Origin of the sequence: Acutalibacter sp. JLR.KK004 (genome assembly GCF_036941085.1) — a bacterium.
In the GTDB taxonomy this organism is placed as follows: Bacteria; Bacillota; Clostridia; order Oscillospirales; family Acutalibacteraceae; genus Acutalibacter.
The window spans coordinates 950947-1066289 of sequence record NZ_JAYMNQ010000001.1 but is presented as its reverse complement, the minus strand read 5'-3'; the positions used below and the strand labels follow the sequence as shown (position 1 = coordinate 1066289).

At 56.8% G+C, this 115343-nt stretch carries 106 protein-coding genes and 1 pseudogene (1 of these 107 running past the window's edge); 32 read left to right on the top strand and 75 right to left on the bottom strand.

Annotated features, from left to right (window positions below):
- The 3 genes from VSQ30_RS06000 to VSQ30_RS05990 all read right to left on the bottom strand — a co-directional run.
- Positions 1-943, bottom strand: partial view of a PhoH family protein gene (locus VSQ30_RS06000; RefSeq protein WP_334462755.1) — the 5' portion only. Its footprint begins 17 nt before the window's first position; the window shows 943 of its 960 coding nt (coding positions 1-943); it begins with the start codon at positions 941-943; its stop codon lies off the left edge, out of view.
- A 173-nt stretch (positions 944-1116) separates the two neighbouring features.
- The gene (locus VSQ30_RS05995; RefSeq protein WP_334462752.1) at positions 1117-2316 is read right to left on the bottom strand and encodes a sporulation protein YqfD; all 1200 of its coding nucleotides are present in this window, start codon (positions 2314-2316) and stop codon (positions 1117-1119) included.
- A 17-nt stretch (positions 2317-2333) separates the two neighbouring features.
- Complete coding sequence (locus VSQ30_RS05990; RefSeq protein WP_160642347.1) at positions 2334-2555, bottom strand: YabP/YqfC family sporulation protein; 222 nt, start codon at positions 2553-2555, stop codon at positions 2334-2336.
- 109 nt (positions 2556-2664) lie between these two features.
- Between VSQ30_RS05990 and VSQ30_RS05985 the strand changes: the two genes are divergently transcribed.
- From VSQ30_RS05985 to VSQ30_RS05965, 5 genes are all read left to right on the top strand, one after another.
- Positions 2665-3783: a hypothetical protein gene (locus tag VSQ30_RS05985; RefSeq protein ID WP_334462747.1), complete on the top strand. Its 1119-nt coding sequence runs from the start codon at positions 2665-2667 to the stop codon at positions 3781-3783.
- 1769 nt (positions 3784-5552) lie between these two features.
- Positions 5553-6731: a DNA-binding domain-containing protein gene (locus VSQ30_RS05980; RefSeq protein WP_334462746.1), complete on the top strand. Its 1179-nt coding sequence runs from the start codon at positions 5553-5555 to the stop codon at positions 6729-6731.
- Positions 6732-6836: 105 nt separating this feature from the next.
- The gene (locus VSQ30_RS05975; protein ID WP_334462745.1) at positions 6837-7805 is read left to right on the top strand and encodes an N-acetylmuramoyl-L-alanine amidase; all 969 of its coding nucleotides are present in this window, start codon (positions 6837-6839) and stop codon (positions 7803-7805) included.
- A 69-nt stretch (positions 7806-7874) separates the two neighbouring features.
- A complete protein-coding gene (locus VSQ30_RS05970; protein WP_502876201.1) occupies positions 7875-8396 on the top strand; it encodes a DNA adenine methylase in 522 nt (173 codons plus the stop codon).
- The gene (locus VSQ30_RS05965) at positions 8362-8532 is read left to right on the top strand and encodes a helix-turn-helix domain-containing protein (protein ID WP_334462744.1); all 171 of its coding nucleotides are present in this window, start codon (positions 8362-8364) and stop codon (positions 8530-8532) included. Before VSQ30_RS05970 ends, VSQ30_RS05965 begins: the two co-directional genes overlap by 35 nt.
- A 277-nt stretch (positions 8533-8809) precedes the next feature.
- On the opposite strand, the gene VSQ30_RS05960 is transcribed toward VSQ30_RS05965, so the two are convergent.
- The 17 genes from VSQ30_RS05960 to rbr form a co-directional block, all read right to left on the bottom strand.
- Positions 8810-10462, bottom strand: a complete 1653-nt coding sequence (locus VSQ30_RS05960) for a PASTA domain-containing protein (RefSeq protein ID WP_334462743.1) — start codon at positions 10460-10462, stop codon at positions 8810-8812.
- A gap of 181 nt (positions 10463-10643) precedes the next feature.
- Complete coding sequence (gene fabG / locus VSQ30_RS05955; protein ID WP_334462741.1) at positions 10644-11369, bottom strand: 3-oxoacyl-ACP reductase FabG; 726 nt, start codon at positions 11367-11369, stop codon at positions 10644-10646.
- Between the two features lie 9 nt (positions 11370-11378).
- Entirely contained in the window at positions 11379-12107 is a 729-nt protein-coding gene (locus VSQ30_RS05950) for a 16S rRNA (uracil(1498)-N(3))-methyltransferase (protein ID WP_334462739.1), read from the bottom strand.
- Positions 12108-12132: 25 nt separating this feature from the next.
- A complete protein-coding gene (locus tag VSQ30_RS05945; RefSeq protein WP_334462738.1) occupies positions 12133-13158 on the bottom strand; it encodes an FAD:protein FMN transferase in 1026 nt (341 codons plus the stop codon).
- A gap of 150 nt (positions 13159-13308) precedes the next feature.
- Positions 13309-14268: a glycosyltransferase family 2 protein gene (locus tag VSQ30_RS05940; protein ID WP_334462737.1), complete on the bottom strand. Its 960-nt coding sequence runs from the start codon at positions 14266-14268 to the stop codon at positions 13309-13311.
- Positions 14265-16949, bottom strand: a complete 2685-nt coding sequence (locus VSQ30_RS05935) for a YfhO family protein (RefSeq protein WP_334462735.1) — start codon at positions 16947-16949, stop codon at positions 14265-14267. The genes VSQ30_RS05940 and VSQ30_RS05935 overlap by 4 nt, the downstream gene beginning before the upstream one ends.
- 216 nt (positions 16950-17165) lie before the next feature.
- Complete coding sequence (locus tag VSQ30_RS05930; protein ID WP_334462734.1) at positions 17166-18194, bottom strand: zinc-dependent alcohol dehydrogenase; 1029 nt, start codon at positions 18192-18194, stop codon at positions 17166-17168.
- Between the two features lie 290 nt (positions 18195-18484).
- Entirely contained in the window at positions 18485-19135 is a 651-nt protein-coding gene (locus VSQ30_RS05925) for an HAD hydrolase-like protein (protein WP_160642356.1), read from the bottom strand.
- Between the two features lie 81 nt (positions 19136-19216).
- Positions 19217-20215: a TPM domain-containing protein gene (locus VSQ30_RS05920; RefSeq protein WP_334462729.1), complete on the bottom strand. Its 999-nt coding sequence runs from the start codon at positions 20213-20215 to the stop codon at positions 19217-19219.
- 35 nt (positions 20216-20250) lie between these two features.
- Entirely contained in the window at positions 20251-21012 is a 762-nt protein-coding gene (locus VSQ30_RS05915; RefSeq protein ID WP_334462725.1) for a LemA family protein, read from the bottom strand.
- Between the two features lie 84 nt (positions 21013-21096).
- Complete coding sequence (thiI, locus tag VSQ30_RS05910; RefSeq protein WP_334462723.1) at positions 21097-22284, bottom strand: tRNA uracil 4-sulfurtransferase ThiI; 1188 nt, start codon at positions 22282-22284, stop codon at positions 21097-21099.
- Between the two features lie 24 nt (positions 22285-22308).
- Complete coding sequence (locus VSQ30_RS05905; RefSeq protein WP_334462721.1) at positions 22309-22785, bottom strand: GNAT family N-acetyltransferase; 477 nt, start codon at positions 22783-22785, stop codon at positions 22309-22311.
- 4 nt (positions 22786-22789) lie between these two features.
- Positions 22790-23923, bottom strand: coding sequence for a cysteine desulfurase family protein (locus VSQ30_RS05900; protein WP_334462720.1), 1134 nt, complete (start codon positions 23921-23923; stop codon positions 22790-22792).
- Positions 23924-24048: 125 nt separating this feature from the next.
- A complete protein-coding gene (locus VSQ30_RS05895) occupies positions 24049-25074 on the bottom strand; it encodes a D-2-hydroxyacid dehydrogenase (protein WP_334462719.1) in 1026 nt (341 codons plus the stop codon).
- Between the two features lie 38 nt (positions 25075-25112).
- Complete coding sequence (locus VSQ30_RS05890) at positions 25113-26240, bottom strand: hypothetical protein (protein WP_334462717.1); 1128 nt, start codon at positions 26238-26240, stop codon at positions 25113-25115.
- Positions 26241-26601: 361 nt separating this feature from the next.
- Positions 26602-28200: an ABC transporter substrate-binding protein gene (locus VSQ30_RS05885; protein ID WP_334462715.1), complete on the bottom strand. Its 1599-nt coding sequence runs from the start codon at positions 28198-28200 to the stop codon at positions 26602-26604.
- A gap of 574 nt (positions 28201-28774) precedes the next feature.
- Complete coding sequence (gene rbr, locus VSQ30_RS05880; RefSeq protein WP_160642365.1) at positions 28775-29314, bottom strand: rubrerythrin; 540 nt, start codon at positions 29312-29314, stop codon at positions 28775-28777.
- Between the two features lie 201 nt (positions 29315-29515).
- Between rbr and VSQ30_RS05875 the strand changes: the two genes are divergently transcribed.
- The 4 genes from VSQ30_RS05875 to VSQ30_RS05860 all read left to right on the top strand — a co-directional run bounded on the left by VSQ30_RS05875 (position 29516) and on the right by VSQ30_RS05860 (position 33902).
- A complete protein-coding gene (locus VSQ30_RS05875) occupies positions 29516-29911 on the top strand; it encodes a hypothetical protein (RefSeq protein WP_237076214.1) in 396 nt (131 codons plus the stop codon).
- Between the two features lie 32 nt (positions 29912-29943).
- A complete protein-coding gene (locus VSQ30_RS05870) occupies positions 29944-31125 on the top strand; it encodes a sn-glycerol-1-phosphate dehydrogenase (protein ID WP_334462709.1) in 1182 nt (393 codons plus the stop codon).
- Between the two features lie 5 nt (positions 31126-31130).
- Entirely contained in the window at positions 31131-32393 is a 1263-nt protein-coding gene (locus VSQ30_RS05865; RefSeq protein WP_334462708.1) for an AI-2E family transporter, read from the top strand.
- Positions 32394-32618: 225 nt separating this feature from the next.
- Complete coding sequence (locus tag VSQ30_RS05860; RefSeq protein ID WP_334462706.1) at positions 32619-33902, top strand: carboxylesterase/lipase family protein; 1284 nt, start codon at positions 32619-32621, stop codon at positions 33900-33902.
- Between the two features lie 379 nt (positions 33903-34281).
- On the opposite strand, the gene VSQ30_RS05855 is transcribed toward VSQ30_RS05860, so the two are convergent.
- Positions 34282-35448 (bottom strand): MalY/PatB family protein, encoded by a 1167-nt coding sequence (locus tag VSQ30_RS05855; protein WP_334462703.1) that lies wholly within the window; start codon positions 35446-35448, stop codon positions 34282-34284.
- Between the two features lie 119 nt (positions 35449-35567).
- Complete coding sequence (gene nth / locus VSQ30_RS05850) at positions 35568-36203, bottom strand: endonuclease III (RefSeq protein ID WP_334462700.1); 636 nt, start codon at positions 36201-36203, stop codon at positions 35568-35570.
- Positions 36204-36313: 110 nt separating this feature from the next.
- Between nth and VSQ30_RS05845 the strand changes: the two genes are divergently transcribed.
- Both VSQ30_RS05845 and VSQ30_RS05840 read left to right on the top strand, forming a co-directional pair.
- Entirely contained in the window at positions 36314-36961 is a 648-nt protein-coding gene (locus tag VSQ30_RS05845; RefSeq protein ID WP_334462698.1) for a TraX family protein, read from the top strand.
- Positions 36962-37138: 177 nt separating this feature from the next.
- Positions 37139-37708 (top strand): hypothetical protein, encoded by a 570-nt coding sequence (locus VSQ30_RS05840; protein ID WP_334462696.1) that lies wholly within the window; start codon positions 37139-37141, stop codon positions 37706-37708.
- Between the two features lie 59 nt (positions 37709-37767).
- Here VSQ30_RS05840 and VSQ30_RS05835 read toward each other — a convergent pair whose 3' ends face one another.
- From VSQ30_RS05835 to VSQ30_RS05805, 7 genes are all read right to left on the bottom strand, one after another.
- Positions 37768-38094 carry a DUF1540 domain-containing protein gene (locus tag VSQ30_RS05835; RefSeq protein ID WP_160642377.1) on the bottom strand — a complete coding sequence of 109 codons (327 nt, stop codon included), beginning with the start codon at positions 38092-38094 and terminating at the stop codon, positions 37768-37770.
- 100 nt (positions 38095-38194) lie between these two features.
- Positions 38195-39451: a serine hydroxymethyltransferase gene (glyA, locus tag VSQ30_RS05830; protein WP_334462691.1), complete on the bottom strand. Its 1257-nt coding sequence runs from the start codon at positions 39449-39451 to the stop codon at positions 38195-38197.
- Between the two features lie 627 nt (positions 39452-40078).
- Complete coding sequence (locus VSQ30_RS05825) at positions 40079-40660, bottom strand: uracil-DNA glycosylase (protein ID WP_334462689.1); 582 nt, start codon at positions 40658-40660, stop codon at positions 40079-40081.
- Between the two features lie 90 nt (positions 40661-40750).
- Positions 40751-41908, bottom strand: a complete 1158-nt coding sequence (locus VSQ30_RS05820; RefSeq protein WP_334462687.1) for an ABC transporter substrate-binding protein — start codon at positions 41906-41908, stop codon at positions 40751-40753.
- Positions 41908-42714: an ABC transporter permease gene (locus tag VSQ30_RS05815; RefSeq protein WP_334462686.1), complete on the bottom strand. Its 807-nt coding sequence runs from the start codon at positions 42712-42714 to the stop codon at positions 41908-41910. The genes VSQ30_RS05820 and VSQ30_RS05815 overlap by 1 nt, the downstream gene beginning before the upstream one ends.
- The gene (locus VSQ30_RS05810) at positions 42711-43535 is read right to left on the bottom strand and encodes an ABC transporter permease (RefSeq protein WP_334462684.1); all 825 of its coding nucleotides are present in this window, start codon (positions 43533-43535) and stop codon (positions 42711-42713) included. Before VSQ30_RS05810 ends, VSQ30_RS05815 begins: the two co-directional genes overlap by 4 nt.
- Positions 43525-44661, bottom strand: a complete 1137-nt coding sequence (locus VSQ30_RS05805; protein WP_334462681.1) for an ABC transporter ATP-binding protein — start codon at positions 44659-44661, stop codon at positions 43525-43527. The genes VSQ30_RS05810 and VSQ30_RS05805 overlap by 11 nt, the downstream gene beginning before the upstream one ends.
- Positions 44662-45049: 388 nt before the next feature.
- Between VSQ30_RS05805 and pduL the strand changes: the two genes are divergently transcribed.
- Positions 45050-45616 (top strand): phosphate propanoyltransferase, encoded by a 567-nt coding sequence (pduL, locus tag VSQ30_RS05800; protein WP_160642707.1) that lies wholly within the window; start codon positions 45050-45052, stop codon positions 45614-45616.
- A 239-nt stretch (positions 45617-45855) separates the two neighbouring features.
- Here pduL and VSQ30_RS05795 read toward each other — a convergent pair.
- Positions 45856-46002: pseudogene (locus tag VSQ30_RS05795) on the bottom strand (IS6 family transposase); the annotation flags it as partial.
- A 46-nt stretch (positions 46003-46048) separates the two neighbouring features.
- Between VSQ30_RS05795 and VSQ30_RS05790 the strand changes: the two are divergent.
- Both VSQ30_RS05790 and VSQ30_RS05785 read left to right on the top strand, forming a co-directional pair.
- Entirely contained in the window at positions 46049-46240 is a 192-nt protein-coding gene (locus tag VSQ30_RS05790; RefSeq protein WP_334462677.1) for a hypothetical protein, read from the top strand.
- Positions 46241-46285: 45 nt separating this feature from the next.
- On the top strand, positions 46286-47083 hold the full coding sequence (locus tag VSQ30_RS05785; RefSeq protein WP_334464802.1) for an aldo/keto reductase: 798 nt from the start codon (positions 46286-46288) through the stop codon (positions 47081-47083).
- On the opposite strand, the gene VSQ30_RS05780 is transcribed toward VSQ30_RS05785, so the two are convergent.
- The 5 genes from VSQ30_RS05780 to aroD form a co-directional block, all read right to left on the bottom strand.
- Complete coding sequence (locus VSQ30_RS05780) at positions 47057-47992, bottom strand: glycoside hydrolase family 25 protein (protein ID WP_334462675.1); 936 nt, start codon at positions 47990-47992, stop codon at positions 47057-47059. The two genes, VSQ30_RS05785 and VSQ30_RS05780, sit on opposite strands and share 27 nt — an antisense overlap.
- A gap of 33 nt (positions 47993-48025) precedes the next feature.
- Complete coding sequence (locus VSQ30_RS05775; protein WP_334462674.1) at positions 48026-48913, bottom strand: glycoside hydrolase family 25 protein; 888 nt, start codon at positions 48911-48913, stop codon at positions 48026-48028.
- Positions 48914-48950: 37 nt separating this feature from the next.
- Entirely contained in the window at positions 48951-49733 is a 783-nt protein-coding gene (locus VSQ30_RS05770; RefSeq protein WP_334462673.1) for a sugar phosphate isomerase/epimerase family protein, read from the bottom strand.
- A gap of 246 nt (positions 49734-49979) precedes the next feature.
- Complete coding sequence (locus VSQ30_RS05765) at positions 49980-52064, bottom strand: AAA family ATPase (protein WP_334462670.1); 2085 nt, start codon at positions 52062-52064, stop codon at positions 49980-49982.
- Positions 52061-52822, bottom strand: a complete 762-nt coding sequence (aroD, locus tag VSQ30_RS05760; RefSeq protein WP_334462667.1) for a type I 3-dehydroquinate dehydratase — start codon at positions 52820-52822, stop codon at positions 52061-52063. The genes VSQ30_RS05765 and aroD overlap by 4 nt, the downstream gene beginning before the upstream one ends.
- Positions 52823-53220: 398 nt before the next feature.
- On the opposite strand from aroD, the gene VSQ30_RS05755 reads away from it, so the two are divergent.
- The 5 genes from VSQ30_RS05755 (at position 53221) to VSQ30_RS05735 (ending at position 58512) form a co-directional block, all read left to right on the top strand.
- Positions 53221-54246: an NAD(P)H-dependent amine dehydrogenase family protein gene (locus VSQ30_RS05755; protein ID WP_334462665.1), complete on the top strand. Its 1026-nt coding sequence runs from the start codon at positions 53221-53223 to the stop codon at positions 54244-54246.
- 320 nt (positions 54247-54566) lie between these two features.
- A complete protein-coding gene (locus VSQ30_RS05750; protein WP_160642558.1) occupies positions 54567-55202 on the top strand; it encodes an energy-coupled thiamine transporter ThiT in 636 nt (211 codons plus the stop codon).
- A gap of 199 nt (positions 55203-55401) precedes the next feature.
- On the top strand, positions 55402-55572 hold the full coding sequence (locus VSQ30_RS05745) for a FeoB-associated Cys-rich membrane protein (protein WP_160642559.1): 171 nt from the start codon (positions 55402-55404) through the stop codon (positions 55570-55572).
- Positions 55573-55891: 319 nt separating this feature from the next.
- Positions 55892-57022: a DUF4317 domain-containing protein gene (locus VSQ30_RS05740; RefSeq protein WP_160642560.1), complete on the top strand. Its 1131-nt coding sequence runs from the start codon at positions 55892-55894 to the stop codon at positions 57020-57022.
- 200 nt (positions 57023-57222) lie between these two features.
- Complete coding sequence (locus VSQ30_RS05735) at positions 57223-58512, top strand: MFS transporter (RefSeq protein WP_334462661.1); 1290 nt, start codon at positions 57223-57225, stop codon at positions 58510-58512.
- Positions 58513-58588: 76 nt separating this feature from the next.
- On the opposite strand, the gene bsh is transcribed toward VSQ30_RS05735, so the two are convergent.
- The 4 genes from bsh to murC form a co-directional block, all read right to left on the bottom strand.
- Positions 58589-59572, bottom strand: a complete 984-nt coding sequence (gene bsh / locus VSQ30_RS05730; protein WP_334462659.1) for a choloylglycine hydrolase — start codon at positions 59570-59572, stop codon at positions 58589-58591.
- Positions 59573-59735: 163 nt separating this feature from the next.
- Positions 59736-60077 (bottom strand): sensory rhodopsin transducer, encoded by a 342-nt coding sequence (locus VSQ30_RS05725; protein ID WP_160642563.1) that lies wholly within the window; start codon positions 60075-60077, stop codon positions 59736-59738.
- Positions 60078-60104: 27 nt separating this feature from the next.
- Complete coding sequence (locus VSQ30_RS05720) at positions 60105-60887, bottom strand: Cof-type HAD-IIB family hydrolase (protein ID WP_334462657.1); 783 nt, start codon at positions 60885-60887, stop codon at positions 60105-60107.
- Positions 60871-62280 (bottom strand): UDP-N-acetylmuramate--L-alanine ligase, encoded by a 1410-nt coding sequence (gene murC / locus VSQ30_RS05715; protein WP_334462655.1) that lies wholly within the window; start codon positions 62278-62280, stop codon positions 60871-60873. Before murC ends, VSQ30_RS05720 begins: the two co-directional genes overlap by 17 nt.
- Before the next feature lie 342 nt (positions 62281-62622).
- On the opposite strand from murC, the gene VSQ30_RS05710 reads away from it, so the two are divergent.
- From VSQ30_RS05710 to VSQ30_RS05695, 4 genes are all read left to right on the top strand, one after another.
- Positions 62623-63162: a TlpA family protein disulfide reductase gene (locus VSQ30_RS05710; RefSeq protein ID WP_334462653.1), complete on the top strand. Its 540-nt coding sequence runs from the start codon at positions 62623-62625 to the stop codon at positions 63160-63162.
- Complete coding sequence (locus VSQ30_RS05705; protein WP_166554240.1) at positions 63152-63298, top strand: CD1871A family CXXC motif-containing protein; 147 nt, start codon at positions 63152-63154, stop codon at positions 63296-63298. Before VSQ30_RS05710 ends, VSQ30_RS05705 begins: the two co-directional genes overlap by 11 nt.
- Complete coding sequence (locus tag VSQ30_RS05700) at positions 63271-64179, top strand: 4Fe-4S binding protein (protein ID WP_334462652.1); 909 nt, start codon at positions 63271-63273, stop codon at positions 64177-64179. The genes VSQ30_RS05705 and VSQ30_RS05700 overlap by 28 nt, the downstream gene beginning before the upstream one ends.
- A gap of 296 nt (positions 64180-64475) precedes the next feature.
- Positions 64476-65759 (top strand): M28 family metallopeptidase, encoded by a 1284-nt coding sequence (locus tag VSQ30_RS05695; RefSeq protein WP_334462650.1) that lies wholly within the window; start codon positions 64476-64478, stop codon positions 65757-65759.
- A gap of 47 nt (positions 65760-65806) precedes the next feature.
- On the opposite strand, the gene VSQ30_RS05690 is transcribed toward VSQ30_RS05695, so the two are convergent.
- The 5 genes from VSQ30_RS05690 to uxaC all read right to left on the bottom strand — a co-directional run bounded on the left by VSQ30_RS05690 (position 65807) and on the right by uxaC (position 70055).
- Entirely contained in the window at positions 65807-65995 is a 189-nt protein-coding gene (locus tag VSQ30_RS05690) for a DUF6019 family protein (RefSeq protein WP_334462647.1), read from the bottom strand.
- Between the two features lie 3 nt (positions 65996-65998).
- Positions 65999-66574 (bottom strand): ECF transporter S component, encoded by a 576-nt coding sequence (locus VSQ30_RS05685; protein ID WP_334462645.1) that lies wholly within the window; start codon positions 66572-66574, stop codon positions 65999-66001.
- 78 nt (positions 66575-66652) lie between these two features.
- Entirely contained in the window at positions 66653-66961 is a 309-nt protein-coding gene (locus VSQ30_RS05680; RefSeq protein WP_334462644.1) for a nucleoside triphosphate pyrophosphohydrolase, read from the bottom strand.
- 116 nt (positions 66962-67077) lie between these two features.
- A complete protein-coding gene (locus VSQ30_RS05675; protein WP_334462642.1) occupies positions 67078-68250 on the bottom strand; it encodes an NAD(P)-dependent malic enzyme in 1173 nt (390 codons plus the stop codon).
- A gap of 362 nt (positions 68251-68612) precedes the next feature.
- Entirely contained in the window at positions 68613-70055 is a 1443-nt protein-coding gene (gene uxaC / locus VSQ30_RS05670) for a glucuronate isomerase (RefSeq protein WP_334462639.1), read from the bottom strand.
- Positions 70056-70287: 232 nt separating this feature from the next.
- Here uxaC and VSQ30_RS05665 point away from each other — a divergent pair, with 232 nt between their 5' ends.
- Positions 70288-70887: a helix-turn-helix domain-containing protein gene (locus VSQ30_RS05665; protein ID WP_334462637.1), complete on the top strand. Its 600-nt coding sequence runs from the start codon at positions 70288-70290 to the stop codon at positions 70885-70887.
- Positions 70888-71130: 243 nt separating this feature from the next.
- On the opposite strand, the gene VSQ30_RS05660 is transcribed toward VSQ30_RS05665, so the two are convergent.
- Both VSQ30_RS05660 and VSQ30_RS05655 read right to left on the bottom strand, forming a co-directional pair.
- Positions 71131-72138, bottom strand: coding sequence for a GGGtGRT protein (locus VSQ30_RS05660; protein ID WP_160642574.1), 1008 nt, complete (start codon positions 72136-72138; stop codon positions 71131-71133).
- A gap of 35 nt (positions 72139-72173) precedes the next feature.
- Entirely contained in the window at positions 72174-72866 is a 693-nt protein-coding gene (locus VSQ30_RS05655; protein WP_334462634.1) for an iron-sulfur cluster assembly scaffold protein, read from the bottom strand.
- Positions 72867-73419: 553 nt separating this feature from the next.
- Between VSQ30_RS05655 and VSQ30_RS05650 the strand changes: the two genes are divergently transcribed.
- From VSQ30_RS05650 to VSQ30_RS05640, 3 genes are read left to right on the top strand one after another with little or no spacing between them, the layout of a single operon-like run.
- A complete protein-coding gene (locus VSQ30_RS05650; RefSeq protein WP_334462631.1) occupies positions 73420-74106 on the top strand; it encodes a lysoplasmalogenase family protein in 687 nt (228 codons plus the stop codon).
- Between the two features lie 13 nt (positions 74107-74119).
- A complete protein-coding gene (locus tag VSQ30_RS05645) occupies positions 74120-74929 on the top strand; it encodes an alpha/beta fold hydrolase (protein WP_334462628.1) in 810 nt (269 codons plus the stop codon).
- A 14-nt stretch (positions 74930-74943) separates the two neighbouring features.
- Positions 74944-75303 carry a PAS domain-containing protein gene (locus VSQ30_RS05640; RefSeq protein ID WP_334462626.1) on the top strand — a complete coding sequence of 120 codons (360 nt, stop codon included), beginning with the start codon at positions 74944-74946 and terminating at the stop codon, positions 75301-75303.
- Between the two features lie 78 nt (positions 75304-75381).
- Here VSQ30_RS05640 and VSQ30_RS05635 read toward each other — a convergent pair whose 3' ends face one another.
- Together VSQ30_RS05635 and VSQ30_RS05630 are read right to left on the bottom strand one after the other, a co-directional pair.
- Positions 75382-77667: a hypothetical protein gene (locus tag VSQ30_RS05635; protein ID WP_334462624.1), complete on the bottom strand. Its 2286-nt coding sequence runs from the start codon at positions 77665-77667 to the stop codon at positions 75382-75384.
- Positions 77660-78145 (bottom strand): RNA polymerase sigma factor, encoded by a 486-nt coding sequence (locus tag VSQ30_RS05630; RefSeq protein ID WP_334462623.1) that lies wholly within the window; start codon positions 78143-78145, stop codon positions 77660-77662. Before VSQ30_RS05630 ends, VSQ30_RS05635 begins: the two co-directional genes overlap by 8 nt.
- Positions 78146-78509: 364 nt before the next feature.
- Between VSQ30_RS05630 and VSQ30_RS05625 the strand changes: the two genes are divergently transcribed.
- The 5 genes from VSQ30_RS05625 to pap all read left to right on the top strand — a co-directional run bounded on the left by VSQ30_RS05625 (position 78510) and on the right by pap (position 85174).
- Positions 78510-79637, top strand: a complete 1128-nt coding sequence (locus tag VSQ30_RS05625; protein ID WP_334462622.1) for an S-layer homology domain-containing protein — start codon at positions 78510-78512, stop codon at positions 79635-79637.
- Between the two features lie 221 nt (positions 79638-79858).
- The gene (locus tag VSQ30_RS05620; protein WP_237076256.1) at positions 79859-80269 is read left to right on the top strand and encodes a DUF2089 domain-containing protein; all 411 of its coding nucleotides are present in this window, start codon (positions 79859-79861) and stop codon (positions 80267-80269) included.
- A gap of 54 nt (positions 80270-80323) precedes the next feature.
- On the top strand, positions 80324-81604 hold the full coding sequence (locus VSQ30_RS05615; protein WP_160642699.1) for a DUF4097 family beta strand repeat-containing protein: 1281 nt from the start codon (positions 80324-80326) through the stop codon (positions 81602-81604).
- 217 nt (positions 81605-81821) lie between these two features.
- On the top strand, positions 81822-83495 hold the full coding sequence (locus tag VSQ30_RS05610) for a glycoside hydrolase family 3 N-terminal domain-containing protein (RefSeq protein ID WP_334462620.1): 1674 nt from the start codon (positions 81822-81824) through the stop codon (positions 83493-83495).
- A 209-nt stretch (positions 83496-83704) separates the two neighbouring features.
- Positions 83705-85174 carry a polyphosphate:AMP phosphotransferase gene (pap, locus tag VSQ30_RS05605; protein ID WP_334462618.1) on the top strand — a complete coding sequence of 490 codons (1470 nt, stop codon included), beginning with the start codon at positions 83705-83707 and terminating at the stop codon, positions 85172-85174.
- Positions 85175-85276: 102 nt separating this feature from the next.
- Here the strand turns inward: pap and VSQ30_RS05600 are convergent, their stop codons facing one another.
- The 27 genes from VSQ30_RS05600 to VSQ30_RS05470 form a co-directional block, all read right to left on the bottom strand.
- Positions 85277-86332: a type IV pilus twitching motility protein PilT gene (locus VSQ30_RS05600; RefSeq protein WP_334462617.1), complete on the bottom strand. Its 1056-nt coding sequence runs from the start codon at positions 86330-86332 to the stop codon at positions 85277-85279.
- A gap of 410 nt (positions 86333-86742) precedes the next feature.
- Positions 86743-87216, bottom strand: a complete 474-nt coding sequence (locus VSQ30_RS05595) for a hypothetical protein (RefSeq protein ID WP_334462616.1) — start codon at positions 87214-87216, stop codon at positions 86743-86745.
- Positions 87213-87647: a type IV pilus modification PilV family protein gene (locus VSQ30_RS05590; protein ID WP_334462615.1), complete on the bottom strand. Its 435-nt coding sequence runs from the start codon at positions 87645-87647 to the stop codon at positions 87213-87215. The genes VSQ30_RS05595 and VSQ30_RS05590 overlap by 4 nt, the downstream gene beginning before the upstream one ends.
- Positions 87637-88125 (bottom strand): DUF4860 domain-containing protein, encoded by a 489-nt coding sequence (locus tag VSQ30_RS05585; RefSeq protein WP_334462613.1) that lies wholly within the window; start codon positions 88123-88125, stop codon positions 87637-87639. The genes VSQ30_RS05590 and VSQ30_RS05585 overlap by 11 nt, the downstream gene beginning before the upstream one ends.
- Before the next feature lie 123 nt (positions 88126-88248).
- Positions 88249-88593, bottom strand: coding sequence for a hypothetical protein (locus VSQ30_RS05580; RefSeq protein ID WP_334462611.1), 345 nt, complete (start codon positions 88591-88593; stop codon positions 88249-88251).
- A 10-nt stretch (positions 88594-88603) separates the two neighbouring features.
- Entirely contained in the window at positions 88604-89647 is a 1044-nt protein-coding gene (locus VSQ30_RS05575; RefSeq protein WP_334462610.1) for a type II secretion system F family protein, read from the bottom strand.
- Between the two features lie 29 nt (positions 89648-89676).
- The gene (locus VSQ30_RS05570) at positions 89677-90639 is read right to left on the bottom strand and encodes a transglutaminase family protein (protein WP_334462609.1); all 963 of its coding nucleotides are present in this window, start codon (positions 90637-90639) and stop codon (positions 89677-89679) included.
- Positions 90640-90645: 6 nt separating this feature from the next.
- Positions 90646-91446, bottom strand: a complete 801-nt coding sequence (srtB, locus tag VSQ30_RS05565; RefSeq protein ID WP_334462607.1) for a class B sortase — start codon at positions 91444-91446, stop codon at positions 90646-90648.
- A gap of 183 nt (positions 91447-91629) precedes the next feature.
- Positions 91630-92151 (bottom strand): signal peptidase I, encoded by a 522-nt coding sequence (locus tag VSQ30_RS05560; RefSeq protein WP_160642688.1) that lies wholly within the window; start codon positions 92149-92151, stop codon positions 91630-91632.
- A complete protein-coding gene (locus VSQ30_RS05555) occupies positions 92148-93167 on the bottom strand; it encodes a MucBP domain-containing protein (protein ID WP_160642687.1) in 1020 nt (339 codons plus the stop codon). Before VSQ30_RS05555 ends, VSQ30_RS05560 begins: the two co-directional genes overlap by 4 nt.
- Complete coding sequence (locus VSQ30_RS05550) at positions 93157-93918, bottom strand: hypothetical protein (RefSeq protein WP_334462601.1); 762 nt, start codon at positions 93916-93918, stop codon at positions 93157-93159. Before VSQ30_RS05550 ends, VSQ30_RS05555 begins: the two co-directional genes overlap by 11 nt.
- A gap of 15 nt (positions 93919-93933) precedes the next feature.
- Positions 93934-94704, bottom strand: coding sequence for a hypothetical protein (locus VSQ30_RS05545; RefSeq protein WP_160642685.1), 771 nt, complete (start codon positions 94702-94704; stop codon positions 93934-93936).
- Positions 94705-94706: 2 nt separating this feature from the next.
- The gene (locus VSQ30_RS05540; RefSeq protein ID WP_334462598.1) at positions 94707-95210 is read right to left on the bottom strand and encodes a hypothetical protein; all 504 of its coding nucleotides are present in this window, start codon (positions 95208-95210) and stop codon (positions 94707-94709) included.
- Positions 95210-96307: a hypothetical protein gene (locus tag VSQ30_RS05535; protein WP_334462596.1), complete on the bottom strand. Its 1098-nt coding sequence runs from the start codon at positions 96305-96307 to the stop codon at positions 95210-95212. Before VSQ30_RS05535 ends, VSQ30_RS05540 begins: the two co-directional genes overlap by 1 nt.
- 45 nt (positions 96308-96352) lie before the next feature.
- Positions 96353-97219, bottom strand: coding sequence for a class C sortase (locus VSQ30_RS05530; RefSeq protein ID WP_160642682.1), 867 nt, complete (start codon positions 97217-97219; stop codon positions 96353-96355).
- 108 nt (positions 97220-97327) lie between these two features.
- A complete protein-coding gene (locus VSQ30_RS05525; RefSeq protein WP_334462595.1) occupies positions 97328-98347 on the bottom strand; it encodes a SpaA isopeptide-forming pilin-related protein in 1020 nt (339 codons plus the stop codon).
- A gap of 58 nt (positions 98348-98405) precedes the next feature.
- The gene (locus VSQ30_RS05520; protein ID WP_334462593.1) at positions 98406-99047 is read right to left on the bottom strand and encodes a hypothetical protein; all 642 of its coding nucleotides are present in this window, start codon (positions 99045-99047) and stop codon (positions 98406-98408) included.
- A gap of 47 nt (positions 99048-99094) precedes the next feature.
- Positions 99095-103930 (bottom strand): DUF7601 domain-containing protein, encoded by a 4836-nt coding sequence (locus VSQ30_RS05515; RefSeq protein ID WP_334462591.1) that lies wholly within the window; start codon positions 103928-103930, stop codon positions 99095-99097.
- Positions 103931-104128: 198 nt separating this feature from the next.
- The gene (gene lepB / locus VSQ30_RS05510) at positions 104129-104728 is read right to left on the bottom strand and encodes a signal peptidase I (protein WP_334462590.1); all 600 of its coding nucleotides are present in this window, start codon (positions 104726-104728) and stop codon (positions 104129-104131) included.
- Positions 104729-104933: 205 nt separating this feature from the next.
- Entirely contained in the window at positions 104934-105494 is a 561-nt protein-coding gene (locus VSQ30_RS05505) for a hypothetical protein (RefSeq protein WP_334462589.1), read from the bottom strand.
- An 812-nt stretch (positions 105495-106306) separates the two neighbouring features.
- On the bottom strand, positions 106307-107893 hold the full coding sequence (locus VSQ30_RS05500) for a methyl-accepting chemotaxis protein (RefSeq protein WP_334462586.1): 1587 nt from the start codon (positions 107891-107893) through the stop codon (positions 106307-106309).
- A gap of 256 nt (positions 107894-108149) precedes the next feature.
- Positions 108150-109385, bottom strand: coding sequence for an extracellular solute-binding protein (locus tag VSQ30_RS05495; RefSeq protein WP_334462585.1), 1236 nt, complete (start codon positions 109383-109385; stop codon positions 108150-108152).
- A gap of 300 nt (positions 109386-109685) precedes the next feature.
- A complete protein-coding gene (locus VSQ30_RS05490; protein WP_160643695.1) occupies positions 109686-110156 on the bottom strand; it encodes a zinc ribbon domain-containing protein in 471 nt (156 codons plus the stop codon).
- 164 nt (positions 110157-110320) lie between these two features.
- On the bottom strand, positions 110321-111271 hold the full coding sequence (locus tag VSQ30_RS05485) for a uridine kinase family protein (RefSeq protein ID WP_334462584.1): 951 nt from the start codon (positions 111269-111271) through the stop codon (positions 110321-110323).
- Positions 111243-112706, bottom strand: coding sequence for a coproporphyrinogen dehydrogenase HemZ (hemZ, locus tag VSQ30_RS05480; protein WP_334462582.1), 1464 nt, complete (start codon positions 112704-112706; stop codon positions 111243-111245). The genes VSQ30_RS05485 and hemZ overlap by 29 nt, the downstream gene beginning before the upstream one ends.
- 31 nt (positions 112707-112737) lie before the next feature.
- Positions 112738-114396: an O-antigen ligase family protein gene (locus tag VSQ30_RS05475; protein ID WP_334462581.1), complete on the bottom strand. Its 1659-nt coding sequence runs from the start codon at positions 114394-114396 to the stop codon at positions 112738-112740.
- Positions 114397-114498: 102 nt separating this feature from the next.
- Positions 114499-115281, bottom strand: a complete 783-nt coding sequence (locus tag VSQ30_RS05470; RefSeq protein WP_334462579.1) for a DUF7674 family protein — start codon at positions 115279-115281, stop codon at positions 114499-114501.
- Positions 115282-115343 lie beyond the last annotated feature (62 nt).

The following is a 115343-nucleotide window of genomic DNA, read 5'->3' as shown; positions in this document are numbered from 1 at the left end:
CGGCCCGCTCGTAGGCCCGGATAATGTCCTGCACCAGCCTGTGGCGCACCACGTCTTTTTCCGTAAACTTGAAGATGGCAATATCCTCCACCCCCCGCAGCACCCGCACCGCCTCCTTCAGGCCGGAGCGCTTGCCGTCGGGCAGGTCTATCTGGGTCACGTCCCCTGTGATAACCATTTTTGAATTAAAGCCCAGCCGGGTGAGGAACATTTTCATCTGCTCCCCGGTGGTGTTCTGGGCCTCGTCCAGGATGATGAAGCTGTCGTCCAGGGTGCGGCCCCGCATATAGGCCAGGGGCGCCACCTCAATGTTCCCCCGCTCCACATAGCGCTGGTAGGTTTCCGCCCCCAGCATGTCGAAAAGAGCGTCATATAAAGGCCGCAGATAGGGATCCACCTTCTGCTGCAAATCCCCGGGCAAAAAGCCCAGCTTTTCCCCGGCCTCCACTGCCGGACGGGTGAGGATAATGCGGTTTACCTCCTGGGCCCGGAAAGCTGTGACAGCCATAGCTACCGCAAGGTAGGTTTTGCCTGTGCCGGCAGGGCCTACCCCGATGGTAATGGTGTTGTCCTTGATATTGTCGCAATAGGTGCGCTGGCCCACGGTTTTGGGCTTGATGGGCTTGCCCTTGCTGGTGATGCAGATGCAGTCCCTGGCAAGGCGCTGCACCTGCTGCTCGCTGTCCTCTGCCACCATGCGGATGCAGTACCGCACGTTCTGCTCCGTAAGGGCTTCCCCGCTGCCAATAAGGGTGATAAGGCTTTGCAGGGTGCGGTATGCCCGGTCTACCTTTTCCGGGTCGTCCCCGCTGATTTTCAGCTCTGTATCCCTGAAAAGCACCTGCACGCCATATTCCTGTTCTATCAGACGCACATTGCTGTCAAAGCTGCCGAAAAGCTCGGCGGCCTGCTCCAGCCTGTCTACATTGATCCTCTGTTCCAAATACACTTCTCCTTGCTTTTTGCCTGCCCTCCGCCTGCGCGGCAGACAGAACCAGGCAGGGCAATTTTAAATCAAGCATAATAACTGTTGTATAGTTATTATACCACAAGGAAAAACAAATGTTCAAGAGAAAATCCTATGAAATCTGTATAAAATTTATCCCCATCTTCCGTCTAATCCACCAAAACTTTTTGCAGCTCCCCAATTTCTTCCCGGCAAAGGCACTTGGCCTCTAAAATGCACATGCCTTCTGTGAAATGAAATTCCAGCTCTTCCTCCAGCACCCGGCCCCCAGGGGCAATCTCCCCCCGCTGGATTTCCCGCAGCTTTAAAAGGGCCTGGGCCTTCTGCTCCTCCTCTGTTAAAGCCCGCTCCTGCTGGGCGCAGGCAACCCGGGCTTCCCTCCGGAGGGAGACGGGCAGCTTCGTGCCCAGCGCCTTTAGCGGGTGCTCTTCCCGGTAGGCCCGGCCTTCTCCCGGGGCCAGGGGCAGGCTTAGAGGCAGGCGCAGGCCCAAAAGGTAGAGGGAATAGCTGTTTTCCGTCTCCCCTGTTTCCACCCACTCTTTTTTCATGCCGCTGACCTGCACTGTAAAGGTGCGCCATGTTTCCGCCGTCACACTGCCCCGGGCCGGGCCAGTCACCTGCAGGGGATTGGGGTTTGGCTCTGCCCAGGGATCCTGCTCCTCCTCATACAGCCCGGAGATTAAAAGCTGGCCCCGTTCCACCGCTTCCCCCAGCTTTACCTCCGGCCTGCCGCTTTGGGCCTGTATCTCCACCACCTTCCCTTCCCGGGAGGCCACAATGTTTGACCACCCTGCCTCTTCCTCTGGCTGGGGCTTTGGCTCCCCTTCCTTTACGGCAATCTCCGCAAAGCAGCCGTCTGTGCTGATGCCAGCCCAGCTCAGCTCCGGCAGCTCCGATAAAATCCCCAGGGCCGCGCCCCGGGGATTCATCTCCCGCTGGGCACAGCCCTGGTAAAGCCCCTGGCGGGCAGCGGCCTCCAGCACCCTGGAAGGCGGCATAAGCTGTGTCCCTGTCACCGACACCCCCCACAGGAACCCAGAGAGGAACCAGTACAGCGCCCCGCCGCAAAGCGCCCCCAGCAGCAGCCCCTTCCGGGCCTCCAGCCTGTGGATCAAAAAGGGGGCGCCCCGCTTTTTCAACAGGCGGGGCCTGGACCCGCTGCGCCTGTACACCCCCCGCAGCTTTTTATACTCCCGGGCCTTTATCCGGGCCACAGGCAGCCCCTCCCGGCGGCGGTAGCCCCAAAGCCCGATGCGGCTTTTGGCGGTTATGTTGAAAAACCGGGGGCCGTCCCCCTCCACCTGAAATTCCGCATACCCTGAAAGCAGATGAAACACCTTTTCCAGCAAAGCACCCAGCCCCTTCCCTATACCATATATTCCACCTGGGAAATAAATCCCTCTATCACAGCGGAGTTCTCTGTCAGCCTGCGCAAAGCCAGATCCCGACCCCCAAAGCGTACAGTGAGCCTGCCCGCCCGCAGGAGGATTTTTTCCGCGTCGTAGTCAATAATGCCGTCGCAGCCGTCCACCACAGCGGAGCGGTTGCCTGTAAGCGTAATCAGCGTGCCGCCTTTCCCCTGCTCCATGCCATCCCTCCCAAAAGTTTTTTTGCCGTCGGGTAATAATATGTGTGGCAGGCGGCATGTATCCCCGGTTTTTCCCATATCCTGTAGATGGACAAAGGAGGGGTTCTTAATGGAAATGGCGCGCAGGCTGTGCAGGCGGATACCGGGGGTGCTGGGGGCTTTGGGGGTGCTTCTCCTGGCCATGGCCCTGCTGTCCTTCCCGGAGGAGGTAAAGGACGGGGTGCGGGCAAGCGTGCTGTACTGCCTGACAGCCCTCATCCCTTCCCTGTTCCCCTTTATGGTGCTTAGCTGTCTTATGGTGCAGTCCGGGGCTGGGGAGCTGCTGGGCAGGCCCCTGGCCTTCCCCACCCGGTGGGGCTTCCGCCTGCCGGGGTGCTGCGCCGCCCCTGTTATCATGAGCTTTTTAGGAGGATACCCTGCCGGGGCCCGCAGTGCGGCACTGCTGCTGGAGCAGGGGAAAATCACCCGGGAGCAGGCCGGGCGCATGATGCTTTTCTGCGTGAACCCCGGCACAGCTTTTGTGGTCACCTATTTGGGGGGCGGCGTGCTGGGCAGCTACCAGGCCGGCTGGCTGTTGTTTTTCTCCGTCACCCTCTCCGGCCTTTTGCTGGGCCTGCTTTCCGGCCTGCGGGGAAAAATCCCCCCGAAAAAGCAGGAGGCCCGCCCTATAAAAATAGGGGGGGCGCTGGTGCGCTCTGTCTCCGGCGCAGCCCAGAGCGTGCTTATCATGTGCGCCTGCATTGTAAGCTTCGGCGCCCTCTCCACCCTGCTGCACGCCACAGGAGCTTATCAGGCCCTGGTCCGGCTGCTGGACGCCCAAAGCTTCCTCACGCCCCTGGAAACAGCGGCGGCCCTCTCCTTCCTCCTGGAGGTTACCGGCGGCGTGGGGGATGCAGTCCGGTTCCACGCTGGCCTGCCCTTATACGCCTTTGGCCTGGCCTTTGGCGGGCTGTGCGTCCATTTGCAGGTGTTCGCCATGTTCCCCGGGGAGTTCCCTTTGAAAAAGTGGCTTTTCTTCCTGTTCCGGCTGATCCACGGGCTGCTTTCCGCAATCTGCTGCCAGCTTCTGTGCAGGCTGCTGCCCGGGGGAACCCTGGAAACTGCCGCGCCCATAGGGACTGTGCAGGCCTTTTCCGGCACAGCGGCAGGCGGGCTTTCCCTGCTTCTGCTCTGCGCCGCCTTTTTGGTGGCTGTGGGCAAGGAGGGAAATAAGAAGCTGCACCAATAGGCCCCTGCACAAACCTTTTCGGGAAATTTAGTGGGCTTCTGTAAGTTTTCATGAAGAGTGAGAAACCCAGGACGGGCCTATTTTTCAACATGAAAAAATGTGGAAAACTCCGGGAAACGGCTTAAATACTAGGTTTTTCGCGGAAAACCGTTTGCATATTGGTGGAAATTTTGCAATCTCGCAAAATGGGATTGCAAAATTTTTTTGCCCGTTTTTGGCCCTGAAATGGCCTGCGCCGTCCCAACCCGCCAATCGTAAAAAAGCACCTTTTCAGACCGTTTAATTTTTGCGCAAAACCTTTTAAGAAACCGCACAAACCTAGCATTGGTGCGGTTTAAGCGGCTTTTAAGAAAATAACAACAGCCCTTTAAGCAAACGCACACAAACGCCGCTTAAAGGGCTTGTTTTTTGCTTTTAAGCGAAAACAGCCCCGACAAAATCTGTCGGGGCTAAGAAAACGTGTCGGCGCTTAGAAAACACTAGGTTTTTGGGGTGTTTTGTCCAGGAGAAAACTTTTCAAAATGTCGGCGCTGATTTTTATTATCACTCAAAAAATCTGGACGCTTAAACGGCTTCTAAAAGCCCGGAGGTACTCCCCGTTTTGCAGAGTACCTCCTCTCAAATATCAGCTAGGGTGTCCATAAAATAGACCCCCTTTCCATACCTAGAAGGGGGTGGTAAAACGCCACCCCCCTATTTGTGCTACGAGGGGTGAACGCTACATCCCTTTGGCGAGCAGACTTATGCAGTTTTTCTATAAGGATATGACCCTAACTTCCGGGTAGGCTCATCACATTTCTAGAGGGGGTCGTATTTCACGACCCCTCTAGCGTTTTTATGTTCAAAGGGTGTAGATTAGACTTACACCCTTTGAATGGGTTCGGCGCTTTACCGACCCCTAGGTGGGTAGATTGCACCACCCCCACCTAAAGGGCGTGTCACAAGGGTGATCACCTTTTGAGCACCCCAGCTGGAAATAGGGCAAAGGGGTGAACACAAAGAACATCCCCTTACAAATGGAAAAACACAAAGGGTGTCCATAAGAATGGACATCCAAAAGATGCCCTAACAATTTGTTGGGACATAATGATTCAGTAAATGTCAGAGACCCCGTCATGTTTCGTGACCCCGTCTCCATTTTTTGTTCCCAGCGGGTATACGTCACTCTCCGTACACCTAATGGGCTTAGAGCAATAGCATAAAAGCGGGAAAAAATCCCGAAAAGCGGGATTCTGTCCCAAAACTGTCACAAGCCGAAAAACTTGTGATATCTTGGTGTTTGTTTGGTACAAATGTAGTTATTCGGGAACAAAAAAAGCCTTTTGGAGCGCCTCTGCATAGCTTTTCATAGCAGTATCCCGTGCCTGCTGGGGCCGTGTTTCTGGATCAATATCCTCCCCAGCTCCAGCGCAGACATCTATGCAGCGTGTAGTGGCTGCAAAGACGGCTTGGATTAGTTCCATGGCCGCCGCCCGCTGGCGGGTATCCTTTATCTTTAGGATATGGCCTAGCTCCACCAAAATATCAAAGGTGTGTTTTTGCTCCGAGGCGGCACACTCTTTTAGTAGATCATTCAGCCCAGCAAGCTATACTGACATCCGGCTTTGGGAGCATGAAGGTGAGGATGTATTTGTTGCCCCCTACAAAGGTCTTCTGTGGGTTTGGAAATGGAATAAGATGGTTTTGACTACCATCCCAATGCGACCTGTGCATGGGCAACAATAAATGCTGATTTAGTCGATTTTAAGGGGCACAAAGAAGGTGGAACAATGGAGCCTCGTCTTACAACAAGAGAAGTAGCCAAGCTTTATAACAAAGATGAAAGAACCATCCAGCGTTGGGCAAAAAGCAATAAACTGAAAGCCGACTGTGTTTATAATCAGTTCAATTCCCCTGAGTATGTGTTTTCAGTTGAGGACTTAGATAAACCTATACAAGAAAAATACTTTGCCCAGGTAAAGGCTAGTTTGCCAAAGACGGCTAAATCTATCAGCAAAAAGGGCAAGGCCTTTGACCACTACTCAGACAGCGAACGCCAGGAAATTATGTGGTGGGAAAAGACCCTCAAGGAGTGGCAAAACTACCGTGACCGCTACCCAGGTGATAAAGCTGAGGCCGATGACAAGTTTGTTGCTCTTTGCGCTAAAACCAATCCAGAGCACACTTTTTCTGTAAAGACGCTTTACCGAAAAAAGAAGATGCTAGAAACGGAGGGGCCAGAGGCCCTTATTGACAAGCGCGGCAAGGGCCGCAAGGGAAAAAGTAAGATCACCGAGGAAATGCGGCAGACGTTTTTAAGCTACTACCTGGACGAAGCTCAGCACCCCATCCAAAAGTGCTATGAATATACCCGGCTATACTTCCAGGAAACGGCCCCGGAACTGGTGGCGGATATCCCCACCTATTCCACATTCTGGCGCATGGTGCAGAACGATATACCTGAGCCCATGGAAGTGCTGGGGCGGCAAGGGCAAAAGGCTTTCCGCGACCGCTGCGCCCCCTACATACACCGTCTATATGAGGAAATGGCCAGCAATGAGTGGTGGGTGGCGGACAACCACACCTTTGACGTTATCACTCAGGGCGAGAACGGCCAGCTCCATCGTCTGTACCTTACGGCCTTCTTTGACGCCAGGAGCGGGATATATACTGGGAGCCACGTCACCACGGCCCCCAGCAGCCAGTCCACCCTGGTGGCGCTGCGCAAGGGCATCTTGAAATACGGCATCCCGGAGAATATTTACGTTGACAATGGCCGCGAGTTCCTGACCCATGACATAGGCGGCCTGGGCCACCGAAAGAAGAAACCCAAAAACGGCGAGGAGCGCTTTGAGGTGCCCCCGGTGTTCGAGCGGCTGGGCATCAACATGACAAACGCCATAGTCAAAAACGCCAAGGCAAAAATCATTGAGCGGCGCTTTAGATACATAAAAGACCACCTTCTATGATTTAATGGTCATGCGGGTATCCGAGGGCGAGAGTGCGTTCAACAGCGAAATGCAGAACGAGCCTACTGCCCGGTGAAATTTTCGAGCCGGAGAAAGGGGCGCGGGATGAGTAACAGCGCTTTAAGCTGTATGCGGCAAATAAGCCCCAACTGCAACAGCCCCCGGAACCACAAAATCGACACCATCACCATCCATTGTGTGGTGGGCCAGATGGGCGTGGAGGCCCTGTGCAGCGAGTTCAGCCGTACATCTAAAGGGGCCAGCTGTAACTATGGCATAGGCTACGATGGCCGCATTTGTACCATTGTGGACGAAAGCGACCGCTCCTGGTGTTCCTCCAGCGCGGCAAATGACAACCGGGCCATTACCATTGAGTGCGCAAGCGATGCTATTTACCCTTACGCAATCAACGCCAATGTCTGGAAGTCCCTTATTGAGCTGTGCGCGGATATCTGCAAGCGCAACACGATTAAGCGGCTGCTGTGGCAGGCCGACAAGGGGCTGGTGGGCCAAGTGAACCTCCAGAACATGACCGCCCACCGTTGGTTTGAAAACAAGTCCTGCCCCGGCGATTATATCTACAACCGGCTGGGGCAGATCGCCAAAGAGGTAAACCAGAAATTGAGCGGCGCTCCCGCTGGCCCCTTTAAGCCGTACCAAGGCCAGGTAAACGCCGATGACGGCCTCAACTGCCGCACGGCCCCGGTAAGCGGCTCGGTAATTAAAGCTTTCGAGGACGGTACGGTGCTGACCATCACCAAAGAGGACGGCAACTGGGGCTACTGCGGCGAGGGCTGGGTGTGCCTGGACTATATTACCAAAATCGCCTCGGCTAAAGACCCGGCGGCAAAGGAGGAAAGCATCATGGACGGCAGGCAGTTTAAGAAAATGTACGGTGAAATCAACCCCACCTACAACACCCTGGATGAGGTGCCCGGCTACTGGCGGGAGGATATCCGGGAGCTGGTGGAGAAAGGTATTATCTCCGGCGTGGGCGGCGGCAAGCTGGGCTTGACCCATAGCGAGTGCAAGGCCGCTGTGCTTGCCAAGCGGATCGCGGAAAAGCTGAAATAGCCTGCTGCCCTTCGGTAGTCCGCCCGAGGATTCTGGCCCCTTAATTTACAGAAAGGGATGGACTATTATATGGACAGCTTTATGGGCTGGATCGGCGGCAAGCGTATGCTGCGCAAAGCCATTTTGGAGCGTTTCCCCACGGACAAGGTGGAGCGGTATATTGAAGTATTCGGCGGTGCGGCCTGGGTGCTTTTCGCCAAGGAAAAGCAGGCGGGCCAGCTGGAAGTCTATAACGATATCAACGGCAATCTGGTGAACCTGTTTCGCTGTGTAAAGTATCACTGCGGGGAGCTGCAGCGGGAATTTGACTGGCTGCTTTCTTCCAGGGAGCAGTTTTTTGATTATGTGGCCCAAGCCAACATGCGGGGGCTTACGGATATCCAGCGGGCCGCCCGGTTTTTCTACATGGTCAAGCTGAGCTTTGGCAGTGAGCACAGAACCTATGGAACCAGCAAAAAGATAGTGGACACTGCTGTCGAACGTCTTGCCGCCATAAAAGAACGGCTCCGGGGCGTAAACATAGAGCACAAGAACTTTGCAGACCTTATCCGGGTGTATGACCGCAAGGGTGCGCTGTTCTATCAGTTTTGACCAGCTGGATAGAATCTGCGAGGCTTTAGACTGCACCCTGCCGGAACTGCTGGAATACATACCAAACCCGCAGCCGAAAACAGGGGAAAACCTGATCCTGGAGGAGCATGGAAACCGCAAGAAAAAGTCAAGCTGATTCTCCAAAAAGTAAGGGCGCTTAAACGGTTTATTTTACCGCTTAAACGCCCTTCTTTTTTCTCAATTTGTTTGCAAAGGTTTCTCGTTTTTTGCGCAAAGCTACAGCTTCTGTGTTGGAAATCCTCGAAATACGAAAGTAATCCTTGCGGTTTCCGCCTTGAACCCCACAAAATTTCCTCGAAAATCTTCGCACCAATCCTATCGGTACAGCTTCTGAGAAATACTAAAAAGCCGGCTGGGAAACTCCAGCCGGCCCTTTTTCTTTATTTAGAACTTTATTCTCCGGGAGGCGGTTCGCCCCCTTCTCCCTGGCTGACAGGCTCTCCCCCCTCCGCCTCCGGCCCGGCACTGACCACCACTGTCACTGTGGCCCCATAGTCCAGGGAATCCCCCGGCTCGTGATCCACATAGCGTATCACATAGCCCGGGCCAATGTCATCGCTGTGCTCTTCCTGGCGCATGGGCACAAAGCCGTTGCCGCTTAAAAGCTCCTGCAGTTCCGCAAAGCTTACGCCTTTTATCTCTGGCAAGGCCCGGGTGGCAGCGCCCTTGCTCACTGTCACCACAATGGTATCCCCAGGCTTGGCCTCCTCCCCCGCAAAGGGGCTTTGGCTGATAATATTGCCCTCGTCAATGGTGCTGCTGAAAGACCGGGAGGAAATTTTTAGCTGCAGATCATACTCCCCGTCCTTGATTTTCTTCTCCCAGTCCTCATAGCTCTGGTTGAGCATGTTGGGCACCTCTATGGCAGACTGGGCGGCAACCGTACCGTCAAAAAGCTGGCCCAAGTCCCCAAAGGACATGCCTCTGTCCCCCAGCCAGGCCGAGGCTACAATCACCAGAGCCACCAATGTTACCACACAGGATCCGATAAGCCACACCACCGGAGGCAGCCCCCGGTTTTGGGGCAGGCTCATGTTGATAGGCGGCAGGCGGCGGATGGCGTCTGTCTGGTCAATTTCCTCCACCAGGGCCGGGGCAGCGGAAAGCTCGCTGCGGAAGCGCTCGAAACTGCCGGTGCGCTGGCCCTGCTTCACCTGCAGGGAGTTGGCAATAGCTGTCACCGCAAAGGGAGGCAGGGTTTTCATCACATCCTTGGCAATCAGCAGCCGGGGATCCTCCAGGCGCTTCGGCGCTTCCTTGGGGGGGCGGCCTGTAAGGGCATAGAGCATACAGGCCCCCAGGGCATACACGTCGCTGCCCTCGCTGCACAGGGCCTTGGAGCTGTACTGCTCAATGGCGGCGCAGCCCGGATCCAAATCCGCCGGGATAGGGGATCCGGCCCGCCGGACGGCCTTAATGCAAAAGCCTGTCAGCAGCAGATTGCGCTCCTTCGTCACCCGCAGGGTGTCCGGGGAAATGCCCAGGTGGGAAATGCCTAAGGAGTTGATAAGCCCCAGGGCTGTGAGCACCGGCATGAACATCCGGTTCACTTCGTTCCAGCCCAGCCTGCCGTTGTTTTCAATGTAACTGCGCAGGGACACAGTGGGCGTATAGCGGTAAACCGTATACACCGTGCCGTTTTCCTCGAAAATGTCCAGCACAGACTCTATCACCGTCAGCTCCCGCAGCCGGCTTACGCCCTTCCCCAATTCTAAAAACTCGTCAGCATATTTGTCAAACACAGCCTGGTTCTCTTTCCCCGGGGCAACAGACTGATCCTGCCTGCGGGAAGCCAGGGGCCGGGGATAAAACTCCCGGATGGTAACGGTTTTCTGGCTGGCGCGATCCAGGGCCATGTAAGTGATGCCCTCGCTGTTCATGGAGCGCACCCGCCCGATAACGTACCGGGAGGCCAGCACCGTCTGGAACCGGAGGCCCTCTGTCACCTGGGGCTTGCTGTTGTCCCAGGAACATTCCGGGCAAAAGCTGCCGTCCACCTCCGGACGGTAGCCTGCAAAGCAGTTCATGCATAGTTTGCTTGCCATGTTTCCTCCCAGCCCCCTTTGCCTTCAAAGCCCCCTTGGGCTTATTTCCATAACACGCCGCCAAGCTGCGGCCAAAAAACAAGTATAACAGCTTGTGGCTATTATATCATATGCGCCGGGAAATTACAAGAAAACAGGCAGGGAACCCGCAGCTTTTCTCTCTGCCCCTATCCCCCTGTCCTCACCGAAGCAGGAATCCCCCGTTTATGCCCAGGGCCTGCCCTGTGACAAACTCGTTTTCCGCCAGGAACAGGGCCGCGTGGGCCACCTCCTCCGGTGTGCCAATGCGCCCCAAAGGGGTGTCCTGGGCCAGGGCGGTTATATCCGCCGGAGAAAGGATTCCGTTCATAGGGGTGTCGATTACCCCAGGGCAGATGCAGTTTACCCGGATGCCGGAAGGCCCTTCCTCCTGGGCCAGGGCCTGGGTGAGTCCAATCACCGCCGCCTTGGAAGCGGAATAGGCCGCCTCGCAGGAGGCCCCCTGCTGGCCCCACATGGAACTGACATTGATAATGCAGCCGCGTTTCCGGCGGATCATAGGGGGCAGCGCCCGGCGGGTACACAAAAACACCCCTCGGGTGTTCACAGCGAAAACACGCTCCCACTCCGCCAGGGACATGTCTGTGAAAAGCCCCCGCCAGGAAATGCCGGCATTGTTCACCAGCACGTCTATAAACCCGAATGCCTCCTCTGCCGCCGCGAAAAGGCGCTCTACTTCCTCTTCCCGGGAAACGTCGCAGGAAAACACAGCGGCCCCGGTCTTTTCCGCAAGATCCCTGGCCCGCTCTGGGTGGCTGTGGCACACCATAGCCACCCCGTAGCTCTTTTCCGCGAAAGCCGCCGCCATGGCCCTGCCAATTCCCCCGGAAGCCCCGGTGATCAACACGTTTTTCGCCCGTCCGCCCATATGGCTGCCCTACCCTTCCATTTCGCCCCGCTGGTACAAAATCGCCGCCAAAGCTGCCAGCGGGGCGGTTTCTGTGCGGAGAATCCGCCTGCCCAATGTCAAGGGCTTTGCGCCCATGCTTTCCGCCAGCGCCGCCTCCTCCGGGGTAAAGCCCCCCTCCGGCCCGATGAAGAGGAACAGCCTGTCCCCCGCCGTCTCCAGGGCCTCTTTGAGGCTGTGTTTGCCCTTTTCATAAAAAAAGAGCACGTCCCCCTTTTCTGCCGCCTCCCGGAGGGCCTGCCCAAAGGGTACCGGCTCCCGCACCGGGGGCACCATACCCCTGCCGCTCTGCTTGGCAGCCTCCAGGGCAATGCGCTGAAGCCGGGCAGTCTTCTTTTCCGCCTGCTTCCTGTCCGGCCTTGCCACGCACCGGGCGCTTTCCACCTGCCAAAGGCCACAGGCCCCCAGTTCCACTGCCTTTTGCACCACCGTGTCCAGCTTGTCCCCTTTGGGAAGGCACTGGCACACCGTTATCTGTACAGAAGGCTCTGCCCGGTTTGCAGCGCCTTCGCCCACCTCCAGCCACAGGCCGTCTTTTTCCACCCGCTCCACCACGCCGGGATAATCCGTCCCTGCCCCGTCGCACAGGGTAACTTCCTCCCCGGGCCGCAGGCGCAAAGCCTTAGCCCCGTGAAGGCCCTCCCCGCCGCCTAAAAAATATGGGCTGGAAGGGGTATCTGTGATAAAAAACCTTGCCATGCCTGCCTCCTTTTCCTGCAAACTTTCAAGGCTTGTCTGCCGCCAAATCCCCGGGGCTGTGGGGTGTAAAAGCTTCCTCCAGGCCGGGGGTGCAGGCGATGCTGCCATCCTCATGGATGAAAAGGGCCTGGGCTGAAAAGCTTTCCAAAAGGGGCAGGCTCTTTTCTTCCCCCAAAACAAAGCAGGCGGTGGAAAGGCAGTCGCTTAAAGCACCGGAACCGCTGCACACCGTTACGGAAACCAGCCCGCTTTCCGCCGGATATCCGGTTTTGGGGTCTATCAGATGGTGGTAGGTGACGCCGTCCTGCTGGAAGGTTTTTTCATAGCTGCCCGAGGTGGACACAAAGCCCTCTTCCAGCGCCAGCACCCCTACCGAGCCGGCGCCCCAGGGATCCCGCACGCTCACCTGCCACAGGGAACCGCCGGGCTTTTTCCCGTAAAGCCCCACACTGCCTCCGGCGGCGGCCACGCCTCCTGCAAGCCCTGCCTCCCGGTACACAGCCAGGGCCTTGTCGCAGGCCGCGCCCTTCCCCGCCGCCCCCAGGTCAACCGCCATGCCCTCAGGGAGAGAGACCCCCTGGGGGGTGAGGGCAAGCTGCCTGTAGTCCACCAATGCCCGGGCCGCTGCCAACTCCCCTGTTTCAGGCAGACGTGGATTTTCGTCAAAATCCCACAGGCGGCTTACCGGGGCGATAGTCACGTCAAAAGCGCCGCCGCTCTTTTCCCCCACCTCCAGGGCCGTTTCCAAAAGGCTCTCTGTGGCGGGATCCATGGGCACAGGGCCGTTTCCGGCGGAAGCGTTTAAGAGAGCGATGTCGCTGTGCTCCCTGCGCCAGGAGATGCGGTTTTCCAGCGCCCCAATCTCCTGGGCGGCCTGGGCGGCGGCTTCTTCTCCCCCTTTGCCGTATACGGTCTGTTGGATATAGGAACCCATGGCAAAGGTGGACAAGGTATAGGGCTTGTCCCTTTCCCCTTGCAGGTAATAAAGCGCCCCAAAAAGCGCCAAGCACACCAAGCCCCCGGCAATCAGGGCGTATTTCTTTTTTCCCATGCCGCTCCTTCCCTCTGACGATTTTCCCACAGAAAAAATGTGAACAAAGTGTGAATAATGGTAAAAATCAGATAAAACTTGGGAAAAACCTGTTGTTTTGTAAACGATTTGTCATCTAGTTACAAAATTGTAATTTCCATAAAGGGAGGTTTATTCCTCCGGCGGCTGCTGCAAAAATTCCTCCACCCGGTAACGGGGCCGGGCTTTCACCTCGCTGTAGATTTTCCCCACATAGCCGCCCACTACCCCCAGGCACAGCATTTGCAGCCCCCCCAAAAGCCAGATGGAGCAGACAATGGCAGTCCAGCCGGAAACGGCCCAGCCGGCAAAATAGGAGATGAGGGCATACAGCAGGCCGAACACGCTGAGGATGGACACAATGACGCCGAAGTTTGAAATGAGCTTTAAGGGCTTCACGCTGAAACTGGTGATGCCGTCCAAGGCCAGGGCTATCATCTTTTTCAGGGGGTATTTGGATTCCCCGGCAAAGCGCTCGTGGCGGTCGTAATACACATAGTCGCTCTTATAGCCGATAAGGGGCACCATGCCCCGCAGGAACAGGTTTACTTCCTTATACTCCGACAGGGCCTCCAAGGCCCGGCGGCTCATCAGGCGGTAATCCGCATGGTTAAACACCACGTCTACTCCCAGCAGGTGAAGAATCTTATAATACCCCTCGGCTGTGGTGCGCTTGAACCAGGTGTCTGTGTCCCGCTTGTTGCGCACCCCATACACCACGTCGCAGCCCTCCAGGAATTTTTCCACAAACTTGTCCAGGGCGTCCACATCATCTTGCAAATCCGCGTCCAGGCTGATGGCACAGTCGCACAGGGGCATGGCCGTCATCAGCCCGCAGAACAAGGCGTTCTGGTGGCCCCGGTTGTGGGCAAGCTTTACCCCCTCCACATAGCCGTTTTCCTCGTGGAGCCGGGTGATAATTTCCCAGGTGCTGTCTTTGCTGCCGTCGTTTACCAGCAGGATGCGGCTCTTGTCGCCTGCAAGGCCCCGCTCCCGCATGGAATCCATTTTGGCGGTCAGGCGCTTGACCGTTTCTTCCAGCACTTCCTGCTCGTTATAGCAGGGGATGACGAAATATACAGTTGGGTTCATAGCTTCGGTTCCTCCTGTTGTTCCGGGGCTTCCTCCCCGGAGGTTTCCACCCCTGGGACTTCCTCCCCGGGGATTTCCTCCTCAGGCGCTTCCTCCGGCGTGTCAAGGTCTACCCGCTCTGCATATTCCACAGGGGCGGGGTCTTTTTCCCCTGCGCCCGGAAGCTGGGCCTCCTGCTGCGGATCCTCCGGGGGCAGGGCCGCCTGCCGGGGGAAATGGGGAATCATGGCCCCGGGCCGCAGGAAGGTGGCCCTGTGCCGCTTTTCATATTCGGAGAAAGGCTCCAGGCGCATAAAGCGGGGGGCCGGAGGCTGAGGCTTCTCCTTCAGGCGGCGGGCCAAAACCAGGTAAGCTGCCAGAAGGCCCAGGGAAAGCAGGGATCCCAGTATGCCGGCTGTCAGGCCGGGGGTGCGGTAGGTAAACTCGATCTGCACCTGTTCCCCCACCGGCACCACCACTGCCATAAAGCCCACGTTCACCCTGGTGATTTTTGCCGGCTCACCGTTTACCCGGGCAGACCATCCCGGTTCATAGGGCACGCTGAAAAACACCAGCTCCTCGGTGTCCGTATCCAGGGTGGCGGAAAAGCCTGTGCGGGTATACTGGAAGGACTGGCAGGCAGAGGCCGCCCTGTCCAGGCAGTCCTGGGGATAGAGGCTTTGGTTGAAGGCCCGGTTTTCCGGGGGCAGGTGGGTGAGAAGCCCCTCAAAGTCCTGCACGTCCTTGTCCTCCAGCACCACTGCCCGCAGCATGGCAAGCTCCCTGTCCCCTGCTGTGGAGTCTGTGCCCTTGCTGAGCTTTTCATACTCGCTGCGGGTGATATAGTAGTCATAGGAAAAGCCCATGGGGATGTAATACTGGTTTTCCCAGATATCGAAGCCGTTGGCGTTGCCATAATAGGCCCAGCCGGGCATAAGGGGTTCGGAGGAATCCTCCCCGGCAAAGTAGTCGCTGTCGTGGTCGTCGTCGAAAAGCCAGTGGACAGAGGTCAGCGCCCGCACCCCGTAGTGGCTGGTTTCCGGGCGGGAGGCCACGTCCCGCTGCACCCCCACAGAGCTGTAAAACTCCATGACAGATCCGGGCACCACGCTGTGGAAAGCCTGGATGGTGGGGACTTTCCAGAACATGCCCGCGTTGTCCACAGACTCATAAAAGTCTGAGCGGCACTGCTGCAGGTCCGGCAGGTCGATGGAGGCGCCGCCGTTTAGGGAATAGGGGATGAGGTGATCCCAGGTGTAGTCCGACTGGGTTTTGCCCAGGGCAATAAAGAAAATGGAATACAGCACCGAGACAATGGACGCGGCCCATATAGTCCCCCGCTGGAAAGATCGGCGGCTGTCCCGCCGGAAGGTGAACACATAGAACAGGGCGGCCAGGGAGATGAGGGAAATGGCGGCATAGCTCCAAAAGCGGGTGGGATACTGCATAAGCCCAAAGGAGACGCTCTGCTCCCCGTCCACAGTTTCGGAAACCGGCGTGAAGCCCACCACAGCCGTAATGCCCAGGGTGATGGAGAGGGTCCAGACAAGGGAACGCTTCCAGTCCACCCGCTCCTCCTCCAAGGACATGACAGTGGCAAGGGCCATCATCAACGTGAGCATATAGAACCACCGGGCATAGTAGGCGCTGTTCATCATCTGGAAGGCAGAATTCAGCCCCGGCACCAATGCCATGAAGAAAAGCGTCCATAAAAGCTTTTTCAGCCAGTGCTTCCGCCTTAGCTGGAGCCAGCCGATAACCCCCGACATGCTGAAGAGGGGCAGCCAGGCCCCCAGGGAAGCCCAGCGGGACTCGGACTCCGGGGTGAAGTTGGGCCGGGCGGGGAGATCCGGCGGGAAGAAGAAGCACTCCAGAATGTGGAGATACCGCTGGTTTTTGTTATAGAGCACCGCGTTCCAGCCGTTGATGATGTTTCCTGTCCGGCTGTTTTGCAGCACCGCCAGGATGGAGGGGACAAGCAAAGCGCAGGAAATGCCCACTCCCAGCACAGCTTCCAAAGCCAGGAAGAGGAAGTCCCGGAAGGAGAGCCGCCAGTCCCCCCACAGCATACGCAGGAAGAAATAAATGAGGGTGAAGGTGACCTGGCCCACAAAAAAGTAATAATTCACAAAGCAGCAGGCTGCAACCGCCAGGGCAAAAAGCCCCCGGCGGCGGGTTGCCATGTATTCGTCCAGGGCTGCCAGCAGCAGGGGGAAGAACACAATGGCCTCGTGGAAATGGTTAAAGAAAATATTATAGATGGAAAACCCGGAAAAGGCATAGAGGATGGAACCGATGAGGGCTGTGTCCGGGGTTTTGGTATAGCGGTGCAGGTAAATGTACCCGGTGAGGCTGGCGCAGGCAAACTTCAGGATGAGCAGCGGCCCCATCATGTATTGCATCCACTCCGAGGGGAAGGGGATGGTGAGCCAGAAGAAGGGGCTGCCTAAAAGGTAGAAGGAATAGGATCCGATGAAGTTTGCGCCCAGGTCTGTGTGCTGGCTCCAGCCAAGCTGCCCGGATCGGATGGCGTCGTGGGCCAGACGGTAAAAAGGCACCTGCTGCACGTTGAAGTCTCCGTAAAACAGGAAGCGCCCGCCGTCTATGGCCATGAAGGGGATGAACACCAGAAACGACAGTCCCAGCCCCAGCACAAACGCCCGTATATAGTAGTTTTTCTCTCCCTGCCGCCGCTTTAACAAAACACTACCTCCTAAGGTCAAGGCCGTAGGGCTTCGCCCCACACCCCACAAACCTTTTTGCAAAGAAGGGCAAACATTCCCTTTGGGAATGTTATGACCCAAAAACCAATTTACACCATCGGGAGTACCCCGGACACGCGATGGCTCACGTAAGCGCGGAATATCATTCCGCAGCGGAAAGTTCCCGCTCACGTTTCTCGCGTCTTAGATGCAACGTTACGTTGCCTGGACGTTGATAATAACTTTCATGGTAGATTCCCGGTTCTCGTCGATGAACTTATAGGCCTCCAGGTAATCCTTGAAGGCAAAATGCTTGGAGATTAAGGGCGCAAGGGACACCTTGCCCTGGTTTACCAGCTCGATGGCTGCAGCGTAATCCTCTGCGCGGTACATCATGGAGGTGTTTAAATCCAGCTCGTGATCGTTGAGCACTGCCAAGTCCACAGAGGCCTGCCCTGCAAACACCGCCACCAGGATGATGGCGCTGCCCTTACGGGCGTGGGCAATGGCCTGTCCCATAGTGATGTTGTTGCCGGCGCAGTCGTAAATCACGTCGGCCTTGTCCGGGCCAAAGCACTCTGTAAGGGCTTCCCCGAAATCCTTCTCCTTTGTGTTGATGCAGAAGTCGGCCCCGCACTCTTTGGCCTTATCAAGGCGCAGGCTGCTTACATCTGTTACCATCACCCGCCTGGCGCCCATGCCCTTGGCGGCCTGGGCCACCAGGATGCCGATAGGCCCGGCACCCAGCACGCAGATGTCCTGCCCGGTTACGTCCCCGGCCCGGCGCACCGCGTGGACTGCCACAGCCAAAGGCTCTATCATGGCGCCCTCGTCCAGGCTCATGTCCTCCGGCAGGGGGGTGACCTTTTTCGCGTCTACAGCGAAATATTCGGAGGCAACGCCTGTGGTCTGGAAGCCCATTACCTTCAGGCTTTCGCAGAGGTTATATTTCCCATGGCGGCAGGGATAGCATTCCCCGCACACCACCTGGGGCTGGATGGTGACCTTCTGGCCTACGGTGAGGGTTGTCACCCCCTCCCCCAGCTTTTCCACCAGGCCGGAAACCTCGTGGCCCTGGGTGACGGGATAGCTTGTGAAGGGGTGCTCCCCGTGGTATACGTGGATGTCGGAGCCGCACACGCCGATTTTCATGATTTTAATGAGGGCCTCCCCGGGCTGGGGCTCCGGCGTGGGGATTTCGCGGAACTCTATTTTTCCGGGGGCGGTCATAACCTGCTGCAGCATAACAGTCTCTCCTTGTCTGTTAGTATAGGGGCATCCGCCCCGCACCGATATATCCTTATTATACCTTGGAAATCCTGTCCAGGCAAGTGCTTTTGTACAAAAAGGGCGCCTGGGGAAGCTTTCTGCTCTAAGAAGCTGTACCGATAGGATTGGTGCGAAGATTTTCGAGGAAATTTTGTGGGGTTTAAGGCGGAAACCGCAAGAAGACCTGTCGGTCTTCGAGGATTTCTAACACAGAAGCCCGCTAAATTTCCCGAAAAGATTTGTGCAGGAGCCTATTGGTACAGCTTCTAAAGCAGGGAGAAACACAAGGCTTCCAACTCCTCCACGCTGGAGACAAGGTGGGTGGCCCCGGCCTCCCACAGCTCTCCCGGATCGCTGTAGCCATAGAGCACGCCGACGCTCTCCACCCCCTGGGCCTTGGCTCCCAAAACGTCCTGCCGCCTGTCCCCCACCATCACCATCTGCTCCTTGGGCGGGTTTTCCAGCAGCTCCCTTGCATAGGCGATTACCTCCGCCTTGTCTGTGCGGGCGCCGTCCAGCTCTGCCCCGGAAAGGCAGGTGAAATATTGCTCTACCCCCCGCAGGGACAAGATCTGCCGGGCAAACACCAAAGGCTTGGAGGTGGCAAGGCACAGCACAGCGTTGCCGCGCAGGCGCTCTAAAAAGCCCGCCATGCCCGGATACAGGGGGCTTTCAAAAACACCCTTGTCCCGGTAGCGCTCCCGGTATTTTTCTACGGCCCGGGCGGCGTCCACAGGGCTTAGGCCATAAAAGGTTTCAAAAGAGCCTTGCAGGGGCGGGCCGACAAACCGCCGCAGTTGGGCCTCTGTCTGCTGGGGGAAGCCGAAGGCAGTGAGGGCATACTGGGCGGATTTCATAATGCCCTCCCCGGTGTCTGTTATGGTGCCGTCTAAATCGAACAGGAAATATTTTTTCATACATGTTCTCCCTCATAGAATGCACCCATGCCGGTTCCAGCATGGGTGCCATTGATTTTCAGGCAGCTTTGCCGCCGGTTCTTAGCGCCTGCCGGCCCCGCCGCCGCGGCTGGCTCCACCGCCGGAGAATCCGCCTCCGCCGCCAAAGCCCCCTCCAGAGCGGCCTGCGCCAAAACCTCCGGAACGCCCGCCGCCTGTAAAGCCGCCGAAGCCGCCGGGACGGTGTCCGCCTGGGCGGTGCCCCGGCCCTCCAAAGCCTCCCGGGGGCGGCGGGGGCGGGGGCGCGCCCCAGTGGGATCGGCGGTTCCGGCCCATCATGTTGCCCAGCATCATGCCGGTCCAGAAGTTGCCGCCACCTCCGCCTCCTCCATAGGGCGGGCCGCCCCGTCCCCCGCGGCCCCTGCCGCTGAAGATACGGACCACAATGATGACAACCACCATAATAATGACAATGCGGGCCACGTTGGAGACAACCCCCATGAAGCTTTTCCAGCGGCTGGGCCGCACGCTGCTGTAATAGGGTTCATCATAATCAGGGCTGTCGGGCTGGGTGTATTCGTCCTCGTAGTGCTCGTAATAGTCCTCCACCTCGTCCAGCACTTCGTCGAAGAACTCCTTCACGCCCTCGTCATACCGGCCTGCCGCAAAGTCCTCCTCCAGGTAATCGTCAAAAAGCTCCTGGAACTTGGCCCCGTCAAAATAGTCCTCCAGGCCATAGCCCGTCGTGGCGTAATAATTTTCCTCGCCTATGGCCAATACCAACAGAATGCCGTTATTGCGCTGGGAAGAGCCAATGCCCCAAGTGTTAAAGAGGTCGTTTGCATAGTCTTCTATATCCTTGCCGCCCAGGAAGTCCACCGCCACAATGACAATTTCCGCGCCGCACTCTTCAAAAAGCTCTTCATTTTCCTTGATAATCTCCCGCTCCGTCGCGCTGGAGAGCACCCCGGCCTCGTCCAGCACATATTTGTTTGCCGGACGCTGGGGCACTGCCGCCAGCGCGGGCATGGCAGTCCAGAAAACCAGGCAGATCATCCCCACTGCCCCCAGCACCCATTTGCCAAGCTTTTTCTTTACCACAGGGCTATTCCTCCCTTCCTATGCCTTCCCTGCTGTCAGGGGTCCGGCTTGTCTTCCACAATCTGCCCCACCCTGTCCTCTATCTTCTCCGCATAGCCTTCCGCCCAGGCTTCCACCGTGCTTTCCAAGGATTCCTCCTGCCGGATGGACTGCTCCGCCGCGGCTTCTTCCCCGGCGTAGTCCCGCTCAGGCTCCTGCACCGCTGTGTCCTCCACGACGGTGCCATGCTCGTCAAAGGGGATAAGCTCCTTCACATCGGTAAAGTTCCGCAGAAGGTTTACCGGGAAGGAATGCAGCCGGGCGTTAAAGGCCCGGGCCTCGTCGTTATAGCTGCTGCGTTCGATTTTGTCCTGCTCCGAGCGCATCTGGGCTATCATCTGGGCCGGGTATTTTTTGTCCTTTTCCTCTAAAGGCAGCTTTTCCAGTTCCGCAGCCAGGGCTTGGGCCGCCGCGCCCATTTCCATATTGGTGGCTCCCGCCCAGTAAAAGGTGTCGTCATGGGCGCTCTCATTGGCCTGCACCTGGTATTCCAGCGCCTGCGTGTAAGAAATAATCTCCGGGTGGGCCTCTGTATACCGCTGGGCCACAGTCAGCAGGTTGTGGGCGGCTTCCCGGCGCTTTTCCAGGCCGTCATAGATGGCATAGCCTGTGCTGTCATAGTAATAGGCGCTTTCGGCATCGTCCCGCAAGTCCTCCATGGAATGGGCCACGCCCAGGGGCATGGCGGCAAAAATCAGCCCTGCCATAACGGCCGCGCCGATAATATTCCGCTTTCTCCGCTTTTTTCCATCCTTCATCCCGCAAAACCTCCCTGTGTTTTCTATATTCTATGATAACAGCCCCAGCCTGCGAAAAACCCGTCCCATTTCTTACAGTTTTCTTTAATTTTGCAATTCCGGAAGGATTTGCCGGGCTTCCGCCTGCTCCAGCGCTTCCCTGAGCAGGGCTTCCCCGTCGATGGCCTTTTCCCCGTCCTCCACAAAATGGAGGATGGGCTTTGTGCGGGGATGCTTGGGGGTGAAGATGGTGCAGCAGTCCTCATAAGGCTCGATGGAGATGTCATAGGTGCCGATTTTCGCGGCGGTTTTCACAATCTCCGACTTGTCCGCGCCAATAAGGGGCCGGAACACCGGCATGCCCGCCACGGCGTCTGTGCAGGCAATGGCCTGCATGGTCTGGCTGGCAACCTGCCCCAGGCTTTCCCCGGTGATAAGCGCCCCGCAGCCCTCATCCTCTGCCACCCGCCGGGCCGCCCGGAGCATGAAGCGCCGCAGGATGACGGTGTGCAGCTCCTCCGGGCATTTGTCCCGGATTTCCTCCTGGAGGCGGGTGAGGTTTACCGTCACCATTTTGATGCGCCCGGCATATTCCCCCACCTTTTGCAGCAGGCGCACCACCTTGTCGTGGGCCAGCTCGCTGGTGTAGGGCGGGCTTGCAAAGTGGACGGCGGTAAGCTCTACCCCCCGCTTGGCCATCATCCAGGCGGCAACAGGGCTGTCCAGGCCCCCGCTTATCAGCACCAGCCCTTTGCCCCCGGTGCCCACAGGGATGCCCCCGGCCCCTGGCCTGGGGTCGGCGTGGACATAGGCTTCCGCTTCCCGCACCTCCACCCGCACCGTGATGTCCGGGTTGTGTACGTCTACCCGCAAATGGGGAAAGGCTTCCAGGAGGTAGCCTCCCACCTCTGCGGAAATCTCCGGAGACTTGTAGGGAAACTTTTTGTCGCTGCGCTTGCACTCCACCTTAAAGGTGCGGGCATCCTCCAAAGGCTCCCGCAGGTATTCCGCCGCCTTTTCCCGGATTTTCAGAAGATCCTTTTCCGCCGCCCCGGCCCGGGTATAGGCCACCACGCCGAAAACCTTGCCGCAGCGCTCCTCAGCCAAGTCCATGTCCGCGTTTTCATCCTTTGGCTCCACGTATACGGTGGACTGCCGGCTGTATACGGAAAACTCCCCCGCGCTTTTCAGCCTGCGGCGGATATTTTTTATGAGCACGTCTTCAAAGGCCCGGCGGTTCAATCCCTTTAAGGCGATTTCCCCCAGCTTCAGTAAAATTATTTCCTTTTCCATAAGCGAGCACGCTCCCACTCTTGTTTATTCCAGGGCCTTGAGCATAATCAGGCAGGGGTTTTCCTCATCCCACATTTCCGTCAGGGTGACTAGGGGCGCAAAGCCCATCCCCCTGTAAAACCGCCGGGTGGCTTCATACGGCGGGAAATCTGCTGTGTCGCTGAGGGTTTTTACCATCACACAGGCGCAGCCCTGCTGCCGGAAATAGCTTTCCGCCGCCTCATACAGCCCCCGCCCCAGGCCCTTCCGGTGCAGGCCGGGCAGGACGCCCATCACTACAATGTCCCCTGTGCGGCTGTAATGGATTGTTACGGCAAGGATGCCCAAAGGCGCGCCACCCTCGTCCACCGCCGCCCACAGGGGCAGGCCCTTCACCTTTTCGCAGTATTCCGAAAGGCCCTCCAGGTTCCCGAACCACTCCGGCAGGGCGCGGAGCACCTGGCGGGTATAAGCGGCCCGGCGCTCAGGTTCTTCCACTTTTTCTATTTTCCAGCCTTCCATAGGCTCACTCCTTTGCTAAGCGCGAAAGCCCCTCTTCCAGGGCCGCAAGCAGGGCCTTTACGTCCTCCATGCTGGAAAACCGGGAAAAGCTTACCCGCAAAGCAGAGCGCACATGCCCTGCCGGCAGGCCCATGGCCTCCAGCACATGGCTGGGCTTTGCCTTTCCGCAGGCCGACCCGGCGGAGACATATACCCCTTTTTCCGCCAGGAAGTGGAGCATAGTTTCCGCCCGCACCCGGCCTGCTGAGAAGTTTACAATATAAGGCAGGCCGTCCTCCGGGGAATGGACGGTTACCTGCTCCAAAGCGGAAAGGCCCTCGATAAGGGCCTCTTTCAGGGCCTGTATTCTGGGCAGGGCTTCCTGGGGCCTTGGCAGGCGGGAGGCCGCTTCCCCAAAGGCCCCCAGAAGGGGCAGGCTTTCTGTGCCCGGGCGCAGGCCCCGCTCCTGCCCGCCGCCAAAGGATCGGGGCAGGATGTGCGTGCCTTTTTTTACATATAAGGCCCCCGCGCCCTTTGGCCCATGGATTTTATGGGCGCTGACGGTACACAGATCAATCCCCCATTTTGCCGGGTAAAAGGGAAGCTTCCCAAAGGCCTGCACCCCGTCTGTATGCAGCAGGGCCGGGGCCTTTTTCCGCCTGATAACCCGGCTTAAGCCCTGGACAGGCAGGATAGCCCCGGTTTCGTTGTTCACTGCCATCACGCTGACGAGAATGGTGCTTTCGTCGATTGCCGCTTCCAGTGCCTCCAGGGGCACCTGGCCTGTTTTGTCCGGCTTTACATACACGGCCCGAAAGCCCTGGCGCTCCAGCTCTCCCACAGCTTTCAGGACGGAATCGTGCTCTATGGCGGTGGTGACGATTTTATCCCCTAACCGCCCGCGGGCAGCGGCGGCCCCGAAAAGGGCCAGGTTGTTCCCCTCTGTGCCGCCGCTTGTAAACGCAAGCTCCCCTGGCTGCACCCCCAGCTTCCCGGCAACAGCGGCCCGGGCCTTTTCCAGCTCCTGCCGGGCTTTATAGCCCCGGGTGTGCAGGGAGGAAGGGTTCCCGAACTCCTCCACCATCAGCGCCCGCGCCCGGTCTGCCGCTTCCGGCAGCACCTGGGTGGTGGCGGCGTTGTCTAAGTAATGCTCTGCCACATCCATGCCTCCTAAGGTCTTGGGACTTTTGTCTCGCCTGTCGGCTCGGTCGGTTGCTGGACATGCCCCACTGGGGCATAGCAACCCCTTTTAAAAAAGGGGTTAATCCTAAAATTTATAGCGTTTTACAGCTTTCTGTAGCCGGTAGCGAAATCCACCTGGTTTTTTAGCGGCTCTCCCTTCAGGAAGCGGGTGAGGTTCTGGGCGAAAATATCCACAATGCGGGTGTGGGTTTCCTTCAGATGGTAAAACCCGGAGATGTGGGGGGTTACCACCGCTGTGGGGATTTTCCACAGCCTGTGGCCCTGGGGCAGCGGCTCCGGGTTGGTAACATCCAGCCCGGCCCCGGCTATGGCCCCGCTTTCCAAAGCGTCGCACAGGGCCTCTGTGTCCACAATGGTGCCCCTGCCCACATTTAAAAGCACAGCCCCGGGCTTCATCAGCCCTAAGCGCCTTCTGTCCAGCAGGTTCCGGGTGGCTTCTGTTCCCGGCAGGGTGACGGCGACGATATCCGCCTGGGGGAGAAGCGCGTCCAAATCCGCAATCAACCGCACCTCGTCGGCATAATCGGGCTTTGCGGCATCTGTCCGGCGCACGCCGATAACCTTGGCCCCCAGGGCCCTGCAGCGCTTGCCGAACTCCCCGCCGATGTCCCCCATGCCCAGCACCAGAACGGTGCTGCCGTATATGGATCGCACCGGCCCCAGGCTTTCCCAGGCTTCCCTCTGCTGGGCGTCCCGGTACAGCTCCAGCTTTTTCAGGATTTCCAAAGCCATAGCCAGCATGTGCTCGGAGATGGCAAGGCCGTATGCCCCGGTGGCGTTTGTAAGCAGCGTATGAGGGGCCAGCACCCCGGGCCTGATGTATTCCTCCACCCCGGCGCTGTTGGTTTGCAGCCACAAAAGCTTTTCGCTGCCGTGGAGGCTCTCCCCCTTCACGTTGCCTAAAATAATGTCTGCCCAGTCTATGTCCTCCTGGGTGACGGGATCTGTTTCTATGAGATTTTCAAAGGGCAGCTTTGCCCGCTGGAAAGAGGGCAGGGCTGTCCCGGCCTTAAACCGGAAGGCACACCCCGGCCCGGCTTCCTGAAGCTTTTGCACGTGGGTTTCCTCTACAGGGACTGTGACGAGAATATTTTTGCCGTTTTCCATACCATGCTCCTCCTCTTTGCAAAGACAGACTCCGAGATTTATCCTTCCGCCATTTCCAGAATGGAAAGGGCTGTTTGCAGATCCTGCCGGCTTGGCTCCGGGATTTCCGCCCGGCAGGCCATGCCGCAGATACGGCGCGGCCCGTCCCCCAGCCGCACCCGGCAGTTGTGGGGGCAGGCACATTTGCGCTGAGGGAATTTATCGTCAAACCACAGGCCCAGCCTGGGATTTTCTTTATGCAGGGCAGCGCTTGCCTCTGAAATTTTCTCCGGGGAACCGAAATACAGGCACAGGGTAAAGGCGTCGGGGTCAGCGTAGAACCCGGCGGCGCATCTGCCCTCTTTCCGGTATTCCCCTTTCCACTGCGCCCCGGAGGTGATTTCCCGCAGGGGCTTTATCACAAGCTTTGCCCCCCGGCCTGTCATGGCGTTGTGCAAAATCCTGGCGGACTGCGCCCTGTCCGGGGTGAGGGTGGCGAAAATGTCCGCAGGCTGTGGCCCGCCCTGGAGGGCTGCCCGGTAGTCCACCCGCAGATAATTCATATAGCTGTATTTATCCTGGGGCGCCTTGCACAAGGCCCACAGGCCATATAACATTTTGGGGAACTCCCGGCTGGTGACGTACACCAGCTTTGGCTCCTGCCGCTCGTCCAGGCCCAAAGCCTGCAGGCGCTGGAACCGAGGCCCGTTTTCCCCCCGCAGGTGTGTCCATTCCATGGCCTTGCGTGCCTCCTGCCAGGCGGCTGTGGTGAGGGTGAGCACCCCCTTTTCCAAAGACTGCGCCCGGGCGCCCAGCTCGTATAAGTAGGCCGCGTAAAACCGGATGGCCTGCTGGAAGCGGTTACGCAGACGGCTCTCCTTCTGGTCGGCCTTGTGCTCCTCTTCTTCCTCCTCCAGCCCGGCAGGCCGGGACTGCATGTACTCGTCATATTCCCCCTGGGGAATGAGGAAAAAGCCGGGGTCGCTGTACATTTCCCCGTATAAGCCCTTTATAAATGCGTAAAACTGCCGCTCTCCCTCCGCCATGTCCCCGCTGGCGTGCTCACATTCCGGGATGGCCTCCCGGAAGGGCGCCAGCATCCGCAGGCAGTGTAGGATGGAGCGCCGGGGCGCGTCGTCTTTGGGGGGCACAGGCCGCCCCCACAACACAGCTTCTCTTCCAGACATAACAATCGCCATGCGGTACAGCATTCCCGCAAAAGGGATGAAGCATCAGCCCTTTGCGGCTGTACCGTTCCTTTCTTCGTATTTTTCCCGTTTCCTCCCCGGCTGGCTTACGGCAGGGCCTGTGCCCGTTTTGGGGAGCGGAAAATCTTCTCTGGTTTTTTTCTGTTTTCACCTTCCCAAGTTTACCACAAAACTTTCCGCCTGTCTATGGAAAAGCCCCGGGGCTTCTTCCGGGAAAGCTGCCGGAAAAGGGGGAAATATGGGAAAAAGGGAAGAAAAAAGCCGGAGGTTTAGAGGGATTACACAGAAAAAGCCGGGACAGTGGGGCAAATGTCGGCGGGGCCGGAAGCAGTTTTTTGCCCTATCCCTTTTTGCGGGCTGTGATGAAGTTCACGCTTAAATCCGGCGAGGCGGCAATGCCCCGGGTGCTGGGGCCGGCGGCGTAATAGGTTTTGTCGCTGAACAGGGGATAGAAAATATAGCTTTCCAGCAGGTAGTTTTCCAGGCGGCGGTAGGAGGAAAGCTCGAAGGTCAGGGAGTGAAGCTGGGCGTCAAACTCCTCGTCCTCCAGAAGGCTGGGGTAAGAGGTGCTTTCAAAGGACTTGAGCACCTGGTAAGGCGTGGTGCCACCGGCCCGCAGGGTATAGAGGGCGGCCTCATAGTCCCCGGAGGCAACCCGGCTTTTCATCTCCTCCTCGGGCAGGGGCTGGATGTTAAAGGCGTTGCCCAGCTTCTGGTTCCAGGAAACCAGGAAGCCGTTGGCAATGTCCACAGACTCCGGGTCATCCGGGCACAGCACCGAGATGGAGGGCAGCTTCTCCTGCTCCAGCATTTCCAGCAGGGAGGGAAGGCGCTCTAACACCGTATCGTCCTGCTGGGCATAGAGCCGGGCGCCGTCGGCATAATAGGAGGAGGTGTTCCACACCACGCAGCTTGGCATAATGCCCATGGCCTCCTGGGCCTCCTTGTCCCGGCGGCGATCCAGCAGAGACTGCCTGTCAAGGGTTTTCAGGAACATCTCCCGCACCACAGGCTCCTCCAGGCTTTGCGCGCGGGGGTTCAGCAGCAGGCCTGTCACCGCGTCGTCCAGCACCTGCACATGGCACCCCTGGGCCTCCGCCTGCTCTGCCAAAGACTGGGACAGGGTGAGGATGTCCGCCTGCCCGCTGGCAAGGGATTCCACCGGGTTTTCCAGCAGGGCCGGGTCGTAGTCTATCAAAAACTGCAAAGAGGCGGGGCGCACCTCATGGGGGCCTTTATACGATTCGCTGCGGGAAAGGCTGATGGCCCTCTTGCCGGACTCTGTCACCCAGGAATAGCGGTTTGTAAAGGTGAAGGGGCCGTTTGTGATAAGGTATTCGGAGGAAAGGCCGTAGTGCCCGGCAGACTCCTCGAAATAGGCCCGGTTGCAGGGCATATAATGGCTGCCGGCGGTGAGGGCGGGAAAATCCGCATAGCTTTTTTCAAGCTGTACCACCAAAGTCAGCTCATCCTTTGCAAAGACCCCCAGGCTGCTCTCCGGTATCTCTTTATTGTACACCTCCCTCGCCCCCCGCAGGATGAACAGATCGTCCACAGAGGGGGTGGCGGTTTCCGGGCGCAAAGCCCGCTGCATGGCGAAAACAAAATCGTCCGCTGTGACAGGGGTGCCGTCGCTCCACTTGGCGCCCCCCCGCAGGTAGAAGGTGAATTCCGTGTCGTCATAGTTTGCTTCCCACTTTTTCGCCACGCCGGGCACCACCTGCCCGTCCTCGTCAATGCGGCACAGCCCCTCGAAAACAGAGCTGATAACCACCCAGGCCGACTCCCCGGAGGCCGTTTGGGGATCCAGGTTGTCCACGTTGCGGGCCAGCAGGTAGGTAAAAGTTCCGTCATTTTTATAGCCGTCCCCGCAGGCCCCGCACAGGCACAGCAGCAGGAAGGAGAGAAGCAGGCAGCAAACGCCTTTTATATGTTTCATCACAATCGCCATGCGATACAGAATACGCACAAAAAGCCATGAAAAAGCAGCGCTTTGTGCCCGGTATCTTTCCTTTCCTTCGTATTCTTCACACTAATGTCCGCAGTGCCGGGCCTTAAACGCCGCGCCTGTGGGCAGAAGCCCATACGCACAGCCTTGTAAAAGGGGAAGCCGCCCCGCGCCCGAAACCGTTCCTTTCTGTTTTTTTCAGCTTGCTCCCATCATACCAAACCCGGCTTTAAAAGTCAACCGGGCTGCCGGGAAGAGGGAGTGCCCAAAACACGCATTTTGTGCTGTCAGCGCATGACCGTGGGACTCTGTCCCACACCCTGCGAACCCTTTTGAAAAAAGGGTTCGATCCTAAAACCAATTTCTTAAATTGATAAATTTCTTTCTATTAACTCTTCCTCTTCGTTTCAGACATCCCCTCCGGGAGGGGGCGTGCCTGCCTCCGGCGGTTTAGGGAGCCTTTTTAGTCAGGCCCTGGGTATTCCCCCAGCAAGAAAAAGGAAACCCGGCGGCACCCCTTTACAGGGCACAGCCGGGTTTCCCGCCTAAAGAGGCGGTTGAGCGTTTAGTAATTGGCGGGCTTTAACTGGAAATAGGCCTGGGGATGGGCGCACACCGGGCAGACCTGGGGCGCGGCCTTGCCCACCACAATGTGCCCGCAGTTGCGGCACTGCCAGATGGCGTCGCCCTCCCGGGAGAACACCAGGCCCCCTTCAATGTTGGCGGCAAGCTTGCGGTAGCGCTCCTCGTGCTCCTTTTCAATGGCGGCAACGCCCTCGAAAAGATGGGCAATCTCCGGGAAGCCCTCCTCTTTGGCGGTTTTGGCAAAGCCCGCGTACATGTCGGTCCACTCGTAATTTTCCCCGTCGGCAGCTTCCTTCAGGTTCTGCAGGGTGTCCCCCACCTGCCCGTGGAGAAGCTTGAACCAGATTTTGGCGTGCTCCTTCTCGTTGTTGGCGGTTTCCTCGAAAATCTCCGCAATCTGGGTGTAGCCGTCCTTTTTCGCCTTGGAGGCAAAATAGGTGTACTTGTTCCGGGCCTGGCTCTCCCCGGCAAAGGCGGTGAGCAGGTTGGCTTCTGTTTTCGTCCCTTTCAGTTCAGGCATGGCATGTTCCTCCTTTTGGTTTAGAAAGCTTTTATACGTCTCATAATATCCCCTCTGCCCGGTAAAGTCAACAGGCAGTTTCCCGGCGCAAGGGGTGCCGGCGCTTCCCAAATGTAAATTTATCGTGAAGCCCGGGCCGGGGCTGTTGAAAAACCTTTTTATAAAGCGTATACTACAGATTATAGAAAGGTTGTGATAGCTTTGTTTTTTCAAAAATTCCAGCGCTTCATGTACGGACGCTATGGCAGCGACGGTTTCAGCTTCTTTTTGCTTCTGCTTGCCTTAGTATGCACTTTTTTAGGCAGCTTATTCTTCTGGCCCCTGACCCTTTTGGCAGACGCGGTGTATATCTACACCGTCTTCCGCATGTTCTCCCGGAACATCCCGGCCCGGCAGCGGGAATATTACGCCTTTTTAAAGGTGTGGGGGCCTGTGAAAAGCTGGTTTGCCTTACAGAAGCGGAAGTTTTCCGAGCGGAAGTATACCCGCTATTTTAAGTGCCCCCAGTGCAAACAGCAGCTCCGGGCGCCCCGGGGCCGGGGGAAAATAGAGGTCACCTGCCAGAGGTGCCATCACGTGTTCATTACAAAAACCTGAAAAAGCCGCGTTACCTAAAGGAGAAAAAGGATATGAAAAAGCTGACGGAAATGAGCCTGGAGGAATTTGCGGGGCTTTCCTACCCCTGCTCCTGCGGGCGCACCCACGAGGTGGGCATCCGGAAAATCCGGGTGGCAGGCGGGTGCCTGGAAGAGCTGCCCGGAATTGTAAAGGATTTAGGCGGCGGGCCTGCCTACCTGCTGGCAGACCGCCGCACCTTCGGGGCGGCCGGGGAGCGGGCGGGGCAGCTTCTCTATGAAGGGGGCATCCCCTTCCATGGAAAAAAATTTTCCGGGGAAAAGCCCCTGGTGCCGGACGAGCACACCCTGGGGGCCGCCCTGGCGGATTTAGAGCCGGAGGACAGGCTGATTATCGCCATAGGCTCCGGCACCTTAAACGACACAGCCCGGTTTCTCAGCGCCCGCACAGGGGTGCCCTATATGGTGGTATGCACCGCCCCTTCCATGGACGGCTATGCCTCCACTGTGTGTCCCCTGATTCTGGAAGGACAGAAGGTTACAAAGCCCGGGGTGTATCCCCAGGCCATTCTGGCAGACACCTCCATTATGAAGAACGCTCCCATGCCCATGCTTACGGCAGGCTTTGGGGACATTATCGGCAAGTTCACAGCCTTGGCGGACTGGCGGCTTTCCCAGCTTGTAAACGGGGAATATTACTGTGAGGAGTGCGCCGCCCTTATGGCCCGGGCTGTGGAAAAGTGCGCTGAAAACGCAGAGGGCCTCCGCGCCCGGGACGAACAGGCTGTGCAGGTTGTGACAGAGGCCCTCATCCTCTCCGGGGTGGCCATGGGCCTTGTGGGCAATTCCCGGCCCGCCTCCGGGGCAGAGCACCATTTCTCCCATTTCTGGGAGGTGGACGCCCTGCGCTGGGGGCAGGAGCACCCCCTCCATGGCAACTCCGTTGGGGTGGGGGCGGTAATTTCCGCCTCCCTTTACGAGCTGGCAAAAAGCCGCCTGCCCCAGGGCTTTGCCCTGCCGGACAAGGAGCGCATCCTCTCTTGCCTGCAGGCGGCAGGCTCTCCTGCAGGCCCCATGGAGCTGGGCATCCGGCGGGATTTATTCTTTGAAAGCCTGCTGCACGCCATGGAAATCCGGGATCGCTTTACCATCCTGCGGTTTTTAGCCGGGCAGGGGCTTTTAAACGGCTGCGCCGCTGAGCTTGCGGGCCGGTTTTATCCGGCTGGAAAGGAGTGAGGCCCATGCGCTGGGCAGATTTTGAAAAAAACCTACACGACGACAAAAAGGTGCTGCGCACAGGCATGTTCCTTCTGGCCTTTGCCGCCGCGCTGGTGCTGCTGGTGCTGCGCTTCGACGCGGTGTGGGGCGCGGCACAGATGGTTTCCGCCACCCTGACCCCTGTGGTAGGGGGCATTGTGGTGGCCTATGTGTTAAACGTATTTGTCCATCTCTTTGAGGACGTTGTCTTTAAGCCCTTCCAAAAATCCCGGAGCAGGGTATGGAAAAAGCTTTGCCGGCCCCTTTCCGTTCTGCTGGCCTATGTGATTGTGGCGCTGGTCATCCTTTTCATTGCCCTGTTCATTGTGCCGGGGCTGATTGAATCCATGGGCGTGCTGGCTGAAACAGCCCAGAAAACCCTGCCCACCACCATCAACAACTGCCTGCGCTGGGCAAACGAGTTTGCAAGGGAAAACGACCTGGACTTTATGGAAGATTTCCTCAAAAGCTTTAACTGGACCACCCTGCTCTCCAACGCGACGAAAACCGCTACGGATTTTGTGGCCTCCCTGGTGGGGATTATGTCCAACGTGGCCTCCGGCGTGTTCAGTATGATTATGGGCTTCATTTTCTCCATCTACATGCTGACAGGCAAGGAGAAGCTGCTGCGGGGCGTGCGCTCTGCCCTGCTTGCCTTCCTGCCCCGGAAAGCCGCCCGGAGCCTTTCCCATGTGGGGGCCATTACAAACCGGGTGTTTTTCTCCTTTATCAAGGGCCAGCTTACAGAATGCGTAATTTTAGGGGTGCTGTGCTATATCGGCATGAGCCTTTTGGGGCTTGACTATGCCCTGCTCATCTCCTCCGTAGTGGCCCTGGGCGCCCTTATCCCCATTCTGGGCGCGTATGCCGGCGCGGCGGTGGGGGTTATTGTCCTGCTACTGGTAAATCCCTTTGATTCCCTGATTTTCCTTATCTTCCTGCTGATCCTCCAGCAGGTGGAAGGCAACCTGATATATCCCCGGGTGGTGGGTTCCTCCATTGGCCTGCCCCCTGTGTGGACGCTGTTCGCGGTGGTGTTCTGGGGAGGCGTGATGGGCATTGCGGGCATCTGGTTGGGCACCCCTCTGACAGCGGTGATTTACAGGCTGTTCCGCTCCTCGGTGCGCGGCCGCCTGCGGAAGAAAAACATGGATCCCATGGATCCAAAGCTTTATGCCCCCTCCCCCTTTGCGGATGAAAATCTGGACAAGGAGGAAGGGGAACAGCAGAAGCTGGAAGAAATATAAGAAGCCGTACCAATAGGCTCCTGCACAAACCTTTTCGGGAAATTTAGCGGGCTTCAGTGTTGGAAATCCTCGAAATACGAAAGTATTTCTTGCGGTTTCCGCCTTGAACCCCACAAAATTTCCTTGAAAATCTTCGCACCAATCCTATCGGTACAGCTTCTAAGCTGTTATACTTTTCAAGACGGCGGAACTTGCAGAAAGATTACAAAACGGGAGGAATGCAGCATGGAAACAATGGTAAAAACAAAGCAGGGTGCTGTGGAGGGCCTTTGGAGCGGGGACGGGAAAACCGCCATTTTCAGGGGAATCCCTTACGCAGAGGCCCCTGTGGGGGCGCTGCGCTTTCAGCGTCCCCAGGAGAAGGCGCCCTGGGAAGGGGTGCTTTCCTGTAAGGAATTCGGCCCCCGGTGCCCCCAGGCGGATTTAGCCTCTATGGACTTTTACGGCAAAGAGTTTTACGACGAGATGGTGCCCCCCTGTAACGAGGACTGCCTGCGCCTGAACGTCTGGACGCCAAAGGAGGCCCAGGCAGGCGGCGGGCTGCCCGTACTTTTCTGGATACATGGCGGGGCCTTTATGCATGGCTGCGGAAGCGAAAAGGAGTTTGACGGAGAGGGCTTTGCCCAAAAAGGCGTTATCCTGGTCACCATAAACTACCGAGTGAATGCCTTCGGCTTTTTCGCCCATCCGGATTTGGAAGGGGAAAACGGAGAGCGGGTTTCCGGCAACTACGGCATTCTGGATCAGATATTCGCCCTTAAGTGGGTGCGGGAAAATATTGCCGCCTTTGGAGGCGACCCGGAGAAAATCACCCTGTGCGGCCAGTCCGCGGGCTGCATGAGCGTGCAGGCCATCATCTCCTCCCCTCTTGCAAGAGGCATGGCCCGGGGGGCCATCCTCCAAAGCGGCACAGGCCTGCCGCCCCGGCGCTCCACCCCCACCCGGGATCAGATTTTTGAAACCTCCCGGCGGCTGATGGCCCATTTGAAGGTTTCCACCATAGAAGAGCTGCGGCAAACGCCTGCCCAGGCCCTGATGGAAGCCGCCTATGCGGTGCAGGAGGGGGGCGGGCTTTGCTGGCGGCCTTATGTGGATGGCTGGCTGCTGCTGGCACAGCCGGAGGATCTGGCAGAAAACGGGGCTATCCACCCCATCCCCATGATGATTGGCTGTACCGGGGACGATATCGGCGGAGGCGCGCTGCAAGAGGGAACTGCCGCCTGGTGTGAAAACCTTTTGAGGCTGGGCAGAGGCCCCTCCTACCTCTACTTCTTTGACAGGAAGCTGCCCGGGGACGACGCCGGCTCTTTCCACTCCAGCGAGCTGTGGTACGTCTTTGAGACGCTTTCCCGGTGCTGGCGGCCCTGGGAACAGAGGGACGCAGATCTCTCCAGGGAGATGGCAGGGTATTGGGCCAATTTTGCAAAGCAGGGAAACCCCAACGGAGAGGGCCTGCCCCAGTGGGAGGCTTTTGGCGAGGGCACCCGGGAGCCAAAGGTTTTCCGGTAATCTTACAGGCCGCGGAAACAAAAAACGTTTAAGCAGCGAAAAGGCTTGTTGTCCGTGAATCACAGGCAGCAAGCCTTTTTGTTTCGTTTATATGCAATCGTATTTAGAACCTGTATTCATAGCCTGTAACCACCGTCTAAACGGCCTTTTTGAAGCCACTCCGCGTTACATTTTCTTGCAGAAGCGCAAACATTATTGACTGGATCCAAAAATTCCCGCTCAGCTGACAATTTCGATTATGAATACAGGTTCTAAAGCCATAAGGCAGCCAGAATACGGATTTTCCCGGCGCAGGGGCAAAAAAGCCGCAAAAGCATCTGCTTTGCGGCTTTCCTGTATTCTTTTTTAGCTGCGCTTCCACTATAATATGGAAAAGAGGTTAAGCGTGCAGCGCTTTTTCCAGGCGTTCCAGCCCCTCTTTCAGAACCCACTGGGGCACAGCCAGATTTACACGCTCAAAGCCCTCGCCCTCCTGGCCAAAGAGGTATCCCTCGTCAAAGAAGAGCTGCCCCTTCTGCACCATGATTTCCTCCAGCTCCTGGGCTGTTTTGCCCAAGGCAGTGCAGTCCAGCCAAAGCAGGTAGGTGCCCTGCAGTTCTATAGGCTCAATTTCCGGCAGGCGCTCCCGGAGGAAATCTACAGCAAGGAGATAGTTGCTGTGGATAACCTCCAGCATTTCTTCCATCCAGGGCTTGCACTGGGTGTAGGCAATGCGGCAGGCCTCCAGGCCAAGGGCGCCGGGTCCTCCATGGCCCAGCTCCTTTTTAAAGGCCTCCCGGTCGGCTTCATTGGGGATAACAATATTGGAAGTCTGCATGGCGGCCAGGTTGAAGGTTTTGCTGGGAGCGGTGCAGACCATAATCCTGTCCCCGAAGTCCCCGGCATTGGGGAACACTGTGTGCTTGTGCCCGGGCATAATGAGGTCGAAATGGATTTCGTCGCTGATAACGCGCACGTTGTTCCTTATGCAGATTTCCCCAACCTGCCGCAGCTCCTCCGCTGTCCATACGCGGCCCACAGGGTTGTGAGGGCTGCAGAAGATGAGAAGCTTGTTCTTTTCCTCTGCCGCCAGCTTTTCCAGCAGGTCAAAGTCTATGGAATATGTATGGTTCTCATAGAGAAGGGGGCAGCGCGCAATTTCGCAGCCGCCGTTTTCCGCCGCCATATAGAAGGGATAGTATACGGGGGTGAACAGGATAACCCCGTCGCCGGGCCGGCAGAAAGCCCGCACTGCCACGAAAAGGGCGGAAACCACGCCGCAGGTGCAGACGATTTCCTCAGGCTTTACCTCCCAGTCGTGCTGCTCCTTCATCCACTGGCACACAGTTTCCAGATATTCCTGGGTAGGCCCGGTGTAGCCCAGGATGTGGGTGTCCATGTAAGCCTTCAGGCCCTGGGCGATTTCAGGGGCGTTTTTAAACTCCATATCCGCCACAGAGAAGGGCACCACGCCTTCCTTGGTGTCAGGATTCTTTTCCCGCATTCCCTCCCATTTCCCAGAGCCATGTTTGGAGCGGTCGATAAGCGTTTCAAAATCATACTTCATAACAACAATACCTCCAAAAAGTATAGATATGCGTCGGGCTTTGCCGGAAATCGACAAAAGTATTATGCGCTCTTTTGCGAAGTTTGTCAATAGTGCGGCAAATGTTTGGATCTACTGCCTTATTCTCTTTCCGCGGCAGTGGGGCAGAAGGAGGCCATGCAGCACTTTTCGCAATGGGCCTTGCGGGCGGTGCAGACCGCCCTGCCGTGGAGCACAGTGCGGTGGCAGAAGTCGTTGGATTCCTCCGGGGGCAGGATGGCCCGCAGGTCATTTTCCACCTTCTGGGGGGCTGTGTTCTTGGTCAGCCCCAGGCGGCCTGTAATGCGGATAAAATGGGTGTCTGTAACCACCGCTGGCTTATGGTAGATATCCCCTACAATGAGGTTGGCAGTTTTCCGGCCCACCCCTGGCAGGCGGGTGAGATCCTCAATGGTGTCCGGCACCCTGCCGCCAAATTCATCCCGGATCATGCGGCAGGCGGCGAGAATATCCTTAGACTTGGTTTTGTAGAACCCGCAGGAGTGGATGAGATCGCTTATTTCCTGTTCTGTGCCTTCGCAAAAGTCCTCCAGGGTGGGGAAGCGGGCAAAAAGCGCCGGGGTAACCAGGTTCACCCGGGCATCTGTGCATTGGGCGGAAAGCCGGGTGGCGATGAGAAGCTGGAGGGGATCCTGATATGTAAGGGAGCAAATCCCATCGGGATACTCCTTTTTCAGGGCCTCCACAGCTAAAAGCGCCCGTTCTTGTGTTGTCATGTGCCATCCCTCAATTCGTTTATTACTTTCCCCCATTTTACTACAAAATCCGCCGGTTGACAAGGGAGAGCCCATCTGTCATACTATTTCCAAAAAGGAGCTGATACCATTTGACCTCTGCTGTCCTGCAATGGCTGGCCTTTTCCACCATGCTCGTGGATCATATCGGCTATACCTTCTTTCCCTCCCTGCCGGTGCTGCGGGCTGTGGGCAGGCTTTCCTTTCCCATTTTTGCCTTCCTGCTGACAGAGGGCTTTGCCCATACCTCAGATTTAAAAAAATACGCCGGGCGGCTTCTCTTCTTTGGATGCATCGCTGAACTGCCCTACCAGATGATGCTGTACCACCGCTGGGTGGGCTTTCGCCCCAGCAACATCCTCTTTGCCCTGCTGCTGTCCCTCGGGGCTTTATACTGCGCCAGGGAGGGCGGGCTTTGGCTTTTGGGAGCGGGGACGCTGGCAGTGCTGGCCCAGGCAGGCGGCTTCAGCTATGGGGCCTATGGGGTGCTGCTGGCAGTGCTGTTTTACAGCACCCGGGAAAAGCGCTGGGCCATCCCGCTGGTGCTGACAGGCTGCACCCTGCTTTACTGCTGGCACCACCACAGCCTTTTCCAAATCTGGGCGGTGTTCGCCGCCATACCCCTGCTGCTTTATAATGGGGAGAAGGGCAGGCGCGCGCCCCGCTGTTTGCTGTATATCCTGTATCCGGTCCACCTGGCAGTGCTCAGCGGGCTGTACTTCTTGCAAAAATCCATATGACAGAGGCGCTAATCTTAAAAGCTGGCAATTTCGCTAAATTTTTCAAAACATATGGAAAAGTGTTGACAATATACGCTTGCTGCTGTTATACTTATTTTCAGAAGAGGGTATATTGTTTTTGCATCCTGAACGCCGTGAAACTCCTATGCCATAAGCTGAAATGGAGGTGTGGCAAAAATGACGGACGTTATCCGCTCTCAAATCAGGAGAAAAGCTTTCGGGCAAATTTTCCGGCACAGCATCCTGCTATGCTTCGTTCTGGAGTACACTATGCTGATGCTTGACGAGTATTGGGGAAATTTTCCTATAGAATATCTCTTGGTTTTTTTGCAGGCCGCCCTGTTCTGTGCCGCTCTGAAAACCGGGCCTGCGCCCCGGCAGAGGCCCCAAAAGCTTCTGCCCCGCCTTTGGCCCGTCCCCCTCACAGCCGCTGTCCTGATACTGGTTTATGTTTTGCTTCCCGGCAGGCTGTGGCTTGTTTCCAGCAGGGTTTTGGGCACGGCGCTGTTCCTGCTGGGCGCGTTTTACTGGAACCGGGCCAGGTCGGGAGACGCAGCTTTCCTGTTAAATCTGTATGCCTGCGCCCTCGCTGTTCATCTGTGTTATCTCCCCCTGCCCATCATAACCGTTATGTTCGACATCCCCGCCAGTTGGATATCGTACTATGCCGCCGGGGCGGCTGTATCTGTGTTGCTGGGGCTGTGCTCGGTGCTGTGGGCCGCACTTTCCGGTAAACAAAAAACCTGACCGCAAAAAACAGCCCCTGCCATCCTTTTCCGATGGCAGGGGCTGTTTTTTTACAAAGCTTACCGGCAGGTGAAGGTGCAGCACTCTGTGCCGCTCTTAGAGCACACATCGTCGCAGCAGCAGCCCACACAGACACACTCCGCGCCGCATTTGCAGTTGCTGTTATAGGCGCAGTTCTGGGCGTGGCAAGTGATGGAGCTTTCTGTGCTGGCGCTGCCGGAAACAGAAGCCGACGCGCCGCCCCTACCCCGCTCCCGGTAGGAGCTGCAGCAGGTCTGGTCGCACACCTTGGCCCCGGGGCCGTCCACCTGGATACCGGGCAGGCTGCACAAGCCGCCTTCATAATGCTGGCAGGAGGACACCTGACATTCCAATCTGTTTTTCATAGGGCACCTCTTTTTCATAAGGTTTTGCAAGGCAAAAAGCCTTACACGCCTTATTGTGCCCCCAAGCGCCGCCGTTTATCCAGAACCTACAACGGCGCGTCTATTTATAAAGTGGATATTTTTCACAAATGGCGTTTACCATGCCCCGCAGCTTTTCTTTGTTCCCTTCAAAGCTGTCCTCCATGGAGAGGGCAATGCAGGCCGCGATTTCGTCCATATCCGCCTCCCCAAGGCCCCGGGTGGTGACAGCCGGAGTGCCCAGCCGCACGCCGCTGGTGACAAAGGGGCTGCGCTTTTCGCCAGGCACTGTGTTCTTGTTGGCGGTAATATACACCTCGTCCAAACGGCGCTCCAGTTCCTTGCCGGTCAGCTCGCTGTCTGAAAGGTCAATCAGCATCAGGTGGTTGTCTGTGCCGCCGGAAACCAGCTTCACGCCCCTGTTCAGCAGTCCCGCGGCAAGGGCCTGGGCGTTTTTTACCACCTGCTCTCCATAAGCCTTGAAGGCAGGCTGCAGCGCCTCGCCCAGGCACACGGCCTTTGCGGCAATAATATGCATCAGCGGCCCGCCCTGGGTGCCGGGGAAAATGGCCTTGTCAATGGCTTTGGCATACGGCTCTTTGCACAAAATCATGCCGCCCCGGGGGCCGCGAAGGGTTTTATGGGTGGTGGTGGTGACCACGTCGGCATAGGGAACCGGGTTTTGATGGACGCCTGCCGCCACCAGCCCGGCGATGTGGGCCATGTCCACCATCAAAAGGGCGCCGCAGGCATCGGCAATTTCCCGGAATTTTGCGAAGTCAATGGCCCGGGGATAGGCGCTGGCCCCAGCCACAATCAGCTTGGGCTTCACCTCCATGGCCTGCGCCATCAGCTTTTCATAGTCCATGCATCCGGTTTGGGGATCTACCCCATAGGGCACGAAATTATAAAGGGAGCCGGACATGTTCACAGGAGAGCCGTGGGTCAGATGGCCTCCCTCTGCCAAGTTCATGCCCAGCACGGTGTCTCCAGGCTGGAGCAGGGCAAAGTACACTGCCAGATTGGCCTGCGCCCCGGAATGGGGCTGCACGTTAGCGTGTTCCGCGCCGAAAAGCGCGCAGGCCCTGTCCCTGGCAATATTTTCCGCCACGTCCACGCACTGGCACCCGCCGTAATACCGCTTTCCCGGATACCCCTCCGCGTACTTGTTGGTGAGCACGGAACCCATTGCCGCCATCACGGCGGGGGAAACGATGTTCTCCGAGGCGATAAGCTCCAGGTTCCGCCGCTGGCGGGAAAGCTCCTGGCCCATAGCTTCTCCCACTGCTGGATCTGCCTGGGAAACAAAACCGATAGAATCCATCAAATCTGCAAACATTAAAGAAAACCCCTTTCTATTGTGTCCGTCGTGTGTCCCAAATCTCCTTTCCATGCGCAGGCCGCAAAGGAGAAAAATGCATGTTTTCAAAGATAGTATGCATGTGAAGCGGCTGTTATAAGGTGAAACCTGCTGGAATTTTCCGGCATTGCGGCAGGACCGGGGCAATCAATTCGAATCAAGTGTAATAGCTATGGACTATTATACCATGAATTTCCTGCCTGCGCAACACTGGAAATCCAGCGGGAAGACGCAGGCGGACATGCCCCTCCCTGCTGTGAGTGTCCAAAATAAATATTATAAAAACGTGGGGAAACACAAAAGTTTCTTGCATTCGTGTAACGAATGCATCACCTTCTTCAAAGTTGGTGGGCAAAGGCTAACGCAAAACGTTAACTTTACGCAAAACGCCGCGCGTTTGCGTTGCTATGGGGTTTTCAGGGGGCGAGGGTTTCCATGTGGCGAAACGCAAACGCCATGTGTTAGCGTTTCCGCCCCGGGCCGACCGAGCCGGGGAAGGTCCCCAGTGGGAACCGCTCTGACCCGACCGAGTCGGCAGGCGAGACGCAAAGCCCCTAAACCGCCGGCGGCATAAAACGCGCGCTTGGACACTCCCGCCTTATTTTCTCATGGCAGCTTTGCCACATCGCAGCCCAGCTCGTCGATTTTCTCCCGCAGCTTCAGGAAATCCTCAAAGGCCGCCGGCTTTTGGGAGGGGTTGCGCAGCAGAGCCGCCGGATGCAGGGTGGGCATCATCACCACCCCGTTTTTCTCTATGAAAAGGCCATGCTCTTTGGTAATTTTAATGTCAGGCTTTATCATCCGCATGGCCGCCACCCGGCCCAGGCACACAATGATTTTCGGCCGCAGGATGGCAAACTGCGCCCGCAGCCAGTTGATGCAGGCCTCCTGCTCCTCAGGCAGGGGATCCCGGTTTTTCGGCGGCCGGCACTTGACGATGTTGGTGATATAGATATTCGTGCGCCTGTCCAGATCCACCGCCGCCAGCAGCTTGTCCAGAAGCTGCCCGCCCCGGCCCACAAAGGGTTCCCCCTCCAAGTCCTCGTGCTCGCCAGGGCCTTCCCCCACCAGCATGACTTTTGCCTGGGGGTGCCCCACCCCGAACACTACATGGTTCCGGGTTTCGCACAGCCCGCATTTTTTGCACTGCATACAGTCGGCCCGCAGGCCCTCTATGCCGTTTAGCATGATATTCCACCTGCCTTTTAGGACCTTGGGGGCGTTGCCCCCAAAACCCCTACAACCCCTTTTAAACAAAAGGGGTTGACCCTAAAATTTTTATTCCATTTCCCTTTTGCGCTTCCGCCTTTTATAGAGAATAATGGCGATGTACACTGCCAGAAAGCCCAGGATAATGGCGATAAGCACAGCCGATTCCCCTGGCCCGCCCATTTTCACCTCGGCCCACAGCTTGTCTACCAAACTGCTGACCTCCTGGGGCAGGTTCACGAAAACCTGGGCTTTTGCCACAACCTCCCCGCTGGGATAATGCAGGGGGCTGTCCGCCACCTCCGGATCCAGATATTCCTTTGCCGCTGTCTCCGGGGTGGAATACCCCACATAGTCCATGTTGGCCCCGGAGATTTCCGGCTCGCACAGGAAGTTGATATAAGCTTCGGCCTCGGCCTTGTGCTGGGAGGTGGCGGGGATGCAAATGGCGTCCACAAAGAAATTGGTTCCCTCCTCCGGCACGGCAAAGGCAATGGTGTCGCTGTTGTCCACCAGGATAGCCGCGTCCCCGGAATAATAGGGGGCAAGCCAAGCCTCCCCGCTTTCCATCTTATCAAAAATCTGATCCATCACATAAGCCTGAACAAGGGGCTTCTGTCCCTTTAAAAGCTGGGCCGCTTCCTCCCAATCGTCCGGATTCGTGGAATTCACATCAAGCCCCAGCCGGAACTGGGCAATGGCAAAGGCGTCCCGGGGGTTATCAAAGGTGAGGATTTTCCCGGCATACCGGCTGTCCCACAGAGCGTCCCAGCTTGTCACCTCCTCCACGTAATCCGTATTGTAGAAGATGCCCACCACCCCCCAGGTGTAGGGGACGGAATAGAGGTTTTCCGGGTCATAGCTGGGGTTTTGGAACTGCTTGTCAATATACTGGAAGTTGGGGATATTCTCAAAATCCAGGGGGGCCAGGCGGCCCTCGCTTATCAGCTTTGACACCATGTAGTCCGAGGGGATGATGATGTCATAATCCGCCCCGCCCCCAGCCAGCTTGGAATAGAGGGACTCATTGCTGTCAAAGGTGGTATAGTTTACGTTAATGCCGGTGCGGCGGGTAAACTCCGCGTTTACGTCCATGGAGCCGTCTGTGCCGTTTGCGATATACTCCCCCCAGTTATACACGTTAATGGTAACGCCCTCAGAGGCAGAGGCCGGAAGGGGGGCGCAGAGCAGGCACAGGCCGAAAAGGAAAGCAAGCATCTTTTTCATCAGTCTTCCTCCTTTGCCGGGCGCCTTCCCCGGCCCTGGCGCACGTTCACCACAATGAGCAGCGCCATCACCACCGCAAAGAGCACAGTGGACAGGGCGTTTATCTCCGGGCTTACCCGCTTCCTGGTCATGGAGTAGATATAAATAGGCAGGGTCTGGGTGGTGCCGCTGGTGAAATAGCTGATAACAAAATCGTCGATGGACAGGGTGAAGGCCATAATCATCCCTGTCACCACCCCAGGCATGATTTCCGGCAGCACCACCTTGAAAAAGGCCTTTACAGGCGGGCAGCCCAAGTCCTGGGCGGCCTCATAAAGGTTTGGATCCATCTGCCTAAGCTTTGGCAGCACAGACAAAATGACATAGGGCAGGCAGAAGGTGATGTGGGCCGCGATGATGGAACCCATGCCCAGGCTGCGCCCCCCAAACAGCCCAACGGCAAACACGAACAGCAGCATCATGGAAACGCCAGTAACAATCTCCGGGTTCACCATGGGGAAGTTGGTAATATTCATCAGGATCCGCTGGGGCAGGCGCTTCATGGAGTTAATCCCCACAGCCGCCACTGTACCCAGCACCGTGGAAGCCGCCGCCGCTATTACGGCAATCAGCAGGGTGTTGCGCAAAGCCTCCAGAATCAGCCTGTCCTCAAAAAGCTTCTGATACCATTTAAAGGAGAAGCCGCTCCACACCGTGCGGCTGGCCGTCTCCGTATCATTGAAGGAAAAGACAATAAGCACCAAAATCGGCGCGTAAAGGAACAAGAACACCAGGAAGGTGTAAATCCGGCCGCCTGTCTTTTTCACAGCAGCACACCCCCTTCCCCTGGCTCCCCGTCGTCAAACTGGTTCATAATGCCCATGCAGATAAGGATAATCACCATCAGCACCAGGGAGATGGCGGAACCTAAATTGGGATTATAGGCGCTGCCTAAAAACTGCATGTCAATCAGGTCGCCAATGAGAAGGTTCGCACCGCCCCCCAGCATCTTGGAGATGATGAAGGTGCTCACCGCCGGCACAAACACCATGGTCACGCCGGAGATAATGCCGGGCATGGACATGGGCACCACCACCTTGAAAAACACCTGGCGGCTGTTTGCGCCCAAATCCTCCGCTGCCTCTATTACGCTCTGGTCAATCTTTGTCAGGACAGAATACAGGGGCAGAATCATATAGGGGATGTAATTATACACCATTCCCAGCACCACAGCCCCCGCTGTGTTTATCATATGTATGCCGTTAAGCCCAAAAGCCTTGAGGGCCGCGTTTATCAGGCCGTTGTCCTCTAACAGCGTCATCCAGGCATAGGTGCGCAGAAGGAAATTCATCCACATGGGCAGCATCACCAGCATCACCATCACGCTCTGGCGCTTGGCGCTCATTTTAGAAATGATATAGGCCAAAGGATAGCCCATCACCAGGGAGATAAAGGTCGCCACCGCCCCCAGCCAGATGGAACGCAGGAACACATTGGAATACTGCCCCACGCTCAGGATATTTTCCAGGGTGAAATGGCCCGCCCTGTCGGTAAAGGCGAACCATGCCACCAAAAGCATGGGCAGCACGATAAAAATAGTCATCCACACCGTGTAGGGCGCGGAGAGGAGCCTGGATTTAGCCTTCATCTGCTTTGCCCTCCTCTTCCCCTGCCGCCTGCATGTCCTCGTCCATTTCATCCGAGAAGGTGCTGTAATCCCCGAACCTGCCGGAGTATTCCGACTTCGCCATTACGTGGATGTCGTCCGGGGTCAGGGAAAGGCCGATGCGATCCCCCACAGCCCGGAAGTCCGTAGACTGTATCATCCATTTAAAGCCCGCCACGTCCACAATAATTTCATAGTGCACGCCCTTGAAGGTAACGGCTGTAACCTCCCCGGTAATGTGGGTGGAGTCTGCCTGCACCACGTCAATGTCCTCCGGCCGTATCACCACGTCCACAGGGGTGTTTTTCCCAAAGCCCTTGTCCAAACACTGGAAAGTGTGCCCGGCAAAGCGGACGCTGTAGTCCTCCAGCATCAGGCCGTCCAGGATGTTGGACTCCCCGATAAAGTCTGCCACAAAGGCGTTCCCCGGTTCGTTATAGATATCCGTAGGCGTGCCTATCTGCTGGATATCCCCCCCGTCCATCACCACCACTGTGTCAGACATGGACAAAGCTTCCTCCTGGTCATGGGTGACGAACACAAAGGTAATGCCTGTCTGCTGCTGTATCTTTTTCAGCTCCACCTGCATGTCCTTGCGAAGCTTTAAGTCCAGGGCGCCCAGAGGCTCGTCCAAAAGTAGCACCTTTGGCTCGTTTGCCAAGGCCCTGGCAATAGCCACCCGCTGCTGCTGCCCTCCGGAAAGCTGGCTTATCCCCCGGTGGGCATAGCCCGCAAGGTTCACCATGGACAGCATCTCATGGACTGTGGCCTTTATTTCCCTCTCGTTTTTCCCTTTGATACGCATCCCGAAAGCGATATTGTCATACACGTTCAGGTGAGGGAACAAGGCGTATTTCTGGAAAATGGTGTTCACCTCCCGCTTGTGCGGCGGCAGGGCCGTGATGTTTTTCCCATAAAAAAACACATCCCCCGCGTCCGGCTGGATAAAGCCTCCGATGGTGCGCAAAACCGTGGTTTTGCCGCAGCCGGAGGGGCCTAACAGTGTGACGAACTCCCCGTCCTGGATATCCAGGTGGAAGCCCCCCAGCACCTGCTCCCCGCCATAAGACACAGCAATGTTTTGTAAGGAAAGAATGGTGTTGTTCAATTTTCTGCATCCCCTTTGCGAAATAAGTTTTGCGTGTCTTTTGTTATTCACACATAACCCGGCCCGGTTGGGACGCCCGGCAAAAGCCTTGCCGGCACGCGCCCGGAGGATCGCCATCCGCAAAGGATAAAAAGCAAAAGCAAAAAAGCTTTTGCGGCGAAAGAACAGGGCCGCTTTTATGGGCCGCCCCACCTCCTTCGGGAGCCGCCCTTTTTCAGATGCAAACGCAATGAGTACACTATACAGAAAATCAGTCTTTTTGTCAATCCTTTTTTTATTTTGGGGAGTGCCGGCGTGTGTAGCTGCCCTGAGAAAAGGGCTTGAAATTTTGGCGGCGGGGTAGTACAATGAAAGCAGGAAAACCTGTATATTTAAGGAGGAGTTTGCTATGAAAGTTATGGTGGAGACTTCAGCCCATCATGTCCATGTGTCTGACGCCGATCTGGCTGTGCTGTTCGGGGAGGGCGCAACCCTTACCAATAAGAAGGATTTAAGCCAGCCCGGGCAGTTTGCCTGCGTGGAAAAGGTTGAGGTGGTAGGCCCGAAGGGTTCCATGTCCATGTCTATTTTAGGGCCGACCCGCAAGGAGACCCAGGTGGAAATCTCCCTGACAGACGCCCGCAAGCTGGGCGTTACCGCGCCCATCCGGGAGTCCGGCGACCTGGAGGGTACCCCTGGCTGCACCTTGAAAGGGCCTAAGGGAGAAGTTGCCATTGAGAAAGGCGTCATTGCCGCCAAGCGCCACATTCATTTTGCCCCTGCCGAGGCAGAGGAAGCCGGCGTGGTGGACAAGCAGATTGTTTCTGTGAAGGTGGATTACAACGGCCGCAGCCTGACCTTTGGGGACGTGGTGTGCCGGGTGAACCCTGCCTATGCCCTTGCCATGCATGTGGACACGGATGAATCCAACGCCGCTGCCCTGCCGGGCACAGTGGATGGAGAAATTGTGCTGTAAGATTTTTGGAGAATCAGAAGCCCCCCGCCTGCTGGCGGGGGGCTTTCTTGTCTAACGAAAGCCACTGGCAAGGCGAGTGGTTCAAAGAAAGCCTTTTGGCGATGATGTAGAAGGAAGAACTCCTTTTGGTGTAGAATAAGCTTGCGGTTTGGCAGGCCGCAAAAGCGCAAGGCAGTTGCACTCGTACGGCACTGTAAAGCAAAAATGAAAAGAAAGGACCCGAAAATCAGCGAAAAACTCTACGCAACGAGGAAAAGCTCACGTTTACGCGATTTTGAAAGCACAAGGCCAGCGCACTGAGCCGGTGTAAGGTTGTTCAATGCGGAATGAGGACGGACAAAGTTGTAGAAAAAGATGAACATGGAAATGAGGTTGTTGGCACAATCAAGGAAACAAACCAAACACAAACGGAATTTACAGGAGGAATTTATTATGAAAAACCTGAGCATGATCAGCAAGCCCCAGACTGGCTACAACGTGAAGAAAGCCAACGCAAAAAAAGCTCGCGCCCATGCCAGCCGCGCCCGACAGAGTTCTTACGAGCGGTTCATGAGTGAGCACGGCGGTGCGGATATCCGCTATATCGGCGTACAGGGCGGCGCTCTGCCCCAGCCCAGAATCTAAATCGAGAAAAGTATCCGGCCGTGAAACCCTCACGGCCTTTACTTTATAGATAACAAAACAGGAGGAAAACCTATCCTTTATCAGACTTTACCCCATGGCGGGGAAAAAATCGAAGCGTCCGTGGAAATGCATCTGTGCAAACTGAAAACGGATTACATGGACTTTGGGTTTATCCATTGCATCGACCAACAGGCCGAACTGGACAAGGCTTTGCAGGGCGGGATACTGGAGATGGTGCAGAAATACAAACAACAGGGCAAGGTGTGGCATATCGGCTTTTCCTCCCATAACCCCGCCATGGTACACAAGGTGTTGGACATACACATCGTGGATATGGTGATGTTCAGCATCAACCCGGCCTACGACTACACAGATAAGGAAGAATATGGCATCGGCACAGCCGGGGAGCGCATGGCCCTTTACCGCCGCTGTGAGCAGGAAGGAGTGGGCATCTCGGTTATGAAGCCCTATGGCGGTGGGCGTCCTCTTCCGCCAAATCCGGATCGTGGCTCAGCTTCAGAATGCAGCCGTATACCGCTTCAAAATATTCGGTATACACCTGGTCAAACTCCTTCATCTTCCCCGCCCCCTTTGTCTTTTAGACCGGCAAAAAGCCTTTTCGTTACAAGTCTTTTTGGAAAAAACATGAAAATCGCCATGCGAACCAGAATACGCACAAAAGAGATGAAAGTTCAACCTTTTGTGCCCGGTATCGTTCCCTTCTCTGCATTTTTCACACTCATCTTTTCAGGCAGGGCACAGCCGTTCATACAGGAAACCCCCGGCGCGGTGCCGGGGGTTTTCCTCCTCCATACGTTAGTACGGCTCAAAGCAGATGTTTAAATCCACTGCAGTGCTGATGCCCGGGATGGTGCCCTGGTCGGAATACTGCCACATGCGGAAATTGTAATACAGGCTTGGCTCCCTTTGATATTCTGCCAGCCAGATGGGATAATCCTTCACAGCGTCCATATCGAAGAATTTATAGATCATGTTTTTGTTGGAGTAAAAGCAGGGCTTATAGCCCCTTTCCTCCACCCGCTTGCAAAAGGCCGCGCCGAAGCGGGCCACATCGGCCCCCTGCGCGTTATAAGCCCTGAGATCCTCGGCAGGCAGGTTTTCCCCGGGAACAGGCGGCTCCCAGTCAAAGGCAATGGGGTAATCAAGGCCGCGCCCGTCCAGCACAGAAAGGGCATAGTCCGCCTCGGCCTCGGCCTCAGCTTCCGTAATGGCTTGGGAGAAGAAATACACCCCCACCGGCAGGCCCGCGTCCACAGCTCCCTGGTAGTTTTTCTCAAAGCACTCGTCCGTCACCAGCAGGCCCTGGGTCATGCCCCGGTATCCCAGGCGGATGATCACAAAATCCACCTGCTCGGAAGCTTTCACCTGCGCCCAGTCAATGTCCCCCTGGAACTCGGAAACGTCGATGCCCATCAGGGCCTTGCCGTCCTCATACCGGACAAAGCGGCCCAAGTCGTTGAACTTTTCCCTTTCATACTGGCACACCGGCAGGTCAAACTTGGGGATAAGCCGGGTGCCCTCATAGATATCCTCCACCTGGAGCATGTTCTCCGGGATGAGGGAGGAGGCGGGCGGCTCTGGTTCCGGCTCGGCAAAGCGGAGGATGTAAAAGAGGGAAAGCCCGATAATCAGCAGGGCCACCAGGGCGCAGGCCGCAGGAAGCAGCCACTTCCGGTATTTTCTCAGCAGGACGGCGCGCCGGGAAGGGGGCCGTCTTTTTTGTGTTGCCATAAGCGTTCCTTTCTGTTTGCAAGTTTTAGTCCCTCAGGGCTTATATTCCTTCAGGCTGATGGTGATGGGCACCGGCTTGCTGATGCCGGGCACCTCCCCGTCTTTGGTATACTGCCACATTTTATAGTCGTAATAGAAGCTGGGGGCCGGCTGGTACTCCGCGTACCACATGTCGTGCTCTGTCAGCCGGGACAAATCCAGGCTTTCATACCCCATTTTCTTGTCCGCGTAAAAAGCGGTTTTATAGCCTACAGTCTTGATTTTCTTTAAAAAGGTCTGGATGAATCCTGTCACCTGGTCGCCGTTGCAGCGCACGGTGCGGGATTTCTCGTCCACCTCCCCGCTGTCCTTGCGGTCATATTCCCAAAAGATTGCCACCGGGTAGGTCATCTGGTAGGGGCGGATTTGCTCCAGCACAAAATTTGCCTCCTCCTCAGCCTCCGTGTCTGTAACGGCCTTGGAATAGAAATATACCCCCACAGGCAGGCCTGCCTCTGTGGCCCCTGTAATGTTCGCCTCGAAGTTACTGTCCAGGGAGATGCGGCCCTTGTCGTTGCCCCGGTATCCCACCCGGATCATGGCAAATTCCACGCCGCTTTCCGCCACAGCGTTCCAGTCTATCTCTCCGGCCTTCTGGCTGACGTTAATGCCCACGAAGGAGTCCCCCGCGTAGGTGACCACGCCGTTTTTCTCCTCGAAGTCCTCCGGGTTGTAATTGCTTGTGCGGATATCATAATAGGGGATAGTCATGTCCCCCTCGTACATATCGTTCACTTTGGCGGTGTTCCCGTCCTTTTCCAAAAGCTCCACCGAGCTGGTGCGCGGCCCCCGGGCCAGCATCACGGCGGAAATAACGATAATTACAACCACCAGCAGGGCTGTGGCCCCCAGGAATAAAGTTTTTCTGCCTGTATCTCCCATATTGCGCGTGCCTCCTTTCCCCAATTGCGCAGGGAATTTACCGCCCCCGCAGGCTGTCCAGGTGCTTGGCCTTTTCAAAGGCCCTGTACAGGAAAACGTCCGGCGGCAGCTCCTGATAATCCCAATACATAGGCTCCAGGGCGGTAACGCCCTTATAGCCTGTGGCGGCGATGGCCTGCATCACCCTGGCCCAGGGGACGTCCCCGTCAAAGGGCAGGCGGTGCTGAATGCAGCAGCTCCGGCTGGCGCCGCCGTTGTCGTGCAAATGCAGGGCCATCAGCCTGGCGCCGTACATTCCCAGCAAGTCCTCCTCCGGGGCGTCGTTATAGTGATGGCAGCAGTCATAGCACAGCCCCAGCCGGGGGGAATCTATCTGCCGGAAAGCCCAGGCAAGGTTTTTCAGGTTCTGCAGGTTTTCCAGGGCCACGTTCACCTCCAGCCTCTCCGCCTGCTCCACCAAGCGCCAAAGCCTTTTCAGGCCCTGCTCTGTAGGGGCAAAGTCATCCCCGGGCAGGTGCAGCACTATGGCGGGCACCTCTGCCGCCTTGCAGTCCTCCAGGCAGGACAGATAGCATTCCGCCGCTTCCTCCCCGGAAAGGCCCTCCTCCCACAAGGCATGCTGCAACTCTGTGGGCGCATGGAGGTTTTCCACAAAAAGGCCCGCGTCCCGGGCGATTTCCGGGGCCAGGCGGAAATCCATCCCCCGGCCCAGCCGGTGCCCCCACAATATCATTACCCCGGAAAAGCCCGCCTTTTTAATCAGGCGGTAACGCTCCTCCATGGTCAGCCTGTAGCCAAACCAGTCAAAAATTGAGAGCACAGGACACCCTCCTCTTGCAGCCAGATATGGCAAATTGCCTTGCCCCGTCCCGCGGGGCCGCAAAATGCCCCAATTTTCGCAGTATGCAGTATATCGTATATTATACAGGAAAACTGTCGAAAGTGCAATATGCAATAGTTGGCGGGACACGTTCATTTTGGAAACTTTTTGTATATTTTCCGCCGCGCAGCATGTTTTCCCTGCAAAAAACGGGCCGGGAGCATTGCCCCGCCCGTTTTCCTTATGCTATTCCAAATCGAAATCTTCCGGCAGGAGCAGCTCCAGATCCCGCTTTTCCTCCGGCTCCTTCATGTTCCGGCGGGAACAGGCAATAACCGCCTGCTCCACCTTGTTCCGGGCCATGCGCCCGTTGCCTTTGTCCCGTTCCCCGTTCTGCCCCATCCTTTCAAAATACCGGAGCAGCGGCATCCTGCAGGCCTCGTCCATCCGGTATCCCTTCCCGTTCACAATGCCCTGGGTAATCTCCCACAGCTCCTCCGGGCTGTAGTCGGGGAACTCGATGATATGGGGGAACCGGGAGCGCAGGCCGGAGTTTGCCGTTAAAAACTCCTCCATCTCCCGGGAATACCCTGCCAGGATGACCACCAGGCTTTCCCGGTTGTCCTCCATGCCCTTTACTAAGGCGTCAATGGCCTCCAGGCCAAAGCTGTCGTCCTTGCCCCTGTAAAGGGCGTAAGCCTCGTCAATGAACAGCACGCCTCCCAGGGCGGCCTGTATGGCCTTTTGGGTCAGGGGGGCGGTGTGCCCCACATACTGGCCCACCAGATCCGCCCGGGCCACCTCCACAAGCTGCCCGCCGGAAAGCAGGCCGATGGCCTTTAAATACCGGGCCACAATCCGGGCCATGGTGGTTTTGCCGGTGCCGGGGTTCCCGGTGAAAATCATGTGCATGGAGGGGGAGTCTGCTTTCAGGCCCCGGGCCTTGCGCATCTGCTGGATTTTGAAGTTGTCCTCCAGGGAGAGGATATAATCCTTCACAGGGCCAAGGCCCACAATTTCCTCCAGTTCCTTTTTCACCTGCTCCAAAGCCGCCTGCTGCACCCCCAGGCCCTCTGTGCCGGGCAGGCGCACCTCTGTTTCCCCGCCCTCCCAGGTATAAAACGCGCTTAAATCCCCGTCCTTAGCCGCAAGCCGCCCCTGCCAAGAACCCGTAATGGACTTGCGCAGCTTTTCTTCGCTATAGGCCTTATAAAGCCGCTGGGCCTCATTGTCAATGGCTCCCGCGCCCTGAGCCGGGGTGTATGCCCCTGCCAGGGCCTCTTTCTCCGCCTCCCCAAAGGACAGGGCAAGGGAAAGCTGCTTCTCCGCCCGGCCCCGCAGCTCCAGAAGGGCGTTTTGCGCTATCTGCCCCAGGGCCTCCCGGGTGAAGTCCTCTGTATACAGCACGTCGTCCAGGGCCGAGAGGAAGGGCGCGCCAAAGGCGTCCCCCAGCCCGGCCTCGCTTTTGCCCGCCACCAAAAACAGGTATTTCCCCCCTGCGGAAAGGGTGGAAACCGCGCCGGGGGCCAGGGCTGTGCCGATGTCTGCCAAAATCCCCTTCTGCTCTACATACCGCCCGGGCAGGGCCACGTCCCCCTGCCGGAACAGGCTGGAAGCCATGGACAGCACAGAGGGATGGCACTTTTCATAGTTTTCAAACAGCAGGGCCGCCGCCCCGCCTTTCAGGGCCGCGTACAAATCCTGCACAAAAAGCTTTTCCATGCCAGGGGTATGGTAGGCTGATAAGTCCAGCGCCGCGGTTTTGGGGCTTTTCAGCACCCCCTGCCTGCCCAGGGAGGCGGTCATAGCCTTAATGGCGCTGTGCCTGCCGGTGCCCGTCCCGCCCAGCACAGCCGCCCGGCACAGGGGGGACTCCTTCCCGGCCCCTGCCACAAAGGGCCGCTTGAACGCCAGGGCAAGGGCCTCTATAAATTTCTCCTGGCCCAGCACCTGCCGGGCCGTTTCCTGCCGGGCAATGTCAAAGGCTTTGTCCATGTCCGCAGGGGATCCGCTGTTTGCCGCCCTCTCTTGATTGTCCATCCCGTCCTGTTCCAGCCGGCGCTGAAGGCCTTCCATGTCTGCCTTGGCTTCCTGGGTCAGCCTTTCGATGCTCTCCTGCAAAGAACGTGACAGCCCGTCATTTACCTGTTCCACTGCCCCCAGGGCCTGCCCGGCCTGCTGCTGGGCCTGGAGGGCGCCCTCCAGGGGGGGCTGCCCCTTATCGGGAACAGCCGGGGCCGGCCTGGCGTGCTTTAACTCCCTGGTGCTTTTAAAATGCAGCCTGCCGCCCCGGAACATGGATTCCAAAATGGAATCAATATCATTTTTCACAGCGCTTCCTCCTTCCCCGGCTCTTCCGGGCTGAGATCCTCCAGGATGGCCCGCAGATCCTCCGCCCCTAACTGCCCTGGCGCAGAGGCGCTTTTCCCTGCCCCAAAGGTCACGCAGGAGCCAAACGCCTGCCCGCACACCCGGCTTACCTTCCCCAGCGGCCCCATGGCCATGGTGATAACCGGGCCTGTTTCCCTGCTGGCCCGCAGGGTGGCCCCCAAAAGGGCCAGCACATCCTCCGGGCGCCGGGGGGTTGCGGCATATTTGGGCAGGCAAGGCCCCAGTTCCCGCATCTGCATAAGGGTTCCGGCAATTTCCTCCTCCGGCGGGGTGCCGGAAAAGTCGTGCCGGGAAACAACGGCGGCAACGCCCTTTTCCGCCGCCTTTTCCAGCAGCCGCTTTGCCCTGTCCCTGCCCTTGGAAAGCTCAATATCTAAAAGCCCGAAGCCCCCCCGCTCCAGCAGGGCCAGAAGGAACTCCTCATAGGCCTCCCCTTCCAGGGGGCTTTTTCCCCCTTCCTGCTGGGTGCGCACCGTACACAGCAGGGGCCTGGGGGCAAGGGCGCTTTTCAGGGCGGACAGGGCAAAGCCCACGTCCTCCTCAAAGCAGTCCATCCGCCATTCATACAGATCGGCAGGCAGGGCGCGCACAAAAGCGGCCTCCTCCAGCAGGGCCGGCAGGCGGCTTTCTGTTAACGGCACGCATATTTTAGGCAGGCCCTGGCCAAAACGCAGGCCCGCCGCTTCAAACCATTTCAATGGCAGGTCAACTCCCTAGTAAAGTTATGAAAATCCTCTATAAAACAGTATACTGGCGGCGGGGGCAAATGTCAATTTCCATCTCGTGAAAAGTGCTTACTTTTCTCTTACAGCCCATTTTTTTCAAAGGCCCGGTATATCTTCCCGCCAGCCTGTATAGGATATTCACATCACTTCCTCATCATTTTTTGTACAAGGTAAAGGCAATACCGCATAATTCTAAGTGGTATACCGCGGAAGAGATTTTTTCGTCAGGGGGCATAAAGGCTGCGCAGGCAAACTGGCGTTTGTCAAGCAGGCTTTGCGCGCTATGACGGAAAAATAGCCCGCGAGATGCCGCTTAAGACGGCGGTCGTGAATTGTGCGGTGTTGCCTAAAAATCCAAGGAGGCTTTTGTTATGCAAAAGATAAAGGTTGTGCAGTATGGCTGCGGCAAAATGAGCAAATATACCCTGCGGTATCTCCACGAGCATGGGGCGCAGATTGTGGGGGCCATAGACGTAAACCCGGATATCGTGGGCATGGACGTGGGAGACTATGCCGGGCTGGGGGTGAAAACAGGCGTGCTCATCAGCAGCGATGCCGACCACGTGCTGGATAGCTGCGATCCGGATATTGCCATCGTCACCCTGTTCAGCTTGGTAAGCGACTGCTATGAGCACTTTGTAAAATGCCTTTCCCGGGGAATTAACGTTATCACCACCTGCGAGGAGGCCACCTACTGCTGGACTACCGATCCGGCCCGGGCCAATGCCCTGGACGTGCTGGCAAAGGAAACAGGCTGCACCTTTGTGGGCAGCGGCATGGAGGACACCTTCTGGGTGAACCTTGTAGGGCTGGCGGCGGCAAGCTGCAACAGCATCCAAAAGATAGAAGGGGCGGTAAGCTATAACGTGGAGGAATACGGCCTGGCCCTGGCCAAGGCCCATGGGGTTATGCTGACCCCTGAGGAATTTGAAAAGCAGATAGCCCATCCAGAGGTGCTGGAGCCTTCCTATGTGTGGAACTCCAACGAGGCCCTGGCCTCTAAACTGGGCCTGACAATCAAAAGCCAGGCCCAGAAATGCGTGCCCTATTTTCACGACGCCGACCTCTATTCCGAAACCATGGGCGCCACCATCCCTAAGGGAAACTGCATTGGCATGGCGGCGGTAGTTACCACGGAAACCTTCCAGGGGCCTGTTATTGAAACCCAGTGCATCGGCAAGGTATACGGCCCGGAGGACGGGGACATGTGCGACTGGAAAATCACCGGGGAGCCGGACATGGAATTCCACGTGGTGAAGCCTGCCACAGTGGAGCACACCTGCGCCACCATTGTTAACCGCATTCCCAGCGTGCTGCTGGCCCCTGCCGGGCTTGTGACCATCGACCAGCTTGAGGAGCTGCGCTTCCCTTCTTATCCCCTGGAGTTCTACTGCTGAAGGCTGTGTCCATGGACACTCCCAAAAAAATCTCCGGGTTGACAAAATCCCTCAAAAGCTTTACAATGGATACAGAAAAATGAAAACAGGGGTGCCGCCTGTGTGCGCAGGCAGCTGAGAGGAGCTTCGAGCTTAAACCCTATGCCTTCTGGCAGGAACCTGATGCGGATAATACCGACGTAGGGAGCATTTCATCATAAGGGCAGGGCTGTTTTGCGCGCAAGCTGCCCGCCGGGGGAATGTTTTTCACTGCCATTTGGATTTTTTCCAAGTGGCATTTTCATTTTTCACCGAGCTTTTTTCAGAAAGAGGGATGAATCATGAACGCACGCTCTGCACGCACACTGAACCTTGTAACAGGCGGGGTGCTGGTGGCCCTTGGCACCGCCCTTTCCTTTATCAAGGTGTTCGACCTCCCCTATGGGGGCAGCATTACCCTGTGCTCCATGCTGCCAGTCATGCTCTTTGCCTACCGCGCCGGCACAAAATGGGGGCTGGGGGCAGGCTTTGTTTTCAGCGTTTTAGAATTGCTCTTTGGCCTGGACGCTTTAAAGGGCATTTCCGGCGCCACTGTGGCGGGTTCCATTTTTCTGGACTACCTGCTGGCCTTCACAGTACTGGGGCTGGCAGGCATTCTCCGGCACAAGATCCAAAACGATCCCCTGGCCTTCACCCTGGGCTGCCTTATCGCCATGCTGGCCCGCTATATCGCCTCCATCCTTTCCGGCTGGCTGCTGTGGGCGCAGTTTATGGAGGTAAGCTACATGCAGGAACTGGTGGCGGCCTTCTTCCCCGGGCTCAGCTCCCTTACAGGGAACCAGTTGGCCATTATCTACTCCACCTGCTATAACGGCACCTACATGCTGCCTGAAATCCTTATCACCTGCGTGGCCGCTTTCCTGCTCATGCAGTTTGCGGGCAAGCAGATCCTTTCCTTGGGAAATGGGGAAAAATAAGCGCTTGCCATATGCGCGCACAAAAGCCGGGGCTTCCCCCGGCTTTTGTTTTTCCGGTTTCCTTGCGGAAAGAGGGTTGACAAAGGTGGTTAGTTGTGATAAACTATAGGCAGCTCAAGAGTTAGCTCCAGCTAATCACTTCGCAAATCTTTTCCCACCCCAGTCCCATAAACCCATAGAAGTTAAGGAGGCTTTCCAAGTGAATCTTCCAACCATCATTATTGGCATACTGGTGGCGGCTGTTTTTATAGCCGTGGCAGCCAGGTGCGTTTACAATTGGAAGCAGGGCAAAGGCGGATGCTCCTGTGGCTGCGGCGGGTGCCCCCACAGCGGGTTCTGCCATCCCGGCAAAAAAGCGGGGAACAAATAGGGCTTGTTTGAAAAATCGAAAACATTGTCTTTTTGCCCATAAGCGGCCATCTTCTACGTCAAAAATCCTCGTCAACCGGCAGGTTGACCTGCGGTTTTATCCTGGAATCTGACCACTTCTGACCAAAAATTCGTCATTTCCTCTATTTTCAAACAAGCCCTAACAGCAAACAAGGAACATTTCCTCCCTTACGGAAAAGGGCCGCAGCACCTTGACAGGCTGCGGCCCTTTTCCTGCTCCAAAAATATGTTTGCACTTTTGGCCTGATTGCGGTACAATAGGAAAGAAAATCTCAAGAAGGAACAGAAAGGAATCCGCTATGAACGAAAAAGAAATCGGTGAAATCCGCCGCCGCTTTAATCCGGAAAAAACCAGCATCACCCAGGTGCGCGGGTGCTATGTCAGCGCCAAGGGGGAAATCACCTCCCAATTTGGCCAGTCCCTGGCCTCCACCCCCCAGGAGGAGGTGGAGAACCTGCTTTCCACCCTGAAGCGCACCCTTTCCGGCAGCCTGGGAAAAAATCTGACGGATATCGTTTTCACCACCCAGCAGGTGGCGGACAGCGACGAGCACCGGCTGCTTATGGCCCTGCGGGAGACAGAGCTGAAGGATGAGGAAGTTACCACTGCGTTTTATGAAAAAATCACCAGCAGCCTTGCCCTGGACACGCCTTATATGATTCTGCTGGCCTATGACAAATATGACATCCCTTACCGGGCAAAGGACGGCGGCATGCTGCCGGACGGCTCCAACGATGTGTATGCCTATATCCTGTGCAGCATCTGCCCCATTAAAGAGACAAAGCCCGTTTTAAGCTATAACGTGCCGGACAACGTGTTTGAGAACCGTGGCGTGGAGCGGCTGGTGTCCCCGCCGGAGCTGGGCTTCCTGTTCCCCGCCTTTGACGACCGCTGCGCAAACCTGTACAGCGCCCTGTATTACTCCAAGCGGGCGGAGGAGAACCACCCGGAGTTTATCGACTCTGTTTTCCGGGTGGAGCCGCCCATGCCCGCCGCCGTCCAGCAGGAAACCTTCCGCACCCTGCTGGCGGAATCCCTGGGGGATCAATGCAGCTATGACGTGGTGCAGGGGGTGACAGACCGCCTGCGGGAAATGGTGGACAACCACAAGGCCCGGAAAGACCCGGAGCCTCTGGTAGTCTCCAAGCGCGTCCTGTCGGAGGTGCTGCGGGACTGCGAGGTGGAGGAGGAGAAAATTTCTGCCTTTGCCCAGCAGTACGAGGAGGAATTCGGGGAGCAGGCTGTCAGCCCCAAAAACCTGATTGACCAGAAGGAAACCCAGGTGCGCACGCCTAACATCCTTATAAAGGTGGAGGCGGACTTTGCCCATCTGGTGGAAACCCGGCTGATAGACGGGAAAAAATACATACTCATCCGGGCAGAGGACGGGGTGGAGGTAAACGGCGTGGCGGTGTCCGTCACGGAGTAAAGGCCTGTATCCCGGGTTCAGAAAGGCTGCGGCTTCGCTACCAGGAGCCGTAGCCTTTTTTGTGAGGGAATAAGGCAATGGGATATCCCCATGAAAAAGGCCCCTTAGGGTTTATTTGCAAAAATTGACAAAATTCTATTGAATCATCCGCAAAAATATGAGATAATGACTATATTGATATGAAAGGGGGCTGCTGCTCCATGAAAACCACCAAAAAGTTTACCAAGGTGGAGAAAAGCTGGATCCTGTACGATTGGGCCAACTCCGTCTACGCCACCAACATCCTGGCGGTCATCTTCCCCATTTACTTTAACTCCGTCTGCAAGGCTTCTGGCGCGGACAACCTGGTGCTGTGGTCTTACGGCACCTCGGCAGCCACCTTCCTGGTGGCGGTGCTGGCCCCGGTGCTGGGGGCGCTGGCGGATCACAAGGGCCACAAGAAAAAGCTTTTTGCCGCCTTCCTGTTTATCGGCGTGGCATTCACCCTCTCAAACGCTTTTGTGGACAGCTATCAGCTTCTGCTTGCGGGCTATGTCCTCAGCCACATCGGCTTTTCCGGTTCCTGCCTGTTTTATGACTCCTTCCTCACCGACGTTACCACCCCAGAGCGCATGGACAGGGTGTCCTCCTGGGGCTATGCCATGGGATATATCGGCGGCAGCACTATCCCCTTTGTGCTGTCCATCATCCTGCTGATGGTCATGGGCATGGACAGCGTGCTGGCCTTCAAGCTGGTGATCATCCTCACAAGCCTGTGGTGGCTGGTGTTCAGCATCCCCATGCTGAAAAACGTGAAGCAGGTACACTATATTGAGCCGCAGAAAAACCTGGTGCGCTCCTCCTTTTCAAACCTGTGGCGCACCGCAAAGGAGATTTTCCAGGACAAAAAAATCTTCCTCTTCCTTGTGGCCTATTTCTTCTATATTGACGGGGTGAACACCATTATCTCCGTTTCCACCTCCTATGGCACCAAGCTGGGCCTGGACAGCATCAGCATGATTCTGGCCCTCTTGATGACCCAGATAGTGGCGGTGCCCTTCTCCATCCTCTTTGCCCGGCTGGCGGAGAAAATCGGCTCCATCAACCTGTTAAGCTGCGCGGTGGGCGTGTATTTCTTCATCACCCTGGTGGGTTTCTTCATGGGCTTCAATATTGAGCAGCACCCCGGCGACGACGGCGCCCGCACCCTGTCCCTGGTGCTTTTCTGGTGCATGGCCTTCCTGGTGGGCACAGTGCAGGGGGGCATCCAGGCCATTTCCCGCTCTTATTTCGGCAAGCTCATCCCCTCGGAGCGTTCTAACGAATATTTTGGCTTCTTCGATATTTTCGGGAAGTTTGCCGCCGTCATCGGCCCCCTGCTGGTAGCTACCTTCACCCAGGCCACAGGCCGGGACTCCATCGGCGTTATCAGCCTTGCCATCCTGTTCCTCATCGGCCTCTTCCTGCTCTTTACCCTCCGCCGTTCCCTTGCTGCCTCAAAGAGCCGGTAGAGCCTGCTTCCAAACAGAAAAAGCCCCGTCCTGGAGGAAACATTCTCCAGGGCGGGGCCTTTCCTTTGCGGCTTTCTCACCGCCTGTTCTGCCATTTCACAGCAGCTTTCTGCTCAATGGGGTAGCACACAAGCCTTTCCCCTTCCAAATCCTCACTGTACAAGTCCACCCCTGTCAGGCCGCTGTTGTGATAAGAGGTATAATAATAGCGGCCTTTTGTAACGTTGATGCAGCAGGTATAGGTAGTTGTCTCCAGCTTCCCCTCCGGGGTGACCACGCTGCCCCGCACCATAGCCACTGCCCCCAGCAGGTGAAAAAACTGGGACAGGCAGCTTTCCTCGTCCCCATGGCAGATGGAATTGGCGGCAAGGTAAGCCGCCTTTACAAACCGGGAGGCAGGGGAGAAGTCCCCGGGCAGGCCCACACTGCCCAGGCCATAGCCGAAAGGCTCCAGGCCGTCTATGGCGGAAAAGCAGTTGCTGGGGGTGCCAGGGCTTAGGTTCAGATACTGGCACAGGTTCTGCATCTGGAAGGGGAAGGGGGGATTGTTCGTCACCACCCCCACAGGGTTATCATAAATATGCATCCCGTCCCTGGTGGATTCCAGCACAATGGATCCGCTCCTGTCCGCAATGTGCCAGTGCAGGGGGGACACGTTCAGCTGGGGGCTGAAGGGGATGGCCACAAGGAAGGTGTTTTCCAGCAGGCAGCGGGCTTCCTTCACCGTCGCGCACTGGCCCAGCACCCAGGGGATCAGCTCAAAGGGGGAAATATTGTTTTTCACCGGATCCGGCTGGGTGGCATACCAGGCGTTCTGCGGGAAATTCAGCCCAGCCATGCACAGCCCCTTTTCATTGGAAGCTTCCGCGTACATGGGATAGCCCACGTCCAGCATTCCCATGCCCAGCATGGCATAGTGGCGCTCCATGGGCTGGGCTTTGCGGAAACGGAAGGGGAACCGGCGGGGCGTAACCACCACCTGTTCCCCCATGCCGCACTCCCAGTCCATGTTGCGCCCAAAATAGAAGCAGTCCCTTGTCATGGCAATGCTGGTACACATAAAAAAACACCATGCGATACAGGTTCGCACAAAAAGGGAGGAAGCATCCGCCTTTTTTGCCCAGTATCGCTCCTTTCGTCATATTGTCCGCGACAGGTTTCCCAGCCGCCGCAGGCCCTGTATCTATAGCATATGCGCCAAAGCGCCCTGTTATACAGCCGCCCTACAGCAGGGTGGTCATCATCCCGAGCTCCGCCTGGGTGGTATCCACCCGGGAATATTGCAGGGCCACTTCCCGGCTGCACTCCACCACCGCCGCATAAGGGGTGTCCTGGGGCACAGGCTGCCCGGCATGGTTTGTAAGCTTGTCCATGCGGATATGCTTTGTCCGCCTGGCCTCCACTGTCACATGATAGCCGGAAACCGGCTCCCTGTCCTCAAAATACAGGGTGATGTCCAGTTCTGCCGGCTCGTCCCCCTGGTTTAAAACACAGATGGCCTCATGGCTTACATATGCCCCGTTGGCGGAACTGGGCCAATAGCAGTCTGGTATCACCTTTTTCATACTGTGCCCCTCCTTTTCCCCGGCGCGTTACAGCACGCCGAAATGCTTTAACGCGTGATAAATCCCGCCCTGGCCTGTCGGGATGGATATGTAGTCTGCCGCGGCCCTGGCCTTTTCCGAGCCGTTGCCCATAGCCACGCCCACTCCGGCCCAGCGCAGCATCCGCTGGTCGTTGTCCCCGTCGCCAAAGACCATGATTTCCTCCCGCCTGATGCCGTAATGGGCAGCCGCGGCGGCAATGCCCACTTCCTTGCCGCCGCCCTTGGGGATAATGTCCTGGATGTGCCCCCCGGCGCTGGTAGGCTCAACGTGGGGCAGGCAGGCGATGTAGGGCAGGTTTTCCAGGCCGTATACCAGAAACTGCAGCACCGGGTGCTCCTCCAGCCTCCCGATGTCATACTGCCGGGGCAGGGCCACCCCGGCCCGCCTGTGGTGCTGGGTGACAGCCTCGCCGTCGAGTACGTAAAAGCTTTCATGTTCCTCAATAATCAGGCAGGGAAATTTTTCCTTTTTCACAATCTCCACCAGCCGCCGGATATCCTCCGGGTTATGGGCCATGCGGTGGAGCACTGTGCCGTCCCGCAGCACAACAAGCTGCCCGTTTAAGGAAACAAACCCGTCAAACTGAAAATACCGCTCGATAAAATCCACCATAGTGGGGGGCCGCCCTGTAGCCACAAAGAGCTTCACCCCTTTTTCCCGCAGGGCGCAAAGGCTCTCCTTGGTGGACTGGGGCATAACGCTGCCCCCCTCATGGTCAATGAGGGTGCCGTCAATGTCGAAAAAGCACGCTTTAATGTCCCGCTCCATCTTTCCCTGCCTCCTGCCGCTGCTTATATTTTTCCACTATCAGGTTGGCGCATTTATACACGTCCCCGCCGCCCAAGGTCAGCAGCAGATCCCCAGGCCCCGCGTGGGACATGGCATAGTCCGCTGCCTCGGAGAACCCTTCAAACCACACGCTGCCCGGCACCTTTTGCGCCAGATCCGCCGTCTTGATGCCGTAGATGTTCTCCTCCCGCACCGCCAGAATCTCTGTCAATATCAGGTGGTCGGGGATAGCCAGGGCCTTGGCGAAATCCTCTAACAGTGTGTAGGTGCGGGAATAGGTGTGGGGCTGGAAAATGGCCCACACCTTCCGGTATCCCATCTTCATGGCAGAAGTGAGGGTGGCCGTCAGTTCTGTGGGATGGTGGGCGAAATCGTCCGCCACCGTAACCCCCTCAAACTTCCCCAGCACCTCAAAGCGCCTGTGTACTCCGGCAAAATGGTGCAGCGCCTGGCACAGGGCTTCCGGTTCCGCGCCTAAAGAGTGGGCGCAGGCGGCGGCAGCCAGGGCGTTGAGCATGTTGTGGCGCCCTGGCACGGAAAGCTCCACCCGGCCTAAAGGCTTCCCTTTATGCATCAGGGTGAAGTCCTCGCAGGCGGAAGGCTCCTCGTTCATCTCCTGGGGATAGTAGTCATTTTTATCGCTGAGGCCAAAGGTGACAAGCTCCTTGTCAAGGCCCGCCACGCTTTCCATGGCCTTTTTGTCATCCCCGTTTACCACCAGCAGGCGGGTTGCCTGGCTGGCATATTGATGAAAGGATTTCACAATATTGTCCAGGGTCTTAAAATAGTCCAGATGATCCGCGTCCACGTTCAGAATTACCGCCACTGCCGGGGTGAGCTGCAGGAAGCTGTCTACATACTCGCAGGCCTCGCACACCATGGTTTCGCTGTTCCCAGCCCGGCTGTTGCCGCCGATGAGGGGCAGCTTGCCGCCGATGATGGCGCTGGGATCCATGCCGCATTCCATGAAAACCTGGGTGAGCATGGCTGTGGTGGTGGTTTTGCCATGGGTGCCGGAAACGCCTACAGTCTGCCGGAAGCGCCGGGTGAGCATCCCCAGCATGACGGCCCGCTCCAGGGTGGGGACGCCTTTTTCCCGGGCGGCCACAAGCTCGGGGTTATCGTCCCGGCAGGCGGCGGTATACACCACAGCCTCTGCGTCCCCGATGTTTTCCGCCCGGTGCTCTGTGAAAACCGGGATGCCCATGGCCCGCACCCGCTGGAGGGTGTCGGACTCATTGCGGTCAGAACCTGTAAGCACATAGCCCCCATGGTGCAGAAGCTCTGCCATGGGGCACATGCCCGAGCCGCCAATGCCTACAAAGTGCAGGCGCTTTACCTTGTCCAGCAGATTTTCATCAAAATTTGTCATGTCCAGTATCTCCTAACCTGTATAATAGGAAAGCCGCGCTTCCCGTTTCCGCTGCGAAGGGCAGAACCGCTTTTTATATTATATTGCAATCTGGCCCCAAAATAAAGCCCTTTCCTTAAAAATCAGGATAAAAAACAGCCGGGGGCGTATAGTAAACGCGCTTGAAAATCGGTATAGCCCGATTTTCAAGCATGCGGCATTACCGCTGGTTCCAAAAAGGCTATTGCCTCTTTTGAACTGCGTACCCTATACATGCTGTTTTTCGCCCTTGCCGATTTCCCCGGCAGGGGGTATAATAAGCCTTAACACCTATTTTAACTTTTTATGAAGAGAGGGAAAACCATGCCATTGAGAAAACTTGTCATACGCCTTTTGCCCCTGCTGCTGGCAATTGCCCTGCTGGCCGCGGGCTGCTCTGCCGGGGAGGCGGCGCAGGCCTTCACTGCCCAAACCCTGGACGGCGGCAGCTTCACAGAAAAAGACATTGCCGCAAAAGATCTGACCGCTATTAACTTCTGGGGCACCTTCTGCTCCCCCTGCATTGCGGAAATGCCGGATTTGGCTGCCTTTGAAAAGGCCCTGCCGGACAATGTGCAGCTTATCACCGTGTGTACCGACGCCCAGGGCAACGAGGGCAAAGCCAAAGCCCTGCTGGAGCTTGCCGGGTATGAGGGGATTACCCTTGTCAGTGGGGACGAGGCCTTCCAAAGCCTTCTGACTGATATCCAGGCTATCCCCACCACCATTTTCCTGGATTCCTCCGGCAAGCAGGTGGGCAAGGCGGTTATCGGCGGGCAGGCAGACTTGTCCGGCGTATTCCTGGACGCCATGAACAAGGCCCTGCAGGAGGGCGGAAAAAAGGAGATCACCCTTGAAGCGTAAAGGGATTCTGGCAGCGCGGTACGGCCTGCTGGCCTTGGCGGCTGTATGCATCCTCCTGGGCCTTTTAGGGCAGGAACACATGGGGGTTTTGCAGAAGGCGGTGAAAATATGTCTGGAATGCATCGGGATAGGCTGAAAAAGGGGAAGCTTTCCTTCCAGCGCAGGGTGCAGCTCCTTGCCGCCGCAGTGGTAAACGGCTATGCCATAGGCTTTGCCAAGGGGAAAATTTTCACAGGCGGCACAAAAGCTGTCTGCGTGCCTGTCCTCAACTGCTACTCCTGCCCCGGCGCCCTGGGGGCCTGCCCCATCGGCTCCCTCCAGGCAGCACTGGGCGGCTCCAGCCGCCGCTTCCCCTTTTATGTGCTGGGCCTGCTTATGCTCTTCGGTGTAGCGCTGGGCAGGCTTATCTGCGGGCTTCTGTGCCCTTTCGGGCTGGTGCAGGATCTGCTCTTTAAAATCCCCTCCCCCAAGCTGCGGGTGCCAAAGAAAATAGACAAGCCCCTGCGGTGGCTTAAGTATGCTGTCCTGCTGGTGCTGGTGGTGCTGCTGCCCGCCTTCGCCGTGACAGATACCGGGGTTGCCCCGCCCTATTTCTGCAAATACCTCTGCCCGGCAGGCACCCTGGAAGGCGGCGTGCCCCTGCTGCTGGCAAACCCCTCCCTGCGATCCCTCATGGGGGCGCTTTTTAGCTGGAAAGCCCTGGTGCTGGTTGTAATCCTGGCGGCCTGCGTGTTCATTCCCCGGGCCTTCTGCCGCTATCTCTGCCCCTTAGGCGCTTTTTATTCCCTGTTTAACCGCTTCAGCTTTTACCAGATAAAGCTGGACAAAAGCAAATGTACAGGCTGCAAAAAGTGCGAACATGCCTGCCCTATGGCAGTGGAGGTTACAAAAGGCTGCGGCGGCCCAGAGTGTATCCGCTGCGGAAAGTGCCGGGATGCCTGCCCTGCCGGGGCCATCACCTCCGGATTTGCCTGCAAAGACGAACAGGAAGGCGCCGAACCGGGAAATTGCCCGTGACTTTCCCCGGCCCCTGTGCTATAATGTCCAAAGGGCATAGAAGCCTGACAAAACGGCGCGGCCCCGGCTGTGCCAGTCTAAATTTGAAAGTAAAGAAAAACCGGAATAACTAAGGCTTGTTTGAAAAATCGTAAACACCGTCTTTTTGTCCAAAACGTGCGTTTTCTGTGTTGGAAATCCTCGACAGGCGACAGCCTGTCTTGCGGGTTCCGCCTTGAAACCGCCCTGTTTTGTCTCAAAAATTCGACACTTTCTCTATTTTCAAACAAACCCTAAAAAAGAGAGGAAGGCTGCAAATGGATATCTGTGGAAAAAGGGAAATGGAACTGCTGGAAAAAATCGGGTTCACCCGCACAGCAGGCTCTGCGGAGGAGCTGCAGGCGGCGGAGATTTTAAAGGCGGAATGCGAGGCCCTGGGGGTGCCTGTTATCCTCCAGGACTTTGAAATTGAAGACGCGGAGGTTGAAACAGCCACCCTGGAAATTTTAGAGCCATACCAGCAAAGCTATCCTGTCACAGGCTATAAATGTGCCCAGAACACCTTCGGCGACGGGCTTGCCGCTGAATTCCTCTATGTGGAGGACGGGGACGAGGTGAGCCTTTCTGAAGCCAAAGGGAAAATCGTGCTGGTAAACGGCTTTATGCGGGTGCCGCTGTTCAAGAAGCTGATGAAGGCCGGCGTGGCGGGCATCGTCACCATGGAGGGGGAGCTGCGGGATAACCGGGACGAGACGGATTTAGCCACCCGGAAGCTGCGCCGTACCCTGCGGGCCTTTGGCAATGTGCCCATGGTACACACCCGGGTGCTGGACGCCTTCGACATGGTGAAGCGGGGGGCCGCCAAAGCCCGCATTGTGCTGAAAAACACCACAGTGGAGCGCACCTCCCACAATGTTATCGCCACAGTGGTGGGCACAGAAAAGCCGGAAGAAATTGTCTCCTTCGGCGCCCATTACGATTCTGTGGACTTTTCCAAGGGCGTGTATGATAACGGCGCAGGCTCTGTTATCAACATGGAAATCCTGCGGTATTTCGTGGAGAACCCGCCCCGCCGCACGGTAAAATTCATGTGGTACGGCTCAGAGGAAATTGGCCTGGAAGGAAGCTGGGCCTATGTGAAGGCCCATAAAGAGGAGCTTGCCGACCACCTGCTGATGATAAACGTGGACGTGGGCGGCCCTGTGCTGGGCGTGGACAAGATAGCTGTGACAGCGGAGGAAAAGCTTGTGGCCTTTGCGGAATACATGATAAAAATATGCGGCTGCGGGGCGGCTGTCCGGCAGGGCATCTATTCCAGCGATTCCATCCCCTTTGCAGACAGCGGCGTGCCTGCCATCAACTTCAGCCGGGACGGCGCCCCGGGCGCGGCCTATATCCACAACCGCTTTGATACCTTAAGCTTCCTTTCCCCGGAGGCTTTGGAAAAAACCACCCGCCTGGTGCTGGAGGTTTCCCGGGCGCTGATTAACGGCAGGGTGTTCCCGGTGGAGCGCAAGGTGCCCCAGAACATGGTGGAGGAAGTGGAAAAATACCTTTACAAAAAGGATCTGGCGGAGGTTTCCGAGGAAAAGAAGGGGTAAAAGCCTATACAAAAAGCAGGCCGCATATTGCGGCCTGCTTTTTCGCGCTATTCTTCTGTCTCTTTGGGGCTGCCTTCTTCTTTTTCCCGCTCGTATTTCTCTATGCCCTTTTTCACAGCCTTGGCAATTTCATTTTTGCTGTCGTCAATGGCGCTGCTCACTGCGGATTTCACCACAAAATACAGGGCGATAAGGAGGATAATGGCTGTAACGAGGTCGAAGCCCAGGCGCTCCATGGGTCAGCCCCTTTGCAGCTTATCCAGCAGATGGCTTCTTTTCAGCGCCGCCCGCACTACCGCGCACAGGGGTACGGAAATCACCACAGCAATGATGGCGTTGATGCCGGAGGTGGCGGCCTTTGTGGCAACGGCGACCAGCACCGCCCCCAGCTCGCTGCCGATAAGCAGGCCCTGCACAAAAGCCTTTGAGAGGTACAGCGCCATGTAGGCAAGGCTGCCCGCAGCCGCGGCGCAGATGTTCAGCTTGTGGTTTGCGCCCTCCTGCTGCCGGGCATAGGCCACCCAGCCGCACACAGCAGCCAGCAGGAACTTGAACACAAAGGTGAAGGGCGCGGAGGCGATGTAGGCAGGGTTTGTCACGTCATACAGGGCGGAGCCGATGCCCGCCGCCAGCCCGCCGCCCACAGGTCCCAGCACAAAGCCGGACAGCAGGCAGAAAATATTGCCCAGGTGGATGCGGCTGACATCCCCGATAGCTACGGGGATGGGGATGCTGATTAAGTTGGATACGAAAACCAAAGCGGCGAATATACCGACTGCCGCAATTTTGTAAACGGACTTTTGGGAGTTTCCCATCTTCATTCCTTCTTTCCTAAGTTCCGGCCTGCAATGCCAGCGGCCGCAAAAACAGGATAGCGCCTCCTGGGGGTTTTGTCAAGTGCTTTTTGAGACAAGGAACACCCTCTCTGCAAAGCCTCCCCGGGCTTCGTGCTTTTTCCGACAGGCTGTATCCAGCTCCTCCAGGGTGTGCCCGTCCGCCTCGCACAGGGCAAAAACCACCTCCAGGATGTCCGCCAGTTCTGCCAGTTCCCGGCTTTCCCGGTACTCCCCGGCTTCCTCCAGGAGCTTTTGCTCCAGCGCGGCGTGGTATTCCTCTTCCCCTAAGATTCTAATAACAGGCTTTTCCCCCTGGGACTCTATCATCTGTGGTATTTTATCTCGCACCAGCTTGTTAAATTCCATAAGCATCCTCCTAATCCATTCTAAAACGCGGGCCGTAAGCCTGCCTATTCTCACAATCTGCATGCGCGGAATTCCAAAGGCGGGACGCTCTTTGGCGGATTCCTAAATGCGGAGCCTCAAGCCCGGGCTGCGCCAGAATCCCGGGCGGCCTGGGCCACAGCAGCGGCTACGGCGGGGGCCACGGCGGGGTTAAAGGCGGAGGGGATGATGTTGTCCTCCCTGAGGTCTGCGGGGGAGATGAGATCTGCCAGCGCCTTAGCGGCGGCAACCTTCATCTTGTCGTTAATCTCCCTGGCCCGCACATCCAAGGCTCCCCGGAAAATGCCGGGGAAGGCCAGGACGTTGTTTATCTGGTTGGGATAGTCCGAGCGACCGGAGCCAACCACCCTGGCCCCTGCCGCCAAGGCTTCCTCGGGGAAAATCTCCGGGGTGGGGTTGGCGCAGGCAAAGATGATGGGATCCTTTGCCATGGTGCGCACCATCTCCCCTGTGAGGCACCCTGGGGCGGAGAAGCCCATGAACACGTCCGCGCCCCGTATAACGTCGGCAAGGACGCCCTTTTTCTTTTCCGGGTTGGTGGCGGCGGCCAAAGCCTGCTGGGCCGGGGTAATCCCCTCCATGCCTTCATAGAGCGCCCCTGCCTTATCGCACACCACCACATTTTTAAGCCCCAGGGCCATGAGCAGCCGGGTGCAGGCGGTGCCCGCGGCCCCCGCGCCGTTGACCACGGCGGAAACCGTCTCCAGCTTCCGGCCTGTGAGGCGCAGGGCGTTTATCATAGCGGACACCGTCACCACAGCAGTGCCATGCTGATCGTCATGGAACACCGGGATGTCCAGGCGCTCCTGAAGCTTCTTTTCAATTTCAAAGCACCGGGGGGCTGCGATATCTTCTAAATTGATGCCCCCAAAGGAGCCAGCCAGCAGCTCCACTGTGCGCACAATTTCGTCTACGTCCTTGCTGCGTATGCACAGGGGGAAGGCGTCCACCCCGGCAAAGGCCTTGAACAGGGCACACTTGCCCTCCATTACAGGCATCCCCGCCTCCGGGCCGATGTCTCCCAGGCCCAGCACAGCGGTGCCGTCCGTCACCACAGCCACCAGGTTGCCCCGGCGTGTGTACGTATAGGACAGCTCTTTATCCTTGGCAATCTCCAAACAGGGGGCCGCCACCCCCGGGGTGTAGGCCACAGAAAGATCATCCCTGCCTGCCAGGGGGCAGGGGGTGTCCACCCTGATTTTCCCCTTCCATTCCTTATGCATTTCCAGTGCTTTTGCCGCGTAATCCACGTTTCTTCCTCCTTATGCCGAGCCTGTTCTTTTTTACAAATTATACCATAAGCGCGAAACGCGTTGGTATTGTGTCCATCGCCTGCCTGACCGAAGGAAAGGCTAAGGCGGGACACATTTTAGATCAAGTATAATAGCCGCTTTGCGGCTATTATACCACAGGGGCTGAGGGGAATCAATAGAGGGAAATCCAGGGGGGAGTGTCCGAACACGCAGTTTATATCTACGGTGCATACCTATAGGGCTTTGAGTCTCGCCTGCCGGCTCGATCAGCTCATAGCAACCACCCCACACCCCGCAACCCCTTTTGAAAAAGGGGCGATCCCAAAACAACAGCTTTCCCCCCATTTTGCAACATCCTTTTAGATGGTTTCCAGGTCAAAGCCAAAATAGCGGACAGCGTTGTTATAGCAGATGTCCTTCACAATTTTTGTAAGCTTTTCCATGTCATAGGGATACTCCCCGTTTTCCACCCAGCCGCCCAGCAGGTTGCAGAGAATGCGGCGGAAATACTCATGGCGGGGATAGGACAGGAAGCTGCGGGAATCGGTGAGCATCCCCAGGAAATTCCCCAGCAGGCCTGTGTTTGCAAAAGAGGTCATCTGCTTTATCATCCCTGCTTTGTGGTCGTTAAACCACCAGGCCGCGCCCTGCATCACCTTGCCCACAGTGCCTCCCTCCGCGAAGCAGCCGGTGATAGAGCAGAGAGGCTCGTCGTCGTTGGGATTCAGGCTGTAGAGGATGGTTTTAGGCAGCGCGTTTTTCTGGGCCAGGGCGTTCAAGAAGGCCCCGGCGCTGACGGCGGGGGAGCCGCCATGGACGGCGTCAAAGCCGCTGTCCGGGCCAAGCCGTCTGAACATGGCGGTGTTGTTGTTCCGGGTGCAGCCGAAGTGTATCTGCATCACCCAGTTCAGCCGGACATATTCCCCGCCTACAAACTGCATGAAGGCGGTTTTAAACTGTTCCTCTTCCTCCCTGGTGGGCATAACGCCTGCCAGGCGCTTTGAGAAGATTTTCTCCACATCCTCCTGGGGGGCGGGGCTGTACATAAGATATTCCAGGCCGTGGTCGGACTGGCGGCAGCCCATGGAATGGAAGAAAGCCATGCGCTTTTGCAGCGCTGCCCGCAAGTCCCCAAAGCCTGCGATCTTCATGCCCGCCGCTTCTTCCAGGCCGGATATGGCGGAAAGGTAATCCGGCTTTTCCAGGTTCATGGCCCTGTCAGGGCGGAAGGCGGGCAGCACCTGTACCGGGAAGCTTTCGTCTTCCGCAAGTGCCTTGTGCCAGCGGAGATCGTCGGCAGGATCGTCGGTGGTGCAGAGCAGCGTGACCCCGGACTGGGTGATAAGGCTGCGGGCGCTCATGGCAGGCTCTTGCAGCTTCTCATTGCACAGGTTCCATACCTCCTCCGCCGTATCAGCCCCCAGCACGCCTTTATACCCGAAAAACCGCTGCAGCTCCAGATGGCTCCAGTGGTAGAGGGGGTTGCCGATAGCCTTGTCCAGGGTTTCCGCCCATTTCTGGAAGCGCTCCCTGTCTGGGGCGCTGCCTGTGACAAACTGCTCTTCCACGCCGTTTGCCCGCATCAGCCGCCACTTATAGTGATCCCCGGCGCAGCCGCCCGCCGGGTTCTCTCCGCCTAGCCACACCTGGGTGATATTCTCAAACCGCCTGTCCTCGAAAATTTCCTGGGGACTGATGTGGCAGTGGTAATCCAGAATGGGCAGCCCCGCGGCACAGCCGTGGTACAGCTCCTTTGCCGTTTGGGTGGCCAGCAGAAAATCTTTGTCCATAAATGCTTTCAAGATGTATAACCTCCTCAGTGGAATGTGTTCAGCCTGCGCGGACACGCTCTAAGTATCAGGGCCTGCGTTTTTTAACCCCTGCTATCATTGTATCTCTTTCCTTTCCCACATGCAAGAAAAAGAGCTTTCCGGCGGGAAAGTTTTTTAAAGGGAATACCAAAAAAACCTTGACTTTAGAGGGAAACTGCCGTATAGTCAAAGTATGGAAGCAGGGGGGCATACAGGAGGGCTTATGCGTAGAGAGGAAAACAACGGCGAGATATTCCGCGCCTTTCAAAAATCCTTTCAGGATTTGCAGGGGAGCATGTCCCTGGAGGCGTTTGCCAAAAAGCTGGGGATGTCCCAGGCTTTGGCGCGGTCTTACCTGACGGGAACCCGGTTCCCGGACACCCAGGTGCTGCAGAAAATTTCAGAGCTGTGGGGCGTGTCTGTGGACTGGCTGCTGGGCCGCTCCGCCTTCCGGGTGAAAGAAAACGAACGGATGACGGTCAGGGAGATGGGCCTCAGCGAAAAAGCCGCTGTGCTGCTGCAAAGCGCCCACAACACCGGGGAGCCGGAAGGGCTTAATCCCCAGCTTGTCAGCGCCATGATTGAAAACGAGCATTTTGCCCGGTTTATGCAGCAGATACAAGTTTATATATCCCGGGCAGAGGAAGTGAGGGAAAAGCTGAAGGGGGCGGATCCCGGGATGCTGGACTTCTATTCCTACCGCCTGCGGGCGGAAAAGCTGGCGGTGACGGACGTGCTCCATGACCTTTTAAACGGCATGGCGCCCCTGCCGGAGCTGCAGGAGCGGGAAAAGGCAAAAGGTGTGGAGAAACCCCCAAAATAACGAAACATATAGGAAAAGCCGGCGCAGCCATCCTAGCTGCGCCGGCTTTTTTGTTTTATACTGTATGGGCAAGGCGGGATTTAGAAGCTGTACCGATAGGATTGGTGCGGAGATTTTCGAGGAAATTTTGTGGGATTCAAGGCGGAAACCGCAAGAAATACTTTCGTATTTCGAGGATTTCCAACACAGAAGCCCGCTAAATTTCCCGAAAAGGTTTGTACAGGAGCCTATTGGTACAGCTTCTTACTTCATGCCCTCATATACTGCCACAGCGCAGGCAACGGTCGCGCCTACCATGGGGTTGTTGCCCATGCCCATAAGGCCCATCATTTCCACGTGGGCAGGCACGGAGGAAGATCCAGCAAACTGGGCGTCGCCATGCATACGGCCCATGGAGTCGGTCAGGCCATAGGAAGCGGGGCCGGCTGCCATGTTGTCCGGGTGCAGGGTGCGGCCGGTGCCGCCGCCGGAGGCCACGGAGAAATACTTCTTGTCGTTCTCCAAAGCCCACTTCTTATAGGTGCCCGCCACCAGGTGCTGGAAACGGGTGGGGTTGGTGGAGTTGCCGGTAATGGAAACGTCTACGCCCTCATGCTTCATAATGGCTACGCCTTCCAGCACGTCGTTTGCGCCATAGCACTTAACAGCAGCGCGCTCGCCGTCGGAGAAGGGCTTGGTTTCTTCCACCTTCAGCTCGCCGGTGAAGAAATCATAGTCTGTCTTTACATAGGTAAAGCCGTTGATACGGGAAATGATGTAAGCGGCGTCCTTGCCCAGGCCGTTGAGGATAATGCGCAGAGGCTCCTTGCGGGCGCGGTTGGCGGTTTTTGCGATGCCGATAGCGCCTTCGGCGGCGGCAAAAGACTCGTGGCCTGCCAGGAAGGCAAAGCACTTTGTCTCATCCCTGAGTAGCATGGCGCCCAGGTTGCCATGGCCCAGGCCCACGTTGCGCTGCTCAGCCACAGAGCCGGGAATGCAGAAAGCCTCCAGGCCGATGCCGATGGCCTCGGCAGCTTCGGCAGCGGTTTTTACTCCCTTCTTAATGGCAACGGCGCAGCCCAGGATGTAGGCCCAGCCGGCGTTTTCAAAAGCGATGGGCTGCACGCCCTTGACGATATCGTAGGGGTCGAAACCCTTGGACTTGCAAAGCTCCCTTGCCTCCTCGAGGCTGCCCAGGCCATACTGGTTGAGGCACTTCTCAATTTTGGGCATTCTTCTTTCCTTGCCTTCAAACATGACGTCATTAGCCATTTCGTTGTCCTCCTAATCTATGTATGGTCACTCTATTATTCTTCTCTGGGGTCAATATACTTGGTAGCGCCGTCAAAACGGCCATACTGGCCAATGTTGTTCTTATAGGCCTCGTCAGGGGAAACGCCATGGCGGATGTCCTCCAGCATTTTGCCCAGCTTGACAAACTGATAGCCAATGACCTCGCCTTCCTCGTCCAGGGCCATCTTGATGACATAGCCCTCAGCCATTTCCATGTAGCGCACGCCCTTGGCGCCTGTGGAGAACATGGTGCCCACCTGGGAGCGCAGGCCCTTGCCCAGGTCTTCCAGGCCGGCGCCGATGGGCAGGCCGTCCTCGGAGAAAGCGGTCTGGCTGCGGCCATAAGCGAGCTGCTTGAAGATTTCACGCATGGCAACGTTGATGGCGTCGCACACCAGGTCGGTGTTCAGGCACTCCAGAAGGGTTTTGCCGGGGAGGATTTCCGCGGCCATGGCGGCAGAGTGGGTCATGCCGGAGCAGCCCAGGGTTTCCACCAGAGCCTCCTGCACAATGCCCTCCTTCACGTTCAGGGTCAGCTTGCAGGCGCCCTGCTGGGGGGCGCACCAGCCGATGCCGTGGGAAAGGCCGCTGATGTCCGAAATCTGATAGGACTTGACCCACTTGCCCTCTTCGGGGATGGGGGCCGGGCCATGATGAGGGCCTTTCTTCACCGTACACATATTTTCCACTTCATGGGAATAGTTCATATTGGTACTCCTTTCAAAATTTATAATGTTTTTCAGGGCAGGCTTTGCCCGAAATACCAATCTTATTTCATTATAATCGGAAAGGGCCTACTATGCAAGCCCTTCGACAAAATTTTGCTGGCTTGCGTTCTTTATTTTGGGGAGTGCCGGCGCCCATTGCAAAATTCTGGAAATTTTTGTTGCGCCCTGGGCCAAATATGGTATAATAACCTTACAGGTTATTATACTTGATTTAAATTGCCCCGCCCAGTTCTTCCCTCCGGTCAGACGGGCCATGGGCAAATACCAACGCGCTTTGCGCTTATGGTATAAGAACCTTACAGGTTATTATACTTGATTTCAAATTTGCCCCGCCCAGTTCTTCCCTCCGGTCAGACGGGCCATGGGCAAATACCAACGCGCTTTGCGCTTATGGTATAAGAACCTTACAGGTTATTATACTTCATTTCAAATTTGCCCCGCCCAGTTCTTCCTTCTGCCCAGACGGGCGACAGCGCAAAGCGGCAAACTCGTAAGAAAGGAGCGGGTGCCGGGCACAAAAGGCCGCGGCTTCATGCCTTTTGCAACCCCCTGCACCCCATGCAATTTTATGAACCTTTGGGTATTTTCCTGCCAAATCCTGCCTTTGTGGGGCGGCTTTTTCGCCCTGTACTTTATCCTGCGCCGGGAGGGCCTTGCACGCCAGAGCCTGATAGCCAAATGCGGCGGCAGCTTTCTGGCAGTGGGCTCAGCGGGGTCGGCCCTGTACCTGCGGGGGATAAACCCCTTCTCCCAGCCGGTGTTCTGGTTCTTCCTCCTGTGTACGGCGGCGGACGCCCTGCTGGAAATCCGCTTTGTCGCCGGGATGCTGGTGTTCGGCGCCGCCCATGCCTGCCTTATTATTTGGCTTTGGGAAGCGGCCCCGCCCTCCCTGTGGAGCCTGTGCCTGTGGGTGCTGGCCTATGCCTGCACCGCATTCCTGTTCCGCCGGGAGCTTCCCAAGCTGGGAAAGCTGACGGTTCCCTTCTGTCTGTATCCCGGCCTGCTGGGGGCCTCCCTGGCTTTAGCACTGCCCCTGCCCTTTTTGGCGGGGCCTGCGTGGTGGCCTGCCGCCATAGGGGCCTTGTGCTTCTTTGTTTCCGACATGATGGTAGCCAAAGGGGAGCTTTCCGGCCTGCCGCCCAAATTCCAAAAACCTGTGATGCTGCTCTATTGGGCGGCGCTGTACCTGCTAAGCTGGCCCTTGTGGGCAGGGATATGAGGGAGGAAAACCCATGACAGAGAAAACCTTTTCCACGCCTATGGGGCAGATTCACTACTGGACAGCGGAAGCCCCCGGCAGGCCCTGGCTTGTGTTCCTGCCCGGCCTTACGGCGGACTGCCGGCTTTTTGACAAGCAGACCCAGGCCCTCTCCCCCCGCTTTAGCTGCCTTGTGTGGGACGCCCCTGCCCATGGCGCTTCCCGGCCCTTTGCGCTGGCGTTTTCCATGGAGGATCTCACCTGCTGGCTTCATGCCATCCTGGAGCGGGAGGGTATAAAAAAGCCCCTGCTTGTGGGGCAGTCCATGGGCGGGTGCATCGCCCAAAGCTATAGGAAGGCTTATCCTGAAAGCGCGGCGGGGCTTGTTACCATAGACGCCCCGCCCCTGGGCCGCCGCTATTACACCAGGGCCGAACTGTGGCTTTTAAAGCACACCAAATGGATGTACCGCTCCATCCCCTGGGGGCTGCTGCAAAAATGCGGGGTTGCGGGCACGTCGGAAAGCCCATACGGCCACAGCCTGATGGAAAAGATGCTGGAAGGCTACCAGAAGGAGGAATACTGCGCCCTTGCCACCCATGGCTACAAGCTGCTGGCCCAGGCTGTAGAGGCCTATGGGGAAAGCACCCTTGCCTGCCCGGCGCTGCTGCTGTGCGGGGAAAAAGATGGGGCGGGTTCCTGCAGGCGGTATGACAAGGCCTGGGCAAAGGCTGAGGGCCTGCCCCTGGTTTGGGTGCCGGAAGCGGGGCACAACGCCAACACAGACGCGCCGGATTTTGTAAACAGCCATATAGAGGGCTTTGCCCGGAAACTTTTTCTGTAATTGGAGGGAAACCCATGGAAGAAAACGCCATGCTGAAAGCCATTTTGAACAGCTACCCCTACCCCATCGTCTTTGTAGACGATACCTACACCATCCGCTATATGAACCGCTATGCCCAATACCATTATTACCAGGAACGGGGCTACCGGGATCTGATTGGGAAGTCCCTTTTCGACTGCCACGACAAGGACAGCTCTAAGGAGCGCATCAAGGCTGCCTTTGAAAAGATGAAAAGCGACGGCAAGGAAGCCTTTGTGGGGGTGAACCTGCGGAACCTCCGCATTTACATGCAGCCCGTGCGGGATGAGCAGGGAAAGCTTATCGGCTTTTTCGAGCGCTTCGAGCAGAACCTGCGCATAGACAAAAAGGCATGACAGAAAGATGCCCGGCCCCCTAGCAGAGGCCGGGCATCTTTTTTCTTCTTGTCAGCTTTCCTGCATGGGGCAAATCACTCAGTATTTTGATCTGCCTATGCCTTCCGCCGTTATCACGATGTTGTTAATCCGCACCCCCAGCACGTCGGAAAGCTTCACAGGCACCTCTGTGCTGAAAATCGCGCTCTGCTTGCGGTGAAGCTCCTCCGCAGCCTCCCATTCCTTGTCCCAGGCATAACCGGAACTGACGCGTATGCCGTCGGTTTCAACCTCGCAGGCCACCACCTTCCTGCTGCACAGAATTTCCACGGTTTCAATTTTCTCATCATGGATATCGCATCCGGAAATCCGCAGGCCGCCGCCATCTATAATGGCAATTTCGCTGATATCCAGCCCCGCCTGCCATAAGGCCTCATAGCCGCAGGAGGGCAGGAAGGAGGCTTTGGGGATTTCCACCCCGTTTATCTCCACAGCCGTCACGTTCTGCGCATCAAATTCCCGCTCCGGCTGATACCAGTGCTCCTCTGTGTCAGAGCCGGAAGTCCCTGCGCTGACATCATATGTGCAGGCAAGCTTTTCCTCCCCGCACACCAGGGAAACAGACTGCACAGAGTCATAAAGCTCCCGGCTGCCCCGCAGGCATACCCCTTCCTGAGTGGCCTTCACACCAGTAATGTGTACCCACTGCTCCCAAAGCGCTTCATACCCCGCCGTGTCCCACAGGCTCCCGGCGGCCAGGGGGATTTCCGCGCCGTTTATCCGCAGGGCAGAGGCCTCCTGGACCCTTTGCCCGCCGGCAGGGGCAAATTCCACCGAACCCAGGGTGTAATATTCCTTCACTTCGCCCGTTCCATCCTGGGCCCAGGCAGGCTGGAAATGCCCGCTGTTTTCCTGCCGCTGGAAGGGGACTGCCGTATCCCCGCACACCAGCTCCAGGCTGTCCACCCCGCCGATGCCTTTATAATTTGCCCCGTCAGCCTCCGGCCCGCTGAGGAACACGCCCCAGGGGGTAATCTCCAGCTTATCCACCCGCACATCCCCCACCTGCATGGGGCCGTACACGGCCATATTGCCGGGCAGCTCCTCTCCCAGGGGGAATTCCGCCTGGATCTCCTCCTCCGCCTGCTGGGAGGTGTGGGTCATGGCAAAGAACTCATATTCATCCAGTTCCTCCGGGGAAATCTCAAAGTAAAACTCCTCATACTTGGGGCCAAAACAGGAGGGCCACGCAATGGGCCTGCCTGCTTCGTCCAGCTCAAAGAAGCTGGAACTGGCGGATTTGAACATAAGGCAATCAGAAAGCTCCTTGCTGCCAGGGTTTTCCTCCTGTAAAGCCCGGATTTTTTCAGCGGTCTTTTGCCCTTCCCCCGCCTTTGCGCAGACAATGCCGCACTGGGTGTAGGGCGTGCCCTCTGTCCGCCCGGGCAGTCGCACCTGCACGCAGAATTTCCCGTTTACAAAGCCTATCCCGGTTATTTTCAGCCCGCTGCCCGCAAACAGGGCCTCCCCCTCCACAGGCTTCAGCGCCGACCACAGCCTGCCGTCTTTATAGTCAGTGTCTCCCGTTTCCTCCACAGGCTCCGGCAAAAGGTCTGCCCCCTGTTTCCGGAATTCTTCCACGGCAAAATCCTCCGCGCCCTTGCTGTTGCACACGCGCACACCGGAAGGCTCTTCCATATTGGCGCTGCCGTATATATATTGCGCATACACAGGAAGTATTTTCGGGTTTGTCCAGGCCCCGCTCACATCCAGGGGAATATAATCCTCCTGCTGGAGAATTTTCGTGACAGCCAGAAGGCTCAGCTTCACCTGGGCGCCCTCCACGTCATAGGTGTCGTTGGTGTCGAAATCCATGCGGCACAGGGCGGTCTGGGTTTCTGCGTCGTAATGCAGCACCCGGTTATACCACATGGCCCCGTCCAGCAGCTCGTTATCCACCTTGGGGAATTCCTTGTTGAGCTTCAGCCGGGCGATAACATCCATGTTCCCGCTTAAGCGGTTTTCCTTCTCCTTGTCCTGAAGGGTGAAATAAACGGACAGGGCGTCCTCTGTGTTGGTGGTGCCCAGCACCTCCAGGCACAGGCCGTCCCCTTCCTCCCGGGCCAGGGCAGGCGCGCCCAAAAGCCCCTTCCCCGCCTCTAAAAGCATGTTCCGGAAGCCGGGCACAGCCGCCGCGGCCGCCGTCAGGGAAATGCACAGCACCAGCACCAGTGCCAGCGCGGCCGTGGCAAACCGCCGGGGCTTTACAGGCCCCACCCAGCGGACGCCCCTGCGCCTGTCCGCCATGCGGCGCAGGGTGTCCTCTACCAGCCGGCTTTCCGGAGCCAGCCGCTCGTTCATGGAATCGTATGTCTGCTTAAACATTCTGTAAACCCTCCTCTTCCAGTATCTCCTTCATCATGGCCCTGGCCCGTTTAAGCCGCTGGCGCACCGCGGCAGGCTTTGCCCCGGTTATCCTGCCTATCTCCGCCGCAGGCAGATCCTCCCAGTAAAACAGGTGCAGCACCACCCGGTATTTAGGCGGCAGCTTTAAAAGCTCCTGGTGCAGCCCCCACTGATCCCTGGTTTCAAAAGGCAGGCTTTCATCCAAGGGCACGTGCCGTTTGTGCCAGGGGGCACGCCATACGTTCCGGCAGCAGTTCAGGGTGACCCGCAAAAACCAGGCCTTCTCGTGCTCCTGGCTTTCAAAAGCAGGCTCCTTCTCCACATACCGCAAAAACACCTCCTGGAATACGTCCTCCGCGTCCGCTTTGCTGCGCAGTTGGGCAAAGGCCAGCCTGTAGACCCGCGGCCCCTGCCGGGCCACCATCTCCTCGTCCCGCTGCCGTTTTTCCTCTTCCACACGCTTCCCTCCCTTCTGCCCTCTATACGTTCCAGCAAAGCAGATTGTGACAAACCTGCCCTGTTTTTTTATAAATCGGCAGAAAGCCTGCGTCCGATAGGCAATTCTGCTATATTTTTCCTTGCGTATTCCCGGGAAAAGCGGTATGCTTATCTAGGGCTTGTTTGAAAAATCGCAAACACCGTCTTTTTGTCCAAAACAGGCGTTTCCTGTGTTGGAAATCCTCGACAGGCGACAGCCTGTCTTGCGGTTTCCGCCTTGAAAACCACCTTGTTTTGTCTTAAAAATCCGGCACTTTCTCTATTTTCAAATAAGCCCTAAAAAGCAGAATTTATTTTCTGCGTTGTAGGAGGAGAATATCGGGATGAAAAAGAAAGCACCTACCCGCATCCTGTCCCTGGCGCTGGCAGCGGCGCTGCTCTGCAGCCTGCCCGTTTTCGCACAGGCCGCTGTTTCCACAGGGTCAGCGGGCGGCAGCACCCGTTGGGCATATGACAGCTCCGCCCGCACCCTAACCTTCACAGGCTCCGGCTCCACCGGGGATTACCGCTGGTCCAGCTCGGCGGCAGGCAAGTGCACGTATATGTCCGTCCTGATGAAATCCCGCACTGTCGCTGTGAAAGAGGGTATCACCCGCTTGGGTGACAGCTTTCTCGCCAACGGCGGCAATTCCATATCCAGTGTAAGCCTGCCCCAGTCCCTGCGGGAAATAGGGCCTTTTGCTTTTATGGAAACCAGGAAACTGAAAAGCATTACCATTCCCGCCGGCGTCAGGAAAATTGATCATGGCGCTTTTGCCCAAAGCGGGATTGCGGACGTCTATTTTGAAGGCACCCGCGCCCAGTGGGACGCCATAGACAAGGCGCCTAACGCAAGCTTCGCCCCTGGGGTAGACGGCCTGAAAAACGCCGCCATCCATTTCCTGGGCGACACGCCCTATCCTGGCACTCCCTTTACAGACATCAACAGCCATTGGGGCCGGGAGGCCGTCAAGTGGGCCTATGGGGAAAAGCTTTTCAGCGGCGTAAGCGGGACGGAGTTCGGCCCTGAGGGCAGGATGGAGCGGGGCATGCTGGTCACAGTGCTCCACCGCCTGGCAGGAGAGCCTGCGCCTCAAAGCGCCTGCGCCTTTACAGATGTGCCCAAAGGCAGGTATTACGAGAAGGCCGTGGCCTGGGCCTCTGAAAACGGCATTGTCAGCGGGGAGGGCGGCGGCCGCTTTGGGCCTGACGGCAAAATAACACGGGAGCAGGCGGCAAAAATCCTCTATAGCTATGCGGTGAAGTATGGAAAGGATGTCTCCATCCGCCCCGGCGCCCTTTCCGGTTTTTCCGATCAGGGAAAAATTTCCTCCTGGGCACAGGAAGCTATGGAATGGGCCGTCTCCCACGGCGTACTCAATGGCAGCGGCGGGAAGCTGAATCCCGGCGGCACAGCCAGCCGGGCCGAGGTTGCCCAGATCTTCTACAACAGCCGCGCCCTTCTGGCATAAAGCAGAGCTATAAACAAATATCACAGGAACCGCAGGGACACAAACAGCCCTTGCGGTTCTTTTTTGCGCCCAGGGCCAGCTCTATGTGTAAATTAAAAAAATCAAGCAGTTTTATTAAAAAAATTGATTTTATTATTGACAAAATTAAATTCACAGCGTATACTGTAGAAAACGCAAAAGAAAGGGACGGTACCGGGCAGGGGAGGGCTGCTTTGTACCGCATGGTGATGAAAATGGGCAGAGAGCAATACCACGCGCCGGCAAAATGCCCGGTGTGCGGACAGACTATGGAGGTAACCCGGCTACAGTGTACCTGCTGCGGCTCTGAGCTTACCGGGCGCTTTTCCCCCTGCAGGTTCTGCGCCTTAGAGGAAAAGCACCTCTCTTTTATTGAAACCTTCCTGCGGTGCCGCGGATCCATTAAAGAGGTGGAAAAGGAGCTGGGGGTAAGTTATCCCACTGTAAAGAACATGCTGGAGGCAGCCCTGGGCGCTTTGCAGCTTGAATCTCCCCAGGAGCGGCAGGCCAGGCGGAAGGAGGAGAAAGCCGACGTGCTTTCCCGGCTCTCCCAGGGGGATCTGACTGTAGAGCAGGCCGTGGAGGAGCTGAACCGCCTGCGGGGGAAAAACTGACCTGATAATATTTTGAAGAAAGGGAGGAGCCGGCTTGCGCCGGCGGCGACAGATATGGACAGCGAGAAGCGCAGAATTTTAGAGATGGTGGGAGAGGGAAAAATCTCCCAGGAGGATGCCCTGCGGCTGTTAGACGCCCTGGAGGACGAGCGGGTGGACCGTGCTTTTGAGGACGCCATGGCCCGCCTGCGGGAAAATCCAGGCGGCCCTGCCGGGCAGCCCCAGGCCGGACCCGGGCCTGCGGAGCCAGAGGTAATGCCGCCCCAGCCGGCGGAAGGGGATATCTGGGGGGAAGTGGAAGAGGCCGCCCGGGAAGTGGGCCAGGTGCTCAGCCAAACAGCCGCCGTAACCATGGACGCCATTGCGGAAGGGATGCAGTGGGCCAAGGGCGCAGTGCAGAAAATCCCCGGGGTGTCTGTGTGGTGGGGAAACCAGCAGGATATCCCCGAAGGCGAGCAGCCCCTTCCCTATCATTACCCCGACGGCAGCACCCAGGTCAGCAAGCTGGACATCCAGTGGGTAAACGGCCCGGTAGAAATCGTCCCCTGGGAAGGCCAGTGGGTAAACGTGACGGAATACGCCCAATACCCTTTGCAGGAAAGCCAGCAGTTAGAGCTTACCGTAACAGACGGGGGTACCATGCGCATCCGCTGGACAAAAGACAAAAGCTTCTGGAAGGGCCTGCGGCTTTCCAAATACCTGCTGGTGCAGGTGCCCGCGGCCATGGGGCTGGAAAAAATCAAGGTGGAAAATGTTTCCGGCAGCGTGCAGGCTGAAAACCTTCACGGAGAGGATTTCTCCCTGAGCACCACCTCGGGCCAGATAGAGGCCCTGGGCCTGCGGGCGGAAAAGCTGAAGCTGGCCTCTGTTTCCGGCAGAGTATACGGGAAAAACCTCCAGGCCGGGCTGATTGACGCTGGCTCCACTTCCGGAAAGGTTGACCTGTATGGCTTTGGGTGCCAGCGGCTGAAGGCCAACACAGTTTCCGGCTCCATCCATCTGTATGGCAACGGGGAAAGCCTGCAGGCCAAAAGCGTTTCCGGCAAAATCACCCTGCAGACAGAGCCGCTTACAGAGCGGATCCGGCTGGAAAGCCTTTCAGGCCGCCTCACCCTGCTGCTGCCCCAGGGCTTCCCAGAGTCTCCGGGCTTCCGGGCAGACTTTGACTCCATGTCCGGCAGCTTTTCCAGCGGCTTCCCTGTAGGCGGGATCCTGGGCGGGAAGTCGGGCCAGGCAGTGTATGGGCAGGGGGAGATGAAAATCCACCTGCACACCCTTTCCGGCAAAATGGAAATACAGCCTGTGCTGGAAGAAAGTGCCTCCCCCGCGCCCTAACGCCAGCCAGCCATCAAATGCCCCCTGTCTTTTTAGGCAGGGGGCATTTAGCCTGTTTTCATCCTCTTACGCGTTACAGGCAATGCAGTTCCAATAGGTGTGCACCGTAGATATAAACCGCGTGTTCGGACACTCCCCAATATTTTCCAAAGCTTGCATTGTTCTTCTGTTTTGTGGTATGCTATTGTTATAAATATGATATGCTATGGGGAATTTTATGAAAAAACTGCTTGCACTGTTTTTAACCCTCCTGCTTTCTGCAGCCGCCCAAAAGGCTGCCGCAGTGGCAGAGCCTGCTTTGCTGCCTTTTCAGGATGTAAAGCAGGGCGACTGGTTCTACGATGCCGTGTCATACGCCTATGGGGAAAAGCTGTTCCAAGGTGTTTCAGCCAGCTCCTTCAACCCCTCCGGACAAATGGACAGGGCCATGTTTGTCACAGTTCTTGCAAACTTAGCCGGGGCAGACACCTCCAGCTTTACCCAGCAGCATTTTACAGACACAGCCCCCGGGCAGTGGTATACGAAAAATGTGGAGTGGGCCGCTTCCTTCGGCATCGTCTCCGGCATGGGCAATTTCCAGTTTGCCCCCCGCAGCCCCATCACCCGGGAGCAGATGGCAGCGCTGCTGTACCGCTTTGCCGAAGCCGCAGGCAACGACATGTCCGTAAGCGGCAGCCCGGCAGGCTTTACAGATTACAACAAAATCTCCAGCTACGCTAAAACCGCCATGGACTGGGCCATCAGCAAAAAACTGATCCGCGGCCTTTCGGAAACCGTCCTGGATCCCCAGGGCACTGCCACCCGCGCCCAAGCCGCCCAGATTTTCTGCAACGCCCAAAGCGTCCTGCTGAAAAAACAGGTGGCAGCCCCGCCTATGGCCCTGCCCCTGCCCACGGAAATGGACAAAAAGCTTTACACCATGACACTAGAAGAAAAGGTGGGCCAGCTTTTCTTTCCTCGTTTCCCGGACTGGGACGCAAACACTTGGACAAAGCAGTATAGCCCAGCAGGCTACGTCCTGTTTGCCAAAGACTTTTCCGGCAAAACAAAAGCCCAGGTGCAAAACATGCTCTCAGAGTGCCAGTCGGCCTCAAAAACGCCCCTGCTCCTGGGGGTGGACGAGGAAGGCGGCACAGTGGTGCGGATAAGCTCCAACAAGAATTTGGCAAGCGCCCCCTTTGCCTCTCCGCAGAAGGTATACCAGCAGGGAGGCGTGGAAGGCATCAAGCAGGACACTGAGAAAAAGGCAGCGCTGCTGCTGGATTTGGGCCTGAACCTGAACCTGGCCCCGGTGTGCGACATTTCCACCAACCCTGGGGACTATATCTATGCCCGCACCCTGGGCGTTCCCGCAAAGGAAGCCGCCCAGGTGACAGCAGAACTGGTGGGAGCCATGGAGAAGCAGAACCTTTCCAGCACCCTGAAGCACTTCCCTGGCTATGGCAATAACCTGGACACCCATACAGGCATTGCCGTGGACGAGCGGCCTTACCAGCAGTTCCAGGAGGAGGATTTTCTCCCCTTTGCAGCCGGCATAGAGGCTGGCGCCCCCAGCGTGCTGGTGTCCCACAACATTATCAACTGCATGGATCCTTCTAAGCCCGCCTCCCTCTCCAAGCCTGTGCATGATATCTTGCGGGAGGAGCTGGGCTTTGAAGGGGTCATCATGACCGACGACCTTTCCATGGATGCCATCAAACTGTATACAAACCGCCAGTCCCCGGCGGTAACAGCCTTTCTGGCAGGCAACGATTTGCTGCTCACCTCCGACTGGAAAGCAGACTATGACGCTCTTTTAGCCGCCGCCAAAAGCGGGGAAATCCCCTTAACGCGGATAGAGGAATCTGTGCGGCGCACCCTGGAATGGAAGGCAAAAAAGGGCCTGCTGTGATGAGATGCTCCCTGCAACAGGCCCTGGGTTCCTTTTCTTTATGCTGCCCTATAAGAACCTGTATTCACAACCAGGACCCCCTCCCGCCCTTTTCTTTTCGCCCTCCGAAAATATTTCTAAAATTTTTCAAAACAGGGGGGGTGACTTTTAGACAAATTTGTGATATACTGATAACAACCTAAAACAAATCCCCAAGAGGTGTATTGGTTATGCTCAAAAACTGGATGCCCCCGGAAAAACCGGAAAAAGAAGAGCTGAAGGCCCGCCTGAAGGCCGCCCAGGAAAAGCTTGCCCTCCAGCAGATGCAGCTTAAAGACAGGAAGCTGCCTGTGCTGGTTCTCATTGAGGGCTGGGGCGCTGCCGGCAAGGGAAGCGCCATCGGCCGGGTTATCCGCAATATTGACCCCCGCTTTTTCAAGGTGTTCTCCATGGGCGCTCCCACCGAGGAGGAGCAGCGCCTGCCTTTCCTGTACCGCTATTTTGAGAAAATCCCGGAGGCCGGAAAGTTCACATTCCTGGATTCCGGCTGGATGGACGAAATTATGAAGGACAGGCTCCAGGGCGGCATGAGCGACGAGGTGTATGCCCAGCGGGTGGACAGCGTAAAGCGGTTCGAGCGGCAGCTCACCGACAACGGCTATCTGGTGCTGAAATTCTTCTTTAACATAAACAAAAAGGAGCAGGCAAAGCGCATTGACGGCCTGCTGGAAGATAAAGACACTGCCTGGCGGGTAGGCCGCCGGGATGTATGGCAGAACCGCCATTATGAAGACTGCCAGGATGCCTTTGACCGGTATCTCACCGACACCAACACCCCCAGCGCTCCCTGGTATCTGGTGGAAGCAAAGAACAAAAAATTTGCGGAGCTGCAGGTGATGGAAACCCTGTGCATGGGCATTGAAACAGCCCTGCACAACGACAAGCTGGCAGTGCCCCTGCTGCAAAACGCCTTCCCCTTAGTGAAAATGCCTAAGCTGAAGGATGTGCCTTTAGACAAAACCATCAGCGATGAAGAATATAAGTCGGAGCTTGACCGCCTCCAGGCAAAGCTGCGGATGCTCCACAACCGGCTGTACCGCAAGCGGGTGCCTGTCATCATGGTATACGAGGGCTGGGACGCCGCCGGGAAGGGCGGCAACATCAAGCGGGTAACCGGGGCTTTGGATCCCCGGGGCTTTGAGGTACACCCCATCGCCAGCCCGGAGCCTAAGGAAAAAGCCCGGCACTATCTGTGGCGCTTCTGGACGCGCCTGCCCAAAACAGGCCACATCGCCATTTTCGACCGAAGTTGGTATGGCCGGGTTATGGTAGAGCGCCTGGAGGGCTTCTGCTCTGAAAACGACTGGCAGCGGGCCTTTTATGAGATGAACGAGTTTGAACAGGAGCTTCACAACTGGGGCGCTGTCATCCTGAAATTCTGGGTGCATATTGATTCCGACACCCAGTTGGCCCGTTTCACCGACCGCCAGAACACCCCCTCGAAGCAGTGGAAAATCACAGATGAGGACTGGCGCAACCGGGAAAAATGGGACGAATATGAAATGGCCATTGACGAAATGCTGCAAAAAACCAGCACCACCTTTGCGCCCTGGCATATCTTAGAGTCTGTAGACAAAAAATATGCCCGCATTAAGGCGCTGCAAATTGTGGTGGACACCCTGGAAAAGGCCCTTGATTAAATCAGATTAAAAGACTTCATTTTCTTCTTTCCTTATTTATACTGAGGGGGAGGCTGTAAAAAGCCTCCCCCTTGGTATTTTCCTATGAAAGTAGCTTCTCAGCTATGCCAGCCGCTTGGACATCACCTCATAGTGGGTGCAGTAGACCAAAGCGGTTTCCTTGGTTATCCGCCCTTCCCGGCAAAGCTTCAGCAGGCTGCCGTCCATGGTACACATGCCGTCGGCAGCGCCGGACTGGAGAACAGATTCCAACTGGTGCAGCTTATCCTCCCGGATCATATTCTGGATGGCGTTGGTGCTCTTCATAATCTCAAAAACCGGAATCAGCCCGCCGTCCACGCTGGGCACCAACTGCTGGCACACCACGCCTTTGAGAAGCTGGGAAAGCTGGATTTTCACCTGTTGCTGCTGGTTTGCCGGGAACACGTCGATAATGCGGGTGATGGTGTGGGCCACGCTGCTGGTATGCAGGGTGCTGAACAGCAAAAGCCCTGTTTCCGTAGCGGTGATGGCGGCGGATACGGTGTCGTAATCCCGCATTTCTCCCAGCAAAATCACGTCCGGGCTTTCCCGCAGGGCAGAGCGCAGCGCCGCCGGGTAGCCGGGAGTGTCGATGGAGATCTCCCGCTGGGTGACAATAGCCTTTTCATGGCGGTAAATATACTCAATGGGATCCTCCATGGTGATGATGTGGCAGTCCCGGCCCTGGTTAATGCGCTGAATCATGCAGGCAATGGTGGTGGATTTCCCTGTACCCACCGCCCCGGTAACCAGCACCAGCCCTTTCTGGTTCTCCGCCAGGGACAGCACCTCCTCCGGGATACCCAAAGCCGCCGGATCCGGCAGGCCGAACTGAATAAGCCGTATCACAGCCGCCAGCGTGCCCCGCTGCCGGAACACATTCACCCGGAAGCGCCCCAGGCCTCCAATGGCAAAAGAGAAGTCATCGTCCTCACCCCGGCAGAGGTGGGTGTCCTCCCGCTTGGCAACGGTGTAAATCTGCTCCACAAACCGCTGGGTGTCCGCAGGCTTGCAGAAGCCCTCCCCCCAGCGCTCCTGGTGCCCCTTTATTTTCAAGGTAATGGGCAGGCCCGCCACCAGAAAGATGTCTGACGCCTGCTCGTTACACGCCCTCTCTAAAAGCTCCTGTATGTCCATAGTGTTTATCCTTTCCTCCTCCAACTCTTTGAGATCCTCCGCAGGGCAAAAAGAATGGTATAATAACCTCACAGGTTATTATACCATAAGCGCAAAGCGCGTTGGTACTGCCCGTCGCCCGTCTGACCGAAGGGAAGAACTGGGCGGGGCAATTTGAAAATCAAGTATAATAACCGCTCTGCGGTTATTATACCATCTGCCTGTCTTTTTGTAAATACGCTCAAAATCATGGGAGTGGCTGAAACACAGAGTTTTAAATGGAATTTAACAAATGCAAGAAATTAGTTTTAGGATCAACCCCTTTTTTAAAAGGGGTTGTGGGGTGTGGGGCAAAGCCCCATGGACTTGCGCCGTAGATATAAAATGCATGGTTCAGACACTCCCTAAATCATGGAGATTCCGCGCCAGCCTTATTCTCCCGCCCACAGGCCGCCAATCTCCTCCGGCGCCTGCCACTCCCGGGAAAACTGCCAGCAGACCACTGTAAAGCCTTTCCCCTCATGATCCGCCGCATCCGCAAAGTCCAGCCCAATCCGCAGCGTCTGGCTGTCATGGCTCAGTTCTTTCCAATAAACCCCGTTTTCGTCCTTCTCCATCCCCAGCGCAGACAAGGCTTCCTGCGTAAATCCATAGATTTTATATGATACACCGCCTGTTGCCTTTGTCACAAACTCTTTGCCAGCCGCCTCTGCCGCTTCCTGCAAAAATGCCTGGCCCTCTGCCTCCAGCTCATACCGCTGCTGGGTAGAGGCCGCCAGCTTCTGCGCCATAGCCAGATCCGCCCGGGCAGTGGAAAAGGTGAGCAGGCCCAGCACTGTCATGCAGATGGCCACCACCGTGAGCAGCAGGGCCAGCGGCCCTAAACGAACAGGTATATGCTTCATGCCCCGTCACCCCCTCTATAGGCCCCGGTGCGCAGGGTGTACACAGGCTCTGTCCCGTTCTGCCAGTATACGGCAATTTCGCTTTCCACCAGCCTGCCCTCCTCCTGCCAGGACACATCCACACAGAAATCCCCGTCCCAGCGGGGCTGCATATCCCTGCTGTACCAGGCCCGCACGCCGCCGTCAGCCTCCTGCTGGGCATTGTCCCCCTGGTTCAAAAGGGCCAGCAGCTCCTGGGGGCTTTGGGCCGCCCCCACCAGCTCGGCGGCGTTTTCCGCCAGACACACCGCCCGGGTGAGTACCTGGGCTTGCCCGCTCTCCTCTTTGGCAAAGGCGAAAATCCGGGTGAGGGTGAGTATAACGCCCAGGAACACCAGGATGAGCACCAGCAGCTCAATATAAAAAGCTGTTATCCCCTGTTTACGATTCATTCCCACACCTCAAAACAAGGCCGCTGCGCAGGCGCAGGGGCGCCTCCCCCCCGTCTGTCACCACGTAGGCCAGCCCGTCCCTTTCCTGAATCTCAAAAAGCGCCGTCTCTCCCAGCACCTGGGCGTCCTCCGGCTGCAAAGGCCCGTCCGCAGGGCCATAGTCCTCCAAAAGCTGCCCCTCCCACTGGTAGATGCGCAGGGCATAGCCGCTGTCTCCGTCCGCAATGGTCAAAAGCGCCCCGTTCAGCCCATCCTGCTCTGTGCAGGCTTCCCAGGACAGCGCCCCTGCCCTGTCGTTTGCTTTCAGGCAGGTGGAAAGATAGCTTACCAAAGCCCGGGTGCGGTTGTTCTCCCCCTGGCCCTCCACTGTTTCCCGGTAGGTGGCGGCCCCAAAGGTGACCAGCAGGAAAAATCCCGCCAGGAACAATCCGGCTATGCCCAGGGTGAAAACCCCCTGGGAAAAGCTTCCCCTTTTCACATGTACCAGCTCCCTTCCGGCCTGTTTTTGAAAGATGATAAATGATTACAAAAGATTACAAGTAGTTTACAAAGCAGCAGGTTTTTGCCAAATTTTCCCATGTTTAACAGTTTGTTCATCATTCTATTTTGGAATGAAACCCGTTTCCTGCCGGGGACGTGGCACCACCGTCACCTCCGGGGGCAGGTTTACGGCGAACACATCATACACCACGTAAAAGTCCTCCCGGTTTATCTGCAGGCCATAGTTTTCCTCCAAATGCTCCAGTGTGGGAGGATAGGCCCCCTCCACCGCATAGCACTGCATGGCGCTTTGCCGCACAGCGTTTTTCACAGCCTGCGCCCCTTCTTCCTCCATCTCCTGACGGGAAAGCCCCCTTCCCTGCCAGAAAACCAGCGCCAGAACTGCTGCCAGGGCAATCCCGCACAGCACAAGGGGCCAGCGCCGCCTTTTTTTATCTATGTACATAGCCCGCCCCCTAGCCGATGGAGTTCATAATGCCCAGCAGGGGCAGCATAACGCTTAACAGGGAGATGCCCACTGTCACCAGCAGCACGCCGGAAAGCAGGGGATCCACCACGCCCACCAGGCGGTCTGTCCGGGCGCCGCACTGCTCCTCCAAAAGCTCTGCCAGCCGCCACAGCACCGGCTCCAGGCTGCCGCTGCGCTCTCCTGCCAGCAGCATCCGCCCGTAAACCGGCTGGAAAAGCTGTTCCTCAAAAGCAGACTGGGCCATGCTGTGGCCCTCCTCCATCCGGAGGATGCACTTTTTCACCTTTTCCTCCACAGGCTGGCACTCCGTCATTTTCAGGCTCTCCATCACGGCGATGTCCTGCACCTCGCCGCTGGCCAGGAAGGTGGCCAAAGCGCAGGTGAAACGGTACATGCCCAGCTCTTGCAGGATGTCCCTCGTAACAGGGATTTTATAGAGCAGCCCCTCTATTAAGGGGCGCTTTTTGCTGTTCCACAGGGTAAGCCCTATAAGCAGGGCAGCCGCCAGCAGCACCATCACCCCTAAAGCCGCCCAGCAGAAGCCATAGGCCCACTGTATATAGCTGTAGGCGGAATGGGCCAGGCTTCCGGTAAGCCTGTCGTACACCTGGGTAAAGGCGGGCAGCACCATAGTGAGCATCAGCACCAGCACCACGATAATCAGCACCAGCATGGCGGCAGGGTAGGTTACGGCGCTGCGCAGCTTTTCCGACATGGTTTTCTGCCCGGCGTAATACCGGCTTAAACGGAAGAGCACATCCTCCAGCCTGCCGGAGGACTCTCCCGCCGCCACCATTTTGCAGGCATAGGCCGGGAAAATCCCGGTTTTTTCCAGCGCGCCGGAAAGGCTTCCCCCCTGCTCCAGTTCTCCCTGCACCAGGGCAAGGGCCTGTTCCAGAGGGCCGGGCTTTTCCTTTTCCTGGCGCAAAAGCTGCACAGCCTCCTCTGTCTGGATGCCCGCCTGCAGCATCATCGCCATGCTTTCGCAAAAAGCGCTGATTCCCAGCGCGTCCAGCTTTCTTTTTCCCATAACTTCCTCCTTCGCCTGGCAGGGGCCTGTCAGTAGTAATAAACGTCTGTATAGTTTGTTCCGTCCCCCACAAACCCGCTTTCCTGGCTGTTTGCGGAGAAGGTGGGATCCAGCCGGTTCCAGGTGTTGGATTCCACCTCATACTGTACGGAAACCCACCCGCTTTCCTGGGTGTAGAACATATTCCAGGCGTGGTATAAATCGTCGGGCTGCACATAGCCGAACACCATTTTCGTGGGGATTCCCTGGCTGCGCAGCATGGCCGCCGCAAGGCTGGCATAGTCAAAGCAAATGCCCGTCCCGGTTTCCAGGGTTTTGTCCGGATCCGGCAGATATGTTTTCTCCACCGTTTTCGCAAGCTCCTTGTCATAGGTGACGCTTTCGCAGATGTAGCCCAGCACTGCGTCCACCACGCCTAAAGCGTCTGCCTGCCCGGAGGCAATTTCCCCTGCCTTTTTCACACAGGCAGAGTTTTCCCCATAGGGCACATATTGGCTGGGCCGCAGGAAGGGCTGGAAGGGATCCTGTAGGGCCACAGAAGCGCTTGCCTCATAGAGCTTGGCGTATTTGCCCTCTGTCACCTCCTGCATCACCCGGAAGGTATAGTCCCCGTCCCCGCTTTGCAGGGGCAGGATGGCAGGCGTGCCGTCAGAGCCGATGTTGTACGTGTATGTCGTTTCCCCTTGCAGCACCTGGAATTTCAGCCTGCCTTCCCCTTGGGCGGAAACCCCCACATACCCCTGGGCTGTGGCGGAAAGATCCAGCAGCACCCCGCTTTCCCCCTGGGCCTGTTCGCTGTGGAAAGCGGAATCTGCAAAAGCCGGGGCCTGGTAAGGGGTGAAATCCTCTGGGGCGCTTTCCTCCGGGCGGGAATCAGCCTCCTGGGAAGCCGGTTCCTCTGGCAGCTCCGGATCCATGCCGGCCTGGGTGACGCACCCCCACAGGTTCAGCAGCAAAAGGAGGGCCAAAAGCCCTGCAATCTTCCGTCCCATGGAACGTTACCACCCCCGTCCGTGAGGGCCTACAGGCTCCAGTTTGCCATGGACCACATAGCGGGCCTCCTCGAAATCGTAAGCGCAGGTGGAAAGCACCACATAGCGCCCGTTGGGATCCATTTCGCCCACCCGGGCGTCAAAGTCCGACAGCGCCAGGTTTTCCTCCAGATACTGGGTAAACTCCGGCATGGGCGCCCGGAAAATGGAGTATACATCCCCATAGGCAGACACTGTGTGGCCGCTGAACAGCACCACCCGATAGTCTGTGGCGGGGGTGAGCAGCCACATAACAGGGTGCTCTTCATAATAGCTCTGCTCCCGCCAAAGCTCCAGCCCCGCGAACATAGATCCGTCGTTCATGTTGTGCCCATACAGCACTGTGTTGGAGTCTGCAAAGTCCGGGGCTGTCTGGGCGTCTGCAAAGATGGCCCCGCAGTTGTCCTCCAGCTTTTCATAGCTGTAATGCAGGTAATATTCGTTGTCGTCCCCCTGCACTACCGGGTAGTTGATTTTAGTACCCTCGCAGTAGATCCATCCCACCACCTGGGGGTTTATCCCCTGAAGCTTTTCAAAATCCACTGTAAACGGGGTTAGGGGGCCTTCCCCATCTGTCTGGGACTGGCCCCCGCTGCCTGTTTTGGCGCTATCCGCCTGTTTTCCCTGTGTTGTAAATTCCTCCGCGGCCTTGGCATATACCTGCTGGCTTTTGGCATACCGCTGCTGGGCCACTAACACAGCCCCGCCTGAACCTGCAAACACCAGCAGCAGAGCCGCCACCGCAATCCATTTCAGCTTTCTCCCCATACATCGCCATGCGATACAGGTTTCGCACAAAAGGCCATTTAAAAAACAGCCCCTTGTGCCCGGTACCGTTCCTTTCTTCTGTTTTTTATGTACCGCCATAGGGAACCTGCGCAAAAAGCTGTGAAAAACAGCCCTTTGCGCCCAGCACCGTTCCTTCCCTTTATTTTTCACGCCGGACGCTCTCTATCGGTAATCCTCCGCTTCGCCGCTCTCCCTGGCCCGCTGGCGTATCCTGCCTCCCAGTATGTTCAGCATGGCCCCGCAGGCGGCAAAGCATATCACGTATATTTTGCCCACTGTGGTGGAAAACAGCACCAGCATGGCGCCCAGGTAAGGGAAATGCCGCTCTACCCGGCCTATCAGCTCCCTGTAGGCTACCGGGTCGATGTCCTTTTGCTCATTGGCATCCCCTTTGGTGACAAGCTGGCCCTCGATTATATTGTTTTCCAGCACCCGGTGTGCCACCACTGCGTCCTCCCGCCAAAAGGCGATGATTTCCCCTTCCCCCACTTCCTCGGCCGGGACGGGGGAGACATATATCACACTGCCCACAGGGATTTCCGGCTCCATGCTGCCGGTGACAATGTGGTAAATCTCATAGCCCAGCAGGCGCGGAAGCGTGGCGGCAAGGCTTAAGCCTATCACCAGCACCAATATCAGCGTGCCCAGCACATTGCACAGCAGGGCAATTATTTTTTTACTCATAGGTGTTCATCTTCCATGGAAACTTCCTCCCTGTCCCGCCGGAAAAACAGCAGGAACCAAAGGCCAGTGGCAATGGCGCCCAGCACCAGCACCCCGGCTGTAATCTTTGTCCACAGGGGGATATTTTGCCAGAACAGCTTTCCTTCCGACTGCAGCTCCATTTGGGAGGGCTTAAAGCCCTCGCCTGCATTGGCCAAAGGCACCTCGCCTTCATCAATGTCTATCAGCTCCGGCGGCTCTTCCGGCTGGGCCTCGGGCACAGGATTCTCCGGGATTTCCGCAGGGGCCTCAGAGGAGGGTTCAGACTCCTCCTCTTCCGGGGCAGAGGAAGGCTCTGCCTCCTCATCCTCGTCGGTGTCAGGCGTGTCTGCCGGGGTGATGACAGTGGCCCCGGGGCCGGAAGGAGGTATCACCGTTGTACCGCCGCCGCTCGGCGTGGTGCTGGGCTGGGTTATCCGGGTGTACACAAAGGTGAGGATATTTTCCATGGGGTTGGATGACAGGGTTTTGGTCAGGTTATAGCTTTGGGGCTGATAGCCCTCTATATAAAGGTAGGCCACCACAGGGCGATCCCCCACGTTGCCCATATAGGTTTCGCTGGGGGCCAGGGTGTTGCCCTGGGCGTCCTGGAAATTCACAGTGTATTCCACCATGTCGCCCTTTAAGCCATAGGCCACCACATAGTCCTGATCCCTTGTCACCAGGAAGGTGGAAAGCCTGTTGCCAACACCCAACACTTCCTCTGTGCCTTTGCCGCTTTCCCGGAAGCCTTTTATATAATATTTGCTGTCATTATCCAGGGTAACGGAATAATCCCGCAGGTTCACGCGCTCTCCCGCGGCCTTTTTCTCCGTTATCATGTTTCCCCCGTTGATTTTCCCCTGCTGCCCGGCGAAAACGCGGATCGTATAGATATACTGGGGCTTTGCCGCCAGAGCGGGGAGCGTACAGGCGCAGGCCAAGCAGAAAGCCCCCAGGACAGAAAGAAGCCTGAAAAGAATGGATTTACCTTTCATGCCGGCTGCCCTCCTCTCCGCTTTCCCGCTTCTTTTTCACGCTGAAGCAGGCAATAATCAGCAGCAGGACGCCGCTGGCCGCCATAAGGGCATATAAGGGCAAAAGGTTGGTTTCATCGCCGGTTTTCACAACCTGGTTGCGGCTGCTGGTGTTGTTGTCGTTCACCTCGTCCACCGCAAACTCCATCTCCACGTCCGCGATGGTGTTCTGATACAGGTTGTTCTGGGTTTCCCCGTCCAGCGCCACATGCAGTTCTACCTTGGCTGTATCCCCGGTTTGCAGGGTGTCCAGATAGAAGAAGTCCTCCATGGAATCGGTGGCCTGGTGCAGCCCCTCTTTTTCAGAGGTTACACCGTCTGTTTCGCCGCCCACTGTTTCGCTGTCAAAAAGGACATTCACCTTTCCGGCCCTGTCTGTATAGGTGAGCCGGTAGGTATAGGCGCCGCCCTCTGCCACAGTGCCGTCCTCCAGGGAGGTGATGGCCTCGTTGAGCATATACCAGTTGGTGGCCTTGCTGCTCTCGTTGCGCAGGTTAATGACAATATCGCTGGAATCCCCCGGCTGCATACCCTGCACAAGCTTGCTGATACTTCCGGAATCAAAATTGCCGGACATCTTCTTGTCCTTTGTAAAGGTGAGGTACCAATTCTCCTCCTGCTGGCTGTCTATGGCCCCAGCCGGCAGGCAGAAAGCCCACAGGCACAGGGCCGCGAGCAGCCCTGCCAGCATGGGTTTTGCAAGTCGCTTCATGCCTTCCCTCCTCCTTTAGCCCAGGCGCAGGGGCTTGCCATTGGGATGCACATCCACATCCCGGCCCCAGGCGCTGATAATCGCGTCCTCAGCGTTGTGGGTCTGTACGGCGTTGGCTTCCACTTCCAGGCGGAATTCCACGCCGTTATAATCATAGGTGGTGCGGGTTACGGTTTTCCCGTCCACCTGCAGGGTTTCCTTTGTCACAAATTTCGCCACCCCGCCGTCAATGGTCAGGGTTTTGCTGAAGGGCAGGGCAACCTCCCCGGCAGCCAGCGGCTCTGTATAATACAGTACCAGCCGTTCCGCTGTGGTGGCAGTTTCGTCCTCTATCCATAAATCCTCATTTGCCCGCTCCAGCTTGATAAGCTCTGGGGAAAGCTCCTGGCATTTTTCCTCTTTTTCGCCCTTCACCCAGTACCGGTAAATATTCACCCGCACAAATTCGTCAATTTTCCCGCTGTTGCGCACAGTCAGCTCCTCAGGATACGCCTTGCCCAGCTTCAGGGTTTCCCCTTCTGCCAGCATGTTCCCCAAAAGCCCGCTGCCGCTCTCCTCCCAGTTGCCGTCAGCCTCATTGCCGTAATTCCGGTAGGCCACGTCCTGGCCGTTTTCCACCAGCGTCACGCCGATGTTGTAAAGCTCCACCTGGGATTTATAGGTTTCCGAAAAATAGGTCAGCGCCGCCTGGGCACTGCCAATGCTGCTGGTGAGCAGCAGGGCCGCCGAGGCAATGAACATCAGCAGGGTGCCGATGGGCAGCGCTTTCCTCCTTCTGTTTTTCATACTCAGGCCCCCTCCTCATAGCTGGTAAGCACATTGCTCCAGTCGGCGTAAGGATTGCCGTCCTCGTCATACAGCACCAGGGTGGATTCATACACTACCACCACGTTGAACTCGTCTCCCTCCTCCGGCTCCTCGCCAGCAGGGAAGCTTATCTTCACATCCAGGGTTTTGGTGGTTTCCCCAGGCTGCAAAATGGTGTCATAATACCACCAGCCCTCCTCCTCATGCCAGCCGCCCTCCGGGGCGCTGTAGGTAAGGCTGTGGCTGCTGTCTGTAAAGCCTCTGGCCCGCACAAAGACAGGGGACAGCTCGGAGGTGTTTTCAATGGTAACGTGCTTAGTCCAGTCAGAAAAATCCTCGTGGATTTCCGTTTCCTGGCCCAGGTACAGGGGATAGCCGCCTTTTGCCTGGGTATAGGTAGTGAAATATCCCCACGCCGCCGGCAGGGAAGCGCACACAGTCAGCACCGCCGCCAAAAGGGCCGCGCAAATGGAAGCCTTTTTCATCACGTCTCCCCTCCCCCATTGATTTCAGATTTTGTCAGGTGCCAGCCCAGCTTGCCTTCCTCGTCCGGCCCATAGGTGAAATGGTTCTGGATGCCATGGCCCTGGTTGGGGCCGTCCATATCGTTTGTAAACACAAACTCCAGGATTTCCTCCAGGGTCACGGTGGGATCCGCCGGGCTGGAGCAGCCCTCCGGCACCAGCGTGCAGCTTGCCCCTGAATAGATTTCCTCTACCGTCACAACAGAGCCTACAGGCAAATCTGTGAGGGTGAGGGTTTTTGTGCCTGCCTCTGTAAAGTCCAGGGAAACCACCTTGTCATACACCAGCTTGCCATCCCGGGTGGCCTTCACATGGAACACAAAGGTGTTGGCCTTTCCGGCAAAGGAGCGCAGGTTTTTGGTGATGGTGATGGATCCCAGGGCATCGTTTATGCCGGGCTTCAGGTATATTGTCACGTCCTCCAGCCACTCGCCGGGATTAGCGGCATTGATGACCCCGTTCTCATCTGCCTCCTTGCTGGGCAGGGTGATAACCTCCGGGATGAAGGTGTACAGGTTCTGGCTGCCCTGGAACTGGGTAACCAGGCTGCCGGCCTTTTCTGTCACATAATCCTTATAATCCTCCCCCAGCTTGTGGGCAATCACCAGGTAGACCCCAGGCTCCAGCCCTGTACACTGGGTTTCGCCGCCCAGGGGCATATCCCTTTTCACCGGCTCCATCTCCAGCACATCCCGCAGCTTGCCGTCCTGCCAGAAAATTTTTTCCGCCGCATTCTGGGCAATTTCCCGCCAGCCCTCGCTGGTGATGTCGTCCTGAATCTCCACCTCCGGGAAATCCTCCGCGGGGGTGAAATCGTAGGTATCAAAAGAGGGGGAACGGCTCATGTCCGCCACCTTGTATAAATCGAAAACCAGCAGGGAAGAACTTCCGTCAGGGGCTGGCTCCAGCAAATCCTTCATCTCCTCCGACTTAGCCGGGTCGCAGGGGTATACGGTAAGGGAGCAAGGCCCTGCGGCGCCTGCCAGCATTTGCAGGGCCAGCAGCAGGCACAGGGCCGCCGCCAGGACGCCAGCCGCCCGGATCCATTTCTTTTTCATGGGCAAATTCCTCCTTTGGGATTGAAAGGCTAGGGAAAGCCGCCGCTATTTGCGCTTAAAGGGATCCCGCAAATCCTCCGCTGTCAGGCGGGGGCGGCGCTTATAGAAAATCAGCAGGATGGCAAGCAGGATGAACAGCATGGGGACGCCCACAGCGGGAATCACCACATAGGTGGGCACCCGCACAGCCTCTGCCGCCGCAATCAGCGCTTCCTTCACGTCGCCAATGCGCTTGCCCCGCAAAAGCAGGCGGTGGGTATTGACGCCATAAGGGGTGCAGGTTTGCAGGGTGCAGTAATCCTCCCCCCGGTACAGCTCCATCTCCGAGGTGTCCTCCGGGAGGACAATGCGGATTTGCACAATTTGGTATGTAAGCACCTGGCCCAGGACTGTGACGGTGAAGATGTCGCCCTCGGAAAGCTTATCCAGATCGGTGAAAAGCTTGGCAGAGGGCAGGCCCCTGTGGCCGGAAATGGCGGCATGGGTATCCGCCCCGCCTACCGGCAGGCTGGTACCCTCAATGTGGCCGCTGGCAACCTGCAAAACTGCCTCGTCAGTGCCATGGTATATGGGCAGGCTCACGTCTATCACAGGTATGTTTACATAACCCATAATGCCGGTGCCCGACACATCTAAAAGACTGCGGTACTCCTCCGCCTCCTGGGGGGAGGGGATCCAGCGGTTGCCCTTGTCCCACAACCGTTCGTTGTAGGCCCGGGCCTCCTCCAGCAGGGCGTCCATTTCCTCCTGGGACATGCCTTCCACCGTCTCCACATAGGAGGCGATGGCCCGGGACTGGTGCAGGGAGTTCCACCAGTCGCTGAAAGTGGGATACAGCAGTAAGCAAAGCCCTGCAAGAATCACAACGGCTAAAAATATATTGATCATATTTTTTTTCAACCATTTTGCCATATGCAAGGCTCTCCTTACTGATGTTTATCCCCGCCGCCAATGACAGCGGGGATAAAACGAATCAGTTATCTGTGTAATTTGGTGCGCTCTTTTTCAAGAGCACTGGGCTTAGCCCTTGGAACCCATGCGCTTCTTTACAAACAGCAGGATGCCAGCGCCAACCACCAGCGCAGCGCCAACAGCGTAGAAAATGGTGGTGCCGATGCCGCCAGTGCTGGGCAGCAGGGTGCCGGTCTTGTTGACAACTTGAATAGCAGCGCCCTCGCCAGGTACGCCAGTGCCATTATTGTTCAGCTTGTCAGCGTCCTCGTCTGTAACATCCTCGTTGCCAATATACTTCTTTGTGACTGTGCAGGTGATAGTATGGGTAGTCGGATTCTTTTCACCCTCTGTTACAGTAATGAGAATATCAGCGGATCTGTTGTAACCGCCTTCAGGCACAGTAGTCTCGCTCAGGATATAGTTGCCAGGGCCAAGGCCGTTAAAGACAAACTTGCCTTCTGTCCCAGTTGTAATCTCAGTGCCTTTGCCTGCCTCATCAACTTTATCATAGACCATGCCTTTACCGGCAACTTCTTCAAAGAGTATAGGGTTACCCTTTACCCACTTACCGTTCTTGTCCTGCTCTGCAGTGTACAGTGTGAAGCCAGCACCTTCGAGCCGGTTATCCTCACCAATTTCGTCCTTATACTTGGTGCCGTCAATTTTCAGGGTGAATACATAACTCTCGTCCGGCGTGGTGCTGCCTTCCTCTTCGTTATCAGGGTTCCTGGTGAAGTCAAGAGAGCCTGTGTTCTTGTTGGCATTGGTATCACCAAGCTGGGTGCCATTTTCATCTGTGCCAGTGCCCATTACGATGGCGTTCTCGTTCAGATATGCGTCATAGGTGAGAACAACTTTTACATACTCAAGCCCAGTTTCCTCGTCTGTAACTGTAGGCCAATCCTTCTCGCCAATGAACTCAAACAGGTCTGTAATTTCTACAGTGAAGGAAACGCCGGCCTTGCTTTTAGGCTCCTCCTGCAACGGCTCATAGTCGGAATTAGTGTAGTTAAATACATACCCGTCAGCACTCTCGCTCTTTGCAGGAATTTCCTTGCTAGGTTCACCTTCAACTTGAACCTCCATATTGCCAGCATAGGTCAAGCCAGCGGACATAGTATCCTTGAAACGGATCATGTACTTGTCAAAGCTGGGCTACAGGAATTTTAGCCTCCAGTTTAAACTGGAAGACTTCGCCAATGGTGTGGCCTGCGTCGTCAGTGAATTCGCCCGGTTTCACAGTCTCCACAGTCTTATCCATAGTGGTGTCAGTTGTCTTGGTCTTTACGCTGGTGTCGCCAATAATCTGAACCATCAAAGCAGAAACCGTATCATCAGCGTCACTTCCGTTGTCAACAATCAGATAATAGCCAGTTTCTACCTCAACTGTTAAAGGGTTGCCCTCTTCTGCCGGGCCCATGGTCTGATAAGCATCACCCCGGAGGGCTGCGAGCAGGTCGCTGGCAAAGCCTTCGCCAGCATCCAAAATTGCGTCTGTAACGCTGCTGTCAACTGCAGTGCCAACAGCCTCATCGGCACCAAAGCCGCCAAAGTTTACGCCATACTTAATGTTGGCAAGAGCGTCTTTCCCATCTTTTTCTCCAACATCACCAGTGAAAATCTGGTAAACGCTGTAGGTGTGGCCCGGGGTGGGATTCTCCAGGGTTAAGGTCTGCGTTTTAGCTACTGCCTCGCCACCCTCCTCTGTTGCCATCGCCGGGATAGCCATAGCAAAGCACAGGGCCAGCGCCAGGGCGAGTGCCAAGAACTTTTTCATAGATTTCATACGCTCATTTCCTTTCTTATTTTTATATAATAGGTTTGCATTGGTTTTTAAGACTTTTGCACACCCTCCTTCCCCCGCCTCCGAGAAGTTTTATATACCAGGGCCAACCCTGCCGCGCTTAACAGCGCCACGCCTGCCCAAATATATCCTTGTGCGCCTCCGCCGCCTGTTTTCGGCAGCTCGTAAGCATAAACGGTATTCACATAGGCGACAACCTGGATTTTGTCATCTGTTTCCCCAAGGTGTACCTGGCCCGACATAGTTCTGTCAGTGTCTCTGCCAAAGTCTGTCGGCTCGCCCTGCACCATCTGTCCGATTTCCTTGTTATGCTGCGTTATATAGGCAGAGCAGAGGTAATCGTTATCCGGGTCTTTTTCCTTTATCTTATACCCCGTAACATTGCCGTTATCATCCTTCACCTCTTCCAGCCCGCCGGAAACCTTCTCCCGGTTTTCTGTAACCGTATACTTAGTTCCATCCGGCAGCATGTTGATGATGATATACTCGCCGTTTTTCAGGGTGAAGTCCGCGCCGCTATGCAGCACCATGTCTTTGTCCAGTATGCCGCCGCCGTCTACAACAGGCTGGCCGTCGGCGTTATACTTGGCATAGGAGTAGTCGTCCGGCAGCCTGCCGCCGTCGGCTGTAGTCAGCTTTAAGTTGAAGATGAATTCCTCATCATGGCTGGGAAGCTGGCTGATGTCAAAGCCGCCAGAGGACAGGTTCCCTCCAACTGTCAGCCCCTCCACCTTCTTCTCTATCTTCAACTGCGTGTAGGCTTCCTCCACCGTTGTGGTGCCGCCATGGACAGAGGGCAGTGTAAACTGCATCCAGCAGGTAGAGCCGGAAGCGCCGCGCTCGGTGTAGTAGAAATCCAGTTTGTAGCCGCCGGATTGCCCCTGATCAATGTAGTCCCACAGGTCTACATACTCGCCCACTGAACGGTGTACGCCGCCGATATCGCAAATCAACTGGGAATTCCCACTTGGGTCGGTCAGGAACACCCACATGTCATCATCGCCAAAGAACAGATACTCCAGCGGGCCAGCATAATTTGCCGTCAGGTCAAATTCTATCGTGCTATGCATGGCAAAATAGCTGTTGTGGGCTATACCGTTGTCACTGGTTGGCATCTTAGTCCAGTCACCTATTTCTCTAAAATACCGGATGTTTTCCGGGTTGCCAAATAGGCCGTCGCCATCTGGATTGGGGAAACTATCCATTGGCCAGAAATGGTTCGTCCAGATCTTTTTCTTGTTTTGTATTCCATCATATTGGCCGGGATGGCTGAATCTGTCCAGCCCGGTAAGAGCCGCACCATCTACGCTTACGGAAGTGAGCGTGTAGGTATCACCTAAACGGTTAAACGTCAGCCCGCCATTCTCAAACACACGTTTTCCCGTAAATGTGCCTGTGCTGAACAGGTCAGGGACTTCAATACCTTCGGCAAATTGCAGCACACCATTTTGTATACCTGTGACAAGGCCGAATGTACAACCTTCATAGCTGGCTGTATTAAACTTATTGAGATAGTTGCCGTTCCAGGTCAAAGTTCCATAATCGGTGCCGGCATTATTATTGCCGAAAGCAAAGGGGACTCCTGTCTTTTTAAAATAGGCGTTTATGCCGCTTGACTTTGTATCCAGTATTTTCTTATCCCCAGGCCCGGAGCTGATATCATAGTCATAAAAAACTCCGTTAACCGTTTCCGGCCCATCAGTAGGCTCATATACAAGGCGCAGGATAGATTCATGGGCAATATGGATGTAGACATCCTCGCCATATTTCCCCGCCGCATCTCTTCTGTTGGTAAAATGCAGCTTATTCTCGCAATTCGCTACCAGTTTGTCTTCATCCGGAACAATGTCGCGGCACGATTCTCCATAAATATCCCAATACACCGGCTTGCTCCGCTCTTCCTCGTCCATTATATCCTTCGCGCTGTCTTTCAGCACCCAAATCTGCTTCAAAATGTAAGAATCAGACTTTTTGCCTGTGTCCGGGTCTACCAGCGCGTCAATATAGTGGATGTTGGGCTTTGTGAAATAGGTACAGACATCATCCGGATCGTCTGTTTTGCCCTTTGCCTTATAGATTTCCGTCAGCTTTTCCGTTGACTTGACCTTTCCATATTTATCCGCGCTTGTCTCAATCTGCAAATTGGTCAGTGTCTGTATCGGGGAATTAACGGGTAATTTCCGCGTGCCACCGTTGCTTGCCGCGCTGGTGTCAATTACAGACAAGCTGTTTGCGACATCATTGGCAAGCCTCCTGTCCACCCTGTCCAGATAAGCGTAATACTCCACTGCATAGTGGGGGTTTACAGAGGTGTTTGTGGTCAGGGCAATGGTGTTCCGGCTTACGGCCCGGTTTGCGTTCTCAGGCTCTTCGGCGGTTGTGGGCATGGGCACCCCCTGCTTATGCACAACCATATTCATAATGACTTCCTCGCTGTCCTGGGTCACCTCCCGGGAATCCAGCATGCAAATATCCGATTCTTCGCTGACAGCAAGGCGCTGCTCCTCCACCATCCGGGGCGCATTCTGGATGTCCTCTTCCGCTTTTGCCGCGGCAACGGCCTCGGCGCTGGGGTAGATAACCTTTTCGCCCACAGCCTCTTCGCCGTTTCCGGCAGGCGCCAGCATGGAAAGGATTACGCCTACATCACCTTCCGCCTCGCTTGCCACGTCCTCCGGCGTCAGGGCCTTGATCTGCTCCTCCAGCTCCTGGGTGGATCGAACCTCCACTGTCACCCGGCAGGCGGAGATATCCAGCTCCTGCCCGCCATAGCGCAGTTTATAAGACATAACCTCCAGAGGAGACAGGCCTGTTTCCTCCTGTGTTTCGCTTTCATCCTTCCCCGCCTGCACATAGTCGGCATAGGGCAGATAGGCCGGTTCGCCTGCCTGCACCTTTTCCACCACGAACTCCACCGGCTGCTCCAGATACAGCACCGAGTTTGCAGGCAGGATGCCGCCTGTTGCTACGATAGCGCCGCCCAGCCGCAGCTTGGGCGCGGCCTCTGCGGGCTGGGAATCGGTTTCCGGCTGGGAAACTGTCTCATCCGCCAACTGGCTGGAGGAACTTTCCTCCTGGATCGGTTCCTCCGGGCTTTCCGCAGCAGAGGGCAGCGGATCCCCTTCATCCTTTGTATCTGCTGCCTGGCTTTCCGTTTCTTCCTCTCCCCATTTCAGGGCAGGATCCGCCTGGGAGGAAACTTCCGGCTCCTCCGGGCTTTCCGGCTCCGCCTGCTCCGGCAGGGTGGCGTCACCCTCTACATGGAACACCAGGTTAAAGAGGGAATCTGTGTCATAGGAGAAGGACTGGGACACGTGAAGCACATTGGCGTCCTCATCCTCCTGCTCCTGCACGCCGTTCACCTGATCGGCGTCAACCTTCACCGGGGCTTTGCTGCCAAAGCCCAGCAGCGTCTCCTCCTCTATCTGGGTGACAGCCCCGCCGCCTTCTCCCAGTGTTACAGGAAGCTGCTGTGCCCGTTCCCTGTCCAGCACCATGCCGGGCACTGTCTCCAGGGTGTCATCCTCCGGGGCCTCCGCAAAGGCAACGGCGCACACCTTGCCGCCCTCGGCGGAAACGCCCTCACCGAAAAATTCCGCTTTCAGGGAAACAGGCCCGTCAAAGGGCACCTGCTCCCCGTTTTCATCCTGCAAGCCCACTTGCAGCAGGGCGTGGAGGGCATACTCCTCATCCCCCATGGCCTGTTTCAGCTTGGCCTGGCGCTGGGCAAGCTGCTGGGGATCTTCCAGGCGCTCCACCACCAGATGGGTTCCCTCTGGCAATTCCCCTTCCACTTTCACCTTTAAGGTGGCGTCCTCATAGGCAGTTTCTTCCTGGGGCGCCTTGTCCGGCTGAGGCTCTGCCTCCTCCGGCTGGCTGCTGGGGGTGTCCTCCCCGCTTTCCAGGCCGCTGCTCTCTACATCACTGCTGGCAAGGCCGCTGCTTTCCAGCGCGCTGCTGGAGGCAGCGCTTTCCTCCAGGGCGCTGCTCTGTTCCCCGCCGCTTTCCGGCAGGCTTTCCACTGTGCTTTCTTCCTGCTCCGGCTTCCGGAAGCATTCGTTGCCATGCTCATGCTTCTCTGTTTGCAGCATACCGCAGGTAAGCACAAGCACCTGATCTGTCTCCCCGCCTTCCGGCAGGCTTTCCACCTTAGAAAGCGTCCCGTCCTCGCCCAGCACGGAATAGCATTCCTTTGTATGGGCGTGCAGGCTGATTTCCGGCTTGCCGCAGGTGAGGATCAGCTCTGTCTCTTTACAGTCGTCTGTATGGATGTGGGAGCCAGCCCCAGCCTCCTGGCCGCAGACAAGCTCTTTCTCAGAGCAGTCTGGCCCGTGGCTGTGTCCAACCCCTTCTTCCAGGCCGCAGACCAGCTCCTGGTTTTCATCATAGCAGGCAGCGCCATGGGCATGGGCCGGGGACTCCTCCAACTGGCAGGTTAAGGCTTCCTCATAGCAGTCATCCAAATGCACGTGGCCCACTGTCTGCTCTTGCCCGCAGATCATCACCTCGCGCTTTTCATAGCAGGCCTCCACGTGGTGATGCTCCCGGATTTCCGGCAGGGCGCACACAAGGGCCGCTTCCTTATCGTAACAGTTATCGTTATGTTCATGGACTACATAGTTTGCGTAGCCGCAGGCAAGCTTTTCCTCTCCGTCAAAGCACGCCTCAGAGTGCTGGTGGACAGGCACCGCGCAGTCCAGCACCATGTCCCGCCGGGCCATTGCCTGCCCCTGCTGGATCATAAAATAAAAGGTGCCCACTGTTACAACCAGCGCAAGGCCCACTACCACCGGGATCCACCGGCGGACCCGCCGCCGCTTTCCCAGCATTTTTGCCGCCTGCTTGTCAAATACCGCGTTTGCCATGCTCTCCATCCTTTCGTGCTTTCAATACAGGGCACTTAGAACCTGTATTCACAACCTGTAACCACCGTCTAAACGGCCTTTTTGAAGCCACTCTATGTTAAATTTTCTTGCAAGGCGACAGCCTTGCTGCGAACATTTGCCTTGATTGGCTTCAAAAATTCCCGCTCATCCGGCAATTTCGATTATGAATACAGGTTCTTACTTTACCGCCCCCAGCCCGCTTAAGGGCCATACCCGGAACAAAAGCTTTCCTACAATCAGTTCCTTGTTTACACAGCCCACCGCTGTGTTCCGGCTGTCAATGGAGGTTTCCCTGTGATCCCCCATGACAAAAATGCGTTCCTCCGGCACCTGGTAAGGCAGGGTAATGTTGCACTCCCCCAGGGCCTTGCCGGAAACATAAGGCTCCTCCAGCTCCTCACCGTTTACAAACACATTGCCATCCTTATCTATATCCACCCAGTCGCCGGTTGTGGCGATAACCCGCTTCACCAGCAGGGTGTTATTGTAATAAAAGGCGATAACATCCCCGGTGGCGAAGTCTGAGGTGTTCATGGTCACCACAATGTCCCCGTCCATCAGGGTGTTGGTCATAGACGTGCCGCTTATGCGCAGCACCGGGAACACCAGCACCGCCACAATCACCGCGGCGGCGGCCGCCACCATCAGGGCAAAGACTGTGGTGCGCAGCACCCGGCTGTGCTCCTTCTTGCTCAGTTCCTTTTCAAGCTCTGCCTCCACCTGGGCAACAGTGGGCAGATCCACCTCTTTTTCCTTTTCTTCCTTCTTTTCCCTCAAGCGCACCCCTCGCTTCAACTGATTTATGAAGTACCCGTCCGGCCCTGAGTGGCCTGCTGCCTTTCAGGGACTGCCGTGGGGCCGCGCTCCGTTATAGCGTATGCGGTTCAAATAAGGATAAGGCGCCTTTTGAACCAGCCTTCCCCCGTTTTCCACCGCGTTTACTAACCCGCTTTATCCACCGTACAGACACATCCGGTTTGATTCAGGAGCCTTCCTCCACCCGCTGGGAGCGCAGAAGCATCCTGCTCTGGGGCTGTAATTTCCCCTGTACCACCTGTACCACTTCCAGCACCCGGGGCGCCTGCTGCTCCCTGCCCCCTCGAACAGGCGGCGGGGCCAAAGGCATTTCCTGGCCCTGGGCATGGCGGGGCTTCCTTCCAGGGGAAGGCGGCTCCTCCCGCTGCTGGGGGCGGGGCGGCGGGCTTGCGTATACCTGCCGCCGGGGGGCCTCCTGCAAAACAGGCGGGGGCAGAGGCGCAGCCTGGCCTCTTCCCCGCACCTGGGCAAAATCCATGTCAAAATCTTCCTCCGGCGCAAAGCCCTGCCTTTGCCGCTGGGCCTGCAGGCTTTCCCGAAGCTGTAAAATCTGGGCGTCCTTATCATTCAGGCGTTCCTTCAGGCGCTCATACCCTTCCTCCAGCTTGCTCATTTCCTCTTGCACCTCGGCAAGCTTAGCCTTCGCCTTTTCCGCTTCCCCGCCCTGGGCCAGCAAAAGCTGCAAAAGCTCACGCCTGCCCAGCTTATGCAATTCCTTGTCAGTCAATGGCGCGGCTCCCCCTTTCATCCGGCAGGCCCGTCGCATTGCCGCTGCTATCAGGCTTAGCATGAAACGGGCGGCCGCCCGTTTCATTTTCCATATGGAAAATGGCCTTGCGACATACCCATTTAAAAAACATGCTTCTAAACTGAAAACCAATGTACAGTATACAGTATTACACTATGCTAAACAAAACAAGAACAATATTACTCCATCCATAATACTACACCATCTACCGGGAAAAATCAACCCCGGGCGGCCCGAAAAACCACCTTTCGCCGCCAAGTGTATGATTAAGCGGGAGGCCTCCCGCTTAACTTTGGAATATTCCAAAGTCGCCCAGTCCTGCCTTTACATGTATTATACTATGGATCCGCCCTCTTTGCAAGGCCAAACACCAGATCTGGCGGCTTGTCACCTTTTTGTAATATTCCCAGGCAAATCCTGTATACATTCAATTTACGATTCATTCTTATTTTACTCGTATAAGCTGGAAAAGTCTACCTGCTTTCTGCACGAAGATTCTCCTCTAATTTTATGCAATTTTGGATGGAAAGGAAAACCAGCGCTGCCTCCCACTATATTACCCAAAACCGCCAAAGGTTATATATTAGGGCGTGTTCACATAAGCGCTTGCAAGCGTCTTTTTGGCGGTTTTTTGTCACCTTCTTCGCCAAAAATTCTTGAGGCACGCAAGTACATCCGCGAATTTTTGACTTGATTCTGCCAAAAGCCTGCTCAAAAATCCACATACTCCTCTTATGTGAACACGCCCTAGGCAAACATCTCCGGCGTAGAACCGCCGGAGATGTTTATCCTCACAAATTTGCCAAAGATTCCATCTGCTTTTGCAGATCGCCCACAATCTCTCCGTTTGTCGCCATTCCCTGGGCAATTCCAGCCATGTCTTCCACCAGCTCCTGGGTGCGGCCGGCTGCTCCGTTAACGCCTTCTGCCGCGCCGCCAATAGCGTCGGAAATATTGGCGATGGAACCAGCCACCTCGTCCATGGCGGCCCGCAGGCGCTCCACCCGGCTGTTAAAGGCTTCAATGCTGCTCTGCACATAAATCGCGTCATCGCGATACTGCTTGCCGGACGCCGCCGAGCGCTGGAACTGCTCCAGCACAGCATGGCTTAAATACTCCACCAGCTCCTGGGCGCTGCCGGACAAGTAGTCCACCGCCCCGGTAACTACGCCGCTCACCTCCTGGATGTGCCCGGCTGTCTCGGCGCAGGAATCTGCCAGCGTGCGTATCTCCCGGGCCACCATGGCAAAGCCCTTGCCAGCCGTCCCGGCCCGGGCCGCTTCAATAGATGCGTTGACAGCAATCAGGTCGGTAGAGGAGGAAATAGACAGGATGTCCTTTGTCAGGCTGCCGATTTCCCCCACGCTTTTGCTCTTTTCAATCGCCGTACTCAACTGGGACACAATTTCCTCTGTCCGGGTGCGGACAGATTCCATATTCTCCCGGGCGGTTTTTTCAATTTCCTCAGCCCGCCCCCGCATTTCCACCGAATAGGAGGTGATGGCCGCGCACTCCTCTGCCATATCCTGAGCGTCGGCCTGGGTTCCGGCAGCACTGCTGCTGATGTTCCCCGCACTGCCGGAAACCTCCTCCAGCGCGGCGGAAAGCTGGGAGGTCAGGTTGGAAAGGGCCTGCACGCTGCCGCTGGAGCTGTGGATCCTGCCATGCACCTGCCCCACCACGCCGCCCAAGCGCTGGGAACTGTCCTGCAGCGTGCCCATAGCCTGGCGGATAGGAGCAACCACGTATTTCCGCACAATCCGGAAGGCTGCCGCCACGAGGACAATCCCTGCCGCCAAGGTACAGGCGCTGATAATCAGGGAGGTCAGGTATACAATAAACAGCCTGTCCCGGGCCGTGCCTGCCCGGGCGCTGGCAGAAGCGTACAGCGTGTCAATGCACCCCTCCGCCGAGCTGCCGTAAGAGGCCACATCCCCGTTCGCCATGGCATAGGCCTCCTGGGTTTTGCTGTCCGCGCTGGCGCACACCAGCTTTACCAGGGCATGCTTGAAAGCGGCATAATCCTCTAAAAGCGCCTGGTATGTTTCCCCTTCTTCCTCTGGCACAAAGCCCTCATAAGCGGCCAACTGCTCATCCAGCGCCGCCTCCTCCTCTTTGATTTCCTGCACCAGTTGGATCATGGTGCTGTGATCCGCCGCCACAATATGGGACAGGGCCAGCCGGTGGATGCCCATCATCGACCGCCGGATTTCCTCCAGCTTTGTCCCGCTTGCCATGTACGTGTCAACGATAGTGCCGGCGTTGGCGTTTACATTGTTGATGCTGAATACAGCCAATATGTTGGAAAGCAGCGTCACCAGGCCCAGCAAAACGATGGGCAGAATCAGGCGTTGCTGCAGGGTCAGCTTGCCTTTCATAAAGTCCCCTCCGAGAAATATTTTAGAAACTAGGGCTTGTTTGAAAATAGAGAAAGTGCCGGATTTTTGCCTAGGGCGAGGTGCTTTCAAGGCGGATGAACCGCAAACGCATGTATGCGTTTTAGAAAGGCTGAACATTCCGTTTACGGAATGTTTTCGCCTTGTCGAGGATTTCCAACACAGAAAGCGCCCGGATTTAGGCAAAAAGACGGTGTTGGCGATTTTTCAAACAAGCCCTAGGCGGCACAAAACGCCTTTACCGGGCCGTTACTCCCTCCACCAGCTTATCCAGTTGCGCCTGCAAAGGGCCGCCGCTGGGATTGCCCAGGGCCATGTTTCCAGCAAACTCGGAAACCGGATCCCAGAATTTCCCGCCTACCCGCTGCAATTGCGAAAACTCAGACTGGGCCAGCAGGGCCGCAATAGCCGGGGATCCCTGCACTTCAGGGGAATTTGCCGCGTGTATGTTGGAAGGCCCCTGCCCCCGCACCGCAAAACGGCGGGCCTGCCCGTTCTCGTTGGTAATCCATTCAGCCAGCCGGGCCGCCCACTCCGCCTCGGAGGAGTAGGCGTTCACCCCGATAAGCTTGCACCCGGAGAAGGAGGCCATTTGGATTTGCTGCCCAGCGCAGTCAAAGGTAGGCAGCTTGGCGGCCCCGGCGTTTTCGCCCCAGGCCTCCTCCACCGCCACCGCGTTCCACACGCCGCTGACCCCTGCCGCTACCGAGCCATCCTGCACCCCGGCCAGGAACTCCGTATCCGGCAGGTTGGCAAACCCCGGGCTGGCTGCAATGTCCAGCATGGCCTGGGCCACGTCCACCCCATGGATAGGCCCTTCGGTGCTGTTCCAGGTGCAGGTGTTGGTGATGCCGTCATCGTTTATCTTCACTTCCATGCCGGTGTTGCCGAAAAAGGCATATACATACCAGGCAGAGGACCAGTCCATGGTTACCACCCGCCCGGCTTCTGCCGCCGCTTCCACCAGCCGATTAAAGCTCTGCACATCTTCTTCCGTAAAATACGCCTTGTTGTAATATAAGAAATAGCCGTTGTCCGCTGTCAGCGGATAGGCATACAGGGTGCCGTCCACACTGGCGGCTTCCACAGCGGCAGGCAGGTTGGCGCCGCTGATGCCCGCCGTATCCTCAAGGGGCACCAAAGCCCCGGCCGCCGCCAAAGCGGCCAGTTGATCGTCCGCAAAGGCAAACACATCCGGGCCGCCCTCCAAATCAGCCAGCAAAGCGTCCTTGCAGCCCGATTCGCTTTGGGCCTGGTAGGTGAATTCAAAATCCGCCTGCCCCGCATACTGCTTTTGGAACGAAGCGAAAAGCTCCCTCAGCAATTCTTCATCCTCCTGGGCGCCCCACACCGTCAGGGCCACTGTCCGGGACGCAGGCTGCTCGTCCTCCTGGGGTAAGGGTTCCCGGCTTGTACAAGCTGTCAGCAAAAGCAGCATGCTTGCCGCCAGCAAAAAGAAACTTTTCCGAACCATAAAGCATCATGCCTTTCCGTAACTTTTCAACCCAGCGCCTGGCAGGATCCGCAAGGAGGGGTGCTCCCTGCGCACATCCGCCCTGCGCAAAGCGTAACTATGTTATAGTATACCATAGCGCGATTTTCCTGGCAAGCCTTTTGGCGCTATAAAAGCACAAAGCCCGGTGTGCGGCAGGCAGCAAAAAGCCGGCCCCTGGGGGCCGGCTCCACGCAGCACACACATTGTCATATGAAACGAAATCCTACAGGAAGGGACAAGCCGTCCGCCTCCCTGCTTCCGCCTTATGTCCTCCCGGCTTTAAGGGAACTGGCGGGGCGGGATGTCAGAATTCTGCACGTCAGGCCCGTCTGCCTCGGCAGCCTCCCTGGCGTCATCCGGCCCGGCCTCCTGGGGCACAGGCTCCGGATCCGGCATAAGCTTAGCGCCGCAGGCGCTGCAGAAGGTGGCGGAGGTGGGGCTTTGCTTGCCGCAGACAGGGCAGAACACCTTGTTCTGCTTGTCCCCCAGTTCCTTTGCGATAGCGGCCTGCTGTGCTTTCAGCTCGTCAATTTCCGTCATCTGGCCGGCGGCCTCCGGGTCGGCGGAAAGGGTGCTGCGGCTGCACTCATACACATACTGTCCCAGCACCTCATAGCGCTTGGCTATTTCGGCGTTGATCTCAGCAGCGCTGATGCGCAGCTTGGACACGTCCACAAGCTGCCCCGCCTTGCGGCCCACGGCCTCAGCGGCGGATTTAGCGTTTATGACCACGTCGTCTAAAATACTCATAACGATTGCCTCCTTTATTCTAGTGTCCAGATTTAAGAAAGCCTGCCGCTTTCTTATTTCCTATTATAGCACATCCTTCCGGAAAGTAAAGCGGTTTTCTCTGTCGAATCTTTTACGAATCCCTTACATCCCCGAAAAATCCTTGCCGGGAAGGATGGCCCGCCCTACCGCTTGCCTAAAAACTCCCGGAGCATAGAGCCGTCCGGCACCAGGGCGCAGTCCACCGGCTCGAAGCGCATAAGCCGGGACTCCAAATCCCGGGCCTTCTTATAGTACAGGCTGTCAATCTCAATGGCCCGCAAAAGGGGGATGGCCACTGTGCGCAGGACGCATGGCTCATAGATATGGATGGAGTTCACCGTATAGTCGGCCCAGATCCGGTAAGGCCGGATATAGCGGTTCTCCCCTTCAATCACCTGGGGCCACATGGACAGGGTGCGCTCGGCAGAGCTGTCCCGGAACTTGATGTCCCGGACAATGCGGCGGATAAGCCGCAGGTTCATGGGGGAAAGCACCTCGCCGTTTGCGTCCTTAATCTGCTGCTTCACGCTGACATACAGCTTAATGTAAGATTCCTCCGGCAGGCCCCTGGTAAACAGGGGGTTCAGCCCGTGGATGCCCTCTACAATCACCATATCCTCCGGGCCAATTTCATATTCCGCGTCCGGCCCGTCCGGGCGGCCCAGGGAAAAGCTGTAGTGGGGCACAGAAAATTTCCCCGTTGCAATCACGTTTGAAAGGCACTGGAGGATTTTCTCCGCGTCCAGGGCCTCTACCGTCTCAAAATCGTAAGAGCCGTCAGGCAGGCGGGGGGTTTTGTCCCGGCCCAGATAGAAATCGTCCAGGGAGATGATGGTGGCCTTAATGCCAAAGCCCTCCAGATACATGCGCAGCAGGTGGGCTGTGGTGGTTTTGCCGCTGCTGCTGGGGCCGGAAAGCATGACAATGCGGGCGCGCTTTTTCCGCTCGGAAATGTTGCGGGCCACGTTGCGCAGGCTTTCCCGGTAGGCCCCCTCCACCTCCTCCACCATCTTGGCAGGGTCTGTTACAGCGCCATCGTTTATCTGCTCCAGATGGTTGATGTATTTAATATAGCCGCTGGCGAAATTGCTCATAAAGCTGTGTTACACCGTCCTTTCGCAGGAGTATTTCCCTGTGGCGTGAAATGTACTCGTGAGGATATTTAAAGTTGAAAATACGCTCCAGCCTGCCGCTGTATGGATCCTTCAGCTTGGTTACGCCCCCTGCCCCGCAGGCAATGACCGAGGTACATTCGTCCATGGTGTAGATGTTATAGCGGCAGATGCTGCCGGGCTTTGCCCAGCCCGTATTTTCCAGATTCCCCGCCATGCGGGTCTGCCTGTAGAGATAATAGGGCACATAGCCCTCCTCTGTCAGGCGGCGGATGGAAAAGTCCATCATGGCGGCAGTCTCCCGCTGCTTCCTGTGCAGCTCTGTGCCCCCTTCCGCCTCAATGCGGGCCGCCCGCTTTAAAGCCAGGGAATGTACGGTCACGTTGCTGGCGCCCAGCCCCAGCACCCCCTCCAGGGTGTTTGCAAAGCCCGCGGGAGAATCCCCCGGCAGGCCCACAATGAGGTCGCAGTTGATGTCCTCAAAGCCCGCCTGTTTTGCCAGGGCAAAAGCGTCCAGCACATCCTGGGCGGTGTGCCTGCGCCCAATATTCTCCAGCACCTGGTCTGAAAGGCTCTGGGGGTTGATGCTGATGCGGGTAGCGCCCCCCTGCTTTAAAGCCAGGAGCTTTTCCGTGGTGATGGTGTCGGGCCTGCCGGCCTCCACAGTAAACTCCGGGCAGCAGGACAAATCAAAGAGGGTGTGCACCGCTTCGCACAGCCGGGAAAGCTGCTGTGCCGAAAGGGTGGTGGGCGTGCCGCCCCCTATGTAGACCGAGACAAGGCGCAGGCCCAGGGCTTTCGTCACCTCCGCCGTTTTGGCAAGCTCCTCCAAAAGCAGGGCAAAATACGGCTCCATCAGCTTTTTGGCCTGCTTTACGTCCTGGGAAATAAAAGAGCAGTAGGCACAGCGGGTGGGACAGAAGGGGATGGAAATGTAAAGGCTCCAGTCGTTTTCCAAAAGGGCGGAGGTAACGGGCCTTTGAGCCTGGAGGGTGCGCAGGGCGAGGCTTGCCCTGGCCTCTGTCACATGGCACCGGCTGCGGAATTTCTCCACCCCGGCCTCCTCCCCCAGCTCCTCCGCATACTGGCGCAGCAGCTTCACCGGATGTATCCCGGTAAGCATCCCCCAGGCAGGGCGCTGGCCTGTAAGCTCTGTAAAGGCGGCATACAGCCGGTTTGTCACAGCATATTCCGTAAGAGCCTCCCCCTGCCCCGCCTTTTCCACTGTCCGCTCCCCATCCGACGCACGCACAAGCACCCTGCAGCCGCCGGAACATTCCTCCACAGCCGCCAAAGCCCATGGCTCCTTCCCGCCGGAAAGGCTTTCCACCACCTGCACCGGGCTGTATGGAAAAAACAGCCGGCACAGGTTTTCACATTCATAACGGTATGGATGGTTTAGAAGCTGGAGTTCCAAAAGCGCCGCCTCCTTAGGGCAGAAGTCTTTTTTAGGGCGTGTTCCGGGAAATCTTCGCCAGCACCGCCTTCCTTAAAGCAGAAAGGCTTTCCCGGCGCATGTCCACGCACAGGTGGAACAGGTAGGCGGCAGACACCGCGAAATAGATGGTCACGTTGGGCCGGCGCAGGACATAGCCGGAAATCTGGGCGGCAATGATTGCCAGCAGGAAGGACATCCCCGCAGCCCCCATCTCCACTGTAAGGAACTGCCGGAAGCCCTGCCAGAACCCCTTTGCCCCCCACAGGCATTTTGCCTTCCTGTCGCCTTCCCGGGGAAACGGCGCGGCCTTCAGCCCCCAGGCCACGTCCAGCAGGAAGGCCCGGATAATGGCAAAAGCGATATAGAAAAACACCAGCATATAAAGGGCAGAACCAATATACCCGAAGAAATAGTAGATGGCAGGGAAATCGTTCTCCAAGTCGTAAATGGTGCCTCCCACTACCACCTCGCTGTATTCATATCCCAGCAGGCGGGTGGCAAAATCCTTTTCCTCCCACACCATCTGGGAGAACAGGGACTTCATCACCCGGAAGTCGGATAATACCCCGGAAGAAGTGCTGTACCGGTAAGCGTCCATCACCCGGTACACGCCAAAGCGCTCGTTCATGTCCTTAAAGAAATCCCCATAGGTTTCCGAGTCGGTGTATACATAGAAAAGCCCCTTATGGATCTGCTCCATGGTGCGCTCCGCTACGGGCTGCTTTTTCTTGTCTTTATCCTTCTCCTTGTCCTTCGTGCTGCTTTGAGCCTTCTTCTGGGCCTCCTCCAGGGCTTCTTTGTCCCCGCCGTTCTTCTGCAGGCTCTGTTCCACCTTCTGGTTATAGAGATCCCTTGAATAAGCGGACATCTGCTCCCGCAAATCCATGGGGGACTGGTGCCGGAACACGAACACCAGCACCATCATCCCCAGCAGGGGCAGGGAATACCGCAGGCAGGACTTCCCTTGCTGCAGGGCAAACAGGAAAGCATATGCCCCGGCGATGATGAAAATGGAATAAAAGGTCAGCTTTGTGCCTGTGACGAACATCATGGAAAAGCACAGCAGGCACATGATAAGGAACAAGGGATATTTTCTGGTGTGATAGGCCCAGTAAATGGCAAAAGGGGCTGTAAGCACAAGGATGGTGCTTTGGGCATTGGGGATGCTGAACCAGCCCATCATGCCCACAAACAGCTTGTCATAGGTATACTGGGGCATGCCCAGCACCCAGGGCAGCAGGGTGAACAGCCAGAAAAGGCCGAAATTGACCCCAAAGCCCAGAAGGATTGCCCGGCGCACCTGCCGCCCCTGGCGGAAAAAGGTGATAAGGGACAGGGTGAACACCAGGAAGCTTACAATGCGCAGGAAATTCGCCGCGTCCTGCACCATGGACTGATATCCTATGCGGAAGCAGTTTGCCATGTGCAGAACCCAAAAAACCCCGGCAGCAGCGTAAAAAACAATATAAAGCCGCTTTTTGCCGCTGACAATAAACCCCAGCAGCGCCACGACCGCCAGCAGCCCAAAACGCAGCAGGGTGGAAAGGGCGTTGCTGCCCATCTCCCCCAGGAAAAAGGACAGCACGTCCAAAAGGGGCTGCATTACAATCAGGATAAAAACAAGCAGGGAAAGCCGTTTGCAAACGGCTTCCTTTACAGATTTAATCATAGGCACTCCCTTCCCCGTCCAATACGCCCGGGGGCGCGTTCCCGGCAGGCAGCCTCCGGGCGCGCACAAATCATTTCCTGTCTGACAGCGCTGTGGGGCCTTTTACCGGCTGGCATCCAGCCTGGCCTCCACTTTCTTCTGCTTTTTCTTCTTTTCCGGCTTCACCTGCTTCCCCCGCAGCCGGCGGCTGAAGCGGGAGCTTTTCTGCAGCTCCTCCCCCAGGCCTTCCCGCATGGCGGCAAAGGCCTCGTCGCTCAGGCCGTTGAGCAGCACGGCGGTGATGACAGAGCGCAGATCCATGTCCCCGTTTTTATACATGTCGTCCAGCAGGGCGCACAGCTTCTTCATGGCGTCGCTGCCCGCCCTGTTTTTTGCCAAAGCTTCGCATTTGGGCACCAGCTTGTCCCGCACAAAGGTGGCGGGGCGCACCTGCCCATACACTATTTTTTCCCCGTTTATGTCCTCTTTTATTTCTGGAAAAATATTGACCAGCCGGTTGATGAAAAACACAGGATCCACGCTGCGCTCCTCGTCCTTGCCCCGCTTGCGCTTCTGCTGCACCTGCTTTAGCTGCCTGGGGCCGCGGATGATCTCCAGAAAATCGTTGGCAATGCTTTCCGCGTCAGACCGCTCCCCTTCTTTTTCGTCAAAAAGCCACATGGCAAGCCTGCGCCACTCTCCCGGCTCCCCCTCGTCCACAGAGGCGGAACGCAGCTCAAAGTGCTGGGCCTTCCCGTCGTATAACAGGCTGTAGGCCGCGTCCTCTGTGGAAAAAATAACAGCCTCCCCCCTGCTGTCTGCCAGAGGCTTTGCCTGGGAAAAGCCCTGCTTTAACAGTTCTTCGCTTAACTGGCCCTGTATGAAATCAAAGGCGTTGAAATCCAAAAATCATCACTCCAAAAAATTTGTGTTTTCCTAGCGGCCCTGCCGCCGTTTAAGCTGTACTA

Coding starts and splice junctions, on each gene's coding strand:
- VSQ30_RS05990 (WP_160642347.1), bottom strand. CDS start 2,555: ATGGAGCAGGGGAAAGGCGGCACGCTGATTACGCTTACAGGCAACCGC.
- VSQ30_RS05985 (WP_334462747.1), top strand. CDS start 2,665: ATGGAAATGGCGCGCAGGCTGTGCAGGCGGATACCGGGGGTGCTGGGG.
- VSQ30_RS05980 (WP_334462746.1), top strand. CDS start 5,553: ATGGAGCCTCGTCTTACAACAAGAGAAGTAGCCAAGCTTTATAACAAA.
- VSQ30_RS05975 (WP_334462745.1), top strand. CDS start 6,837: ATGAGTAACAGCGCTTTAAGCTGTATGCGGCAAATAAGCCCCAACTGC.
- VSQ30_RS05970 (WP_502876201.1), top strand. CDS start 7,875: ATGGACAGCTTTATGGGCTGGATCGGCGGCAAGCGTATGCTGCGCAAA.
- VSQ30_RS05965 (WP_334462744.1), top strand. CDS start 8,362: ATGACCGCAAGGGTGCGCTGTTCTATCAGTTTTGACCAGCTGGATAGA.
- VSQ30_RS05960 (WP_334462743.1), bottom strand. CDS start 10,462: ATGGCAAGCAAACTATGCATGAACTGCTTTGCAGGCTACCGTCCGGAG.
- fabG (WP_334462741.1), bottom strand. CDS start 11,369: ATGGGCGGACGGGCGAAAAACGTGTTGATCACCGGGGCTTCCGGGGGA.
- VSQ30_RS05950 (WP_334462739.1), bottom strand. CDS start 12,107: ATGGCAAGGTTTTTTATCACAGATACCCCTTCCAGCCCATATTTTTTA.
- VSQ30_RS05945 (WP_334462738.1), bottom strand. CDS start 13,158: ATGGGAAAAAAGAAATACGCCCTGATTGCCGGGGGCTTGGTGTGCTTG.
- VSQ30_RS05940 (WP_334462737.1), bottom strand. CDS start 14,268: ATGAACCCAACTGTATATTTCGTCATCCCCTGCTATAACGAGCAGGAA.
- VSQ30_RS05930 (WP_334462734.1), bottom strand. CDS start 18,194: ATGCTGCAGCAGGTTATGACCGCCCCCGGAAAAATAGAGTTCCGCGAA.
- VSQ30_RS05925 (WP_160642356.1), bottom strand. CDS start 19,135: ATGAAAAAATATTTCCTGTTCGATTTAGACGGCACCATAACAGACACC.
- VSQ30_RS05915 (WP_334462725.1), bottom strand. CDS start 21,012: ATGAAGGATGGAAAAAAGCGGAGAAAGCGGAATATTATCGGCGCGGCC.
- thiI (WP_334462723.1), bottom strand. CDS start 22,284: ATGGAAAAGGAAATAATTTTACTGAAGCTGGGGGAAATCGCCTTAAAG.
- VSQ30_RS05905 (WP_334462721.1), bottom strand. CDS start 22,785: ATGGAAGGCTGGAAAATAGAAAAAGTGGAAGAACCTGAGCGCCGGGCC.
- VSQ30_RS05895 (WP_334462719.1), bottom strand. CDS start 25,074: ATGGAAAACGGCAAAAATATTCTCGTCACAGTCCCTGTAGAGGAAACC.
- VSQ30_RS05890 (WP_334462717.1), bottom strand. CDS start 26,240: ATGTCTGGAAGAGAAGCTGTGTTGTGGGGGCGGCCTGTGCCCCCCAAA.
- VSQ30_RS05885 (WP_334462715.1), bottom strand. CDS start 28,200: ATGAAACATATAAAAGGCGTTTGCTGCCTGCTTCTCTCCTTCCTGCTG.
- rbr (WP_160642365.1), bottom strand. CDS start 29,314: ATGCCTGAACTGAAAGGGACGAAAACAGAAGCCAACCTGCTCACCGCC.
- VSQ30_RS05870 (WP_334462709.1), top strand. CDS start 29,944: ATGAAAAAGCTGACGGAAATGAGCCTGGAGGAATTTGCGGGGCTTTCC.
- VSQ30_RS05865 (WP_334462708.1), top strand. CDS start 31,131: ATGCGCTGGGCAGATTTTGAAAAAAACCTACACGACGACAAAAAGGTG.
- VSQ30_RS05860 (WP_334462706.1), top strand. CDS start 32,619: ATGGAAACAATGGTAAAAACAAAGCAGGGTGCTGTGGAGGGCCTTTGG.
- VSQ30_RS05855 (WP_334462703.1), bottom strand. CDS start 35,448: ATGAAGTATGATTTTGAAACGCTTATCGACCGCTCCAAACATGGCTCT.
- nth (WP_334462700.1), bottom strand. CDS start 36,203: ATGACAACACAAGAACGGGCGCTTTTAGCTGTGGAGGCCCTGAAAAAG.
- VSQ30_RS05840 (WP_334462696.1), top strand. CDS start 37,139: ATGACGGACGTTATCCGCTCTCAAATCAGGAGAAAAGCTTTCGGGCAA.
- VSQ30_RS05835 (WP_160642377.1), bottom strand. CDS start 38,094: ATGAAAAACAGATTGGAATGTCAGGTGTCCTCCTGCCAGCATTATGAA.
- glyA (WP_334462691.1), bottom strand. CDS start 39,451: ATGTTTGCAGATTTGATGGATTCTATCGGTTTTGTTTCCCAGGCAGAT.
- VSQ30_RS05825 (WP_334462689.1), bottom strand. CDS start 40,660: ATGCTAAACGGCATAGAGGGCCTGCGGGCCGACTGTATGCAGTGCAAA.
- VSQ30_RS05820 (WP_334462687.1), bottom strand. CDS start 41,908: ATGAAAAAGATGCTTGCTTTCCTTTTCGGCCTGTGCCTGCTCTGCGCC.
- VSQ30_RS05810 (WP_334462684.1), bottom strand. CDS start 43,535: ATGAAGGCTAAATCCAGGCTCCTCTCCGCGCCCTACACGGTGTGGATG.
- pduL (WP_160642707.1), top strand. CDS start 45,050: ATGAAAGTTATGGTGGAGACTTCAGCCCATCATGTCCATGTGTCTGAC.
- VSQ30_RS05790 (WP_334462677.1), top strand. CDS start 46,049: ATGAAAAACCTGAGCATGATCAGCAAGCCCCAGACTGGCTACAACGTG.
- VSQ30_RS05780 (WP_334462675.1), bottom strand. CDS start 47,992: ATGGCAACACAAAAAAGACGGCCCCCTTCCCGGCGCGCCGTCCTGCTG.
- VSQ30_RS05775 (WP_334462674.1), bottom strand. CDS start 48,913: ATGGGAGATACAGGCAGAAAAACTTTATTCCTGGGGGCCACAGCCCTG.
- VSQ30_RS05755 (WP_334462665.1), top strand. CDS start 53,221: ATGCAAAAGATAAAGGTTGTGCAGTATGGCTGCGGCAAAATGAGCAAA.
- VSQ30_RS05750 (WP_160642558.1), top strand. CDS start 54,567: ATGAACGCACGCTCTGCACGCACACTGAACCTTGTAACAGGCGGGGTG.
- VSQ30_RS05740 (WP_160642560.1), top strand. CDS start 55,892: ATGAACGAAAAAGAAATCGGTGAAATCCGCCGCCGCTTTAATCCGGAA.
- VSQ30_RS05735 (WP_334462661.1), top strand. CDS start 57,223: ATGAAAACCACCAAAAAGTTTACCAAGGTGGAGAAAAGCTGGATCCTG.
- bsh (WP_334462659.1), bottom strand. CDS start 59,572: ATGTGTACCAGCATTGCCATGACAAGGGACTGCTTCTATTTTGGGCGC.
- VSQ30_RS05725 (WP_160642563.1), bottom strand. CDS start 60,077: ATGAAAAAGGTGATACCAGACTGCTATTGGCCCAGTTCCGCCAACGGG.
- VSQ30_RS05720 (WP_334462657.1), bottom strand. CDS start 60,887: ATGGAGCGGGACATTAAAGCGTGCTTTTTCGACATTGACGGCACCCTC.
- murC (WP_334462655.1), bottom strand. CDS start 62,280: ATGACAAATTTTGATGAAAATCTGCTGGACAAGGTAAAGCGCCTGCAC.
- VSQ30_RS05710 (WP_334462653.1), top strand. CDS start 62,623: ATGCCATTGAGAAAACTTGTCATACGCCTTTTGCCCCTGCTGCTGGCA.
- VSQ30_RS05700 (WP_334462652.1), top strand. CDS start 63,271: ATGTCTGGAATGCATCGGGATAGGCTGAAAAAGGGGAAGCTTTCCTTC.
- VSQ30_RS05695 (WP_334462650.1), top strand. CDS start 64,476: ATGGATATCTGTGGAAAAAGGGAAATGGAACTGCTGGAAAAAATCGGG.
- VSQ30_RS05690 (WP_334462647.1), bottom strand. CDS start 65,995: ATGGAGCGCCTGGGCTTCGACCTCGTTACAGCCATTATCCTCCTTATC.
- VSQ30_RS05685 (WP_334462645.1), bottom strand. CDS start 66,574: ATGGGAAACTCCCAAAAGTCCGTTTACAAAATTGCGGCAGTCGGTATA.
- VSQ30_RS05680 (WP_334462644.1), bottom strand. CDS start 66,961: ATGGAATTTAACAAGCTGGTGCGAGATAAAATACCACAGATGATAGAG.
- VSQ30_RS05665 (WP_334462637.1), top strand. CDS start 70,288: ATGCGTAGAGAGGAAAACAACGGCGAGATATTCCGCGCCTTTCAAAAA.
- VSQ30_RS05660 (WP_160642574.1), bottom strand. CDS start 72,138: ATGGCTAATGACGTCATGTTTGAAGGCAAGGAAAGAAGAATGCCCAAA.
- VSQ30_RS05655 (WP_334462634.1), bottom strand. CDS start 72,866: ATGAACTATTCCCATGAAGTGGAAAATATGTGTACGGTGAAGAAAGGC.
- VSQ30_RS05650 (WP_334462631.1), top strand. CDS start 73,420: ATGCCTTTTGCAACCCCCTGCACCCCATGCAATTTTATGAACCTTTGG.
- VSQ30_RS05645 (WP_334462628.1), top strand. CDS start 74,120: ATGACAGAGAAAACCTTTTCCACGCCTATGGGGCAGATTCACTACTGG.
- VSQ30_RS05640 (WP_334462626.1), top strand. CDS start 74,944: ATGGAAGAAAACGCCATGCTGAAAGCCATTTTGAACAGCTACCCCTAC.
- VSQ30_RS05635 (WP_334462624.1), bottom strand. CDS start 77,667: ATGTTTAAGCAGACATACGATTCCATGAACGAGCGGCTGGCTCCGGAA.
- VSQ30_RS05625 (WP_334462622.1), top strand. CDS start 78,510: ATGAAAAAGAAAGCACCTACCCGCATCCTGTCCCTGGCGCTGGCAGCG.
- VSQ30_RS05620 (WP_237076256.1), top strand. CDS start 79,859: ATGGTGATGAAAATGGGCAGAGAGCAATACCACGCGCCGGCAAAATGC.
- VSQ30_RS05615 (WP_160642699.1), top strand. CDS start 80,324: ATGGACAGCGAGAAGCGCAGAATTTTAGAGATGGTGGGAGAGGGAAAA.
- VSQ30_RS05610 (WP_334462620.1), top strand. CDS start 81,822: ATGAAAAAACTGCTTGCACTGTTTTTAACCCTCCTGCTTTCTGCAGCC.
- pap (WP_334462618.1), top strand. CDS start 83,705: ATGCTCAAAAACTGGATGCCCCCGGAAAAACCGGAAAAAGAAGAGCTG.
- VSQ30_RS05600 (WP_334462617.1), bottom strand. CDS start 86,332: ATGGACATACAGGAGCTTTTAGAGAGGGCGTGTAACGAGCAGGCGTCA.
- VSQ30_RS05595 (WP_334462616.1), bottom strand. CDS start 87,216: ATGAAGCATATACCTGTTCGTTTAGGGCCGCTGGCCCTGCTGCTCACG.
- VSQ30_RS05590 (WP_334462615.1), bottom strand. CDS start 87,647: ATGAATCGTAAACAGGGGATAACAGCTTTTTATATTGAGCTGCTGGTG.
- VSQ30_RS05580 (WP_334462611.1), bottom strand. CDS start 88,593: ATGTACATAGATAAAAAAAGGCGGCGCTGGCCCCTTGTGCTGTGCGGG.
- VSQ30_RS05575 (WP_334462610.1), bottom strand. CDS start 89,647: ATGGGAAAAAGAAAGCTGGACGCGCTGGGAATCAGCGCTTTTTGCGAA.
- VSQ30_RS05570 (WP_334462609.1), bottom strand. CDS start 90,639: ATGGGACGGAAGATTGCAGGGCTTTTGGCCCTCCTTTTGCTGCTGAAC.
- srtB (WP_334462607.1), bottom strand. CDS start 91,446: ATGGGGAGAAAGCTGAAATGGATTGCGGTGGCGGCTCTGCTGCTGGTG.
- VSQ30_RS05560 (WP_160642688.1), bottom strand. CDS start 92,151: ATGAGTAAAAAAATAATTGCCCTGCTGTGCAATGTGCTGGGCACGCTG.
- VSQ30_RS05555 (WP_160642687.1), bottom strand. CDS start 93,167: ATGAAAGGTAAATCCATTCTTTTCAGGCTTCTTTCTGTCCTGGGGGCT.
- VSQ30_RS05550 (WP_334462601.1), bottom strand. CDS start 93,918: ATGAAGCGACTTGCAAAACCCATGCTGGCAGGGCTGCTCGCGGCCCTG.
- VSQ30_RS05545 (WP_160642685.1), bottom strand. CDS start 94,704: ATGAAAAACAGAAGGAGGAAAGCGCTGCCCATCGGCACCCTGCTGATG.
- VSQ30_RS05540 (WP_334462598.1), bottom strand. CDS start 95,210: ATGAAAAAGGCTTCCATTTGCGCGGCCCTTTTGGCGGCGGTGCTGACT.
- VSQ30_RS05535 (WP_334462596.1), bottom strand. CDS start 96,307: ATGAAAAAGAAATGGATCCGGGCGGCTGGCGTCCTGGCGGCGGCCCTG.
- VSQ30_RS05530 (WP_160642682.1), bottom strand. CDS start 97,219: ATGGCAAAATGGTTGAAAAAAAATATGATCAATATATTTTTAGCCGTT.
- VSQ30_RS05525 (WP_334462595.1), bottom strand. CDS start 98,347: ATGGAGGTTCAAGTTGAAGGTGAACCTAGCAAGGAAATTCCTGCAAAG.
- VSQ30_RS05520 (WP_334462593.1), bottom strand. CDS start 99,047: ATGAAATCTATGAAAAAGTTCTTGGCACTCGCCCTGGCGCTGGCCCTG.
- VSQ30_RS05515 (WP_334462591.1), bottom strand. CDS start 103,930: ATGGCAAACGCGGTATTTGACAAGCAGGCGGCAAAAATGCTGGGAAAG.
- VSQ30_RS05500 (WP_334462586.1), bottom strand. CDS start 107,893: ATGAAAGGCAAGCTGACCCTGCAGCAACGCCTGATTCTGCCCATCGTT.
- VSQ30_RS05495 (WP_334462585.1), bottom strand. CDS start 109,385: ATGGTTCGGAAAAGTTTCTTTTTGCTGGCGGCAAGCATGCTGCTTTTG.
- VSQ30_RS05490 (WP_160643695.1), bottom strand. CDS start 110,156: ATGAGTATTTTAGACGACGTGGTCATAAACGCTAAATCCGCCGCTGAG.
- VSQ30_RS05485 (WP_334462584.1), bottom strand. CDS start 111,271: ATGAGCAATTTCGCCAGCGGCTATATTAAATACATCAACCATCTGGAG.
- VSQ30_RS05475 (WP_334462581.1), bottom strand. CDS start 114,396: ATGATTAAATCTGTAAAGGAAGCCGTTTGCAAACGGCTTTCCCTGCTT.